This window comes from Streptomyces sp. NPDC029466, assembly GCF_055574515.1.
Map to the genome: position 1 here is coordinate 55,742 of NZ_JBVHZH010000004.1, position 112,151 is coordinate 167,892.

Sequence of the window (112,151 nt, forward strand, 5' to 3'; positions counted from 1 at the left end):
GGAGCAGGCGCTCGGCAAGACCGTCGACACCCGCTCCGACCTCTACGCCACCGGCTGTCTGCTCTACGAACTCCTCACGCTGCGGCCGCCGTTCACCGGCGAGACCCCGCTCTCGGTCGTCTACCAGCATGTGCAGGACATGCCGGTGGCGCCGTCCCAGGTCGCCGACGCGGTGCCGCCGGAGCTGGACGGCCTGGTCATGCGGTCGCTGGCGAAGGACCCCGACGACCGCTTCCAGTCCGCCGAGGAGATGCGCGGCCTGGTCCAGTACTCGCTCCAGATGCTGCATGAGCAGGGCGGCCACACCGGCACCTGGAGCACCGGCCCGGTCGCCGTGCACGAGGGCGGCCTCGCCCCGGGCATGGGCACCGCGGCCACCACGGCGCTGCCGCACCCCGACGCCGGCCAGACCACGGCGCAGCCGATCCTGACGCCCGGTATGCGGGACGACGACGGCGGTTTCGAGGGCGGGCCCCGGGGGACCAAGAGCGGTCGCGGCAAGGTCTGGCTGATCGCGGCGCTGGCGGTGATCGCCATCGCGGTGGGTGTGGCCTTCGCGTTGCAGAACACCGGCGGTGAGGGCAAGAAGCACGAGACGCCCACCTCGCAGTCGCCGACGCCGTCGGAGGACGACAAGACGAGCGAGCCGCCGACGGAGGAGCCGAGCACTCCGGAGACCGAGCCCGAAGACACCGGTGACAGCGGCACCTACTCCCAGCCGCCGACCGAGCAGCCCAGCACGCCGGAGACGTCCGAGCCGCCGACCTCGGAGCCGCCGACCTCGGAGCCGCCGACGTCCGAGCCGCCGACGTCCGAGCCGCCGACCGGCCCCACCGATCCCACCGACCCCACCGGTGGGACCGATGACGGGGGCACCGGCGACGGGGGCGCCGCCGACGGTGGCGCGGACGGCGGCGTGACCGCGGGCGCGACCGGCTGACGGGCGGCCCCCGCTTCAGCGGGTGAACGCGTTCCGTACGGCCCGGTACTCGCGGGTCCACCAGATGGCCAGGGCGGCCGCCGCCGGGAATTGTGGATCGGTGCGGCGGTCGCCCAGCTGGTAGCGCCAGGTGAGCATCCAGAAGTCGTTCAGCCGCTCCCACCACACCCGGTGGACGGCCGCCGCGAGCTCCTCGGCGCCGGCCCCGCAGGCCCTGCGGTAGGCGCCCGCGTACGCCGCCACCTTGCCCAGGTCCAGCGTGCCGCAGGGGCGTACGAAGAAGATCGCGGCGGCGCGCACCGCCTCCTCGGCGCGCGGCTGGACGCCCAGCCGGTCCCAGTCGACGATCGCGGTGGGTTCCGTGCCCCGGTACAGCACGTTCAGCGGATGGAAGTCGCCGTGCACCCAGCCCGCGGGGGGCTCCGCGCCCGGGGCCGGCCGGCGGTGTGCCTGCTGCGCCAGCAGGGCCCGGCGCTCCAGCAGGCGGTGTTCGGCGAGCTCGTCGAAGCTGGTGCGCGGCCGGGCGCCACGGGCCAGGGCCAGCAGCTCGTCGATCGTTTCGAAGGTCCGCTCGGGGTCGGCGCCGGCGTCCGCGCAGGGCGGCCGGGGCGGATGCGGCTCGTCCGCCATGACCTCCTCCAGTGCGTTGTGTACGAGCCCGAGCAGGGCGCCGAGCCGCCGGGACTGGTCGCGGGTCAGCGCGGCGCCGCCGAGGTGGCGGCCCTCGACCCAGGGGTGCAGCGCGTAGCAGCGGCCGTCGAGGACCGTGACGGTGCGGCCGTCCGTATGGGCGACGGGTGGGGCGACCGGCAGTCCCAGCGCGGCGAGGCGGTAGGTGGCGCGGTGCTGGCGGGTGAGGGCTGCGTGGTCGCCGTCGAGGTGGTGCTTGAGGAAGTAGCGGCCGCGGGTGGTGGCGAGGAAGTAGCCGTGGTTGAGCAGGCCCTCGGCGACGGGTTCACAGGACAGCGGCGCACCGGCGCCTGCGTAGTGGCGGAGCAGGGATCCGAGGGTGTCTCTGTCGGGCGTCGCCGCCGTCCGGACTACAGATGAGCGCAGCACGCGCCAGATGTTAGATCAACTACGCCCGTCGGAGTGGGTGTGCCGGAAGGCCTTACGCAGAGTGCGCGTAGGGGCGGATGGCGCCTCGGCTCCCGTTCGGCGGTCTGCCGGTGGCTGTGGTCGCAGGCAATCCGCGGGATGGTGTGCCGGGGTGCGCGCCGTCTTTCCCTGAGCTGTTCAGTGCCGTTCCGCCTGCATTCGGGCGACATAGGCGGCGGCCTGGGAACGGCGCTCCATTCCGAGCTTGGAGAGCAGACTGGAAACGTAATTCTTGATCGTTTTCTCGGCGAGATGGAGCCGTTCGCCGATGGCGCGATTGGTCATTCCCTCGCCGATCAGATCGAGGATCCGGCGTTCCTGGTCGGTGAGGCTCGCCAGCCGGTCGTCGCCCTTCGCGGTGTTGCCGTCGCGCAGCCGCTCCAGCACCCGGGCGGTGGCCACGGGGTCGAGCAGTGACTTGCCGGCCGCCACCTCGCGTACCGCGGAGAGGAGTTCGTTCCCCCGGATGGCCTTGAGGACATAACCGGACGCACCGGCCATGATCGCATCGAAAAGGGCCTCGTCATCCGCGAACGAGGTGAGCATCAGGCATTTGATGTCCTCGTCCTGCGAACGGATCTCGCGGCAGACCTCGACCCCGCTCCCGTCCGGCAGCCGGACATCGAGCACCGCCACGTCCGGACGGGTCGCCGGGATCCTGACCAGGGCATCTGCGGCAGTGCCGGCCTCGCCGACGACCTCGATGTCCTCCTCGACCGAGAGCATTTCGTGGACGCCGCGCCGGACAACTTCGTGGTCGTCGAGCAGGAATACCGTGATTTTTCCGTCTTCGCGCACTCCACCAGTCTCACACATCAGCCCTTCCCGTGCTCCAGGTCACCGATATAACGTGCCGTTGTCCCGGCGGCCTGCAACGCTGTGACCAGGAGTTGTTGCAAACCTTCGCGATTTACTTGGAAATCCAAGCAAAATCGCAGGTCAACGCCGTTTCCACTTCGGCTTTGACAATGGGTAACGTGCAATGAGCAGGCCACTGTCCGGGAGCTTTGTTCCACCCGGAGCCGGGCCGCGATCGCACACACCCCGTGCGCCGTATCGGATACCGGGTGAGCCGCAATACGGCCACCGGCGGACCCCGGGGGCCGGACAGACGGAGGAGCAGCACGTGACCGTGGAAGGCACTGCGCAGCGGAAAAACGCCCGCGGCAGCAGCAAGCGCACCACCGCCAAAAAGGCGACGTCGGCAAAGAAGGCGTCCCCGGCCAAGGCCCGGAACTCCGGCCGGCCCGCCGAGGCGGAGCAGGATCAGCTCGTACAACTGCTGACGCCCGAAGGCAAGCGGATCGAGCACCCGGATTACTCGATCGACCTTTCCGCCGAAGAACTGCGCGGCCTCTACCGCGACATGGTGCTGACGCGGATGTTCGATGCCGAGGCGACCACCCTCCAGCGCCAGGGCGAACTGGGTCTGTGGGCCTCGCTGCTGGGCCAGGAGGCCGCTCAGATCGGCTCCGGGCGCGCGCTGCGCGACGACGACTACGTCTTCCCGACCTACCGCGAGCACGGCGTGGCGTGGTGCCGCGGCGTCGACCCGACGAATCTGCTGGGCATGTTCCGCGGGGTCAATCACGGCGGCTGGGACCCCAACAGCAACAACTTCCACCTCTACACGATCGTCATCGGCTCCCAGACGCTGCATGCCACCGGCTATGCGATGGGGGTGCAGAAGGACGGCGCGGATTCCGCGGTCATCGCCTATTTCGGTGACGGTGCGTCCAGCCAGGGCGATGTCGCGGAATCCTTCACCTTCTCCGCGGTCTACAACGCCCCGGTCGTGTTCTTCTGCCAGAACAACCAATGGGCGATTTCCGAACCCACCGAGAAGCAGACCCGGGTGCCGCTCTACCAGCGTGCCCGCGGATTCGGCTTCCCCGGCGTACGGGTCGACGGCAATGACGTACTGGCCTGTCTGGCGGTGACCAAGGCGGCGCTGGAGCGGGCGCGCACCGGTCAGGGCCCGATGCTGATCGAGGCGTTCACCTATCGCATGGGCGCGCACACCACCTCCGACGACCCGACGAAGTACCGGGCGGACGAGGAGCGGGCGGCTTGGGAGGCGAAGGATCCGATCCTGCGGCTGCGGACGTACCTGGAGGCCGAGGGCCTGGTCGACGAGGCGTATCTCGCGTCGATCGACGAGGAGCGCGAGGCCCTGGGCAAGCGGGTCCGCGATGCCGTACGTGCCATGCCCGACCCGGACACCATGGCGATCTTCGAGAATGTCTATGCCGACGGGCATGCGCTCGTCGATGAGGAGCGCGCGCAGTTCGCCGCGTACCAGGCGTCGTTCGCCGATGCCGATCTTGTCGCGGAGGGGAACTGACCATGGCCGTCTTCGAGAAGATCACCATCGCCAAGGCGATCAATGAGTCGCTGCGTGCCTCCATGGAGGCCGACCCCAAGGTCCTCGTCATGGGCGAGGACGTCGGCAAGCTCGGCGGCGTCTTCCGCGTCACCGACGGACTGCAGAAGGACTTCGGCGAAGACCGGGTGATCGACACCCCGCTCGCCGAGTCCGGCATCGTCGGCACCGCCATCGGCATGGCGCTGCGCGGCTACCGCCCGGTCGTCGAGATCCAGTTCGACGGCTTCGTCTTCCCCGCCTACGACCAGATCGTCACCCAGCTCGCGAAGATGCACGCCCGCGCGCTGGGCAAGGTCAAGGTGCCGGTCGTCATCCGCATTCCGTACGCGGGCGGCATCGGTGCGGTCGAGCACCACTCCGAGTCCCCCGAGGCGCTCTTCGCGCATGTCGCGGGCCTCAAGATCGTTTCTCCCTCGAACTCCTCCGACGCCTACTGGATGCTCCAGCAGGCCATCGCGGGCGACGACCCGGTCATCTACTTCGAGCCCAAGCGCCGCTACCACGACAAGTCGCGGCTGGACACCGAGTCGATCCCGGACCCGCTGCACAAGGCCCGGATCGCCCGGACCGGCTCCGACCTCACGCTGGCCGCCTACGGGCCGATGGTCAAGGTCTGCCAGGACGTCGCCAATGTCGCGGCCGAGGAGGGCAAGTCGCTGGAGGTCGTCGACCTGCGCTCGCTCTCCCCGATCGACTTCGACACCGTGCAGTCCTCGGTGCAGAAGACCGGCCGGCTGGTCGTCGTCCACGAAGCCCCGGTCTTCTTCGGCGCCGGCGCCGAGATCGCCGCCCGGATCACCGAGCGGTGCTTCTACCACCTGGAGGCCCCGGTTCTGCGGGTCGGCGGTTTCCACTCCCCGTATCCGCCCTCCCGTCTGGAGGACGAGTACCTTCCGGGACTGGACCGGGTGCTCGACGCCGTTGATCGTGCGTTGGCGTACTGAGGGTTTGAGGAGAGTTCGTGACCATGACTGCAAGTACCGCCAACGCTCAGCGCTTCCGCGAGTTCAAGATGCCCGACGTCGGCGAGGGGCTGACCGAGGCCGAGATCCTCAAGTGGTACGTCCAGCCCGGCGACACCGTCACCGACGGCCAGGTCGTCTGTGAGGTCGAGACCGCCAAGGCCGCCGTCGAACTGCCCATTCCCTACGACGGGGTGGTGCACGAGCTGAACTTCGGCGAGGGCGTCACCGTCGATGTCGGCACCGTCATCATCTCCGTGGACACCGACCCCGGTGCCGGGCCCGCCACGGCACCGGCCGCGGCCCAGGCGCCGCAGGAGGCCGCCAAGGCCGAGGAGGAGGCCGAGCCGCAGGGCCGGCAGGCGGTGCTGGTCGGTTACGGCGCCGCGCCGTCCTCGACCAAGCGGCGAGCCCGCAAGCCCCAGCCGGGGGTTCCGGCCCAGCCGGAGCCCGTGAGCGCCGCGCTCCAGGCGGAGCTGAACGCGCGCACGGCGCCCGCACCGGCCGCGCCCGTGGCGCCGGTCGCCAACGGCACGAGCGCCGGGTCCGCCGGCCGGGCGCTCGCCAAGCCGCCGGTGCGCAAGCTGGCCAAGGACCTCGGGATCGATCTGGCGACGATCGTCCCGAGCGGGCCGGACGGCATCATCACCCGCGAGGACGTGCACGCGGCCGCCGCCCCGGCCCAGGCTCCGGCCGCCCAGGCCGAGGCTCCGGCCACCGTGGCCGAGGCGGTTGTCCCGGCGGAGACCGGCGTCATCAACGCCGCCGCCCGTGAGCGGCGGGTGCCCGTCAAGGGCGTACGCAAGGCCACCGCTCAGGCGATGGTCGCCAGCGCCTTCACCGCGCCGCATGTCACGGAGTTCATCACCGTCGATGTGACCCGCACGATGAAGCTCGTCCAGGAGCTCAAGCAGGACCCGGACATGGCGGGGCTGCGGGTCAACCCACTGCTGCTGGTCGCCAAGGCCTTCCTGGTGGCCCTCAAGCGCCACCCGGAGGTCAACGCGGCCTGGGACGAGGCGCGGCAGGAGATCGTCTACAAGGACTATGTGAACCTCGGGATCGCGGCGGCCACCCCGCGCGGGCTGATCGTCCCGAACATCGAGGACGCCGGAGTCAAGACACTGCCCCAACTCGCCGCGGAACTGGGCGATCTGGTCGCCACCGCCCGCGAGGGCAAGACCTCACCGGCGGCGATGACCGGTGGCACGGTCACCATCACCAACGTCGGCGTCTTCGGCGTTGACACCGGTACGCCGATCCTCAACCCGGGGGAGTCGGCGATCCTCGCCTTCGGCGCGGTCAAGCTCCAGCCGTGGGTCCACAAGGGCAAGGTGAAGGCGCGCCAGGTCACCACCCTCGCGCTGTCCTTCGACCACCGGCTCATCGACGGCGAGCTGGGCTCCAAGCTCCTCGCGGACATCGCGGCGGTGCTGGAGCGGCCCAAGCGGCTCATCACCTGGGGATGAGCCGGAATGCGGGGCCGGGCGGTTCGGAGCGGCGTTTCACGTGAAACGCCGCCTCGGGTCCGCGCCGGCCCTGTGGACGAGCAGTCGTGCGTGCGCCCCGCGCCGCCGCTCCAGCCGTACGTCAGCGAGTACGCCGGATACCGGCAGGCCGGGCTGCCGCCGGGCCGCCACCGTGGGCTCCCCTCACCCCGGCTGACCCTGATCTTCACCCTCGATGAGCCGCTCACGCCGGCCGGCTGTCCGCCCAGCCAGTGGCTCGCCGAGGAGTTCCGAAACGTCCAAGCCGCCGAGGACGCCGTCAGGGAACGCTGAAGTCGGCGGCCCACCGGGGGCCGCCCACCGACCCGGGAGGTCCGGCGATATGCCCGAGAACCAGTCCGACACCACCCCCGCACCCCAGGTATGGCCGACGCTGCGGGCCCGTGACGCCCGTGGGCTGATCCGTTTCCTGGTCGACGCGTTCGGCTTCGAGGAGACCGTGGTCCACGGGGAGGGTGAGCGCGTCGTGCACGCTCAGCTTGCCTGGCCGGAAGGCGGCGGCATCATGCTCGGCTCCGTCAGGGAGACCGAGGACGACCGCTGGCCGCTGCGCCCCGGGACGTTCGGGGGCTATGTCGTCACCGACCGCCCCGATGAGCTGTGCGCCCGCGCCAGAGCTGCCGGAGCGGAGATCATCGAGGAGCTGAACGACACCGACTACGGCTCGCGGGAATTCGGTGCCCGCGATCCCGAGGGCAACCTCTGGTCGTTCGGTACGTATCGCGGCGAGCCGCGCAAGGTGTAGCCGGGGCCGCGCGCGACCGGCGGGCCGGTCAGCCGCGGATGAGTTCCACCGCGCGGCTGAAGTGGCCCACCGGCCCGCCCGGGCCGGACCCATCGGCGCGTGCGGCGCCGCGGGTCAGGGCGATGCCCGCCCACAGACCGGCGACGATCAATGCCAGCACGACGGTGTTCCGCGTACGGCGGCCGGCGTTCGTCCTGGGCTGCATGGTCCACTCCCCTTGGGTGTCGGAGCCTCCCCGGCTCCCTGCCTCTATTCACCCATGAGATTCACCGCGGTCCGTACGCGCCAGGTACGGACTCCTCTCCGACCTGAGGTGGACCCGACATACCTCTGGAGTTCCTCTTCCGCCGGTGCCCGGGAAAGGGTTTGCCGCGGTCGGCCGCGCTGTTTACGGTCGGCGCAATGAGCAGCGAAATGATCATCCGGCCCTATCACCCCTCCGACCAGGACGTGGTCACCGATCTCTGGTCCCGGGCCGCCCGCGAGGCGCATCCGTTCCTCGACGGGGAGGGCGTGGGCGAACGGGCCCGGCTCCTCCGTGAGGTGTACCTGGTCCAAGCGGAGAACTGGGTGGCCGAGCGTGAGGGCCGGGTCATCGGGCTGCTCGGACTGCTGACCGGCGGGACCGGGGGCGGGGGCCGGCCCGGGGCCGAGGTCGGCGGGCTGTTCGTGGCGCCGGAGGCCCAAGGAGGCGGAGCCGGGCGGGAGTTGCTGGAGCATGCGGCGGCCCTGCACGGCGCGCTGACCCTGGAGGTCTTCGAGGGCAACGGCCGAGCCCGCAATTTTTACGCGCACCTCGGCTTCACGGAGCGCGGGCGGCGGACGGACGAGGAGACCGGCCATCCGCTGATCGCGCTGGAGCGCGGCGCACCGCTGAAGTCGGTGAGCTGGCTGCATCTGCGCGAGGGGCGGCTGCTGAGCGTACGGACGCGGGGGAACGACACTTTCTATCTCCCGGGCGGCAAGTACGAGCCCGGCGAGACCGCCCGGGAGGCGCTGTCGCGCGAGCTCGGTGAGGAACTCGGCCTGGTGGTGCCCGCCGAGGAGCTCTCGGAGGCTTTTGTCATCCATGCCGTCGCCCACGGGAAGAACGGGCGGCGGCTGCACATGACCTGCTTCACCGGCGGGCCCCAGGACATCGCACCGGCCCCCGGTCGGGAGATCGCCGAGTACGCCTGGTTCGACCGCCAGGAGGCGCGGGAGCGCTGTGCGCCCGCGCATGCGCAGGTCGTGAACCGGTTGGTCGCGCAGGGGCGGATGCCGGGCTGAGGTCCCCGCCGGGCGGCGGGCGGGCCGGGGCGCACATCGGGCGCTGACCGGCCCACCGCCGCCATGACGCCCCACAACGCCTCCACCAGCGCAAACGTGCCCGTCCTGTCCGTATCGCGGACTGCGGTGTCGAACGCATACCTGTTGTATCTATCCTGTGCGCATGCCCTCAGCGTCCACGCCCACCGCTCCTGCCAGAGAGCCCGCCGCCAAGCAGCCGCCCGCCGCCGAGCGGGTCTACGCCCACATCAAGGACGCCGTCCTGGAGCGCCGCTACGAGGGCGGCATGCTGCTCACCGAGGGCGAGCTGGCCGACGCCGTGGGGGTGTCGCGGACTCCGGTGCGCGAGGCGCTGCTGCGGCTGGAGGTCGAGGGGCTGATCAAGCTCTATCCCAAGAAGGGCGCCCTGGTGCTGCCGGTCTCCGCGCAGGAGATCGCCGATGTGGTCGAGACCCGGCTGCTGGTGGAGAAGCACGCCGCGGCCAAGGCGGTGCCGGCCAGCGAGGCGCTGCTCGGCGAGCTGACGGAACTGCTGGAGACGATGCGGGAGCAAGCCGCGTCCGGTGATCTGGCCGCCGTGTCCGTCACCGACCGCGCCTTCCACGCCGCCATCGTGCGCAGCGCCGGCAACCAGATCCTGGACCGGCTCTATGAGCAGCTGCGCGACCGTCAGCTGCGGATGGGCGTCGCGGTGATGCACGCCCACCCGGACCGGATCGCCAAGAACATCACCGAGCACGCGGAGATCCTGGAGGCGCTGCGTGCCGGTGACGCGGACGCCGCGACCGACGTCGTGCAGCGCCACGTCAGCTGGGTCCGCAACCTCGCGCAGGGGGACGTGCGATGAGCGCCGGCAGCGCAAGCGCCGGTGGCTCCCTCGGTTCGGACGGCGCCGGCGGCTCCGGTATAGGCGGCGGCACGGCCCGGCTGATGCCCGCGGACCCGCCCGGCGGCCGCCGGGCGATGGCGGTCTGGGGCATCGGCGTCGCGGTCTACTTCGTCGCGATCACCTACCGCACCAGCCTCGGCGTGGCCGGGCTGGACGCCGCCGACCGCTTCCACATCAACGCCTCGGCGCTGTCGACGTTCTCCATCCTCCAGCTGCTGGTGTACGCGGGGATGCAGATCCCCGTCGGTCTGCTGGTCGACCGGCTCGGCGCCAAGAAGGTGCTGACGCTCGGCGTGGTGCTCTACACCGTCGGCCAGTTCGGCTTTGCGCTCTCCTCGTCGTATGCCATGGCGCTCGGCTCGCGTGCGCTGCTCGGCTGCGGGGACGCGATGACCTTCATCAGCGTGCTGCGGCTGGGCGCCCGGTGGTTCCCGGCCCGCCGCGGCCCGATGATCGCTCAGATCGCCGCGCTGGTGGGGATGGCGGGCAACCTCGTCTCCACGCTCATCCTCGCCCGTTTCCTGCACTCCTTCGGCTGGACCCCGACCTTCGCCGCCAGCGCGGCCGGCGGCATCGTCGTGCTGACCGTGCTGCTGCTCTTCCTCAAGGACCACCCCGAGGGCTTCGAGCCGCCGCCCGCGCCCGCCGCGCACACCGGCGCCGGGTTCGTGCGCCGGCAGATCGCGGACGCCTGGCGGGAGCCCGGTACCCGGCTGGGCATGTGGGTGCACTTCACCACCCAGTTCCCCGCGATGGTGTTCCTGCTGCTCTGGGGCCTGCCGTTCCTCGTCGAGGCACAGGGGCTGTCCCGCGGCACCGCCGGTGAGCTGCTCACTCTCGTGGTGCTCTCCAACATGGCGGTCGGGCTGGTGTACGGCCAGATCATCGCCCGCCATCACGCGGCCCGTACGCCGCTGGCACTGGGCACCGTGGGCGCCACGGCGCTGATGTGGGCGCTCGTACTGGCCTGGCCGGCCGATCATGCCCCGATGGCGCTGCTGATCGCGCTGTGTACGGTCCTGGGCGCCTGCGGCCCCGCCTCGATGATCGGCTTCGACTTCGCGCGGCCCGCCAACCCGCCCGAGCGCCAGGGCACCGCCTCCGGCATCGTCAACATGGGCGGCTTCACCGCGTCGATGACGACCCTGCTCGCCGTCGGAGTGCTGCTGGACGCGACCGGCGACAACTACCGCATCGCCTTCGCCTCGGTGTTCGTCCTGGAGGCGCTCGGCGTCTCGCAGATCCTGCGGCTGTGCCGGCGTGCGGCGCGACGCGAGCGCGAACGGCTGGTCGTCAGCCGGGTCGAGGCAGTTCATGTGCCGGCCTGACGCGGCCAAGTGATCGGCGGCCGGGTCCGTTTCACGTGAAACGGACAGGGCTGTTTCACGTGAAACGGCTCATACTCCGGGGCCGGCTCTCTTTCTCCGGCAGGCTGACGGGCAGCGGCGTGGAGAGGCGGATACCCGCCGGGACGCCGTCCGCCCACCTCTGGTGCTACGGCGTGACCGCGAAGTGGTCCAGGATCGCCGCGGCCAGTTCGGCATCGCCATCGATCTTGATCTGCTCGGTGACGGCCGATGGACGCACCCGGCCGCAGGCGAGCTGGTGGAAGGTGTCCCAGTCCAGGGCGAGCGTGAGGGTCGGGCCGAGCGAGACACTGCCGTCGATCGTGGCATTGCCCTCGCCGTCGATCCGGACCGTCCGCAGGAATTCCAGCGGCCCGCTGACGTCGAAGACCACCGCTGAATCGGCGGGCGCCTGGGCCCGCTTGGCGACGATGCCGGGCAATACCTTCACCAGCAGATCGCGCGTCACATGCGCGCCGGGGGAGTCGAGATTGCCGGGCTTTCCGAGTGCCCGGCGCAGGTCCTGCTCATGCACCCAGACATCGAACGCCCGCTGCTGAAGCACGAATTCCAGCGTACGGTCCTCGCCGAGCGGGCTGCGCACCTCGGCGTCCGGCTGGCGGGTCTCGTTGCGCAGCTGCCGGGAGCGGCGGATGACGGTGTATTCGAGCTCGCTGAGCATCTCCGGCGCGGTGTGGTGCCGACGGACGTCGACCTGCACCTCCATCCGTCGCGCCGACTCGCTGCGTACGTGGTAAAGATCGCGCGGCAGCGTGTGAATCGGCCGTGGGTCGCCCAGCATTTCGCATTCCAGGCCGATGACATGGGAGACCACATCACGCACGGACCATCCTGGGAGGCCCGTCGCCCTGTTCCACTCGCCTTCGACGAGCGGAGTCACCAGCTCGGTTATCGCTTCTATGGAGTGAGTCCAGGCATCGATGGAGGACTGAAGGCTGGGATGGACGGTCACGGGACCCCTCGGACGGTTCGTACGCGGGCTGCTGTCTGTGCAGTTAAGTTACGCTGCGCACGGGCACCCCGGCAGTGCTTTCGGACGACCATCGTAGGCCGATGTTTCCCGGCCGCAGAGGGGTGCGCCGTACGCCCGGAACGCGTGCTTCTCAGTCCTCCCCGCGCTCCCGCTCCGCCAGCCGGATCACACACACCGCGATGGCGATCAGCAACGGCGGATCCGCGTCCTCCCGGACGACATTGACCGCATAGGTGTCGCGCATGGTCAGCCAGCGCCGCGAGATCTCGGCGAGCAGTTCGCCCTCGTACTCGATGGCGAACTCCCGGTCCATGATCTTTCCGCTGACATCCAGCTCGGTGCCGTCCACCAGCTCGACGCGGTAGTGGTTGCGCAGCAGCGAGAGCCGCTTGCGCCGGATCGTGGCCAGCGGCTCGCCGCCCCGCTCGATGGTCATGGTGTCGCGCAGGCTCAGCATCTTCTTGCGGATGGTGATCAGCACCCGCCGCTCGGGGTCCTTCAGCTCGAAGGTCTCCCGCAGCCGCAGCGCCTTCCCGTCCACCAGGTAGGCATGCCGTCCGTGCTCGTCCTCGATCCAGTAGTCGTCACCGATGCCGAAGATGCGGTCACGAACCACGTACTTGCCCCTGCGCGGGGACCCGTTCCCGGGGGATGGCTGCATGGCTGACGTGTTCCCCCGGGGCCCTGCGGAATGTGCACGCACTGGAGTGACGTTGAATGTCCACATGGCTTCACGTGCACGCGTCCGCGCCCCCGAGCTGACCGGCAAGGGCGGCTGGCTGAACACCGGCAACAAGGATCTGACCCTCTCCGACCTGCGAGGACGCATTGTCGTCCTGGATTTCTGGACCTTTTGCTGTGTGAACTGTCTGCATGTTCTGGATGAGCTGCGGGAGCTGGAGGAGCGGCACCGCGACACCGTCGTGATCATTGGCGTGCACTCCCCCAAGTTCGTGCACGAGGCCGAGCACCAGGCCGTCGTGGACGCCGTGGAGCGCTACGGCGTCGAGCACCCGGTCCTCGACGACCCCGAGCTCACCACCTGGAAGCAGTACGCGGTACGGGCGTGGCCGACGCTCGTGGTGATCGACCCCGAGGGGTATGTCGTCGCCCAGCACGCCGGCGAGGGCCATGCGCACGCCATCGGGAAGCTCGTCGAGGAGCTGGAGGCCGAACACGAGGCGAAGGGCACCCTGCACCGCGGTGACGGCCCCTACGTACCGCCGGAGCCGGTGGCCACCGATCTGCGTTTCCCGGGCAAGGCGGTCCGGCTGCCGGGCGGCAGCTTCCTCGTCTCGGACACCACCCGGCACCAGCTGGTGGAGCTGGCGGCGGACGGTGAGCAGGTGCTGCGCCGGATCGGCACCGGCGAGCGCGGGCTGACCCCGGACTCCTTCAACGAGCCGCAGGGCCTGGCACTGCTGCCGGACGGCAAGGTGGCCGTCGCCGACACGGTCAACCACGCCATCCGCGTCCTCGACCCCGACAGCGGCGCAGTGGAGACGGTGGCCGGCACCGGCAAGCAGTGGTGGCAGGGCTCGCCGACCTCGGGTCCGGCGCGCGAGGTGGACCTCTCCTCGCCGTGGGACCTCGCCTGGTGGCAGGACCGGCTGTGGATCGCGATGGCCGGGGTGCATCAGCTGTGGACGTACGACCCGGCCGCCGGCACGGTCGAGGTCGCGGCCGGCACCACCAACGAGGGCCTGGTGGACGGCCCGGCCGCCGAGGCGTGGTTCGCCCAGCCGTCCGGGCTCGCGGCTGCCGGCGACCGGCTGTGGATCGCGGATTCGGAGACCAGCGCGGTCCGCTGGGTGGAGCCCGCCGAAACGGGCGACGGTTATGTCATCCGGACGGCCGTCGGCACCGGCCTGTTCGACTTCGGGCACCGCGACGGCGCTGCCGACCAGGCGCTGCTACAGCACCCGCTGGGGGTGACCGCGCTCCCTGACGGTTCGGTGGCCATCGCGGACACCTACAACCACGCGCTGCGCCGCTTCGACCCCGCGAGCGGCGAGGTGACGACGCTGGCGAAGGATCTGCGCGAGCCGTCCGACGCGGTGCTCGTCGACGGCGACCTCGTGGTGGTGGAGTCGGCGCGGCACCGGCTGACCCGGCTGCGGCTGCCGGAGGAGGCGATCCGCGTCGAGTCGGTGGCGCATCGCTCCCAGCGCGCGGCCACCGAGGTCGCCCCGGGCGCGCTGCGGCTGGAGGTGGTCTTCCAGGCCCCGGCCGGCCAGAAGCTCGACACCCGCTACGGTCCCTCGACGCGGCTGCTGGTCAGTGCGACACCGCCGGAGCTGCTCGCCGACGGTGCGGGCGCCGGCACCGACCTCACCCGGGATCTGGTGCTCGCGGACGGTATGACCGAGGGCGTGCTGCATGTCTCGGCGATGGCCGCGTCCTGTGATGACGCCCCGGACATCGAGTACCCCGCCTGCCATGTGCACCAGCAGGACTGGGGCGTCCCGGTCGAGATCGCCGAGGGCGGGGTGGCCCGGCTGGGGCTCGTCCTGGCCGGGCTGGACGCCGAGTAGGAGCGAGCGCCCCGGGACCGTCGGCCGGGCCGGAGCCGGCCGGCCGTCACCCGGGGCCGGTCGGCGCCGCGGCTACTTGCCGACGCCGCCCGCCAGCTGCGCCCCGTGAATGCTGGAGCTCCAGTTGGTGACCTTGCTCTTGCCGACGGAGATGTGGAGCCGCTTCTCCGCGAAGTCGACGGTGGCCGGACCGTGCGTGACCGAGCTCGCCGAGATGCCCATGAAGTCGATGGCCACCGACTTCTGCTCGGTGCCCTTGGTGGCTGCGGTGTTGGTGGGAATGACCGCGTAGGCGTAGCCGTGGGCGGGCACCGTGATGCGGGTGCCGTCGAGATGGCCGGGCGTGCCCTGGAGCAGCGGCAGCGGCTTCTTGGCGTTGTTGAAGCGCAGCAGCGGCGCGTTGTAGAGCTTGCAGTCGCGGCTGGTGGAGTTCTTGAACTTCACGGCCACATGGCTCTTCGGGCCGGTCTGCTGGGAGAACGTGACCTTGTACGTGCTGGGGTAGCAGTCGGGCACCCGCCGCGATGCCGCTCCCGCGCCCGCCGCGGCCGCACCGCCACCGATGATCTTGCGCTTCTTGCTCTTGGAAGACGAGGAGGAGGACTTCTTCGACTTCTTCGAGGAGTGGCTGTTGCAGCCGGTCAGCGCGAGCGAGCCGGCCAGCCCGAGGGCCAGCGCGGCGTATGCGGCAGAGCGGTGGCGGGAGCGGCGTGCGGTCATGGGTGGTTCCCCCAGTGAGTTGCTGCGGTATCAGCGAGGTGTGTCTGTCATGGCACGGCCACGATATCCATTGCCGGTGGATGCGCCAGGGTGGGTTCGTCAGGGGCCCTGGCGATATGGCGTTATCGCAGGTCATAGGGGTTGTATGGGGGGCGCTGCCGACCCGTGACGGGGGTGAAGATCACCCTCTGGCTGACGAGGCTCCGGTCCCGAAAGGGGCGCCGAAACGTCAGTCCGGGCAGCCGGGCAGTGTGGTGTTCTCGACCTGTTCCGAGCGAATACGGATGGCCGGCAACCACACCTGATCGCCGTCGTGCTCGACCCGGAACCACATGCTGCTGTGGCCGCCCACCTCATCCGTGACCGTGATCCCGTTGGCGATCCGGCAGACCGCACGCAGCACCTCGCCGTGCCAGACATGGCCCACGACATTGGAGCGGCGATAGAGCCGGTACGGATCGCGGGCCAGCCCGAGTGCGCAGGTCTCGGTCCGCCGGTGCTGACAGTCCCGTTCGACGTTGTGGACGGTGAGCCGGGCGGACCCGGTGGCCGACGCGGCGCTCTTCGCGCCCGGCGCCCGGCCGTCACTGCCACTCTCCGGCGACCTGTTCGAGCTGGTCAGTGCCGGTACGGCCAGCGCTGCGGCGGTGAGCACCGCGGCGGTCCCGAGCCCGGCGAGCACCAGCCGCCGGCGCCGCCCGCCGGTCGCCGCGGCCCCGACTTGCGTCTCGGCTTCGGTCGGATCGTTGGCGTCCGCCCGGGCCTCCCCGCCGGGCGTACCGTCCCGCTCCACCGCCCGCACTCCCGCGTCCGCCGCCTCCTGGGCGCGGTGCAGCAGGTCGACGAGGGCGGGCAGCCGGTCCTCACCGGTGAGGGAGAGCGTGCACCACTGCACCAGCAGCCGTTCGTCGGGCAGGCTCTGACCGCGCAGATAGCGGGAGAGGGAGGAGCGGCTGGCGGGCAGCCGGCTCTCCAACTCCTTCAGGCTGTAGCCGAGTTCGCCGTGCATACGGCGTAAGGAGCTGACGAAGTCCCGTACCGGGCCGGAGAGTTCGTCGGGAAGAGGGGCCAATGGCTTACGGCGGACACGATCGGCGTGGTTCTGATGGCCAGGCACGTCTCGCATTCCAGCACAGCGGCCATGCGCGCGCGAGGGGCACTTCCGCTCCCCTGTGCCGGAAGTGCCCCTCGTTACACGATCCGGATCGCGCCCGGATCAGATGGTGACGTTTCACGTGAAACAGCGTGAGATCTTCCCTCGGACCTCAGACCTCGCGCCGCCGGTGGGCGTCAGTCGCCGAACGTCACCGGACGGTAGGGCTTGAACTCGGCGTCGCCGCCGGGCAGGCCGTAGGTCAGCGTCCGGTGGTCGGTGCCGTGGTCGCCGCGCTGCTCGTAGGCGGTGTACGAGGTCTGGGCGTCGTCGTTCCACTTCTCGAAGATCACCACATGGCGGGTGTTGTTGTCGCCGGAGGCGTCGATGAGCAGGTCACCGGGCTTGAGCTCGCCGAGGGAGATCGGCCGGGTGATGCCGCGGTTGGTGGCCAGCCCCACGGTGTTGGTGCCGGGCGTCGGCAGCCCGAGCGCCATCGACACATAGCCCGAGCAGTCCTGGCGGTAGCCGTCCTTCCAGACCTTGGCCTGGCTGTACGGGACTTGGGCGCCATTGTTGGCGGTCAGCCAGGTGGCGGCGCGGTTCAGCATCTCCTCGCGCGAACCGCCGGGCTGCGGTTGCGGCTGCCCGCCGCCCTGGACCGGTACGCCCGGCAGCCGGTCCTGCGTGATGTCCACCGCGACCACGCTGAGGAAGCCGCTGACCGGCCCGGTGAGGTGCGCCATGAACGTCGAGCAGGAGCTGCCTTCGCACACCTTGCGGCCGGTGTCGACCTGGTAGTCGGCGGTGATCCGGTCCTGACCCGGCGCTGTCTTGTTGATCATTCCGACGGCGGGGGAGCCGGTGTCCGCGGTGGCGTGCACCACCCAACGGGTGCCCCACGTGGGGAAGTCGGCAGCGGCGGCCGGCCGTACGGAGCCGGCGCGGGCGGGGCCGTCGTGTGAGGGCCTGGCGGTGGCGGCGGACTGCCCGCCGGTGGTCGCGCTGCCCACGTCACTGCCGTGGGCGAGCCCCGCGAACCCGGTCACGCCGATGCCGGCCACAGCCACCGTGGGCAGGACCCTGCGCCACACGTTCCTGCGGAACGGGGACCGCCGACGCGTGGTGCGGGCGGTCTGGTCCGTGGGGGTGGTGGTGTCCGCCGGGTGCGTGCTGCTGTGCTCGTACATCTCGATTCCCCTCCGTCTAGGGCCGGTTGGCCGTTCGGTACGCCGCCGGACGGTCTGCTCACGGCGACGGAGACCATCGTGGAGCGGGGCATCGTGGCGGCCCGGAGGTTCCTCGTCCCGTGGGATGTCCCGGCCGTGCGCACGCTTGTGACCTGCAAAGACGTCAGGAGCCCGGGACAGGGCGGGGCGCGGGATGAGACATGACGGGACAGCGGCGACGGACCACGAAAAGGGCGCCCGCTGGGGGATGCGGGCGCCCTGGTTCAAGGGGCTCTGCGGCCGGTCTCTTCAGCCTGCGTCAGGCGGCTGTCGGCCTGCCGGGCCCGGGGTGACCGGACCACGGCTCGCGGAGCGCGGAGTGACGCGTCACCGGACGGGGCTCACCACGCCGTCGCGGCGCTCACGTCCGACTGCCAGTACGTCACCCAGGCGCTGTCGTCGAGGTGCACGGAGCCGCCGGGCAGCGCCACCGTCTTCGAGCCGCCGATGCTGCCCTTGCCGTCGCGGCCGGGGAGGCTGACGGACAACGAGGTCACGGTGCGGCCGTTCGTGCCGGAACCATCGGCGGACGAGGTCATCACCGCGGCGTAGCCGGACTGGCCGGGGGCGAGGGTGACCACGGACTGCGGCTTGCTGTCCGGCAGTTCGGCCAGCGGGCTCTGGGCCTCGTCGAAGCGCAGGTAGGGGGAGTAGTAGAGGTCGCAGGTGGCGCCGGAGGTGTTGGTGGCTTCCAGCAGCAGATGGTTGACCGGCCGCTTCAGCGGCTTGGCGACGATCTGGATCTTCGCGGCGTCGCAGGCGGTGTGCCGGGTCCCGGCGGTGTTGCCGCTCTTGCCCGCCTGGCCGGCGTTCGCCCCGGTGCCGCTCTCTCCGGCACCCGCGCCGGAGCCACCGTGCCGGGCCGAGGTCCGCTCCGCGTGGCCGCCGTTGGGCCGGGTACCGCCCTGGGGGCCGTCGTCGCCCATGGCCACCGGCTCCTCGGCGCCCTGCGGCGCCGGGTGGTACGGCTTGGCGGCGCCGGTCTGCAGCGGGTTGTCCTGGCCGCCGCAGGCGGTGAGCGTGAGCGCGGCGACGGCGGTGAGGCCCGCCGCCGCGACCCGCAGCGTACGGCGGCGGACCGCACGGGACGGCCGGGAGGCGCCGGTCTCGATGACGGTCTCGGAGCGGTGGTGGCTGCGCGGCATTCCGGTCTCCCCCGGTCGGTGGCCCGTGCCGCGCCGGCGCTACGCCCTGCGGTCTGGCCTGTGGTCTGTCCTGCGGTGTGACCACTACCTTGCCGCTCGCCGCTGGCGTGCCACTAACGTGCGCCTAACGTCCCCGCACCAGGACGGCCGCAGGCGCGGCCGCGCCCGTCACTCCTTGTTCCCGTCACCCGTACCGTGCTTGCCCCCCTCGCCGCTCTCCCCGCGCTCGTCCCGTGCGAACAGCTGGGTCAGCGTGCTGATCGTGTAGACATCGGTGGCCTCCTCGTCCACCAGATGCATCTCCGCGAGCCGGTCCAGACCGTCCTGGGTGCGCTCCGGGTCGTATCCGGCGAGCGCCGCCGCCAGCGACGCGTTGAGGTGTCCGTCCGCGCTGGTCGCCAGCGCGCTGAGCAGCTGTGCGTCGTCGGCCGACAGCCGGGCGACGGACATCCGCAGGGCCGCCGCGATGCCGGTGTCCTCCGCGGACAGCAGCGCCAGCCGCCGCCGTTCGTCCCGCAGCGCCGCGGCCAGCCGGGCCAGCCGCCAGCGCGGCCGGGCGGTCAGCTGGGCGGCCGCGGCCCGCAGCGCCAGCGGCAGCCCGTCGCACAGATCGACCAGCTCACGTGCGGCTGCCGGGTCCTCGGCGACCCGCTCCGGGCCGAGCATGGCACCGAGCAGCGCCGCGCCCTCCTCGTGGCCGAGCGTCTGGAGACCGACCGGCCGGGCGCAGTCGGTGGCGACCAGCCCGTCGAGACGGCTGCGGCTGGTGACGACGGTGGCGCAGTGCGGGCCGCCGGGCAGCAGCGGCCGTACCTGCGCCGAGCTGCGTGCATTGTCGAGGACGACCAGCAGCCGGCGCTCCGCGACCAGCGACCTGAACAGCGCGGACGCGGCCTGCGCCGAACCGGGCACCCGCTCCGGCGGTGTGCCGAGCGCCAGCAGGAAGTCACGCAGGATCTCGGCCGGCGCCGCCTCGTCGCCCTCGCCGAAGCCACGCAGATCGGCGAAGAGCTGGCCGTCGGGGAAGGCGTCGGCGCGCAGATGCGCCCACTGCACGGCACAGGCGGTCTTGCCGACGCCTGCCGGTCCCGCCACCACTGCGAGCGGACTCTCCCCGGTCCCACCGTCCGTCAACACGGCCGTCAGGGCGGCGAGTTCCTGCTCCCGTCCCAGGAAGCGGGCCGGAGCCCGGGGCAGCAGCCGCGGCGCCGCACCGGCCCGTCCGGAGCCGGTCCGGGTGCGGTCCGCCGCGCCCGTCCGCGCCCCGTCGCCGCCTGGCACGGCCCCGCCACCAGGGGCGTCCACCGCGCCGGTGCCGTCCGGTACGGGTCCCCGGTCCGCGCCCGCAACGGGCCGCGGCCCACGGTCCGCCGCGGAACGGCTTCCTCCGGGAGCCCCGGTGGCCCCGGCGGAAGTGGCGCCCGCCGCCCGCGCCCCGCCCGCCGGCTTGGCCCGGGCCCCGCCGGCCGCCTCGGCGCGCAGAATCTCCTCGTAGGCGCCGCGCAGCCGCTCGCCGGGATCGACGCCCAGCTCCTCGTTGAGCAGCCGGCGGGTGCGGTGGAACCACTCCAGCGCATCGGACTGCCGTCCCGTACGGAACAGCGCCCGCATCAGCCCGGCGATCAGGCCCTCCCGCAGCGGGTTGTTGACGGCCGCGGAGTAGAGGATGGCCGCGGCCTGTTCATGCTCGCCGAGCGCGCCGTGCGCCCGCCCCAGCGCCTCCACGGCCGTCAGCCGCCGCTCCTCCAGCGCATGGGCGGCGGCCGCGAACGGCGGGCTGGTGACCGTGCCGGTCAGCGCGGGCCCGTGCCACAGGCCGAGCGCCTCGCGCAGCAGGGGTACGGCATCGCCGGGCGCCGCCTCGGGGCGGGCCAGCGCCACCAGCTCACCGAACCGGTGAGCGTCGATCAGTTCCTCCGGAAGCCGCAGGAGATAGGCGGAGCCGTGCGTGGTCAGCTCGATGCCGTACGCCTCCGCACCGCCCTCGGCAAGCGTGGCGCGCAGCCGCGAGACATGCCCCTGGACGACCGTACGGGCGTGTTCGGGTGGCTCGTCCTCCCACAGGGAGTCGATCAACTGCTCCAGTGGGACGGTGGTGTTGGGCTGCAACAGCAGCAGTGCCAGCACACTGCGCCGCTTGGCGGGCCCGAGCGACAGCTCCGCGGAGCCGGTCGTCACGGCGATCGGGCCGAGCAGTGAGAACTCCAACTCAGCCCTCCAGGAAGGCCGTCAGGGCGTTCGCCAGCAGATACGGGTCCTCGGCGCCGCACAGCTCACGCGCCGAGTGCATGGACAGGATGGCCACGCCGATGTCGACCGTCGAGATGCCGTGCCGGGCCGCGGTGATCGGCCCGATGGTGGTCCCGCACGGCATCGAGTTGTTGGACACGAAGCTCTGCCACGGGACCCCGGCCCGCTCGCAGGCCGCCGCGAAGACGGCCCGTCCGCTGCCGTCCGTGGCATAGCGCTGATTGACGTTGACCTTGAGGATCGGTCCTCCGTTGGGCATCGGGTGGTGGCCCGGGTCGTGCCGCTCACCGTAGTTGGGGTGAACGGCGTGCCCGGTGTCGGACGACAGGCAGAGGGTGCCGGCGAAGGCCCGCGCCCGGTCCTCGTACGAGCCGCCGCGGGCGAAGACGGAGCGCTCCAGGACGGTGCCGAGCAGCGGGCCGTCCGCGCCGGTGTCGGACTGGCTGCCGTTCTCCTCGTGGTCGAAGGCGGCCAGCACCGGAATGCTGCTCAGGGCGCTGCCGGCGGCCGCGGCGGCGGTGAGCGCGGCCGTACCGGCGTGCACGGAAAGCAGGTTGTCCATCCGCGGGCCGGCCAGCAGCTCGCGGTCGCGGCCCAGGTAGGCGGGTGGTTCGATGCTGTGGACCATCAGGTCCCAGCCCTTGATGTCGCCGGCCGGCACGCCGGTCTCCTCGGCGACGAAGGAGATCAGATCGCCCTCGGCCACCTCGCCCAGGCCCCAGATCGGCGTCATATGGCGCTGCTTGTCGAGCTTGAGACCCTCGGAGTTCACCGAGCGGTCGAGGTGCACGGCCAGCTGCGGCACCCGCAGCAGCGCCCGGTCGACATGGACGAGCCGATGGCTGCCGTCGGCCAGCGTCACCCGCCCGCTCAGCCCCAGATCGCGGTCGAGCCAGGTGTTGAGCAGGGTGCCGCCGTAGATCTCGACGGCGACCTGCCGCCAGCCCCGGGCGCCGGTGTCCGGAATCGGTTTGACCCGCAGATTGGGAGAGTCGGTGTGAGCCCCCACAATTCGGTACGGAGTGGCCGCGTTCGCGCCCTCGGGAACGAACCAGGCAACGATCGCGCCGCCGCGCAGGACGTACTTGCCGCCGCTCTCGCCGTCCCACGCGTCGACCTCGGCGACCTGCCGGAAACCGGCCTTCTCCAGCCGCTCCGCCGCATTTGCCACTGCGTGGTAGGGCGACGGACTGGCGGCGAGATAGGACATCAGGTCGTCGGTGTGGCCGCGATCGAAGCGGGCGGAGTTGGTCATGGATTCAGCATAAGGAGCCGGACCCCCCATTCCCCGTGCGCATGCGGTGCGACTGCGCACCCTTCCGGCCAGGATTTCTGCCTTCCGGACCGGGAAGCATTGCGGAGTGGTGGATTCCGGGTGTAATGGACCGCGGTCCCGGCATGCGGAGGCGCGCCCGCTGCGATGTCCTGGCATCCGGCCCACCTCCCCGGACATGACAGAGCCCGCCTCTCCGGGGGAAGAGAGGCGGGCCCCGTCAGTCTGAACGGTCAATCTGAGAGACCTCTAAGAGAAACGCCGCAGCCGGGCCGCGGAATTCGCTCTCAGAACGCGGCTTCGTCGAGCTCCATCAGCGACTGGTCGACGGACTCGGCCAGACCGCGCTGGACGCCGACGCCCGGCAGGACGTTGTGCGCGAAGAACTTCGCCGCGGCGATCTTGCCGGTGTAGAAGGGCTTGTCCTTCGCCGAGGCGCCGGCCAGCTTCTCGGCGGCCACGGCCGCACCCTTGAGCAGGAGGTAGCCGATGACGACATCGCCGGAGGCCATCAGCACCCGGGTGGTGTTCAGGCCGACCTTGTAGATCGACTTGACGTCCTTCTCGGTCGCGGCGAGGTCGGTCAGCATGGCGCCGACGATCGCCTCCAGGTCGGCGGCTGCCTTGGCCAGCTCGCCGCGGGCCTGCTCCAGCTCCTCGCCGCCGGTGTTGCCGGCGAGGAACTGCTTGATCTCGTCGGAGAGTGCGGTGAGCGCCTGGCCCTGGTCGCGGACGATCTTCCGGAAGAAGAAGTCCTGGCCCTGGATCGCGGTGGTGCCCTCGTAGAGGGTGTCGATCTTGGCGTCCCGGATGTACTGCTCGATCGGGTATTCCTGGAGGTAGCCGGAGCCACCGAAGGTCTGGAGCGACTGCGCCAGCTGCTCGTAGGACTTCTCCGAGCCGTAGCCCTTCACGATCGGCAGCAGCAGGTCGTTGAGGCGGATCGCGGCGCTCGCGTCGTCGCCCGCGGCCTCCTTGACGAGGATCTCGTCCTGGACCGTGGCGGTGTAGAGCACCAGGGCACGCATGCCCTCGGCGTACGCCTTCTGCGTCATCAGCGAGCGGCGCACATCGGGGTGGTGGGTGATGGTGACGCGCGGCGCGGTCTTGTCGGTGAAGGCCGCCAGGTCCGGTCCCTGCACGCGCTCCTTGGCGTACTCCAGCGCGTTGAGGTAGCCGGTGGAGAGGGTGGCGATGGCCTTCGTGCCGACCATCATCCGGGCGAACTCGATGATCTTGAACATCTGGCGGATGCCGTCGTGCTTCTCGCCGAGCAGCCAGCCCTTGGCGGGGTGGTTGGCGCCGAAGGTCATCTCGCAGGTGTTGGACGCCTTCAGGCCCATCTTGTGCTCGACGTTGGTGGCGTAGGCGCCGTTGCGCTCGCCCAGCTCGCCGGTCTCCCAGTCGAAGTCGTACTTCGGCACGATGAAGAGCGACAGGCCCTTGGTGCCCGGACCGGCACCCTCGGGGCGGGCGAGGACGAAGTGCACGATGTTCTCGGACATGTCGTGCTCACCGGAGGTGATGAAGCGCTTGACGCCCTCGATGTGCCAGGTGCCGTCCGCCTGCTGCACGGCCTTGGTGCGGCCGGCGCCGACGTCCGAACCGGCGTCCGGCTCGGTGAGCACCATCGTGGAGCCCCACTGCTTGTCCACCATGAGCTGGGCTATGCGGTGCTGCTCCTCGGTGCCCTCCTCGTAGAGGACGCCGGCGAAGGCGGGGCCGGACGCGTACATCCACACGGCCGGGTTGGCGCCCAGGATGGTCTCGGCGAAGCCCCAGAGCAGGGAGCGGGGCGCGGTGGTGCCGCCGAGCTCCTCCGGGATGCCCAGACGCCACCACTCGGCGTCCATGAAGGCCTGGTAGCTCTTCTTGAAGGTGTCCGGAACCGGCGCGGTGTTGGTCTCCGGGTCGAAGACCGGCGGGTTGCGGTCGGTGTCGGCGAACGACTCGGCCAGCTCGTTCTCGGACAGCCGGGCGATCTCGGACAGGACGCTCTTGGCGGTGTCGACATCCATCTCCGCGAACGGTCCGGTGCCGTACACGCTGTCACGGCCGAGCACCTCGAAGAGGTTGAACTCGATGTCGCGGAGATTCGACTTGTAGTGCCCCATGGATACGGCTCCGTAAGGGTTCGGGAGGGAGGACCTCAAACGCAATACCAGCAAGTAGCAAGTGCCTACGATGATGCTACCCACCGGTAATAAGAATCAACCCCTACCGCCCATCTGTGACGAGCGTCCCCCGGCGAATCGCCGACTCAGTACGCTGTGGCGCATGTACGGCTACGACCAGAACGCGGGTGCCGGGCAGCAGCAGTACGGAGCGCCCCCGCCGCAACAACCGGCCCCCGGGGGTTATGGCGAGCAGCCGCTGTATCCCGAGCCGTCCCCGCCCTCCCTCGCCGACGCGGTGCGCGCCTTCACCACCGGCTCGATGTCCGCCGAGGACTTCCAGGGCATCTTCTCCACGTCCAAGGTCTACTGCCCCCGTGGTGGCAACCCCGGCTTCCTGGCGCTGCACAACACCCAGCAGCCGGTGATCCCGATGTTCACCTCGCTCAAGGAGCTGCGGCGGTACGCGGGCAAGGAGTCCAAGTACTTCGTGATCACCGGTGCCGAGGTGCTCGACCTGCTGCCCACCGGCTACGGCTTCGTCCTCGACATGGAGGGTGATCACCGGATGGTCTTCGACGCGAAGGCCGTGGAGCAGATGGTCGACTTCGCGATGCGGCGGATGTACGGCTAGTCGTCCTGGCGTGTGGCGGGCCGATGCCCGCTGCCGCCGCTGAGTCACGGGCCGGTCCCTCGGAGGGGCCGGCCCGAGGTGTGTCGGGGCCCTTGTGAGCTCAAGGAGCCCCTGTGGCCTGGGGAAATGCGGGCGGGAATGCCATGGGCCTTGCGGGTTGTTCACTATTCAACTAAGTTGGTTGCGATCGAGGAGGCCGTCATGCCCGCAGTGACCGTTGAGAATCCGCTGACCCTGCCGCGTGTGGCGGCGCCCGTCGCGGCGCAGGCCCGTCCCGTGCGGGCCGTAGCCACCGCTCCGAGCGGATTCGAGGGCGAGGGGTTCCCGGTGCGCCGTGCGTTCGCCGGGATCGACTACCAGCACCTCGACCCGTTCATCATGATGGACCAGATGGGCGAGGTGGAGTACGCGCCGGGAGAGCCCAAGGGCACGCCCTGGCACCCGCACCGGGGCTTCGAGACCGTGACGTATCTGATCGACGGCACCTTTGTGCACCGTGACTCGCACGGTGGCGGTGGCGTCATCAACGACGGCGACACCCAGTGGATGACGGCCGGTTCGGGGCTGCTGCACATCGAGGCGCCGCCGGAGTCGCTCGTCATGTCCGGTGGTCTCTTCCACGGCCTCCAGCTGTGGGTGAACCTGCCGAAGAGCGACAAGATGATGGCCCCCCGCTACCAGGACATCGGTGGCGGCAACGTGAAGCTGCTGACCTCGGGCGACGGCGGCGCGCTGCTGCGGCTGATCGCCGGTGAACTCGACGGTCACCAGGGGCCGGGCATCACGCATACGCCGATCACGATGATGCATGTGACGGTGAACCCGGGCGCCGAGCTGACCCTGCCGTGGCGCAAGGACTTCAACGCCCTCGCCTACGCCCTGGCCGGGCGCGGTACGGCCGGTGCGGAGGGACGCCCGTTCCGCATGGGACAGGCGGTCGTGTTCGGGAGCGGAGACTCGCTCACGATCCGGGCGGACGAGTCCCAGGAGTCGCGCAGCCCGAACTTCGAGGTGGTGCTGCTGGGCGGGCTGCCGATCCGCGAGCCGATGATGCATTACGGCCCGTTCGTGATGAACACCCACGCCGAACTGGCCCAGGCCTTCGAGGACTTCCAGGCCGGCCGGCTCGGCACCATCCCCGCCGGCGAGCGCTGACGCCACGTCGGCAGCAGGGCGGCGTTTCGCGTGAAACGCCGCCCGGGACGCCTTCCCGGAGCCGTCCCGGGCCTGCGGCCGTGGTGGACTGTCCGGGTGCGAAACGACTCGGACGAGAACCGGCGCGGCGCCGAGGGCGAACGGCCGCAGCCTTCCAGCCCGTTGCTGCCGATCGAGGCCCGCCGTGCCGCGGCCTGGTGTCTGGTGGCGTTGCTGATCGCGGCCGTGCTGGCCGTCGGGGTATGGCTGTGCGTCGAACTGAGCGCTGCCGTGACGCCCGTCCTGCTGGCACTGCTCGGCAGCGGGCTGCTCGGGCCGCTCTACCGGCGGCTGGTGGCGATGAAGCTCAACCGTTCCCTGGCGGCCGGACTGACCTGTGCGGTCCTCGTGGTGGTGGTCGGCGGCGCCGGATACATCGTCGTCAGCGCGCTGGTCGACACCGGGGACCAGATCATCGCCTCGCTCAGGAACGCCGCCCAGGACCTCTCCCAGCACTTCGGGGCGGCCGGTACCTCGCTCGACGATCTCGCCGCCAAGTCCAAGGAGCTGGTCGCCAAGTTCGGGGGCACCGCGGCCTCCGGGCTGCTGGCCGGTGTCAGCGTCGTCGGCCAGTTCCTCGCCGCCTCGGTTCTGGCCCTGCTGCTGACCTTCTTCTTCCTGCGCGATTCCGACAAGGCCGTACGCGCCCTGCGGGACTGGGCGCCCGGCACCTCGGCACCGCAGCTGGAGCGGATGGCCCGCCGTGGCTTCCAGAGCATCGAGGGCTTCATGCGCGGCACCACCTTCATCGCGCTGATCGACGCCATCTGCATCACCGTCGGACTGCTGATCCTTCAGGTGCCGGGCGCCGTCGGGCTGGGTGCACTGGTCTTCGTCGGCGCCTACATCCCCTACCTCGGCGCGTTCATCTCCGGCGCGGTGGCGATCCTGGTGGCGCTGGCCGACCGCGGCTTCGTGATCGCGCTGTGGGCGCTCGGCGTCGTCCTGGCCGTGCAGGTGCTGGAGGGGCACGTACTCCAGCCGATGATCCAGAGCCGTACGGTCCAGATGCATCCGGCGACCGTGATGCTGGCGATCACCGCGGGCGCCAGTGTCGCCGGAATCCTCGGCATGCTGCTGTCCGTACCGCTGACCGCCGCCGCGACCGGCGTGCTCCACGAGCTACGGGTGCACTACGCCGCGGACCCGGACTCCGACGACAGCGGGCCCGCCGCCTCCGCCGCCGCCTCGTAGAGCTCGAACCACGTCGACTTGCCGTCCCCGCGCGGATCCACGCCCCACGCCCCGGCCAGCAGCTCCAGCAGCATCAGACCGCGCCCCGACGACGCCAGTTCGCCGGGGCTGCGGCGGTGCGGCAGCTCATCGCTGCTGTCGGCGACATCGACGCGGATCCGCCGGGCGCCCCGCTCACCGGTGATCTCGGCGACCAGCAGTGCATCCCCGTCGGTGTGCAGCAGGACATTGGTGACCATCTCGGAGACCATCAGCACCGCCGAGTCCACCTGGTCCGGGTCGGCCCAGTCGTGCAGCACGTCCCGGACCTGCCGGCGTGCCTCGGCTATCCGCTCCGGCTCGGCCTGGGCGATGGAGAGCACGATGCGCCGCACAGGCTGCGGGGTCAGCAGGCCGCCGGTGCCGACCCCGCAGCCGGCGCCCTCGCGGCGCAGCAGCAGGACGGCGATGTCGTCCTCGCGGCGGTCCACCAGCGGACCGGTGGTGTGGTGCGACGGCGGCCCGTGCACGGCCTGGACCAGCGCGTCGGCCAGCCGCTCCAGACTCTCGCCGTCCTCGTCGGCCTCCCATGCCTCCAGGACGTCGCGCAGCCGCGCCCAGCCGGTCTCCAGATCGTGGCCGCCGGTCTCGATCAGCCCGTCGGTGCACACCAGCATGGTCTCGCCGGGCTCCAGGACGAGCCGGGTGGTGGGGTAGTCGGTGTCCGGGACGATGCCCAGCGGCAGCCCGCCCGCGGTGGGCCGGACCAGCATCGTGCCGTCGCTCATCCGGATCGCCGGTTCGGGATGGCCGGCCCGGGCGATGTCCAGCAGCCCCGTCGCCGGATCCACCTCGATGTAGAGGCAGGTCGCAAAGCGCTGGTCCTCGCCGTGGCCGCGGAGCTCGGTCTCATTGATCCCGGCCAGGAAGCGGGAGGCGCGGGAGAGCACCGCATCGGGGTGATGGCCCTCGGACGCGTAGGCCCGCAGCGCGATCCGCAGCTGTCCCATCAGGCCCGCGGCCCGTACGTCGTGCCCCTGGACATCCCCGATGACCAGCGCGATCCGGCCGGACGGCAGCGGGATCATGTCGTACCAGTCGCCGCCGACCTCCAGTCCACCGCCGGTCGGGACATAGCGGGCCGCGACCGTCATCCCCGGGATGTCCGGCTGCACCGTCGGCATCATGCTGCGCTGCAGTCCCAGCGCCAGTTCCTGCTGTTCCTCCTGCATCCCGGCCCGGGCCAGCGCCTGGGCCAGCATCCGGGCGACGGTGGTCAGCACCGCACGCTCATCGGGGGTGAACGCCACCGGCTGGGCGAACGCCGCCATCCAGGCGCCGATCGTCCGGCCCGCGTTCACGAGCGGCAGGAACGCCCACGAGGTCCGGCGGAAACGGGCGGCCAGCGGCCAGGTGGCGGGGTAGCGGCGGCGGTAGTCCTCCGGGGTGGGCAGATAGCTGGCCCGGCCGGTGCGGACGACCTCGGCCGCCGGGTGGTCGGTGGCCAGCGTCATGTCGGCGAACGGCCGCTCGTCGCCGGACGCGTAGCCGTGCTGGCCGATGACCGGCAGCCGGTCACCCTCGATGCCGAAGACCGCCAGCCCGTCCGGCATGAACCCCGGCATGGACAGCCCGGCCGCGACCCGCAGCACCTCGGCGGTGGACCGTGCCTCGGCCAGCGCCCGGCCCGCGTCCAGCAGAAACGCCTCACGGGAGCGGCGCCAGTCACCGGTTATCGGGGTGTGCGCGGCGGAGGTCCCGGGCTGCGGTTCGGGCACCTCCTGAAGGGTGCCGACCAGCTCGAAGTCGCCGTCGACGATCCGGGGGCGGGAGCGGGAGCGGACGATGCGCTGCACCCGCCCGTGCTCGTCCACGATGCGCAGCCGGGCCTCGGCGAGCGTCTGCTCGGCGACCGCGAGCTGCACGATCCCGTTGATCTCGGCGAAGTCGACGGGATGAAAACGGGAGCGCACCGCGGCCCGGGTCAGTTCCGCAGGTGCGGCGGGCAGCCCGAGCAGCCGGGCCGCTTCGGCGTCGAGGGTCACCCGTCCCGATGCGTGGTCCCAGCGCCACAGGCCGGTCGCGATGGCGGCCAGGAGATCCTCGGTGCGCATTGCCTCACTTTAGGTGCGTTTGGCGGCGCCCCACCAGCGAGCCGGAACGTGACCATCGTCCCAGTCGGGAGGCCCCGGGCCGGTCCCCACGGCACTGATGCGTATATGTCAACGAAGGCGTGCGGGCCGGGACGGTAACCTGGAGCGGTTATGTCAATCCTGGGGTGGCCTTTCGGGTGATCCACGGGGAGAGCGACCGGGCGCATGAGCCCGTACTCCTTTTCCTCTCCCTCTCCCGACAACTCCTCACCTCGACACTCGCGACGACTTGGATGAGCGATGCATCGGTACCGGTCCCATAACTGCGGCGAGCTCCGAGCCACGGACGTCGACACCGACGTCCGCCTCAGCGGCTGGCTGCACAATCGACGTGACCTGGGCGGCATCCTCTTCATCGATCTGCGCGACCACTACGGTCTGGTCCAGCTCGTCGCCCGCCCCGGTACGCCGGCCAACGAGGCACTCGGCTCGCTGACCAAGGAGACCGTCGTCCGCATCGACGGCAAGGTCAGCGCGCGCGGTGCCGACAACGTCAACCCCGACCTGCCGACCGGCGAGATCGAGATCGAGGTCTCCGAGGTCGAGGTGCTCGGCGCCGCCGACCAGATCCCCTTCACGATCAACGCGGACGACGGCGTCAACGAGGAGAAGCGGCTCGAATACCGCTTCCTCGACCTGCGCCGTGAGCGGATGCACCGCAACATCATGCTGCGCACCGCGGTCATCTCCGCCATCCGTCACAAGATGGTGGCCCTCGGCTTCAACGAGATGGCGACCCCGATCCTGTCCGCGACCTCCCCCGAGGGCGCTCGCGACTTCCTGGTCCCCTCCCGTCTGCACGCCGGCAAGTTCTATGCGCTGCCGCAGGCCCCGCAGCAGTTCAAGCAGCTGCTGATGATCGCCGGGTTCGACCGCTACTTCCAGATCGCGCCCTGCTTCCGTGACGAGGACGCCCGCGCGGACCGCTCGCCGGGCGAGTTCTACCAGCTCGACGTCGAGATGAGCTTCGTCGAGCAGGAGGATGTCTTCCAGCCCGTCGAGAAGCTGATGACCGAGCTGTTCACGGAGTTCGGCAACGGCCGCACGGTCACCTCCCCGTTCCCGCGCATCCCGTTCCGCGAGGCGATGCTCAAGTACGGCTCCGACAAGCCGGACCTGCGCGCCGAGCTGGAGCTGGTGGATGTCTCCGACGTCTTCGCCGGCTCCGGCTTCAAGGCCTTCGCCGACAAGCACGTCCGCGCCCTGGCCGTGCCGGACACCGCGGACCAGCCGCGCAAGTTCTTCGACCAGCTGGGCGACTTCGCCGTCCAGCAGGGCGCCAAGGGCCTGGCCTGGGTCCGCGTCGGCGAGGACAACGCGCTGACCGGCCCGATCGCCAAGTTCCTCACCGAGGACGACATCAAGTCGCTGGTCGTCGCCCTGGACCTCAAGCCCGGCCACGCCGTCTTCTTCGGCGCCGGTGAGTTCGACGAGGTCTCCAAGATCATGGGCGCGGTCCGTGTCGAGGTCGCCAAGCGCGCCGGCCACTTCGTCGAGGACGAGTTCCGCTTCTGCTGGATCGTCGACTTCCCGATGTTCGAGAAGGACGAGGACACCGGCAAGATCGAGTTCTCGCACAACCCGTTCTCCATGCCGCAGGGCGGCCTGGAGGCGCTGGAGACCAAGGACCCGCTGGACATCCTGGCCTGGCAGTACGACATCGTCTGCAACGGCACCGAGCTGTCCTCCGGCGCGATCCGTAACCACGAGCCCGAGGTCATGTACAAGGCCTTCGCGATCGCCGGCTACGACAAGGAGACGGTCGAGGCCGAGTTCGGCGGCATGCTCCGTGCCTTCAAGTTCGGCGCCCCGCCGCACGGTGGCATCGCCCCCGGCGTCGACCGCATCGTCATGCTGCTGGCCGACGAGCCCAACATCCGCGAGACCATCGCCTTCCCGCTCAACGGCAACGCCCAGGACCTGCTGATGGGCGCCCCGAGCGAGGTCGAGGAGGCACGCCTCAAGGAGCTGCACCTCTCCCTGCGCAAGCCGCCGGTGAAGTAGGCGCTGCTGAGGGACAAAGGGCCTCGGACAGGCTGAGGGGCGGCGTTTCACGTGAAACGCCGCCCCGGCCCGTTCGGGGCCGCTGTGCTGCCGGACGGGCGTCGGCGGCCCGGCGCTCCCGGAGCGGGAACGGACGCCGCGCGCCGGCCCGGGTGCCCCGACCGCTCCACTCGTGTGGCCGGGCTCCGGCAGCGCCTGCACTGTGGTGCTCATGCAGCAAGCCAGCCTCCTCTCCGCTCCGGCCGGCCCGGGGCCGCGGACCCGCGCGACGCGCTCCCTCGCGGCCCATGACCTGTGGTGGCTCACCGCCGTGGCCGCCGTCTTCACCGCCCTGCTGGTCTACGGCGCCCTGACCACCCCCGGTCTGGGATGGGACGAGACGGTCTACGTCAGCCAGGTCGACCGCCATACGCCGGCCGCGTTCTTCAGCGCGCCCCGCGCCCGCGGCGTCAGCTTCCTCCTCGCCCCGGCCGCCGCGCTGACGACCTCGGCCACCGTGCTGCACTGCTACCTGGCGGTGCTCTCCGGCGCCGGGCTCCTGATCAGCCTGTGCGTCTGGCGGCAGCTGCTGCCCGCCCCCGTACCGGCGCTGGGCGGCGCGCTGTTCGCCGGTCTGTGGATCACGCTCTTCTACGGCCCGCAGGCGATGCCCAACCTGTGGGTCGCCTACGCCGCGCTCGTCGCCACCGGCTGCTTTCTGCGCGCCGTACGGCAGCCGTCCCGGCAACTGGCCCCCCGCGCCGGCCGGGGCGCGGCGGCCGGACTCGGCGTCGCGGTGGCGCTGGCCGCGCTGATGCGCCCCACCGACGCCGTCTGGCTGGCCGTGCCGCTCTTCGCCGCGGCCCTGTGCGTCCCGTCCTGGCGGCGCCCCGCCGTGCTGCTGGCACTGCCGGCCGGACTGGCCCTGGGATGCGCCGAGTGGGTCGCGGAGGCGTATCTGTCCTACGGCGGGCTCGTGGCGCGGCTGCGGCAGGCCGGACGGATCCAGGGCGGTCTGGGCTGGCATCTGTCCTTCGACGACCATGCCCGCTCGCTTCAGGGCAAGACGCTGTGCCGGCCCTGCCAGCTGGCCTGGGACCATCCGGTCACCGCGGTGTGGTGGTTCCTGCTGCCCCTCGCGGTCATCGGGGCGGTATGGGTGGCGCTGCGGGCCCGTGATTCCGGTGCTGCGCTGTACCGGTACGGTCCGGCGTGGGCGTCCGCGGAGCGCGGCGGTGGCCCGCAGCCGCTCGGGCTGGCGCCGGTCCGGCCGGGCAGCCGCGAGCCCGTCGGCGAACCGGACCACCACGGCCCGGTGTGGCCCGCAGTGCGGCTGCGCGATCCGGTCGGCCCGCTGCACCGCAACGGACCGGCTCCGCTCGTCGTCCCGGCGCTGGCCGGCCTCTGCCTCGCCGCTCCCTACCTGCTGACGGTGAATTACGCCGCGCCGCGCTTCCTGCTGCCCGCGTACGCGCTGCTGCTGATGCCCGCCGCGTGGTTCCTGTACTGGCTGACCCGGCTGCCGCGCCGCCGGCACGCCTGGGCGGTGGCCTTGCTCGTCCTCGCGCTGACCGGCCATGAGGCCATCCAGCTGGCGATTCTGCACAAGATGGTGCTGAGCACCGCACGCGCCCAGACCGGTATCGGCCGGATCTCCGAGACGCTGAAGGAGGCCGGTCTGCGGCCGCCCTGTGTGGTGAGCGGCGAGGAGGCGGTACGGGTGGCGTACCAGGCGGGCTGTGCGTCCCGCCAGCCGCAGGGCCACGATGCCGGCATCACCCCCGCGGGCCTGGCCCGGCTGGCCGCGTCCCGGCCCGCCGCCGTCCTCGTCAACGGCCGTAAGCCGCCGGCCTACGCCCGTGGCTGGCGCCCCATCCCGCTGCCGCCGGCGCCGGGCCTGGAGTCACTGCACGCCTTCGTGTCCCCGCCGACCCGGCCCTGAGCCGCGGCGTCCGGGCCATCGGGGCCCACACATGCGGGCGCCCGCCCGGCCTGAGGGCCGGACGGGCGCGCTTGCTGCTCCGGCCGCGGAGACGGCCGCGGTCAGGCGGGGATCACTGCTCCGCGCCGCCGAAGCGCTCGCGGTAGGCCGCCAGGTCGTCCTCGGTGATCTTCGCGAAGAGCACCGGCGGCACGGTGAAGGGAGTTCCGGCCGGCACCGAGGCCAGCGCCTTCGCCTCCTCCTGGGAGACCCACACCGCGGTGTCGTTCTCCAGCGCGAAGGCGCCCCGCATCGCCTTGGCCGACGACGGGATGAACGGCTCGGAGACGATCGCGTAGAGATGGATCAGGTTCATCGCCGTACGCAGCGTCAGGGCCGCGGCGTCCTTGTCGGTCTTGATCTCCAGCCACGGGGCCTTCTCCTCCAGGTAGGAGTTGCCCGCGCTCCACAGGGCGCGCAGCGACGCCGCGGCCTTGCGGAACTGAAGGGCCTCCATGTGGCCCTCGTACTCCGCCAGCAGCCCGGCGATCTCCTCGCCCAGCTTCTGCTCCGCGGCCCCGGCCTCGGCGCCCGCGGGCACCTCGTCACCGAACCGCTTCCGGGAGAAGGACAGCACCCGGTTGACGAAGTTGCCGAGGGTGTCCGCCAGGTCCTTGTTGACCGAGGACGCGAACAGCTCCCAAGTGAAGGAGGTGTCGTCGGACTCCGGGGCGTTGGCGATCAGGAAGTAGCGCCAGTAGTCGGCCGGCAGCAGCTCCAGCGCCGCGTCCGTGAAGATGCCGCGCCGCTGGGAGGTGGAGAACTTCCCGCCGTAGTAGTTGAGCCAGTTGAAGGCCTTGAGGAAGTCGACCTTCTTCCATGGCTCGCGGGTGCCCAGCTGGGTCGCCGGGAACATCACGGAGTGGAACGGCACATTGTCCTTGGCCATGAACTCCGTGTACCGGACGTCCTCGGCCTCGTACCACCACGACTTCCAGTCGCGGTTCTCCGGGTCGGTGTCCGCCCACTCCTTCGTCGAGCCGATGTACTCGATCGGCGCGTCGAACCAGACGTAGAAGACCTTGCCCTCGGCCGCCAGCTCCGGCCACACATCGGCCGGCACCGGCACGCCCCAGTCCAGGTCACGGGTGATGGCCCGGTCCTGGAGGCCCTCCGTCAGCCACTTGTGCGCGATGGACGAGGCCAGCGTCGGCCATTCCTTGCTGCCGTTGCCGTCCAGCCAGCCCTCGACCTCGTGCTGAAGCTTCGACTGGAGCAGGAAGAGGTGCTTGGTCTCGCGCACCTCCAGGTCACCGCTGCCGCTGATCGCCGAGCGGGCATCGATCAGGTCGGTCGGGTCGAGCACCCGGGTGCAGTTCTCGCACTGGTCGCCGCGCGCCTTGTCGTAGCCACAGTGCGGGCACGTGCCGACGATGTAGCGGTCCGGCAGGAAGCGGTCGTCGGCGATCGAGAAGACCTGGCGGATCGCCCGCTCCTCGATGAAGCCGTTCTCGTGCAGCTTGCGCGCGAAGTGCTGCGTCAGCTCCACGTTCTCCCGCGACGAGCTCCGGCCGAAGTAGTCGAATTCCAGGCCGAAGCCCTCGTAGATGGCCTTCTGCTTGTCGTGCTGCTCCGCACAGAACGCGTCGACCGACTGGCCCGCGTCCTTCGCCGCCAGCTCCGCCGGGGTCCCGTGCTCGTCCGTCGCGCAGATGTAGAGGACATCGTGCCCGCGCTGCCGCATATACCGGGCATAGACATCGGCCGGGAGCATGGACCCCACCATGTTGCCCAGGTGCTTGATCCCGTTGATATACGGAAGGGCGCTGGTGATGAGGTGTCGAGCCATTGCCGGCTGCTCCCAAGTCGCTACGGTGAGTGAGGATTTGCTTTACGGAACGTCAATATCGTACTGGACGGGGCAGGGGTGACCGCGCGGGTATTCCGGCGCCGGACCGAGCCCCTGCTCACCCCCTCCGCCGCCCGCCGCGGCCCGCGCTCACACCGCCGCGTCCGCCGATTCGGCGCCGTCCGCCGCCGGGGACCGGCCGGGCTTCGGTGCCCGGCCGTTGACCAGGAGTCCGGCGACGAGCGCGGCGAGCAGCATGATCGCCGACGCCACCCCGATCGCGACATTGAACCCGTGCACCACCCCGTCCTTGACGATCTGGTCCCGCACCGCCGGGGTGAGCCCGAGCCCGCCACCCTTCCGGGCCGCGTCCGCCAGATGATCCGCGATGAACACCGCGCTCGCCGAGGTGGCGAGGGTGTTCAGCAGCGCCGTACCGATCGAACCGCCCACCTGCTGCGCCGTGTTGACGGTCGCGGAGGTGACTCCGGAGTCGTGCGGGGCCACCCCGGACGTGGCCGTCGCCATCACCGGCATGAAGATCAGGCCCATGCCGAGCCCGACGAGCAGCATGGCCGGCAGCACATGCGACACATACGCGGGCTCGGCCGTCAGATACCGCAGGGTGAAGAGCCCCGCGGCGGCCAGCAGCGCGCCCGGGACCATCAGGAAGCGGGGCGGGACGCGGTGCAGCAGCCGTGCCGAGATCTGTGTGGAGCCGACCACGATCGCCGCCACCATCGGCAGGAAGGCCAGCCCGGCCCGGACCGGTGAATAGCCGAGCACGGTCTGGAGGTAGTAGGTCATGAACAGGAACATCCCGAACATCGCGATGACCGCGAGCGCCATAGTCAGGAAGGCGCCGCCGCGATTCCGGTCCCGCACGATGTGCAGCGGCAGGAGGGGATGCGGCGCCCGCGACTGCCACCAGCCGAAGGCGGCCAGCAGCGCCACCCCGCCCGCCAGCAGCCCGATGACCAGCCCGTCTCCCCACCCCCGTGGCTCCGCCTCACTGCACCCGTAGACGATCGCGACCAGACCGCCGCAGCCCAGCACCGCGCCCGGAATATCCAGCTGCACACGGTCCCGCTCCGGTTTGTCGTGCAGAAACACCGAAGCGCCCAGGAAGGCGATCGCCGCGATCGGCACGTTCACGTACAGGCACCAGCGCCAGTTCAGGTACTCGGTCAGCAGCCCGCCGGCGATCAGTCCGATGGCCGCGCCACCGCCCGCGATGGCCCCGTAGATCCCGAAGGCCTTGCTTCGCTCCTTCCCGATGGTGAACGTCGTGGTGAGCAGTGACAGCGCGGACGGTGCCAGCAGCGCACCGAAGGCGCCCTGAAGCGCCCGCGCCCCGAACAGCAGCCCGGACCCGGTGGCCGCACCGCCCAGCCCCGACGCGACCGCGAACCCGACCAGCCCGATCATGAACGTCTTCTTCCGTCCCACCAGGTCGGCGATCCGCCCGCCGAGCAGCAGCAGCCCGCCGAACGCCAGCGTGTACGCGGTGATCACCCACTGCCGGTTGGCGTCCGACATCCCCAGATCCCGCTGGGCCGACGGCAGGGCGATGTTCACGATGGTCGCGTCCAGCACCACCATCAGCTGCGCGATCGCAATCACCACGAGGCCCCACCAGCGCCGTGGATCGGGCTTCGCCGGTGCGGCCCAGCGGGGAGTAGTGGTCCGGGGAGGGGGAGCGGGTCCTCCCTCTTGGCTCGCGTCACTCATCACGACCCGCCTCGCTCGGCTGGTACGGCCACCCCGGCCACCCCGCCGCTCCCACCCGGAGCAACCGGATCAAACGGAGCACTTCACCCATTCAGCGTAGGGAGGGGCGCGGGGCCTCGCCTGTTGTGGTGCGCGGCGGCGCCGAGGTCAGGAGTGCGCACACGACGGCGGCCGCGGCCGGGCCCGTGGGAGCCCGGCCGCGGCCGGTGAGGTGTCGGGTGTGGTGGCGGCGAGGCCGGTCAGCTGTCCTTGAGGACGCCGGCCGCACGGGCCTCGGTGAGCCACTCGGGGAACTCGACCATCAGCTGCTGGTAGAGCTCGTCGTGGGAGAGGCTGCGCGGGTCGCGGCCGGCGTGGAAGAAGCCGGCGTTGTCGACGGCGCGCTTCTCCGGGACGGCCAGGTCGTCGAGCTTGCGGAGGAAGTCGAAGCCCTTGGCGTCCGGGTCACCGAAGCCGATGAACTGCCAGAAGAGGGGGAGCCCGGCCGCCTCGCAGAGCGCCTTCTCGGCGGCCGGCTTGGAGGTCGGGGCGCCGTCCGTCTGGAAGATGACGAAGGCCGGGGCGGTGGCGCCGGACTTCTTGTAGTGGTCGACGACCGCGTTGATGGCCCAGTGGTAGTTCGTACGGCCCATGTGGCCCAGACCGGCGTGCAGTTCCTCGATACGGCCCTCGTAGTTGGTGAGGTCGAGGTCGGCGGTGCCGTCGATGTCGGTGGAGAAGAAGATCACCGGCACGGTGGCGTCGTCGTCGAGGTGCGCGGAGAGGCCGAGGGCCTGCTCGGCGAGGTTCTGGACGGTGCCGTCCTTGTAGTAGGGACGCATCGAGCCGGAGCGGTCCAGGACCAGGTAGACGGCGGCGCGCTGGGTGGTGAGGCCGTGCTTCTCCAGGGTGCTGCCCGCGGCCTTGTAGAGGCTGACGAGGGCGGGGGCGGTAGTGGGGAGCGAGGCCGCGGCGGCGGAAGCGGTGACGGCCGCGGCCTCGGCCTGGGGCTGGTCGGCGGGGGCCTGGTCGGCCTTGGGCGCTGCGGCCTTCGGCTCGTCCTTGGGCTCCGCGTCGGCCGTGGGCTTCGCCTCGTCCGCGGGCTCCGCCTCGGCCTCCGGCTGCTTCACGGGTTCCGGCGTGGCCGCCGTCTTTTGCTCCGGCTCCGCCGCCACCTCGGGCTCCGGCTCGACGGCGTCGGCCGCCGGCTCGGCCTTCGCGGCCGGCTTCGCCTCGGGCTCCGCGACCTCGGGCTCTGCGATGACCTCAGCCTTCGCCTCGACCTCAGCCTTCGCCTCGACCTCCGGCTCCGCCTTCGCCTCAACGGCCTCCGGCTCCGGTGCGGCCTCGGCCTCCGCCTTGGCCTCCGGCTCGGTGCCGGCCGCCGCCGCGCTCGGGTTGTCGAAGGCATGGCTCACGAGATCAGCGACGGCGTCGCCGGTGGCCTGCTCGGTGGCTTCTTCGGTGGCGGCAGTCTCGGCCGCAGCCGCCTCCCCGGCGGCCTCCGCCGCAGGCTCCGCAACCGCTTCGGCCGTCTCGACGGCCTCGACCGGTGCGGACGGGGTGGCCGCCGCAGCCGCGTCGTCGGCCGCCGGCTCCTCCCGTACCCCGGCCGCGTCCCGACCGGTGGTCTCCTCAGCTGCCGCGGACTCCTCCCGGGCCGGCGAGCTCTCCGCCGCCCGCTCCGCACGGTCCGCGCGGCTGCCCTGGGCGGGCAGCGTCGGGGTCGTCGGTGCCGGGTCGGCGGTGGGGGCCTCCGTGGGGGCCGTCCGGGCGGCCGGAACCTCGGCTTCCGGGGTGGCGGGGGCCGGTGTGGACTCCTCGCGGGCCTCCGGGATGGTCGCGGACTCCGGCTTGTCGGCGCCGCTCGGGGCCGCGCCGGTTTCTTCACGGGTCGCCTTGGAGCGACCGAAAGCGTTGCGCAGCAGACTCCGAATGCCCATCGGCGAACCTCTCTTGCGGGTGCTGGGTGCGGCGTATGTCCGTGACGCACGGACATGTCCCTGACCAGGACGGATACGTAAGGGTAGCGGCCGGGACCGGCCTCATCGTGGGACCCCGCGCCTTGTGTGGTGGGCCATCCGGGGGCTCTGACGGGCCGGCGGGTTTCGGCCGGGGCGTCGGAGTTCCGCCGCGGAGACATCGGTCCTGCGTACGAGGTTGATCGGCCGTGTGCGCACCTCCGCGGCGCACGGCCCCGTGCGGAATTTTCGATACCGGACTGAATCCTTACCGCGCTCCGGGCCACCGTCGTATGCGTCGTTTTGCCCTCCCTGGAGCTGGGATTGACCCCTCGTACGGTGCCGGGCGGGCCTGCCGTCCCCTCGGATTCACCGTCTGTTCATGTTTGCGTCGTCATGCGGCGGATCGGTCCGTTTAGCGTCACGGCGAACCATGACCGCGAACCGAACGACGGCGCACGCGTCCTTTTGTCCGTGCTGCGCACCGTTCGACCTCGTTCGACTCCGCTAAAGAGGGGGAAATGTGCGCAAGTTCCTGCCGTTGATCGGCTCGCATCCTGGTGGGCGTTCGGCCATGACGTGCCGGTACCGCTGTGGTGACGCCTGCTTCCACGAGACGCCGAACACGAGCGACAACGCCTACGTCGGTGAGGTCATCGCCGGTGCGCTGTCCCGGCGTTCGATGGTGCGGGCCGCCGCGGTCGTGACGGTGGCGGCCGCGGCCGGCGGCGCGGTGGGCGGCGTGGGGGCGCCGCCGGCCGTCGCGGCGCCGGGGCCCGGTCAGGAGTCCCGGGGAGGGAAGGGCCACAAGGCGGCGCGCGGGCTGCGGTTCGCCACCGTGGCGCCGAACACGGCCGACGCGGTGGTCGTCCCCGAGGGGCACGCGCAGAACATCGTCATCCGGTGGGGCGACCCGATTCTGCGCGGGGCGCCGGCCTTCGACCCGGACCGGCAGTCGGCGAAGGCGCAGGCGGGGCAGTTCGGTTACAACAACGACTACATGGCCGTGCTGGACGTGCCGGGCGAGCGGCACCGGCAGCTGCTGGTGATCAACCACGAGTACACCGACGAGCAGCTGATGTTCGCCGGGTACGACGCGGAGGCGCCGACGCGGGAGCAGGCCGAGATCGGCTGGGCGGCGCACGGGCTGTCCGTACTGGTCGTCCAGGAGGAGCGGCACAGCGGGCGGCTGACGGCGGTGTCCCGGCACCGGCTCAACCGGCGGATCACCGGCACCACGCCGTTCGAGGTCACCGGCCCCGCGGCGGGCAGCGACCTGCTGAAGACGTCCGCCGACCCCGAGGGGACGCGCATTCTGGGGACGCTCAACAACTGCGGAGGCGGCATCACACCGTGGGGGACGGTGCTGTCCGGCGAGGAGAATTTCAACCAGTATTTCGCCAACGGGGGCAGTGTCACCGATCCGACGGCGGCGGCCCGGCTCAAGCGGTACGGCATTACCGGCGGGGCGAGCCAGCGTAAGTGGGAGCGTTTCGACAAGCGCTTCGATGTCGTGCGGGAGCCGAATGAGCCGCACCGTTTCGGCTGGGTGGTGGAAATCGACCCGCACGATCCCGAGTCGACACCGCGGAAGCTGACGGCGCTGGGGCGGTTCAAGCACGAGGCGGCCGAACCGCGGCTGACGGCGGACGGCCGGCCCGTTCTCTACATGGGCGATGACGAGAAGTTCGATTACTTCTACAAGTTCGTCTCCGCCCGGCGGATGAAGCGCGGGACGTCACGTGCCGCGCGGGAGCACAACCGGACGCTGCTGGACGAGGGGACGCTCTATGTCGCCAAGTTCACCGGTGACAGTGCGGCGGGGGAGATCGACGGGTCGGGCAAGCTGCCGAAGGACGGCGAGTTCGACGGGTCGGGGGAGTGGATTCCGCTGGCGAGCGGCGACACCTCGCATGTGCCGGGAATGACGGCGGAAGAGGTCTATGTCTTCACCCGGATGGCCGCCGACAAGGTGGGCGCCACGAAGATGGACCGCCCGGAGGATGTCGAGCCCAGCCCGCGGACCGGGCGGGTCTATATCGCCCTGACCAACAACAGCGACCGGGGGAAGACGGGCAAGGCTCCGGCGGACGAGCCCAATCCGCGCAAGGAGAACAAGCACGGGCAGATTCTGGAACTCAGCGAGCGGTGTGACGACCCGGCGGCGGACCGTTTCGACTGGCGGCTCTTCCTGGTCTGCGGTGACCCGGAGGATCCGGCCACCTATTTCGGCGGATTCCCCAAGGACCAGGTCAGCCCCATTTCCTGCCCGGACAACATCACCTTTGATGTGCACGGAAATCTCTGGATATCGACCGACGGAAATGCGCTGGGCAGCCATGACGGACTGTTCGGGGTGGCGACCGCGGGAGAACGGCGGGGCGAGGTCCGGCAGTTCCTGACGGTGCCTACGGGGGCCGAGACCTGTGGGCCGGTCGTACAGGAGCGGCGGGTGCTGGTCGCCGTGCAGCACCCGGGTGAGGTGGACGGGGCCAGTGTGGAGCGGCCCGCGTCGCAATGGCCGGACGGGGAAGGGGAGTTGGTCCGCCCCTCCGTAGTGGGTGTGTGGCGGAAGGACGGGCGGGACATCGGCATGTGACGGAACGGCAGGTGCCCATGGGGGCGGGTCCGGCTCCCCGTCCTAATGGGCACCGTCCCGTCCCGCGGCTCCGTGCCCGTCCCGCGACGCGCCCCGGCGGTTCCTCCCGTCCCGCCACATCACGCCGCGGAAACGATGTGGCAAGAGCAGGGTAAGAAGTGTGTCGCTCAGGTATCCGATGCGCAGGTGTGCCCGTCTTCTCCGGTGACCATTGTCCGGAGCCGTCCGTTGTGCCTAAGGCGGCCGGTTAAGAAGGCAAGAACCCTTTTGAGGGTGACGGGAGATGTGGGCGCATGGGGCTGACCAGTCAGTCGCTCGAATACACGGTGATCGTGCTGGCGGTGCTCTGTGTCGCCGCCACGGTCTGGCTCTGGCCCCGGCTGGCGCGGCGCGGCGTGGCAGCCGTCTTCGGCCGGCTGGGCGCGATCGTGGTCACCCAGGTGTCGATCGTGTGCGCGCTCGCCCTCGCCGTGAACACGAACTACGAGTTCTACGGCAACTGGGACGAACTCCTGGGCAACACCGACGAGGCCCCGGCGTCCCTGAGCCAGGGCGGCGGCCAGTACACCTCGGTCGGCAACCTCAAGGGCGGACTGGTCCAGCCGGCCGGTCCGCAGGGGCTCGACCGGGTGACCGGGCTGCCCAAGGGGCCCGCCGACCGGGTGGGCAAGGTCGACTCCGTGAAGATCATCGGCCGTCGCAGCCGGGCCATCAACCCGGGCTTCGTCTATCTCCCGCCGCAGTACTTCCAGCAGCAGTTCCGCCGGCAGCGGTTCCCCGTCATGGTCGTCATCAGCGGCTACCCCGGCGGGATCATGAACCTCGCCCAGCACCTCCAGGTGCCGCAGAACGCCGGCCGGCTGATCGCGCAGGGCAAGATGCAGCCGACGGTGATCGTGATGGTCCGGCCGACGATCGCCCCGCCGCGCGACACCGAGTGTGTGGATGTGCCGGGCGGGCCGCAGGCCGAGACGTTCTTCACCAAGGACCTGCCGGACGCCATGAAGTCGGCCTACCGGGTGGGCCGGGACCCCAGCGCCTGGGGCGCGTTCGGCTACTCGTCCGGCGGCACCTGCTCGTTGCAGCTGGCGATGCGGAACCCGAAGATCTACACCTCGGCGGTCTCGCTCTCCGGTGACTACGCGATCAAGGACGACCTGACCACCGGCAGCCTCTTCGGCCCCGGTCCGGAGGGTGCCCGGCGCGAGCGCGAGCACGACCTGCTGTGGCGGCTGAAGCACCTCCCCGCGCCGCAGATCTCCGCGCTGGTGGCCAGCAGCCGTAAGGGCGAGGCGGACTACGGCGACACCATGAAGTTCCTGCGGGCGGCCAAGTCGCCGATGACGACCGAATCGATCATCCTGCCGCAGGGCAGCCACCAGTTCACGACCTGGCGGCGGGAGGTCGTGCCGGCCCTGCAGTGGCAGAGCCAGCAGCTGACGTTCCCCCAGGACACGGAGGCGCTCCCGCAGCGCAAGCCGGGCGCGGGGAAGGGCGGCGCCCCGGCGCAGCGGACCACGCCGTCCCCGGCACCGTCGGCGTCCGACGACAACAAGGGCCGCCGACGGGTGGAGGCGGAGCGCTCCCAGGGGTGAGCCGCGAGTGAGCTGAACAGGGGCGCCGGAGCTGTCCGGCGCCCCTGTCGCATGTCGACATCGACGATGTGATCCTCAACTGCGCCGGTGCGCTGCTCGGCTATCTGCTGCTGGGGCGGCGGCTGGGCCGGGCCGTGCATCCGCGGCGCCGGCACTGGTGGCACCGGATCGGCGGCAAGGGGAGGGCGGGGCCGGTCAAGGCCCCCGGGGCCGGGTCGGCGTGACGTAGGCCGGTCGGCGCGGGCGGTGGGGCGCGCCCCGTGCCGCGCGCCCGGCCGCGCTACGGGCGGTAGACCATGCCCGGTTCCGGCTTCGCCGGGGAGAGCAGCTGGGAGACCGTGACGATCGTGTAGCCGCGCTTCTTCAGCTCCTTGAGGATGCCGGGGACGGCCGGCACGGTTCCCCGGTAGATGTCGTGCAGCAGGATGATGCCGTCGCGCTCGGTCTGTTCGAGCACCCGCTTGGTGATCAGGGCCGAATCGTTGGTCCGGTAGTCCTTGGCGGTCACGCTCCACAGGACCTGCGCCAGGCCGAGGTCCTTGCTGATGTCGGAGACCGTCTCATCGGTCCTGCCCTGCGGCGGGCGCATCAGCCGGGGCGTCTTGCCGGTGATCTTGCGGACCGCGTCCTGGAGGCGGGACATCTCGCGCTTGGCCGATGCGGCCGGGATGTCGGTCAGAATCTGGTGCGACCAGGTGTGGTTGGCCAGCTCATGGCCCTCGGCGTCGATCCGCTTCACCTCGGCGGGGCGCTTTTCCACGTGGTTCTCGCCGAGCATGAAGAAGGTCGCATGGACCTTCTCCTTCTTGAGGATGTCCAGCAGGCGGTGGGTGTGCTCGCTGGGGCCCGCGTCGAAGGTGAGCGCGACGCACTTGGCCTTGCGGCAGTCGACGGCGTCACCGGCGGTGCCCCGCGGGGCCTTGCCGTCCTCGGCCGCGGCGTCCGCGGTGTCCTTCGCCCGGACGTCGGCCGCCGGTGCGTCGGCGCGGGCGTCGGCCGGGGCGGTGACGTCGTAGGTGGCGCAGCCGCTGAGGACCAGGACCAGGGACGTGGCCGTCAGCAGCCCGGCGAGGAAGGTGCGGCGGGCCGCGGATATCGACTTCGGCATACGGGTCTCTCTTCGCGTGCGAGGAGTGCGACAGCGAGCCCGCGACCTGCGCGTTCGGGCATGACGAAGTCGACGCGTACGGAGCGTGGCCCTGCCGCGCCGACCCGCGGGAACAGCTGTCGCAGGGGACCCTGGGACTATACATAGGCAGTACACACTGCGTGTATACGTGGGGTGTGTAAGGGGAGGGAGGGGTGCCGGGGGCGGGTGGGACGTACGGCGGCGGAGGCCGTCTCGTGCCCACCCCGATCGGACGCGTCCGCCGCGACACCCCGCCCCCACCGCGGTGGACTCGTACCGTGACCGCACCGCCGCCGGGCGACTGCCTGGCGCACAACGACTGGATCTGCGGCGACTACCTGAGCACCCGTCGGCAGATCCTCCTCGACGCGCTCCTCCAGCACCTCCAACTGACGGTGTTCTCGGTGGCGCTCGGGCTGGTGATCGCGGTCCCGCTGGCGCTGCTCGCCCGGCGCAGACGCTGGACCATCGGGCCGGTGCTCGGCATCACCACGGTCCTCTACACGATCCCGTCGCTGGCGATGTTCTCGCTGCTGCTGCCGGTCTACGGGCTGTCCGCCACCCTCGTGGTGGTCGGCCTCGCGCTCTACTCGCTCACCCTGCTCGTGCGGAACATCCTGGCGGGCCTGGACGGGGTGCCCGCCGAGGCCACGGAAGCCGCCCGGGGCATGGGGTACGGGCCGATGCGCCAACTGCTGACCGTCGAACTGCCGCTGGCCGTGCCGGCGGCGATGGCCGGGCTGCGGATCGCCACGGTCTCGGCGGTCGCGCTCACCACCGTCGGCGCCATCGTCGGATACGGCGGGCTGGGCAACCTCATCTACGCCGGCATGAACGCGTTCTTCAAGGCACAGGTGCTCACCGCGTCCGTGCTCTGTGTGCTGCTCGCGGTGGTCTTCGATCTGCTGCTGCTCGGGGTGGAACGGCTGCTCACCCCCTGGCGCCGGGCGAGCCGGCGGGCGGTGCGGTCCCGGGCCGCCACCGGACCGAAGCGCCTGGTCGCGGCCCTGGGGCGGCGGACATGAACACCGTCTCCGCGGTCTGGAGATGGCTGACCACCGCCGCCAACTGGTCCGGTGAGAACGGCGTCTGGCACCGCCTCGAACAGCACCTCGTGCTCACCTTCGGCTGTCTGGTCATCAGCGCCCTGATCGCGCTGCCGGTCGCCCTGACCCTCGGCCACCTCGGCCGCGGCGGGGCGCTGGCCGTCAACCTCGCCAACATCGGCCGCGCGGTGCCGACCTTCGCCGTCCTCGTCCTGCTGCTGCTCACCCCGATTGGACGGCACGGGCAGTGGCCAACCATCATCGCGCTGGTGTTGTTCGCGATTCCGCCGCTGCTGACCAATGCGTATGTCGGGATGCGTGAGGTGGACCAGAACGTGGTGCGGGCCGCCCGGGGCATGGGGATGACCGGCGGCCAGCTGGTGTGGCGGGTCGAGGTGCCGCTCGCCTTTCCGCTCGTCCTGACCGGCATCCGGATCGCCGCGGTGCAGCTGGTGGCCACCGCCACGCTCGCCGCGCTGGTGGGCGGCGGCGGGCTCGGCCGGATCATCACCGCCGGGTTCAACCTGGCCAGCACCCCGCAGGTGGTCGCCGGAGCGGTGCTGGTCGCGGTGTTCGCGCTGCTGATGGAGGCGGCCTTCGAGCTGGCTCAGCGGTGGGCACCGGGATGGGCCCGCGGACGGGCGCGATGAGGGCCGCTGCCGCCGCCGTTGCGGCCGTCGTCGGCCTCGGGCTCGCGGCCTGCTCCAGCGGTCCCTCGCTGGAGACCCGCGCCGCGATCACCGCCTCCCCCGGCGACAGCCACGAACTCACCATCGGCTCGGCCGGCTTCACCGAGAGCGAGCTGCTGGCCCAGATGTACGCGGCGCTGCTCGACCACGCCGGGTACCGGACCCATGTGGTGACCGTCGGCAACCGCGAACTGTACGAACCCGCCTTGGAGGTGGGGCAGATCGATGTCGTACCCGAGTACGCCGCCACCTTCGCGGACTGGCTCAACGCCAAGGACAAGGGCTCCCAGGCGGCACCGGTGGCCTCGCCCGAGATCGGTGCCACCATGGCCGCGCTGCGCCGGCTCGCCGGCCCGCGCGGTCTGACCGTGCTTCCGGCCGGCCGGGCCGTCGACCAGAACGCCTTCGCGGTGAGTGCTCCTTACGCTCGCGAGCACCACCTCAAGACCCTCAGCGATCTGGGCCGCGCCAAGCTTCCGGTGCGTCTGGCCGCGGGCGATGAATGCGTTCAGCGGCCGTTCTGTGCGCCGGGGCTGAAGAAGCGCTACGGGATCAACATCACCGCCATCGACGCGAAGGGCGTCGGCACCACACCCGCCAAACAGGCCGTGCAGAACGGGCAGGACCAGATGGTGCTCACCACCAGCACCGATGCCACCCTCGACCGGTTCGGGCTGGTGCTGCTCACCGACGACAAGAAGCTCCAGAACGCCGATAACGTCCTCCCCGTCGTGAACCGCGCCCGTGCGGGCGGCGCGGGGCCGGCCGCCGCGCTCAACCGCCTCAACAAGGTGCTGACCACCGCCGATCTGGCGTACCTCAACGAGCAGGTGGACAGCTGGCGGCGGCTGCCGTCGGATGTGGCGCGCAACTACCTCAAGTCCAAAGGGCTGTTGCCCAAGAGCTGACACGGCGCGGGCGGCGTGGGGGTGCGGTGCGCGGTGACCGTGCCTGTGATGCGGGCGGTGACAGGGCCGGTGTTTCACGTGAAACGCCGCGCAGGGCGGCAGGCCGGGCGTTTCACGTGAAACGCCGTCCCGGCGCTTTCACTCCGTGGGGACCGAGTCCACCTCGGCCCGCTCCCGCGGTACCCCCTGCTCGTCCGAACCGATGGTGCGGCGCAGGGCCTCATGAAGCTTGGTCGGGGTGAGGACGCCCAGGAACCGGTGGCCGTCCAGCACCGCGATCCAGCCGGCGTCATGCTTGAGCATCTCGCTGAAGGCCGCCTTGAGGGTGCCGGTCACCGGCACCCAGGCCTCCATCCGGCGGGCGTGACCGGCGACCGTGCCCTCCCCGCCGGCCAGCTCCTCGGTGGCCACCCAGCCGTGCAGGGTGCCGTCCTCGTCGAGTACCACCGCCCAGCGGGCGCCCTCGCTCCGCAGTCGTGCCCTGGCGCGCGCGGCGGGTTCGCCGAGCCGGACGCACGGCGGACGTTCGAGGTCACCACGGTCGATACCGGTGACCGAGAGCTGTTTCAACGCACGGTCGGTACCGACGAATTCGGCGACATAGGGGGTCGCGGGGGCACCGAGGACGCTCGCGGGGGTGTCGTACTGCTCGATCCGGCCGGCTCCGTAGACCGCGATCCGGTCGCCGAGCCGGATGGCCTCCTCGATGTCATGGGTGACCAGCAGCACGGTCTTGTGCAGCTCGGCCTGAAGCCGCAGGAACTCCTTCTGCAGCCGGTCGCGGACGACCGGGTCGACCGCGCCGAACGGCTCGTCCATCAGCAGGACGGGCGGGTCGGCGGCGAGCGCACGGGCCACCCCGACCCGCTGGCGCTGGCCGCCGGAGAGCTGCTCGGGGTAGCGCGGCCCGTAGACGGCCGGGTCCAGACCGACGAGATCCAGGAGTTCGGCGGCCCGCGCGCGGGCCTTGGCCCTCTTCCAGCCGGTCAGAAAGGGCACGGTCGCGGTGTTGTCGAGGACGGTGCGGTGCGGGAAGAGGCCGGTCTGCTGGATGACATAGCCGATCCCGCGGCGCAGGGTGACCGGGTCCACGCCGGCGATGTCCGCACCGTCGACATAGATCCGCCCGTGCGTGGGGTCGATGAGCCGGTTGACCATCATCATGGTCGTCGTCTTGCCGCAGCCCGAGGGCCCCACCAGCGTCACCAACTCCCCCTCGCCGACCTCGAAGGAGAGGCCGTCGACGGCGGTGGTCCCGTCGGGGTAGCGCTTGGTGACCGAGTCGAACCGGATCATCGCCCCATTGAATCCCGCGGCCCGCGGCCGGACCTGTCATGCGGGCAATCGGGTGGGGTGCGACCCGGGCCCTGCCCCCAGTGCCCAGCCCCCTGCCCCCGGCGCCCAGCCCCTGGCCTCCGGCTCCGGAGTGACGGCCCCTCAGACCCCCGCCCGCCGGGCACCCGGCTCCGGCTCGCCGCCCGTCCCCGGCTCGTCCGCCCCCGGCCCGTCGGCCATCCGGTACCCGCCGTCCGGCACCGCTTCGATCACCGGCGGGTCGCCGAGCTTGGCCCGCAGGGCGCCGAGGGTGACGCGTACGGCGTTGCCGCCGTAGCTGGTGTGTTCCTCCCACACCTCCTCGATCAGCTCGTCGCCGCTGACCACCGCGCCCTGTGCGCGCAGCAGCACTTCGAGCACCCCGAACTCCGTACGCGACAGCGCCAGCGGGCGTCCGTCGCGGGCGGCCAGCCCGCGCGCGGTGTCGACGGTGACGCCGGCCCGCTCGATGACCTGCGGCTCGGCGCAGCGGGCGGGCCGGCCCAGCGAGATGACCCGGGCGAGCAACTCCTCGGGGGCGAAGGGCTTGGCCAGCCGGTCGTCCGCGGCCGGTGCCGGGTCCGCCGCCCGGTCGTCCGGGCCGGCCGCGGTGAGCAGCAGCACCCGGGTCGGCAGCCGCTCGGCCACCACATACCGGCGCAGGGCGTCACCGTGCGGTGCGGGCAGTTCGCGGTCCAGGACGAGCACGTCGTACCCGCCGAGCCGCAGTCCGGCCAGTGCCGCGCGGCCGTCGTGGGCGATGTCCACCACGATCGCCGCGCGGCGCAGCTCCGCGGCGATCGTGTCCGCGAGGCACTCCTCGTCCTCCACCACCAGAACGCGCATGGCGTCATATGTACCCGAGGCGGAGCCTCCGGCGAGCCGAACGCCGTGCGCCGCGACGCCGGGACCGGGGAATTCACCAGGCTGGCGCCGAGCGGCACCCGGCACGGGCCCCCGCACGGCGCCGGTGACGCGGACCGCCGACCGGGCCGCCGCGGCCCGTGCGACCGCGCCACGGCGAACCTGGGCCGGACAGCCCCGGGGCGCGGGGCCGTACGAGTTGCTTCCGCCGCACCGCCTCTCCTCCTGCCGCATCCGGCCCGGCCGGCGTGCTTACGATCCACTTCGGCCACCGGTCGGAAGGTGGAAGGGAGCGCCACGATGAGAGCCGTAGCAGTCAGCGCATTCGGTGAACAGCCGCAGCTCATGGAGCTGCCGCAGCCCGAACCAGGGCCCGGTGAGGTCCTGGTGCGGCTGGCCGCCGCCGGACTCAACCCCGTCGACTGGAAGCTCGCCGACGGGATGTTCGGCGATGCCGTCCCGGCCGCTTTCCCCCTCGTCCTGGGTTCGGACGGGGCGGGCGAGGTGCTCGCCATCGGCAGCGGGGTGCGGCGGTTCACCATCGGTGACGCGGTGTTCGGCCAGTTCCAGCGGCCGGAGCAGGGCGGCGGGTCGTACTGCGAGCTCGCCGTCGCCGACGAGGAGCGGATCGCGCACGCCGCCCGCAGCGTCACCTACGCCACCTCCGCGGCCGTGCCGACGGCCGGGATGACCGCGTACAACCTGGTCGAGGAGACCCGGATCGCCGAGGGCAGAAGGGTGCTGATCGTTGGCGCGACCGGCGGCGTCGGCACCTTCGTCACCCAACTCGCGGCCGGCCGCGGGGCCGAGGTGATCGCCACCGCCCGCCCGGCCAAGGCGGAGCTGATGCGCACGCTGGGCGCCGCCGAGACCGTCGACCACACCGCGGGCCCGATCGCCGACCAGGTCCTCGCGATCCATCCGGACGGTGTCGATGTGCTGATCGACATGACCAGTGGCCCCACCGAGTTCGCCGCACTGACCCGGACCGTGCGGGACGGGGGTACCGCCGTCTCGCTGATCGGCTCGGCCGACGCGGACGAGCTCACCGAGCACAACCTCCGCGGCTTCAACTTCGTCAACCGCCCCTCCCCGCAGCTGCTGGAGATCCTCGCCGGCCAGGTCGACGCCGGCCGTCTGACGGTCCTCGTGGGCCGTGAGGTCTCCCTGGAAGAGGCGCCGGACGCCCTGGCGACCAGCCGCACCGGCCGGGCGCAGGGGAAGACGGTCCTGGCGATCTGAGCGGAGGTCAGGAGCCGGCGCCGGTGCGCGCCGCGGACCGGCGGGCACGCAGCGCCCGGACCGCCGGCGGTCCCGCCGCTGCCAGCCCGGCGGTCAGCGCCCCCGCGCCGATGACCAGCCAGACCCCGGTGCGCAGCGGTCCGGTGAGCGCGTCGGCGTAGGCGCCCGCGGCCGGCCGGGAGACCATGGCGGGCAGCGCGTCCAGGGTGCGGCTGCGGACCAGCGCGAGCACCCCGGCCAGCAGCCCGGCGGCCGCCGCACAGCCCATCCCGGCCCAGATCAGCGCCCGCCGCCGGCGCCGCGCCAGCAGCAGCCCGCCGGTCAGACACAGTGCCGCGGCCGGCGGCAGCAGCAGCGCCCCGGTGCGGACGACCTCGTAGACGGCCCGGATCCGGGGCACGTCCGGGGCCTTCAGCAGCACGATCTCCACCCCGGCCCGCGGCACCCGCCGCAGGAGGTCGAGCCCCATGCCGTTGTGGGACAGCTGACGCTTGACGCGTTCCACGACCGGGGTGAGGTCCAGCGTGACCGGGGACCGGCCGGACGCGGCCAGCCGGCCGTCCAGCGTCCGGTGGGCGGTCCGGTGCACCCCGTTCCACACCGCGCGAAAGCCGCGGCCGGTGACGACCTGCCGCACCTGCTTCTCCACGAACTGGCGGATCCCGCGGGTGAAGTGCCGGCGCACCGCGGGACGCTCGGCGCGCGGTACGGCCTTCAGCAGCCCGTCGAGCCGGACATGCGCCATCACGCCGTCCGTCACATCGTCGACGACCGCCTCCTGGACGGCGGCGTTCCCGGCCAGCGGCGCCACCGCCGCCACATAGCCGTCGGTCTCGGTCAGCTCGGCCCGCGCCCAGATCGCGGCCAGGCTCAACGGCAGCAGCAACGCCCCCACCAGCAGCAACACCCCACCGGCCAGCGCCCGTCCACGGTGTCGCGGCCCGTGCGGGGGCCGCGGTGTCATCCGCCCGCCCGTGCGTACGGGTGCGCTCGCTGACATCGCGTCCGGTCCTTCCTGCACGGCGGACTGGGGCGCGTTCCACGGTCCGGCCGGGCCGGCGGAGCTCCGCAGGACGCGCGCTACGGCCATCTCCCAGGCAAGTGGGAACCTCCGCCGCCCGCGACCGGGGCCGGTGCCAATGGGTGACCGGGCGGCCCCCGCCCCGCCTCAGCCCGCCCGCGCCACGCGCCGCCGCCGGACAGCGCGCACCACCCCCGGCCCGAGCAGCGCGGTGGCCCCGGCGCCCACCGCCCACCCCATCCAGCTGTCGCCCTCGCTCTCCGGGGTGCTCTCCGGCAGGTCGTCCACATCGCCCGAGCAGGCCGTGGGGGCGAAGGACTCGCCGACGTAGACACAGACCGTGGCGGCGGGGCGCCGGGTGCCGGGGGCGGTGGAGGCGGCGGATCCGGCGCGGCCGCCGAGCACGGCCGTGGCGGTGAAGACCTGGATGTCGTGCGCGGGCAGATCGGAGCGCCAGATCACCTTCTGCTCGCCCACGTCCTGCCCTTCGACCCGGCCGCCGGGCGCGGTCGCCGAGGTCGTGGTGGCCGGCATCCGCTGCTCGATCCGGGCGCCGTGCACCTCCAAGTCACCCAGGTTGTGCACGGTGATGCGGTAGTCGAGCCGTTTGCCGGACCCGGTGTCGTCGGCGCCGTCGGTCACCGACACCGTGACCGAGACGGCGGGCGGGGCCTTCGCGGCGGACGCGGCGGCGGACGGTGCGTGAAGCGTGGCGGCGCACAGCAGCGCGCAGACAACGGCGGTTCTCATGCCGTCATCCGAGCATCGCGGCCGCCGCGACGGGCGGCAGGCGGCCCGCTGCCGGGCCGGGTTCACCCGAGTGAGGGGCCGCGGGGGCGGCGCACGGCTCCGGCTGCCGCGGCGCATCCACCGCCCGGGCCCGCCGGACCTCGCCGCCCCGGCCGCTCAGTGCCGGTGCGGCCCCGGCCGGTGCACCGGACCGTGCGCGTCCTCGCAGTGGCCGGCCGGCTGCTCCGGGCCGGGACCGGGCCGCGGACTCAGCGTCAGCAGCTCATCGGGTGCGCCCTGTTCGCCGACATGATCGACCTGAAGGGTGGCGTGGGTGATGCCGTACTCCCCGCTCAGCAGCTCCTGAAGGCTGCGGCGGACCTTGTGGCAGTCGCCGCCCGGCGCCACCAGGATGTGCGCGGAGAGCGCCGGCTGCCCGGAGGTGATCTGCCAGATGTGCAGGTCATGCACCTCGACGACCTCGTCAGCGGCGACCAGGTGATCGCCCAGCGCGTCCGGGTCGAGGCCGGCCGGCGCGGCCTCCATGAAGATCCGGCCGGACTCCCGCACCAGCCCCGTACCGGCCCGCAGCATCAGCGCGACGACCACGAGCGTGGCGATCGCGTCGGCCCGCTCGAAGCCCGTCGTCAGCACGACCAGACCGGCGACGGCGGTGGCGACGAACCCGAACAGGTCGGTGAGGATGTGCTGATAGGCGCCCTCGACGTTCAGGCTGGAGCGGTTGGCCTTGGACAGCAGCCAGGTGCAGATCAGATTGACCACGATGCCGGACAGCGCGGTCACCAGCACCAGCCCGCCGCCCACCTTCGGTGGCGAGATCAGCCGCTCGACGGCCTCGTACGCCAGCCAGGCCGACAGCAGCAGCAAGGTGATGCCGTTGGCCTGCGCGGAGAGGATCTCGGCGCGCTTGAGTCCGTAGGTGAAGCCACCGCGGGCCGGCCGCGCGGCCAGCCGCATCGCGATCAGCGCCAGCACGATCGAGACCGCGTCGGTGAGCATATGGGCGGCGTCCGAGATCAGCGCCAGGGACTGCGCCACCACACCGATGACGACCTCGACCGCCATGTACGCGGTGAGCAGGATCAGCGCGGCCCGCAGCCAGCGCCGGTCGGCGTCCGGTGAGACACCGTGCGCATGGCTGTGGCTGTGCCCGTGGCTATGGGCGTGCTCGGTCATCGGCGCGCTCCTTCCTGGCTCCTCGCTGCGAAGCAAACCGCACTTCGGCCAAAGATCCAAAGGCTGCACCGGTGACCGTTGTCATTACCGTCGAACGGACGATCGTGCCTGGTCAGAGCGGTGCGGAGGAGGGCGTGAGCGGAAGCGGGAAACGGAGTTCGGCCATCCGCTCCCGGCTGGCGCGGTGAGCCGTCGCGGCCCCTCCTGCCGGGTAGCATCCGGCGCCATGAGCAACGCTACGGGGGAGACCCGGCGGCCCGCACCCGGCACGGGACAGCTGCTGGCGCCGCTCGGCCTGCTGGCCGCCGTCGCCATCCTGTCCACCCACCACGACGGCCTCACGTTCTGGCTGGGCGCCCTGCTCGGCACCGTCGCCGTCCTCGGCTACCTGGCCTGCTTCGACTCCCCGCGCGGCATCTGGCAGTGGCTGCCGGCGCTGGTGGGCTTCTGCGCGGCGTTCCTGTTCGCGGGCCAGTTCCTGATCGCCCTGCTGGCGTGAGGGCGGGGGGCCTCCCCGCGGGACGGGGCGAGACGACCGGTCAGTAAAGTTCGGCTCCCGTCCCCCGGACCGGTCCCCGTCCCCTCCCGACCTCTGAGGTATCCGGCAGTGAGCCCCGCACCACCCGCCCCGGCCGCTCCTGAACCGCTGTCCGTCGTCGGCATCGGGGCCGACGGCTGGGACGGTCTGCCGCCCGCCTCCCGCCAGGCCCTGAGCGCCGCCGAGGTGCTGATCGGCGGCGCCCGCCAGCTCGCGCTGCTGCCCGCCGAGTGCGCCGGTGAACGCGTCCCGTGGCCGTCGCCGCTGCGCCCCGCGGTCCCCGGGCTGCTCGCCGCGTACGCCGGGCGCCGGGTGTGCGTGCTGGCCAGCGGCGATCCGATGTTCTACGGCATCGGACGGACGCTGACCGAGGTGCTCCAGGAGCAGGCGGCCACCGGCGCGGAAGCGGCGGCGGGCGGGCCCCCGGCCCCCGGGCTGCGCATCCTTCCGCACCCCTCCTCCGTCTCCCACGCCTGTGCCCGCCTGGGCTGGCCGCTGGAGGACACCGAGGTCGTCACGCTGGTCGGACGGCCCGCCGAGAACCTCCTCCGCGCGCTGTACGACGGCCGCCGGGTGCTGGTGCTGTCCGCCGGCGCCCGGACCCCCGCCGAGGTCGCGGCCCTGCTGCGCGCCCACGGCTTCGGCCCGACCCGGATACGCGTACTGGAACAGCTCGGCGGCCCGCGGGAGAAGACGGCCGAGGGCACCGCCGAGGACTGGGACCTGCCGCCCGGCGACCCCCTCAACGTCCTCGCCCTCGACTGCCGCCGCGCGCCCGGCACCCCGCCGCTCTCCACCGTCCCCGGTCTCCCCGACACCGCCTATGAGCACGACGGCCAGCTCACCAAGCGCCATGTCCGCGCCGCCACCCTCGCCGCCTTGGCCCCCGCCCCCGGTGAACTCCTCTGGGACATCGGCGGCGGCTCCGGCTCCATCGCCATCGAGTGGCTGCGGGCGCACCGCGGCTGCCGCGCCGTCAGCGTCGAACGCGACCCCGTACGGGCCGAGCGGATCGGCCGGAACGCGCGCACGCTCGGCGTCCCCGGACTGCGTGTCGTCACCGGCCCCGCACCCGCCGCGCTGGACGGTCTGCCGACGCCGGACGCGGTCTTCATCGGCGGCGGGCTGACCGCCCCCGGCCTGCTGGCCGCGTGCTGGGCGGCGCTGCCCGCGGGCGGCCGGCTGGTGGCGAACACCGTGACGCTGGAGTCCGAGGCGCTGCTCGCCGACTGGTACCGGCAGCACGGCGGCGAGCTGGTGCGGCTCGCGGTCGCGCACGCCGTGCCGGTCGGCGGTTTCACCGGCTGGCGGCAGGCGATGCCGGTCACCCAGTGGTCGGCCGTGAAGCCGCAGGCCACCTCCCCGTCCCCGACCGCCGTCCCCCAGGAGACCGAGCAACCATGACCGTCCACTTCATCGGCGCGGGTCCCGGCGCCGCCGACCTGATCACCGTGCGCGGCGCCCGGACGCTCGCGTCCTGCGGGGTCTGTCTGTACGCGGGCAGCCTGGTGCCGCGGGAGCTGCTCGCCGAGTGCCCGCCCGGTGCCCGGCTCATCGACACCGCGCAGCTGGACCTCGACGCGATCACCGCCGAGATGGTGCGCGCCCATGAGGAGGGCCATGACGTGGCCCGGCTGCACTCCGGTGACCCGTCCGTCTTCAGCGCGGTCGCCGAGCAGATGCGCCGGCTGGACGCGGCCGGTGTGCCGTACGACGTGGTGCCGGGCGTCCCCGCGTTCGCCGCGGCGGCGGCCGCCCTCAAGCGCGAACTGACCGTCCCCACCGTCGGCCAGACCGTCATCCTCACCCGCGTCGCCCAGCGGGCCACCCCCATGCCGGAGGGCGAGGACCTCGCCACCCTCGGCCGCAGCGGTGCGCTGCTGGTGCTCCACCTGGCCGCCATGTACGTCGACCGGGTCGTCGCCGAACTTCTGCCGCACTACGGCGCCGACTGCCCCGCCGCGGTCGTCGCGATGGCCTCCCGCCCCGATGAACTCGTGCTGCGCGGCACCCTCGCCGATATCGCGGATCAGGTGAAGGCCGCGGGCGTGGTCCGTACGGCCGTCATCATGGTCGGCCGCACCCTGGGCGCCGAGCAGTTCCGCGACAGCCACCTCTACTCGGCGGACCGCGAGCGGCCGCATCTGCCGTGCGCCGGGCCGTCTGACGTACCCCCGGTCCCGCCGTCGGTCACGGAGACGCCGTAGCCGACGCGTACGGGCCGCGGCCCGCGCCGGGCGGACAGGCTTCCGCCCGGGACGCGGCCGGAAGCCCGCCCGCAACTCCGGCCGGACAGACGCGAACCCCGGAACTGGAGGTTCCGGGGTTCGTCGCCATCAGCCTCGGCCGGCCTCGCTCAGAGGCTGGGGGTGATCCCCACCGAGGCCATACCGCCGATCTGCCCGAGGGGCGTGGTCGCCCCGAGGGAGCCGCCGGCCTCAAGGCCGTTGCCGATGCTCACGGCGGCACCGTGCCCGGCAACCTCGGCACCGGCGTTCCCGCCGGCGATGGTGTCCAGCTCGGTGTCGGCGATCTCGCGGGTGTCGATCTCAGGGGTGAAGCCGTGACGCATGGCGTGCCCTTCCCTTCGGAGCTATGGGATCTGAACTCACACGGGCCGAATTGCCGATAAAGCAAAATAAGGCCGTAATGGGCCACCCGGCGCCAGAATGCGACGCCCGTAATGACGGCCCGTGTGCTCAAAGAATGCAATCACGCTCAAGCATCGCCCGGCAACTTGCAGTTCATTTTTCAACCTGTATGTAATTGAGCACCGCTATCGCCTTGACCTGCAAGTATGCGCATTTCTTGGTGATGGGTCGACCGTGCGGAGGCTATCGGAAAACTGCCCCGGAAAAGTCCCGCATGCGCACCCGGCGGGTATATTTGCGGGTACTGTCCACCGAACCCGCGGCGAGTGGCATGGGGGACATGCCCGCCTTCCCGGTATTCCTCTCCATCGGGGTGCTTGACACCGGCCGACGTGCGGCGAAATGTGGAACACAACCGCTCCGTGAAGCCGTCGCTCATGCCAGATCCGTATCCGCGGGGACCCCCTCCCGGTCCGCTGCCCCGCTCACCGGCCGGCCCCTCGCCGGAGGTGCCACCGCCGGGAGGGGGCACCACAGATCCGCGTCGGCGCGGCCGTCGTCAGGTGCTGCTGATCGTCGGTCTGGCCTGCTTCGCCATGGCGATCGGGCTGTTCTTCCTGGGCAGACAGGCGCAGCAGGACCGGCTGAAGGAGGAAGTCCGCCTCCAGCCGGCCGCCGCGGTGGCCCCCGACCCGTTCACCCCGTCCGTGGCCGGACCCGTCCCCGCGCTCCGGTCCGTCCCGTCGCCCACGGACTCCTCCCCGGAATCCGGAAAGGTGCGGGTGGCCGGCCACTACGGCAGTGAACCCGGGCTGTTCGGCGGCACCGTGAAGGCGTCGGCCTGCGACGCGCGCCGCCTGGCGGACCTCCTGCTCCGGGACCCGCACAAGAGCCGGGCATGGGCCGCGACGCTGGGCCTGACGTCCGCGGACCTCCGCGGCTATCTCGCGGGGCTCACCCCGGTCGTGGTGATCATGGACACCCGGGTCACCGACCACCACTACCGCGAGGGCCGGGCGACGCCCGACCAGGCGGTGCTTCAGGCGGGTACGGCTGTCCTGCTGGACCGGTACGGGGTGCCGCGGGTGCGCTGCGCCACCGGTGATCCACTGCGTCCGCCCGCCGCGGTCACCGGGAACGTGGCCTATACGGGCCAGAGCTGGCGCGGCTTCCGGGCAGACGGCACGGTCCGGGTGCTGCCCGCCCGCCGGCCGATGGGCGCCCTGGTGCTCACCGATGTCGCGACCGGCGGGCGGTTCGTCCGGCCGGTGGGCGGCACCGGCGCAACGGACCGGAACGTGCCCGGCACGTACGGCAGTGCAGCGCCGCGCGGGGCGGCCGCCGTCGGCGGGCACAGCGCGGCCGGCCTGCCGCCGTCCGTGCGCGCGGGGGAGGCGCCGCGCGGCAACGGCCCCCTGAACGTGCTGCGGAGCGGGTGGCCCGAGAGGGAGGAGTCATCATGACGATTCCACCGGATACCGCGAATCTGACGCCGGAGCAGTTGCAGACCGCGCGGCTGGCGGCGCAGGACATGGCGCACCTGGGGTCGCAAGGACTGGACACCCTGCACTCCAACCTCAGCAGTGCGTTGACTGCCGCCCGGAACACGATGGCGCGGAGCCACACGCTGTGGAACGCACTGGAGGGGCAGCTCAACCTGGCCACGACCCCGGAGGCGCGCCGCGTGATCATCGACCAGCAGGACGCGGCGAGGAGGATCTTCACGAACGCCAAGGCCGCGGTCGAGAACATCCACAACAATCAGCAGGTGCTCCAGCAGGTGCGGCAGGCCGGGGCCGCCGCCGCGGAAGTGGTGACCGGGGAGGTCGCCCAGGCCCGGCTGTCGCTCGGGCAGCGCTTCTGGAACATGGTGCCCCAGTGGCTCCAGCGTCTCGGGCCGCCGGTGCGCGACGCGGCGGCGCAGGTGACCGAGAAGATCGTGCGCGCGGGCCGGCAGAGCCTGACGGCCCTCGGCAACGGCATCTCGTACGTGTGGAACTCGGTCTGGCCCACCGTCAGGGACAACGCACGGACGGTCCTGTCCGCGGTGGGCACCGTCGTCCGCGCGGCGCGATCGGGTGTCGGCACGCTGGTCACCACCGTCATCCGGGGCTCCCTCGGGGGCGTGCCCGGGATCGTCGTGGCGATCGGGGCGCTCGCGCTGGTGGGTGCCGGCGCCTATGCGTGGAGCGCCTACAACACACCCGACCCGCCCAGGCCACCGACCGTGCCCGGCCCGCAGGAACCGGGTCCCGGACACCCGCATCCGGAGGCCCCGCCACCGGAAGCACCGCCCCCTGAGGCGCCGCCGCCCGAGGCCCCGCCACCGGAAGCGCCCCCTCCTGGCGAGCCGCCCCCTGAGGCGCCTCCTCCCGGCGAGCCGCCACCGGAAGCGCCGCCCCCTGAGGCGCCGCCTCCTGAGGCCCCGCCACCGGAAGCGCCCCCTCCTGAAGCGCCGCCGCCCGGGGAGCCCCCACCGGAAGCACCGCCCCCCGTGGAGCCCCCGCCCCCGGTCGAGCCGCCGCAGCCGGTCGAGCCCCCGCCGCCGGTGCATCCGCCGCACCCGGCGCCCTAGTTGTTCCGCCTCGGCAGCCGACCGGCGAAGTACGGCGCACCACCGCGGCGGCACCCGACGGCGTCACGCGGCACGCCGTCCGGCCGGCCCCGCCCCCCCACCGGGCCCGTCCGGATGGCTCTGCGACCGCATCAGGGTGAATACCCGTTATCCCGTCACCGGGGGCCGGTAAGGAAGCTGCGACACCCAAGGGGGGCCGAAGCAAAGGAGTACGCCACGATGCGTACCAGACTGGCCGCCGGCGTCGTCGGCGCCGCAGCCCTGCTGACGCTCCTCGGCGGCAACGTCGCCGCGGCCGACGGCAAGGACCATGCCGCACAGGCGAAGGACACCCCGGGGCAGGCGCACGACAGCTCGCCGTGGATGCACGACACCCCGGTCCGGATGAACGACCGGCCCGGGCGGCTGCACGACCGCCGCGAAGGGCGCTACGACCGCCGGGAGGGCCGCTACGAGCGCCCCGGACGGTTCCGCGACAACCCGCTGCGGCTGACCACCTGCGCCCTCGGCACGGCGCTGGGATCGCTCACCGGCAGCTCGGACGACTGCATGGGCGACCGGTTCGACCGCGGCTACCGGGACTGACGGCCCAGGCTGACACGGGGGAAGCCCGTCACCGCGGGCTTCCCTGCCGGTCCTCTCCCGGACCCCGCGGTTCCGCCCGCCCCACCACCATCCCCGCCCGGTCGATGCAGATGACGTCGACGGCGACCGGCGCGCCCCGCAGCACGGCCAGCGACTCGTCCCGCGCCGTCGCCGCCACCAGATCCCCCAGCGGGACCCCCGCCGCGGTGCACAACTGGAGTGCCGCCAGGCCTGTGTTGGCCTCTGCGACCGCCTCCGCCAGCGCCTCGTCCGCACCGCCCCGCCGCGCGAGCTCCGCCAGGAAGCCCTTGTCCACCTGGGACCGCGCCGAGTGCAGGTCCAGATGCCCCGCCGCGAGCTTGGACAACTTGGCGAACCCGCCGCAGATGGTGAGCCGCTCCACGGGATGACGCCGGATGTACTTCAGCACCGCCCCCGCGAAGTCGCCCATGTCCAGCAGCGCGTCCTCGGGCAGATGGTGCAGGGCGACGGCCACCTTCTCCGACGTCGACCCCGTACACCCGGCGACATGCCGCCGGCCGGCCGCCCGCGCCACGTCCACCCCCCGCCGGATGGAGTCGATCCACGCCGAGCAGGAATACGGGACCACGATCCCGGTGGTCCCCAGGATCGACAGCCCGCCCAGGATCCCCAGCCGCGGATTCCAGGTGCTCCGGGCGATCTCCTCCCCGTGATCGACCGAGATCCCCACCTCGACATCGGCCGTCGCCCCCGTACCGCCGTGGCGCGTGGCGACCTCGGCCAGATGCTCCCGCATCAGCTGCCGCGGCACGGGATTGATCGCCGGCTCCCCCACGTCCAGCGGCAGCCCGGGCCGCGTCACCGTCCCGACCCCCGGCCCGGCCTTGAAGACGACCCCCGAGCCCGCGGGCAGCGCCCGGACGGTGGCCCGGACGAGCGCCCCGTGGGTGACGTCCGGATCGTCGCCCGCATCCTTGACGACCCCCGCCATGGCCGTCGTCCGCCCCGGCGCCAGCTCCTCCACCGCCAACTCCTCCACCGCAAGCGCGAAGGACGGTGTCTGCCCCTTCGGCAGCGTGATCGTCACGGGATCGGGGAACTCGCCGGTCAGCAGTGCCGTGTACGCGGCCGTGCTCGCCGCCGTCGCACAGGCACCGGTCGTCCAGCCCGGCCGCAGCCCGGTGTGCGCGAGCTGCGCACTACGCCCGCCCGCGGCCTTGCCCGTACCCTGCGGCCCCGTACCCTGCGGTTGCGCTTCAGCCACGGAGGAACCCACATCCCATGCCCGACGCAGCTCGCCCGCCACGCCACGTACTGATCCTCGGCGGTACTACGGAGGCCCGCCGCCTGGCCGCCGCCTTGGTGCCGGGGGCCGCGGGGGTGCCGGAGCCCGCCGATGGGCAGAAGCCCGCGGGGGTGCTGGAGCCCGCAGAGGGGGTGGGGCCCGTCCCGTCGCCGGAGCCCGTCCCGCCGCCGGAGCCCGTCCGGTCGCCGGAGCCCGTCCGGTCGCCGGAGCCCGCCCAGGTGTCGGAGCCGGCCCTGCGTGTGACGACCTCGCTCGCCGGCCGGGTCGCCGCGCCACGGCTGCCCGCCGGGGAGGTACGCATCGGCGGGTTCGGCGGCCCCGAGGGCCTCGCCCGCTGGCTGCGCGAGCACGCGGTGGACGCACTCATCGACGCCACCCATCCTTTCGCCGACACGATCAGTCACAATGCGGCTCTGGCGGCCGCCACCGCCCATGTTCCCCTGCTGGCCCTCCGCCGTCCCGGCTGGGTGCCGGGACCCGGCGACGACTGGCACCAGGTCACCTCCCTGGACGAGGCCGCCGCCGCTCTCCCCGCCCTCGGCAGCCGCATCTTCCTCACCACCGGCCGCATGGGCCTCGCCCACTTCGCCCACCTCACCGACCCCTGGTTCCTGGTCCGCTCCGTCGACGCCCCCGAGCCCCCGCACCCGCCCCGTATGGAGGTGCTGCTCGACCGGGGCCCCTTCACGGTGGAGGGCGAGCGCGCCCTGCTCCGTGCCCACCGCATCGACGTCCTCGTGACGAAGGACAGCGGCGCGGCCGCGACCGCCGCCAAGCTGACGGCGGCCCGGGAGGCCGGGATCCCCGTAGTGGTCGTACGGCGCCCACCGGTGCCCGACGGCGTGCCGGTGGCGGCGAATCCGGAAGAGGCCGCGAACTGGGTCCGCGCCCATTACCGCTCCGCTTTCAACGCGGCCGATTCACACTGAGCCGATTGGCTTCCCGCACCCTTTCCACTAACTCTTCCCGCCGCTTTACGGATTCCTCTTGCTCCTCCTCGCCGCCGGCCTCGCGGGCGGCGGAGGAGCCGGCCGTCTCGTCGCTCATGTGGCGCACTTCCCCACCGCCCGCGCGAGCTGCCGGGCGAGCTGCGGCGTACATCGCCCGAGGTCCACCAGCGGCCGCGGGAAGTCCCCCACCAGCGACACCCCGTCCAGGGCAAGGGACGGCAAGGTGATGCCGGCCCCCTTCAGCGCCGCCCGCAGCTCGTCCCGCGCCTGCTCGGCATCCCTGATCCTCCCGGCCGCCGGAGACCGCTCCGCCATTCCCATTCCTCTTCTCCGTTCGAGTCCTGACTGGCCTGTCAAGGCCCTTTCCCCGTCCTAGAGTTGTCACTCCGGGCCGCTCTCAAAAGGGAGTTGGCGTTGTCGTCGACACGGGCAACAGGGGGTTCGGCGAATGGTCGAAAACAATTCCGACGAGGACGCGGGCTCGGCCCGCTGGGTCCTCGCCTGCGAGCTCAGCCGGTTACGGGAGTCGTCCGGCAGATCACTGGCCCAACTGGCCGACGAGGCCAACTACGACCGCACCTACCTCCACCGCCTGGAGACCGGCGAACGCCTCTCGAAACTGCCGGTCATGGAGACGCTGGACCGGATCTACGGCACGAGCGGGCTGCTGGTGCGGTTGTGGGGGCTGGCGCGGCTGGATGCGTTCAAGGACAAGTACCGGGAGTTCATGCGGTACGAGGCGAAGGCGACGATCCTGCACACATACGTGAGTGCCATCCCGGGATTGCTGCAGACCGAGGACTTCGCACGAGTGGTGCTGTCATCGGCGACAACGCCCATAAGTCCCGACGAGATCGAAGAGAACGTCGCTGCCCGACTGGGCAGACAGGAGCTGCTGCAGCGGCACCGCCCGCCGCATGTGCGAGTCATCCTCGATGAGTCGGCGCTGCGGCGGCCGGTGCGCGACCCCGTCATCTGGCATGACCAGCTGGTGCGGATCTCGGAGGCCGCCGAGTCGCCGCACATGGCCGTTCAGGTGCTTCCGTTCTCTGCCGGAGTGCATAGCCTGATGGGCGGTTCGCTCTGGCTCCTATGGATGGCGGACGGTGGTGCCGTTGCCTACCTGGAAGGCAACAGGTCGGGTGAACTGCTTGAAGAGCCGGAAGAAGTTGAGCAATATCGCCTGTCCTACGATCGCCTCCGCGACGAGGCCCTCTCGCCGTCTGATTCAGCAGCGTTCATCGAGCAGTTGGTGGAGGACAGCAGACCATGAAGACAGTCAACGATCTGGTCGACGCAGAGTGGCGGAAGAGCAGCTACAGCGATGGCGGAGCCGACAACTGCGTCGAGGTCTCCGACGGCTTCCCCGGGGCCGTCCCGGTCCGTGACAGCAAGAACCCGACCGGGGGCGTACTGCTCTTTCCGGTCGCGGCCTGGTCCTCCTTCATAGGTGGCGTGAAGGACGGGCGGCTCGGCTGACCTGGCCGCTCGGGTATGAGCGCACCCGTACCCGAGCGGCGGCAGCATCCCTTTCGGGGCTACCCGGGGCCGCGCCGCCGCCGGGTCGCCGCCACGATCACGAACGTGACGCTGATCAGCAGCGCCCAGGAGCCGAACTTTTCCAGGGCGACCGGCTGCCACCCGTGGAGTTGGTTCGGGTAGCGCCATGCGCCCAGGTAGGTGGCGATGTTCTCGGCCAGCCACAAGAAGAAGCCGATCAGCGCGAAGGACAGCGCCAGCGGCATGCGGTAGCGCGCCTTCCCCACGCTGAACCGCACCCATGTGCCTCCGGTGACCGCCACGAGCAGCGCGGCGAGCGGCCAGCGCAGGTCGGGCAGCCAGTGGTGACTGAAGAAGTTCACGTAGATGGCCACGGCCAGCGCCGTGGTGGCGCGAGGGCGGTAGCGGACGAGTTCCAGGTCCATCAGCTGCCATGCACGGCAGACATAGCTGCCTACCGCCGCATAGAGGAATCCCCCGTACAGCGGCACGCCCCCGAATTTGAACACCGCGGGCTCCGGATAGCTCCAGGAGCCGAGCGAGACCTTCACCAGCTCGAAAGCCAGCCCGATCGCATGACACACGGCGATGACCAGGACATCCCTGCCGCTTTCCCACTCGCGGAGGCGGAACACCAGCGTCAGCAGCAGTCCATAGACGAGCAACAGGTCGTACCTGGCCACCGGCAACTGCGGCAGCACGGTGGACAGCGCGACCCCCGCGAGCAGCGCGACGGCGAATGCGCAGCTGCTCGTCTGAAGCCGGGTGAAGATCAGTAGTTGCTGTACGCGGGCCAGGTTCGCGTGCATGTTGCCGAAGACGCGTCTGTGGTGGGAGGGGTTGCAAGACGGGCGCGCTGGCCCCGGACGAGGGGGACCGTGCGGGCATTCCTCGGGGCCGCCGAGGTCGCTGGCGAGGGTAACCGGAGTATGCGGTGGTGGCCCCTGATCAAGAGAAGCCACATCGCCGGCCGGTCACTCTCTGCCGTGGCGATTTCTGCTGCCCCCTCCGCGGCCCGGGTCGTTCAGGACGAGAAATGGCCGGATCTTGCGCTATTGAGACGGGTCCATGGATTCCTCACGTATGGTGACAGGCTGTCAAATCCTGGGGGACCTCCGATGGCAGGCTGGTCTTGACTCTTCTTGAAGGGTTTGACCGCTGGCACGAGAACAAAAACGGGGAATCGGGGGATTGCTTTGTCTGGCACTAAAGTCGACCCAAAGTTACTGCGCGCGGCCGCCGTTCATGGCGAGGAGATGCAAGCCGGTGTGGGGACTGCCGTGGGTAGTTTGAATGCGCAGCATCAGGGTGTGCCGGGGCAGACGGAAGGTTTTGAATTCGCGGAAGAGTTGCTGAAGACCGATAAGACTTGGCATGCCCGCCTCAATGACGTCGCGAAGGAGTGCGGCGAGGTCACGCGCTCTCTCAGGGCCTCTGCGGACAACTACGAGAAGAACGAATAAGGAACTGCCCAGTCGTTCGCTCGGCCCAATGGAAGTTCCGTCTCCGTTCGTCCTGCGGCGCAGAGTGCTGCCCACCATGTCAGCCCTTTTGGATGATGCCCGATGACTCTGACCATGCGAGACCTCCAGGAACTCCGCTTTTCCGCACTGGAAAGCGCCAAAGAAGAATGGGCGCAGAGCGCCCGGCGCCTCGGGGGCTATGCCGACCGGGTTGACGCTCACATGCTCCGTCCATTGAGCCATGACTGGTCCGGAGAAACGGCCGACAAGGCGCGGAAGCGCATGACCCGGCTGAGCGACAACTTCCAGTTCAGCAGTCAGGAATGCGCCCTGGCCGCGACGACCCTGGACGGAGTCATCACCGAGCTCCGGGCGCAGCAGAAGACCCTCCATCAGGCACTGGACGACGCCACGAGCAAGGGCTACCGGGTGGCTCCGACAGGGGAGGTGATGTACGCCGACGACGGAGATATCCCCACCGGAGACCCTGACGCGGGAATGCCGGCGAAGGAGCATGAGCGGCTCACTCTCGAGACGAACATCTTCGACGCCGTGCGTGGCGCAGAAGAGATTGATGCTCGCTACCGTCTCGCTTTGATGAAGCTGCGGGCCGGCCGTGGGCTTGCCGTGAACGGTCTGGAATCGGACAGGGATGCCGCGGCCATTTCCACCATCGCGGGAGCGGCCGTCGGGCTCAACTCCGCTCCCACCAGGGGCACGGACCCGAAAAAGGTCCGGGACTGGTGGAACGGCCTGAGCAAGGAGGAGAGGGAGGAGCAGATGGCGCTCAACCCGAGCGTCATCGGAAACCTCGACGGCATTCCGGCGAAGACGCGTGACAAGGCGAATCGAGTCAACCTTGACCGGCTGATCGCCATGCATCCGCCGGGAACGCAGGTGTCCCCAACTGTGCAGCGGCAACTTGAGGGCTTCGAGTTGATCAGGAGCCGCTTGGAGCGGGACGCGGGGAAGGAACCTGAGCCGCTGCTACTCGGCATTGGGCCAGAGGGCCAAGGACGCGCCATCCTGTCGTACGGCGATCCCGACACGGCAGACAACGTCGCAGCGTATGTGCCTGGCCTCGGTACTCAACTCAGGGATGTCGGACTCGAAGACGGGGACCGGGCCAGGAGCGTATGGCAATCAGCGCAGCACGCTGGTAACGGAGGGAAGACGGCCTCAATCGTCTGGTTGGGGTACGACGCTCCGCAGTTGGGCCCAGACAGGCTCAATGAGAGTGACCTTTCCGTCGCAGGTGAGGAGCGAGGCAAACGAGGTGGTGCAGACTTCGGGAATTTCTTGGACGGTCTCCAAGCGACCCATCAGGGCGACCGGCCGCACGTAACAGCCATCGGGCACAGTTACGGGTCATTCACGGTGGGGCAGGCCACCCAGCGGGAGGGCGGGATTCCTGCAGACGACATCATCCTGGTCGGCAGCCCCGGTACCGGCGCGCAGCGGGCCGAGCAGCTTGGGGTGGGTGCAGACCACGTCTGGGTAGGCGCGGCGGATACCGACCCGGTTACGCATGCTCCCTCTGACCTGGAGAAGAGCTTCGGCGGTGTAGGCCATCTCATCGATCCCCATGAACTGCATTTTGGTCAGGATCCGGCCAGCAGGGGCTTCGGGGGTATTCGATTCGGTGTCGCCGACGGCGACCCCCGCCATGCTCACTCGGACTACTTCAACGATAAGGAGGGTGGTGACTCGCTGGATAATATGGGGAAAATTGTTGCTGGGAAGCGAGATGAGGTAACTATTAAGGCGGGGCGGTAGATTCGTGAAGCGACCAAGATTCCTCATGGTTGCTGCGGGTGTGGTAATTGTGCCCGGCTGCCTCAGTGGTTGTTCCGTGGTGCGAGACGATCCCGAACCGACGATCAACGTCAATCAGGCTGTCAAGCGAGTCGACTCTGTCCTCGACGGAACGTTCGCCGCGATACATCCCCGGCTCAAATGGCGAGAAGGTCCGGCGCACATGTCGGAGCGGAGGAATTCGTTCACGAACACGGCGGATGGTGAAGTCAGTGTGGATCGGGACCGCTATGTGCGTACCAAGTTCTCCCAGGCGAAGCTGAAGGAGTTGCTTACGGTCGTCTACAAGCACTGGGCGAAGGAGGGCTTCAGGCTTCGTGACTCGAATCCCCGCGAACCTTCGATGTCTGCTATGGCATCGGACGGCCGCATTGTGTCACTCAGGGTCGGTGGTGTCGGCGACGTCCGCATCGGTGCCAGTGTCGGCGCTCTGTCCGATGGTCCCAGTGGTGACATCTACGGAGAGGAAGGCGACAAGTTCCCCAAGGCGCCCAACGGCGGCCCGAACTACGCGCCGGACGTGCGTGACCCGTATTGGTCCAAGTGATGGTGCGTCGCCCAGCTGCGGGGAGGGCCCGGGGTGTGGCCCCCTGTCACCGGAGGGCCACACACCATTCCGCTCGCCCTACTTCTCCGGATACCTCCGCGGTGTCCACACGACCTCGGTTCCGTTGTCGCGCCGTACTGCTTGCGTCTGGGAGGAGCCGACGATCAGGAGCGTCCGCATGTCGACCTGGTGCGGGTCGAGGTCGGCCAAGTGCACCGTGCGGACGGACTCCTCGGGGCCGCCGATGTCGCGGGCGAGGATGACGGGGGTGTCGGGGGCGCGGTGTTCCAGGAGGAGTTCGCGGGTCTTGCCGACCTGCCAGGTGCGGCTGCGGGAGCCGGGGTTGTAGAGGGCGAGGACCAGGTCGGCACCGGCCGCGGCATGCAGGCGTTCGGCGATGACCTCCCAGGGCTTGAGGCGGTCGGAGAGGGAGATGACCGCGTAGTCGTGGCCGAGCGGGGCGCCGGCGCGGGCGGCGGCCGCGTTGGCGGCGGTGACGCCCGGGAGGACCCGTACGGGGATGGCCCGGTAGGGGGACTGGCAGGCGACCTCCAGAACGGCGGTGGCCATCGCGAAGATGCCCGGGTCGCCGCCGGAGACCACGGCCACCCGGCGACCGCGGCGGGCCAGGTCGAGGGCGAGTTCGGCGCGTTCGGACTCGACCTTGTTGTCGGAGGCGTGGCGGCGCTGGCCGGGGCGCAGCGGGACGCGGTCCAGGTAGGTGGTGTAGCCGACGAGGTCCTCGGCGGCGGCCAGGGCGCCACGGGACTCGGGCGTCAGCCAGAGCGGACCGGCCGGACCGGTGCCGACGACCACGACCTCGCCGGGGTGAGGGGAGGGCTCCGCCTCAAGGGGGGAGGAGGCCATGTCGGGGGTGCCGGACGGTTCGTCGGTGGCTGTGGCTGTGGCTGTGGCGATGGCCTCAGCTGCGGCGGCGGCCGTGGTCGTGGTCGTGGCCGGGGCCGTGGGCGCGCCAGTGGTCGTACCCGAGGCAGTGGCCGTACCCGCGGTCGTTGCCGTGCCCGCCGGTGGCAGGTCGGCGATGCGGCTCGGTACGACGCTGACGGAGAAGTACGGGACCGTCTCCGCGTCGATGTCCGCCAGCCGCTCCGTGCGTTCGCCGGACATCGTCGCGCGCTCGACGTAGTGGGCCTCCGGGAGGCGGCCGGCGCGTTCCATGGCGCGGCGGACGGTGGGGAAGGTGCGGCCCAGCTTCATGACGACGGCGGTGTCGGTCGAGGTCAGGCGGGCGGTCAGTTCCTCCTCCGGGAGCGTGCCGGGGAGGATCGTCAGGACCTCGTCGGCCTCGGCGAGCGGCTTGCCCAGGCGGGCCGCGGCGGCGCTGATGGAGGTGACGCCGGGGATGACCTCGGTGGGATAGCGGTGGGCCAGCCGCTTGTGCATGTGCTGGTAGGAGCCGTAGAAGAGCGGGTCGCCCTCGGAGATGACGGCGACCGTGCGGCCGGCGTCGAGGTGCGCGGCGAGGCGGGCCGCCGCGGATTCGTAGAACTCGTCCAGCGCGCCCCGGTAGCCGCCGGGGTGATCGGTCGACTCCGTGGTGACCGGGTAGATCAGCGCTTCCTCGATGTGGTCGGCGCGGAGGTGCTGTGCGGCGATGGAGCGCGCGATGGAACGTCCGTGCCGGGCGCTGTGGTAGGCGATGACGTCGGCCTCGGCGATGACCTCGACCGCCCGGACCGTCATGAGGGACGGGTCGCCGGGGCCGAGGCCCACACCGTAGAGGCGACCGGTCAGCTGCTGCTCGCTCACGCTCACTCTTCCTCGCTTGCCAGGGCGTTGATCGCGGCGGCGGCCATGGCGCTGCCGCCCCGGCGCCCGCGCACGACGATGTGGTCCAGTTCCGACGGGTGTGCGATCAGCGCGTCCTTGGACTCCGCGGCGCCGATGAAGCCGACGGGTATGCCGATCACGGCGGCGGGGCGGGGCGCGCCCTCCTCGATCATTTCGAGGAACCGGAAGAGGGCGGTCGGGGCGTTGCCGAACGCGACCACGGCGCCTTCCATCCGGTCCCGCCACAGCTCCAGGGCGGCGGCGCTGCGGGTCGTCCCCATCCGGGCGGCCAGGTCCGGCACCGACGGGTCGGCGAGGGTGCACAGCACGTCGTTGTCGGCCGGCAGCCGCTTACGGGTGACGCCGCTGGCCACCATGTTGGCGTCGCAGAGGATCGGCGCACCGGCGCGCAGCGCCTCGCGGGCGCGGGCCACCACCTCGGGGGTGAAGGCGAGATCGCGTACCAGGTCGACCATGCCGCAGGCGTGGATCATCCGGACCGCGACCCGGCTGACGTCGGCGGGCAGGCCGCCGAGGTCCGCCTCGGCGCGGATGGTGGCGAAGGACTGGCGATAGATCGCCGCACCGTCCTTCTCGTAGTCGAACGCGGTCACTGTGGCCTCGGGTTTGTCGGGTACGGGACGGTTCTGGCGGTGGGACATGGCGCTGTGGTTCGGGGGTGGTTCATGAGGTGGGGGAGGGCGCTGTGGGTCGGGCGGTTCCGGGGGTGGGGCACGGGCCTCTGGAGCGGCGCTTCATGAGGTGGAGCAGGGGGCAGCGGGGGGTGCCGCCGGGGCGGGTGGGGTCTTCGGCCGGACGACCGAGACCCGGTAGCCGTCCGCCGTCGCCAGCACATCGACCCAGGCGCCGTGCGGGTGCCCACAGCGCCGCTCACATCCGGACCAGTACACGGGGAGGTGGTGGCGGGGGGCCGAGTTGTCCGCCCCTGCCTCCGGCCCCGGCCCCGGCCCCGGTCCCGGTCCCCGCTCCGGCTTCGGCCCCGCCTCCGGTCCGGGCCCCGGCTCCGCCTCGGGTCCCGGTCCCGGCTCCGCTTTGCCAGGGAGGCGGATGGGGTCGGGGCAGGTGCCGGTGCCGGTGCCGGAGCCGGAGCCGGATGCCGATACGGGGACGGGGGTGCCCGCCGTGACCGCGGCCGTGGCGTCGGCCCGTACATCGGTAAGGGACTTGGCGCAGCCGGGGCGGCCGGTGCAGGCCCCGATGCGGTGCCAGGGGGAGTCCGGGTCGGTGATCAGCCCGGCGGTGGCCAGCTCACGCAGACGGGCGGTCGCCGCGTCGGCGGACAGCCCCGGGATGACGATGCCGCGCCAGGGAGTGAGCCGGAGAACGCCGTCCCCGTCCGCCGCGGCGACGGCGACCAGCAGCCGCCACTGCGCGACGGACAGCCGCCCCAGCGGCGCGAGAACCGAGAGCGCGTGCGCTCCGTCGCCGCCCTCGATGATGCCGGGGGCGGAGGAGTCGGCGTAGGGGGTGCGGGCGCGGTGCGGCGCGGGGGCCGCGTACGGAGCGGAGGTCGCGTATGGCGCGGAGGCGGAGTACGGCGGGGAGCTGGGCGCGGCAGGCTCGTTGGTGCCGGGCACCTCAGCCACCTGCGCCGCAGCAGCCACGTCGGCCGCCCCGACCACGTCCGCCGCCGCAGCCACAAGCACACACTCAACCCCCGCCCCCCGCAGCCGCTCCGCGACCGCCCGGGCCGTCAGGCCATGGCCGGCGGGGAGTTCACGGACCCGCCAGGCGCCGCTGCCGCTCGCCTCGGCGGCGGAGAGGAATGCCTCGGCGGCGGTGAGGGCGGCGCGTGGGGCGTCCGGGCCGGCGATCCGCAGGGCCGCCGGGTAGTCGCCGACCCGCAGCAGGGCACTGGCTCCGGGGCGGGCCGGATGTCCGGTTTCGGACTGGTGCCCGTGGTCCGTCGGTGCCTCGGTCCCGGCCGGTTCTGCGACCAAGCTCACATCGCCGCCGAGCGCCGCCACATCGCCCCGGCCGTCGTCCAGGACGAAGAGGAAGCGGCCCGACAGCGCGGTCGCGGACTCGCTCGTGCAGAGCAGTCCGTCCAGCTCACGGGCCCACAACCGCACGTCAGAAGGGGTGTGCCGGTCCAGTCCGGCCAGGGGGGAGGCGAGGATGTTGCGGATGCGTTCGTGGCGCTCGGAGGGCAGCAGACCGGCGTCGCGCAGCAGGGCGGCGAGCCGGCTGCCGCAGTCGTCCGGGAGGCCGCGGAGTTCCGCGTTGCCGCGGGAGGTGAGGGAGAGATGGCCGTCCCCGAGCCGGTCCGCGGCATCAGCCAGTGCCTCGGCCTGACGAACCGTCAAGTCTCCGGCGGGCAGTCGCACTCGGGCGAGGTGTCCGTCGGCGGCGGAGTGCAGCCGCAGCGCTCCCGGGCAGGCGTCACCGCGGTCCCGTATGGGCGGCTCGGACCCGGGGGGCCGTGTCGAGGGGGAGGGCGGCATGGCCGCGAGCATACCCACGGAGGTGGGTGGCCCATCCGGGCCGGATCCGGCCAAGCTCGCGGCCCGATGCGCGTACGGAGGCGCCCGCCCCCGTCCCGATACGGCAGGTCCGGAGGCCCGCTTACCTCGCTCGGCCGCAGCCCTTACTATGCAGGTCGGTGGGTCGGACGGCCCGCCGACGCCAGCGACGGCGCAGGGCCTTACGGCCCCAGGGAGGAAGCCCGGTGTGAATCCGGCGCGGTCCCGCCACTGTGAACCCGGCAGCTGCCGGGTGAGCCAGGAACTCCCGCCGTCCATACGACCACCCGGGGCGCGGATACCCCGAGGAAGGCCTGCGCTCGCATGCTTCTGCTGCTGTCGACCTCCGACACCGACCTGCTCAGCGCCCGGGCGGCCACGGGTCCCGTGCCGTATCGGCTCGCCAACCCCGCCCGCCTCGACGTCGCCGAACTCCCCGCGCTGCTGGAGGGCACCGACCTCGTCGTCGTACGTCTCCTCGGCGGTATCCGCGCCTGGGAGGAGGGCCTGGAGGTGCTGCTCGCCGAGGACCAGCACCGGCCGGTCGTCGTGCTCACCGGTGAACAGGCCCCCGACGCCCAGCTCATGGAGCAGTCCACGGTCCCGGTCGGCATCGCGGCCGAGGCGCACGCCTATCTCGCGCACGGCGGCCCGGCCAACCTCGACCAGCTCGCCCGCTTCCTCTCCGACACGGTGCTGCTGACCGGCCATGGCTTCGAGCCGCCGGAGCCCGCCCCGTCCTGGGGCCCGCTGGACTGGGAAGGGCGCAACCAGACCGGCCCGCTGGTCGCCGTGCTCTACTACCGCGCCCACCACATGAGCGGCAACACCGCTTTCGTACGGACCCTGTGCGAGCAGATCGAGGAGGCCGGCGGGCGCGCCCGGCCGCTGTTCGTGGCCTCCCTGCGCGCCCCCGAGCCGGAGCTGATCGAGGCGCTGGGGAGCGCCGACGCCCTGGTCACCACGGTCCTCGCGGCGGGCGGCAGCAAGCCCGCCGAGGCCTCCGCGGGCGGCGACGACGAGTCCTGGGACGCGGGCGCGCTGGCCGCCCTGGACGTGCCGATCCTTCAGGCGCTGTGCCTGACCGGGCCGCGCAGCGCCTGGGAGGAGAACGACGAGGGGCTCTCGCCGCTGGACGCCGCCTCGCAGATCGCGGTCCCCGAGTTCGACGGCCGGCTGATCACCGTCCCGTTCTCCTTCAAGGAGGTCGACGAGGACGGACTGCCGGTCTACGTCGCCGACCCCGAGCGCGCCGCCCGGGTCGCCGGGATCGCCGTCCGGCACGCCCGGCTGCGCCACATCCCGGCCGCGGAGAAGCGCCTCGCGCTGGTGCTGTCCGCCTACCCGACCAAGCACTCCCGCATCGGCAACGCGGTCGGGCTGGACACCCCGGCCAGTGCCGTGGCCCTGCTGCGCCGCCTCCGGGCGGACGGCTACGACTTCGGTGACGAGACCGCCGAGCCGGTCCCGGGCCTGGAGTCCGGCGACGGTGACGAGCTGATCTACGCCCTCATCGAGGCCGGCGGCCACGACCAGGAGTGGCTCACCGAGGAACAGCTCGCCCGTAACCCGGTCCGCATTCCGGCCGCCGACTACAAGCGCTGGTACGCCACGCTGCCGCAGGAACTCCGGGACTCCGTCGAGCAGCACTGGGGGCCGCCGCCCGGTGAGATGTTCGTCGACCGCAGCCGGAACCCCGACGGCGACATCGTGCTGGCCGCGCTGCGCCGCGGCAATCTCCTGATCCTCATCCAGCCGCCGCGCGGCTTCGGCGAGAACCCGATCGCGATCTACCACGACCCCGATCTGCCGCCCTCGCACCACTACTTGGCGGCCTACCGCTGGATCGCGGCGTCTGCCGACGACGGCGGCTTCGGCGCGGACGCCATGGTCCACCTGGGCAAGCACGGCAACCTGGAGTGGCTGCCCGGCAAGAACGCGGGCCTGTCCGCGGCCTGCGGCCCCGACGCCGCCCTCGGCGACCTGCCGCTCATCTACCCCTTCCTGGTCAACGACCCCGGCGAGGGCACCCAGGCCAAGCGCCGGGTGCACGCCACCCTCGTCGACCACCTCGTCCCGCCGATGGCCCGTGCCGAGTCCTACGGCGACATCGCGCGCCTGGAACAGCTCCTCGATGAGTACGCGGCGATCTCCGCGATGGACCCGGCCAAGCTGCCCGCGATCCGCGCCCAGATCTGGACGCTGATCCAGGCCGCCAAGCTCGACCACGACCTGGGGATGGACGAACGCCCCGACGACGACGGCTTTGACGACTTCCTGCTGCACGTCGACGGCTGGCTGTGCGAGGTCAAGGACGCCCAGATCCGCGACGGACTCCATGTGCTGGGCGGCGCGCCGGCCGGCGAGGCACGGGTCAACCTCGTCCTGTCCATCCTGCGCGCCCGCCAGATCTGGGGCGGTACGTCCGCCCTGCCCGGTCTGCGGGAGGCGCTCGGACTGGACGAGTCCGCGGCCACCCGCACGACCGCCGACGAGGCGGAGGCCACCGCCCGCGCCCTGGTGCAGGCGATGGAGGACGCGGACTGGGACCCGGCGGCGGTGGCCAAGACCGCCGAGGGGCACCCGGCCGCGGTCGCCGACATCCTCGACTTCGCCGCCCGTCAGGTCGTCCCACGTCTCGCCGCCACCACCGACGAGATCGACCACGCCGTACACGCCCTCAACGGCGGCTTCGTCCCGGCCGGGCCCTCCGGCTCCCCGCTCCGTGGCCTGGTCAACGTGCTGCCGACGGGCCGGAACTTCTACTCCGTCGACCCCAAGGCCGTGCCCTCCCGCCTCGCCTGGGAGACCGGCCAGGCCCTCGCCGACTCCCTGCTGACGCGCTACCGCGAGGACAACGGCGACTGGCCGCAGTCCGTCGGGCTGTCGCTGTGGGGCACCAGCGCCATGCGGACGTCCGGCGACGACGTGGCCGAGGCGCTGGCGCTGCTGGGTGTCCGGCCCGTCTGGGATGACGCCTCGCGCCGGGTCAACGGACTGGAGCCGATCCCCCTCGCCGAGCTCGGCCGCCCCCGTGTCGATGTCACGCTGCGCATCTCCGGCTTCTTCCGGGACGCCTTCCCGCATGTCATCGGCCTGCTCGATGACGCCGTACGGCTCGCCGCCGGACTGGACGAGCCGGCCGCGGAGAACTTCGTCCGCGCCCACACCCAGGCCGACCTCGCCGACCACGGCGACGAGCGCCGCGCCACCACCCGCATCTTCGGCTCCCGCCCGGGGACGTACGGTGCGGGTCTGCTCCAGCTGATCGACTCCCGTGACTGGCGCACCGACGCCGACCTGGCCGAGGTCTACACGGTCTGGGGCGGCTACGCCTACGGCCGCGGGCTGGAGGGCCGGCCGGCCCGCTCCGAGATGGAGACCGCCTACAAGCGCATCGCGGTCGCCGCCAAGAACACCGACACCCGCGAGCACGACATCGCGGACTCCGACGACTACTTCCAGTACCACGGCGGCATGGTCGCCACCGTCAAGGCGCTCAAGGGCAAGGCCCCCGAGGCGTACATCGGTGACTCCACCCGCCCGGAGACGGTCCGCACCCGCACCCTGGTCGAGGAGACCTCCCGGGTCTTCCGCGCCCGGGTGGTCAACCCCCGCTGGATCGAGGCGATGCGCCGCCACGGCTACAAGGGCGCCTTCGAACTCGCCGCCACCGTGGACTACTTGTTCGGCTACGACGCCACCACGGGCGTGGTCGCCGACTGGATGTACGACAAGCTCGCCCAGACCTACGTCCTCGACCCCGAGAACCGGGCCTTCCTGGAGGAGGCCAACCCCTGGGCCCTGCACGGGATCGCCGAGCGCCTCCTGGAGGCGGAATCCCGCGGCATGTGGGAGAAGCCGGACGCCGAGACGCTGGCGGCGCTGCGCCAGGCCTTCCTGGAGACCGAGGGGGAGCTGGAGGGCGAGGACTGACCCACCGCGGGGCGGGCCTGCCGTGGCCCGCCCCGGCGGGAGGCCGCGGCCGGCCACGACGCGTGGCCGCGGCCGGGGCCCGTCAGCTGACCGGGGCGGGGTCCGGCCCTCGGACCGGACCGCCGGCCCCCTCAGGCGGCCTTCGCGGTGATATCCCCGTTGCTGGTGGTCAGCTCCAGGCGGTAGCGGGCCGCCGGGTCCTGGGCGATGCCTATGTGCTCCTCCCCGTTGCTGGTCTCGGCGGCGACCCGGTACGGGCCCTTCGGCAGTTGCAGCCTGATGGCGCCGTTGGAGGTCTTCGCGCGGACGTTCTGCGCGGTGGCGGGGGTGAGGTCGATATCCCCGTTGGACGTCTCGGCCGCGATCCGCGCGCCCGACAGCCCGCGTCCGGTGATCCGGCCATTGGTGGTCCGGGCATCGACCGCCCCGCTCACCCCGTCCAGCTGGATGTCCCCCGAGCTGGTGGTCAGCTTCACCGGGCCCACCTTGGCCAGCTCCACCGCACCGGACGAGGTCTTCCCGCTCACCGGGATACCGGCCGGCAGCTCGACGGTGTAGTCCACGGTGCAGTTGCGGCCGCAGCCGGAGAGCACCAGCACACCGTCCTCGACGCGGTGGGTGGCGCCCTGGGGCCGGTCGCCGTGGTACGAGACCGCGCGGTGCACCGAGACCGTGCCGCCGCCCTTGCCGCCGTGCACCGTGAGCCCGCCCGAGCCGGTGTCCAGCCGGACGGACGTGATCTTCTTCGAGACCCTGGCGTCGTCCTTGAAGGTCTTTCCGGGCAGCAGCCCACAGGCGCTGAGTCCCCCCGCCCCGATGCCGGCCAAGGCGATGACGCCGATGAAACGGACCCGCTTACGCATGAACTCCCCCGGAAAAAGTCACTGGTTGGGGAGGTGCGGGCCCGTGCCCCGCGAGCTCCCCCGCTATGTCGAGGCTATGGCCGCGATCGCGCCCGGACCATGAGGAAAACCCCCGGATCGTGGTGTGGAGAGCCCCAGGTGCGACCCGTGGGTGCCGGTGCGACGATTTTTGTGGGGGCGGTTCCTGTGCTGCTCATGGGCTGGACGAGGAGGCTTCCGGTGACTGCCACGAAGACATGGAACGCCGAGATCAGCATCACCGAGACCGGCAGCGAGGTCAGAGCCGAGGCCAGGCTGCGCGGCAAGGAAGGCGGGCAGATGGTCGGCCAGGGAGCGGCTCGCTGCAACCCCGCCGATGAGAACGTCCCGGCCATCGGCGACGAGCTGGCGGTGGCACGGGCGATGTCGGACCTCAGCCATCAGCTGCTCCAGCGGGCCGCGCACGACATCGAGGTGCATACGGCCCGGCCGGTGGAACGGCTGCGCGCCTGAGCCCTCGGCACACCGGGCGCCGTCCGGCAGACCGGCCGGCGTCCCGTCGTCGTGCCGTGACGCACCCGGTGAACGCACCCCCTGTCGACAGAGCCTGACTGACGCCCGCCGCCCGTCGCTCTTGTAATGGTTGAATGTATTTGATCCATGACCGCACGCTGGCGGACATGGCACGAATCCCAGATGCGCAGTGTGAACCGTGGTGGTGTCCCGCATGCGGCCTGTCCTCCGAATCCTGCCGACCGATATCCGAACACCTCACGTCCGAGGGAATGGTGCGGTACCTGTGGTGCCACACCGCGGGATGGCTCATCGTCTGCTCCGACGTTCAGCTGATCCATGTGAGCCCGGAGGGAGCGCGCCCCACCGTGGACGGCGGGGTTCTGTAACGCCTGGGCAGGTCCCGTGAAGCAGAACCATTACGGCCGTCTCGGGGCCGTGCTGTCGGCCGACCTGATCAATCTGCCCGAGATGAGCGCGGCAAGCGTGCAGCGCTTGCTGGAGGCGCATGACATCCGTCGCCCGGCGGTCGGCGACGCCGAAGTGGACGGCTTCCGAGGCTGGCGGGACCAACTGGCCCGCGTTTTCGGTTCCACCGACGCCGCCGAGCAGTGCTCAGCCGTGAACGACCTGCTGGTGGCGGCGACCATTCGTCCCTGGGTGACCACCCATGACGGCCTCCAGCCCCATCTTCACTTCGTCCCCGACTCGGCCGACGTGATCTCCAGGGTCAAGGCGGTCACCGCCGGCGGCCTCGCCTTCGTCCTGTGCTGGGAAGGGGGCGCAAGGCTCGGGCGATGCCTGCGCGCCGAGTGCTCCCGCGCCTACGTGGACACATCCAGGAACGGGCGGCGGCGGTACTGCACGGCACGCTGCGGGAACACCGAAGCGGTGATGCGCCATCGGTCCCGGCAGCCGGGAGGCAAGCGCTAGTGGGATGTCTCCTCGACCTCCGTGGGCCTGAGTAGAGGGCAGATCGAGAGACATCCCCAGCGGCCGTTCCGTTTCCCTAGGGTGTGCCCGCCGCGAAGTCCGGCCCGATCGTCAGCGTCACCGCGCCCGGAGCCGCGTCGGCCGATGCCTTCGCCTTGATACCGGGGAGGCGGCCGACGAGGACGGCGCTCCGGTCCTTGAGGGCGGGCGGGTAGGTGAGCGTGGTCTTGTCCGTCGCCGGGGCGTTGCCGGTGGCGATGACCGTGAAGCCGAACTTGCGCAGCTGCTCGGCGGCGGCCGCCGCCCGGCCGGGGGCGCCGGTGCCATTGAGCACCCGGACCTGCACGGAACGGGCGGTCACCGGGTTCTTGGCGGCCTCGGCGAGCTTCTTCTTCCCCGCGGCGCCGATCTCCCGGTCGTGCGCGAGGTCGCTGAACAGCCCGCCGGCCTGCGGGTATTGCCAGACGACATTGGCCTTGTCGGTGGGGACGTCGGCCTCGCGGGAGTAGTTGGGGACGGTCAGGAAGGTGAGGCGGTCGCTGGGGATGTCCTTGACCGTCGCGGCCAGGTCGTACAGCGGCTTGAGGCCGGCCAGGTCCTTGTCGGTGGTGATGGACTCGGTGGCCGCCTTGAGGAAGTCGTAGAGCTCGCCGGGGCTGGTGAGCTTGGACTGCGCCTTGGCGCCGAGCGCCTTCATGAACTCCTGCTGGCGGCCGATGCGGCCGAGGTCGGAGCCGTCGCCGACGCTGTAGCGGGTGCGGACGTAGCCGAGCGCCTTCTCGTCCCGGACGTTCTGGCAGCCCGCCTCCATGTCGAGGTGGGCCTTCTTGTCGTGGATGGCGTGTTCGGGGCAGACCTTGATGCCGCCCAGGGCGTTGACCATCCCCTTGAAGCCCTGGAAGTCGACCGAGGTGAAGTGGTCGATCCGCAGCCCGGTGTTCTTCTCGACGGTCTTGATGGTGCAGGCCGCGGCCTTGCGGATATCGCCGGAGTCACCGCCGATCGAGAACGCCTCGTTGATCTTGAAGTGGTGGGGGGACGACTTCGAACCGTTGCCGCGGATGCAGGCGGGGATCTGCACCCAGGAGTCCCGGGGGAAGGACACCGCGGTGGCCCACTTACGGTTGGCGGCGATATGCAGCACCATCAGCGTGTCCGACTGCATGGTGGTCAGGTCCCTGCCGTATTTGGCGTTGGCACCCGCGCGGCTGTCGGAGCCGACGACCAGGACGTTCTTGGAGCCCGGGCTGAGATTGACCGGCCGGTCGCCGTCCACGCCGATGTCCACGCCGCGGATGTTGCCGTCCAGTTCCTGGTAGACCCAGGCCCCGATGCCGGCCGTGGCGAGCACCAGGACACCGAGCACACCGCCGGTCCAGGCGAGGATGCGGCCGCGCCGGGTGATCCGGAGCGTGCCCGTCCGGCCTGTCTTACGGGAGCCCTCCCCGGACCGGCGGTCGGAGCCGGAGGCTTTACGGCGCGCGCCGGGGACGGACGCGCGGGAGCCGCCGGGCGCGTGGGAGTCGTCGCCGGTGGGAGAGGACGAGCCGGGTGCGCCGTCGGCGCCCCGTCGGGCCGTCTGCTGGTGCGTCTTCCTGTCATGCACGCCGATGGCCCTTCTGGTCCTTCTGATGCTGGTGATGCGGGCGGTGCGCTACGGAGGAGGGGGTGATCCCGCCCATGGCCCCGGCCTCGACTCCGGCCACGGCGGTCGGCGGGACCGGCGGCGTCGTCGGGGCGTGGCGGATCAGATACCGGCGCTGGGCAGCAGCAGGATGGACTCGGGGTCGTAACGCCGCCACTGCGGACATGCGCCGGGCAGGGTGCGCAGCCGGCACCACAGCTCGCCCGCGCCATCCGTCCACCAGGCGTTGATCCGGCCCAACGTCCATCCGCCGTCCGGGTATTGGACCTCCACCGGCTGATAGACCCATCGCACCTCCGCCTCTGGAGGCGGGCAGTCCCTGGTCAGGAGTCCGCACCTCGTCGCCATCTCCCCCTCCGGCCACGCCTGTTGCGTATGTGTGCGCACTCTACCGGCAAGGTCTACAGCCTTGTAGAAGTTGTCCGATGTGGAGCGTGCGCGGTCCGGTGGGCCGTGTCCGGCCCGGTGAGGTCAGGGATCAGTGTGCACTCAGAGCGGCGTTGCCGCCTTCAGAACGACGAACAGCGCAACCGGTGCGTTGTGCGCGCAGAGCGGGGAGATGGCCGTGCCCGCAGTGGGTCATGGTGACGGCGGCTCAGCTGTGCCCGCCCGCCGGTCAGTCTCCGTGGGCTTCGTCCGAGGTGTGGGGCCGGTGGGGGGCCGGGCCCGTACCGGGCTCCGTGGGTGCGGCCGGGCGGCCGGTGGTCGCCGGGGCGTCGGCCGGGGCGGGGCCGTCGGCCGTGGCGCGGTCGAGGAGCGCGCGCAGCACCTGCTCGTCGTGCGCGGAGAGCGCGGAGACAAAGCTGGCCAGTACGGCGTCCCGGTCCGGTTCGCCGTCCAGTACGCGGCGCATCCGCAGCGCCGCGAGACCGGCCTCGTCGGCGGCCGGGACCCAGACGTACGCGCGACCGGACCGCTCACGGGTGACGGCTTGCTTGGCGTGCAGCCGGGACAGGATCGTCATCACGGTCGTGTACGCGAGGTCGCCGCCGAGCCGTTCCTGTACCCAGGCGGCGGTGGCCGGGCCCGGCGCCTCGTGCAGCGCGGTCAGCACCTGGGCCTCCAGCCGGCCCTGGCCGCGCCGGCGGGCACGCTCCCGTCCGGAGCCGTCGCAGTCCCCCGGCTCAGGGGATTCCCCACCGTCCGGCGCCTTCCCGAAGGACTTCCCGCCCACTGTCGTCGCCTCCCGTCGCGCCGGGTGCCCCGCCGCCCGGGACGCCCCGGCATCTTACTGAGCGGCCGAAATCAGGGCGGTGGCTCCTCCGGCCCGGAGCCTGCGGCATCGATCCCCGGGGCTCTACTTCTACACCTCTGTAGATTTTGAGGCGCGCCCGGAACGCAGGGGAAGTGCCGCGCGGTGGGCCAGGGCCAGGGTCATGCGGCGGGGCCGGCGGGCATCGCGAAGGGCTTCGGCGTCAATGTCTGAGGCGGGACCTCCGGGCCGGTGGGGGGGGGGGGGGGGGGGGGGGGGGGGGCGGCCCCCCCCCCCCCCCCCCCCCCCCCCCCCCGGCCCCCTGGCGGGGGCGCCCACGCACACGGCTCACGCCGAGCGCCGTCTACAACCTTGTAGAAGATGCCTGGCCGTGGCCCCTTCGTTCGAGCGTGCCGGGCTATCGCCGCTTATGAGGGGATTTGCCCGGCCGGTGCGGGGTACCGTGAAGACACCAAGGGACTCGGGGACCACAACACCGGGCGCGTCGCTGCTGCGGCCCGCCCGAGTGAGGTGAGCACCATGCAGACTCTGTGGACCGTGGTCGTGCTGCTGGCGCTGGTGGCGCTGGGCGCGCTGTTCATCGCCCGGGTCAATGCCCAGGGGGCGGGGCGGATGCAGACCCATCGGTACGCGGACTGGAAGCAGTCCGTTCGGCAGCGGAGGCACAAGCGGGCGCAGGGCGAGGCCGGCTCCGAAGCCCCTGCGGCCGGGCCGCCGCCGCCCTCCGGCAAGGCGGGAAACGACCTGTGACGTCCACCGCCCGCTCCGTCCCGTCGGCCCAGGACTACGACGGGACCTCCCCGTTCCCTGACGACGGCACCGAGTCCCCGCCGAGCAGTGGCCGGCGGATGTATGTCACCGTGACCGGCATCATCGTCGTCGCCCCGTTCGTCGGTCTGGCCGTCGGGATTCCTCTCCTCTGGGGCAGTGTCGTCCACCTCACCGACCTCGTCCTGCTGGCCGTCTTCTACGTCATCAGCGGTCTGGGCGTCACCATCGGCTTCCACCGCGGCCTCACCCACGGCAGCTATACGGCCGCGCCCGCGCTGCGTATCGCGCTCGCCCTCGCCGGCTCGCTCAGCTTCCAGGGCGATGTCATCGACTGGGTCGCCACCCATCGCCGCCACCACGCCTACACCGACCGCCCCGGCGATCCACACTCCCCCTACCGCTACGGCACCAGCCTGCGCGGACAGCTGCGCGGCCTGGTCCACTCGCATATCGGCTGGCTGTTCGGCGACGACCCCACCTCGCACCGCCGCTTCGCGCCCGATCTGCTCGCCGACCGCGGCATCCGCGCGGTCGACCGGGCGTTCCCCGTGCTGTGTCTGCTCACGCTCGGCCTGCCGTTCGCGCTGGGCTGGGCGCTCGGCGGCTCCTGGGTCACCGCGCTGACCGCCCTGCTGTGGGCCGGATTCATCCGGATCGCGCTGCTGCACCACGTCACCTGGAGCGTCAATTCGCTCTGCCATGTCATCGGCGAGCGGCCCTTCCGCACCCGGCGCCATGACCGGGCGACCAATCTGTGGCCGCTGGCCCTGCTGTCGTTCGGCGAGAGCTGGCACAACCTGCACCACGCCGACCCGACCTGCGCCCGGCACGGCGTCGACCGCGGCCAGGCCGATGTATCCGCCGCCGTCATCCGGCTCTTCGAGCGTCTCGGCTGGGTCTGGGACGTGCGCTGGCCCGATCCTGAACGGGTGGCGGCCCGCCGCCTCAGGAGCACCGCATGACCACCTCCGGGGACCCTCCCCACCCCGCTCACGCCGAGCACCACGCGCCACCGCCCGTCGCCCGCCTGACCATCGCCCCGCACACCGAGACGACCCGGCGCCTGGACGGTCTCTGGTGGCCGCACTCGACGGATCTGCTGGCCGAACTCCCGGAGTTGCTGACCGCGTTGCCCTTCGACTGGCCCCGGATCACCCATGCCACGGTGAACGGCGCCGGCTGGCCCGCGCTCCCCTCCCACACCCTCGTCGCCGGCCATGTCGTCCGCCTCCGCAGAACCACCGGCCGCCCCGGCCCGGACACCATCTGCCTGGTCTCCTCCGGCCACGGCCGCTGGGACCTGTTGATCATCCCGCCCACCACCCCTGAGCCCGAGGCCGTCCGCATGATGGCGGAGATGGCCCGCACGGGGGAGCCGACACCGGCCTGAGGGGAGTCGCGGAGAAGCGGGGCGCGGCCCCCGGGAGCCGCCAACTCGCCGTCCTCTGCGGCCGTTTCACGTGAAACCGCCATCGCGGCCTCAGGCGATGCCAGGCGCACGAGGCGCGATGGGGCGATGCGGGGCGACGTGAGGAGAGACCGCGGGCGGGAGCGCCGTTCGGCCTCGGCGGCCCGGCCCCTCACGGCCATGCCTACGCCCCTGGCCACGGCCTCGACTACTGCGTACGGGTGGTGTTCATCAGAAGAACGCCGATCCGGGGGCGTCGGTCCGTGAATCCGCCCATTACGTACTCATCATAAGAAAACGCAACAGAAGCGACGCCATCCAAGTGGTGCACCGGTAGCGGCGCAACTGAAGCGAAGCACCAGAGGAAGCACGACGCAGTAGACGCAGTAGACGCAACGGATCTCTCGGGGAGATCCCGACCGAAAGCGAGGGGCCATGGCTGCGACCAAGGTCATGAAGTTCTGGGCGGTATGCCTTGCCGTGCTCGGCAAGCTGCTGGCATCACTGGGAGTCTCCGCGGCGGCGTCAGCCGCACGCCGGGACGCCGCACTGTACGAGCGGACCCTGGGCAAGGGGAACGCGGGCGCCGAGACCCCGGGCGGTGAAGCCTCGGAGGCGGAACGCCCCGCTGTACCGGAGCATCATCCGGAACGGCCGACCCGCGCCGTGCCCGCTCCGCGCACCGTACCGCTGTACGGCCAAGCCACCCCGGCCCGACGGGGGTTCGCCCGTCCGGAACTGCCGCCGACGATCAAGCAGCGCATCAGGGCCGAAGCGCATGGCACCTCGCCGGGAATGCGTAGCCGCCTCGCCTCCGGCGCCGAGCCGCTGACCTCCGCCGGTCACACCGACCCGGCCGGGACCACGCCGGACGCCGACCGTGCCGACGCGCACGCGCGCTCCGCGGTCATTCCGGCGGCCCGCAACCGTGCGCACACCGCCCGCTACGTCTGATCCGGACGGCGCACACATCGGCGTGATCCACACGGCTGCGTACGCACACCTCGCGGCAGCCCGGAGGTATGAGTCATCGCAGCAGCGCGCAGCGGTGATCCCCAGGGACTGACGCTGAAGCAGAGACGGACGCAGCAGCAGAGACAGGCATGGCGACAGCGGCAGACGCTCGCGTAGGGATAGCGCAGCGACAGCGACGGCCACAGCCACAGAGGCAGACGCATGCGCAGGGATAGGCGCAGTGACAGCCACAGAGGCGGACGCCGGCTCGGACGCGGACCTGTAGGCAGGTGTGGACGAAAGCGCGGAAGCCGACATGTTCCACGTGAAACCGATGCAGAGGTGAACGACCCGAAGGCGCCGGGACGGACGATGACCCGTGGCAACGGGCGACCCGGCCGGCGACAGCCGTAGCCAGAGCAGCAGTGATATCTGAGAGACCGTACGACCACAGACCTGAACCACCTGTCACACCCCGGGAGTTCCACCGCTCCGCCCCCGACCGGGCGCCGGTCCCCGGGCCTCTTCCCAGCTCCCGCCCGAGCTCCGCGCGCGCCGTATGCGTGTCGGGCTTCCTTCGGCAGTGAGCGGGAAGTGCCTCCGATGCGCACCTTCGCTGCGCACCTCCGCGAGCCCGTGATGTGTCTCCGGGTGGCGGTACGACGCCGATGAGTGCCCCCGCGGGCCCCGGCGACGTGCGGGTATGCGCGCACCGGGTGACCCGGCTTTTTCGCTGCGGCGCGGCGGCCCTTGCGGGCGGTGTCCGCATTGCGTGCATCCCCGCTAAATGATCTCCGCATGCCCGGCGAAGGCCGGTGGAGGAATCCCCCTATTGGTCGACTTCCTCTTGACCGCTTGGTAAAGTCCGAGCACTCATTGTGACTCGGCGATTTGAAGCAGCCGCCCGGGGTCATCCACCGTTCGAAAACCGGAGGGTTTGTGGAATGCCTGAGCTGGCGGACACGGGGAGGCGAATCAAAGAGTTGCGGGTCAGTGCCGGAATGACCCAGCACGACCTGGCCGGGGCCGAAATGTCATCCAGTTATATCTCGCTGGTCGAACACGGGAAGCGTATTCCCAGTGGCCGGGCGCTCAAGATCCTGGCCGAACGCCTCGGGGTCGGCGTGGCGGAAATATCCGGAGACGCCGTGCCCGCCGAAAACGCCGGTGTCCGCCGGCTCGACCTGGTCGGACGATTGGTGGCGGCCCGCAGGCAATGGGACGGCGGAGATGTCGAAGGGGCGCTCTCGGAATTCCGTGCACTCGCCGACACGGAGCCGGCCCATCGGCAGGACGATGTCTTCACCGAGGCCCAGCTCGCCATCGCGGAAATCCTCGGCACGCTCGGCCGCCCCGACGAGGGCGCCGAGGTCCTGGAGCGGATGCTGACGGAGCTCGCCCCCGAGCCGTATGCGGAGCCCCGGCTGCGCACCCTGATCGCGCTCGCCGATCTGCTGGAGTCGGCCGGCCGGGTCCAGGACGGACTGCGCTATGCGCTGACCGGCCACCTCGAATGCACCGCCCGGCGCCCCGGCACCGGTTTTCACTCGCTGCTCGCGCTCGATGTGCTCACCCGCTGCGCCTATTGGAGCGGCTGCCCGGACTGGGCGGCCGACGCCGACCACGGCCGGCCCTCGGCGGACGGGGTGCTTCCCGGGCCGCGTGCCTCCGTCGATCTGCACCGGGCCCTCGACCTGCGCGACCGGGGCGAGCCGGAGCGCGCCACCGCGCTGCTGGGCGAGTGTGCGCGCCGGGTCACCCCCGCCGCCGGATTCCCGCTGTGGGAGAAGATCAACGGCCATTACGCGCTGCTGTTGCTGCGCCGCGGCGAGCCGGCGGCGGCCCGCAGCCTCGTCGAGCGCGGTCTGGTGGTCGCCTCGGTGGCCCAGGAGCCGGGCTTTCCGCTGTGGCTGACCACGGCGGAGGCGGCCGGGGCGGAGGCGGCCGGTGACCTTGCCCGGCTGTTCGCCCTCGGTGAGGAGCTGGCCGCGCTCCCCGACACCGGCCGCAGCCATGAGAAGGCCGCCGCGCTCGGGGAGATCGCGGCGGCGTGTGCGCGGGCGGGCGACCGGGAAAGGGCCGTCGGATACTTCCGCTCTTCCGCGGAGCTCTTCCGGCGGGCCCAGGCATACCGGCATGCCGAGCGGGCCCGGGAACGGCTGACGGAGCTCATCGACATGCGGAAGTGAGGCCGCCGGGCAAAGACGCCGCAGCGGCAGATATTCCTTCCTGCCGGGTAAAGTCCTTCCTTCCGTGTAATGCGCGCTATTTCTTCGTCTTCTTTCCGAGTGCCAGTAAGGCGAACAGGGCCTCCGCGGCACCGATGATCGCCAAAATCAGCCCGGCCTTGTGGAGCGAGATGACCGAGTTCTCCACTTCCTCTGTGCTCAGCCAGAGGGCCAGACCTGCGATCGTCACCACAATGCCTATGGCAATGCCCTTCATGGATTTTCCTCGTCCCGTGTGATGGTGTCGGATTGTGTGGTCGGACTCCGTGGTCGGATTCCCTGTCGGACTCCGCATCGGACTCCTTGTACGGACCAGGGTCCCGTCCCGCCGGAACATTCGGATCATCCGCAGGTAGGCACTTTCCGCCCGCCGTCTGTCACTTTCTATGTACTACCGCTCCGGTCAGGGGCGGCTAGGGGACGGATAGGGGAGGCGCGGGGAAAATCAGGGGCCGGTGGGGGGCCGCTCTCCTGAGAGCGCTCCCTTTTGCCCCCGCCCGGCTATCCCGTGCTGCTGCGCCAGAATCGCCGCCTGCACCCGGCTGCGCAGCTTCAGCTTCGACAGGATGCGGCTGGTGTGGGTCTTGACGGTGCCCTCCGCGAGATCGAGGGTCTCCGCGATGGCGCTGTTGGCCAGCCCGCTTCCGATACAGGCCAGCACCTCCAACTCCCGTTTGGTGAGGGTGTCGAGGGCCTGTGCCGTGTCGTCCGGGAGGGTGGGGTCCAAGGCCGGACGGTCGGCGAACTCGCTGATCAGCCGCCGGGCGATGGCCGGGGTGAGGAACCCCTCCCCGTGTGCCACCGCCCGTACCGCGCCGACCAGTACGGCCGGTTCCGCGTTCTTGAGCAGGAAGCCGCCGGCCCCGGCCCGCAGCGCCCCGTAGATGTACTCGTTGAGGTCGAAGGTGGTCAGCACCAGCACCTCGGCGAGGCCGCGCTCCACGATGCCGCGGGTGGCGGCGACGCCGTTGAGCCGCGGCATCTGGATGTCCATCAGCACGACATCGGGCCGCAGTTCCTCGGCCAGACGCACCGCCGTCGCACCGTCGCCGGCCTCCCCGACCACCGTGATGCCCGGGGCGGTCTGCAGCAGCAGGACCAGCCCGGACCGTACGGCCGCCTGGTCGTCGGCCACCAGCACCCGGATGCCCGGTGGCCGGTTCGGCGCGCCTTCCGCCGGTGCCGTCGCAGGCCCGCCCGTCGCAGGCCCGCCCCCCGGCTCGTCCGCCGCTGACTCCCTCACTGGCTGTGCCACCTTTCTCGTCTCCTAGGGGTTCTGGGCCAGCGGCAGCACCGCACGCACCCGCCACCGCCCCGGGGCGGTGCGGTCGGGGCCCGCGTCGAAGCTGCCGCCGACCAGGGCGGCCCGCTCGGACATCCCGGCGAGCCCGGCGCCCGCACCGGTCATCAGCTGCTCCACGGGGCGCTGCCGGGCCCGGCCGTCGGGCCGGGCCAGCGGGCTGTCGACCGAGATGGTCAGCTGCTCGGCGCCGGCCTGGCAGCAGATCCGCACCCGCCCCGCCGACGCGTGCTTGAGGACATTGGTCAGCGCCTCCTGCACGATCCGGTAGGCCGTCACCTCGATCACCGACGACACCTCGGGGAAGCTCTCGGGGAGGTCGGTGTGCAGGGTCAGGGCCGCCGCGTCGGCGGCCGGCCGGGCCTGTTCGACCAGCGCCCCCAGCGCGTTCAACTGCGGCCGGTCCCAGTCGTCGGCCACCCCCCGGTCGGATCGCAACAGCACCACCATCCGCCGCATTTCGGCCAGCCCCTGCACACTGTTCTCCCGGATCACCGAGAGCGCCTGGAGCACCGGATCCTCCGCGGCCGTACCGTCCTTCGCCCGCTGTGCCTCGGTCAGGGAGAGCACCGCGCTGGAGTGAATGGCGATCGCGCTGAGGTGGTTGGCCACCAGATCGTGCAGCTCACGGGCCATCCGGGTGCGCTCGGTCTGGAGCACGGTCTTGCGGTCCAGCTCCGCCAGCCGGTCGATCTGGGCGGCCCGCTGCCGCTCGGCATCCGCCCGCTCCTTGTGGTTCCGGATCAGCACCGCGGTCCATACGGGCGAGATGAGCACCAGGGCGATGAGGACACCGCTCGTCACGCCCTCGGAGCGGTCGCCTATGAGGACCAGGGCGATGGTGGCCGCCACAGTGGCCGCGACGGTCCCGTACTGAAGGACCCGGCACAGCCACGGGGCTCCGTACAGGGCGGCCGCATAGAGCAGATCCGTATAGACGAGGAGGGGGCCCAGGCCTCCCCCGGCGGCCATCTGCACGCCGACGGTGAGTGTGCCGACGGCGACCGCGACCAGCGGCACGGTGCTGCGGAAAGCCGTCGCGGTGCACAGCACGAGCACCGGCAGCACGGCCCGCCACACGGGGAGATCGCCCCCCATGACCCGTGGCCCGCCCAGGACGTACAGGATCAGGCAGCCGGCGAAGAAGCCCACTGCCAGGCGCAGGTCACGGAGCGGCAGGGGGCGGCCGCGCGCGTGCGTATTGGTGAAGGGACGTAACCACACACCAGGACAGTACGACGGCTCATGACCCGTTCTCCTGGCCCTGGCGCCGGAATTCGGGCCGGTCCGCCGTACATCGAAGTATGTAGCCCGACATCAGCAGGAGGGATGACCCGAACGCTCCGGGGGGCTGGAAACCTGGGGCTGTCCCGTCCGGTCGATGGAGGCGGAAGAGGGGAGAGGGGCCATCGATATGGCGGGAAGTCACTGACCCGGTATGGCCTCGGCACCGCTCAACTGCGGAGGACGGAAAGTACGTGGAAACGAACGCCGCTCTTCTCGAACTCTGTCCCCAATCCCTTGACCAAGGCGTGGTCGCCCCTCGGCCACACCCCGGCCGGGCCCGCCCGGTCCCGCTCGCACTCGGCCACCCTGCCCCCGTCGCCACCCCCGTCCCGGTCTTCGTCGTCCCCGTAGGACCCGCCGCTCCCCCCGGCTCGGGCACGGGACTCTCCCCCGACGACTGTGCGGGCCTCAACGGCCATTCCCGGGCCACCCTCGACGGCGCGGCCGGCCGCCGGCTCCGGGACCGGCTCCCCGGGCAGGTGAGCGCCGCGATGGCCGCCGCCGGCCACTGGGAGCTGTACGGAACCCGCGGGCTGCTGGTCGTGGCCTGCGGCGACGACGCCCGCCGGATGGGGTTCTCGGTGGAATCCGTCCGCCCCGAAACCTCGCCCCCGTACACCCCGTACGAGGTGCTGACCGCCCATGAGACGGACCTTGTGGCCGGCCGCCCCGCCGCCGGGCGCGACCGCCTCGTCACCCGTTTCTGGGTCCGTAAGGACGCCGCCCTCCAGGCGGTCGGCCGTGGGCTGTCCCTCGCGCCCGAGCGCATCGAGGCGGGCTTCCCCGGCGACCACGGAACGGTCCGCGTCCCCGGTTTCCACGGCGGTGAAGTCCTGGTATCGGTACGGAACTTCGCCTTTTCCCCCGCGTACGAATGCGCGGTGGCCGTCCCGGAATCCCTCGCGCTCGTCCCGGCCTTCTGTTATTCGGCGGGGTAATTACCGGATTCCGCAGGACCCGGCGCCCACCCGGGTGAAACCTCCGCATGTCGCGGCGCCCCGTCACGGCAAAAACCATATTGCCCAGTTAGTTGGTGCGTGCCCACCGGTCGTGGCGAGTACCGCGTCACGGCGTTGCCGGAGCACCGCGGAGGATTGCCGTCATGCCGTCGCCCCTCGCCAAACGGTCCGTCGAAACGCTCCTGTCCGTGCTGCTGGTCGTGCTGAGTGTCCTGGGGGCGGCCGGCCCGAGTGCCGCGGCGGCCGGCTCCCCGGCGGGCCCGGCGCCGGACTGGGAGCGCATCGCCGCCTGTGAGAGCAACGGCCGCTGGCACATCAACACCGGCAACGGCTACCACGGCGGGCTCCAGATCGACCCCGCCACCTGGCGCGCCTACGGGGGCCGTCGTTACGCCCCGCGCGCCGACCTCGCCACCCGCGACGAGCAGATCGCCATCGGCGAGCGCATCGTCCGGGACCGCGGGCTGTCCGCCTGGCCCAACTGCGCCCGGACCGCCGACAGCGACGACAGCTCCTCCCGTGCCGTGGAGCAGACCCCGCCCGACGATCCGGCCCCGCAAGCGGCCCCCCGTACCCGTAGCCTCACGTCCCCCGGCCACACCGCCGCCCGCAGCTATGTGGTGCAGCCCGGCGACTGCCTCTCCGTCATCGCCGAACGCACCCACACCCCGGGCGGCACCAAGGCCCTGTACGACCTGAACAAGGACACCCTCGACCAGGGGCCGGACCACATTTACCCCGGGCAGCGGCTGCGGCTGCGGGCCTGAGGGCGGGGCGGCACTCCGCTGCCGGATGCTCCAAAGGGCCGTCACGGTGAATCCGCTGATCGGTGCGGGTGAATGCGCGGGACGGGCCGTTGCTCAGGCTTGGTGGATGGGGGCGTGGCCGGTAGCAAGACCGCGGGGTATCAACCGCGAGGTGCAGGAGCACACAGTGAAGAACATGGCACGCATCAATGTTGTGGTGGCAGGAGCTTGCGGTTTGCTCCTGGCCGTCGGCGGGGCGTCGCCCGCCCAGGCCTGGGACGGGCCGTTCGACGGGGACGGTGTGTGGAACAGCGACACCTTCGCCAACTTCCATGCCGGATTCAGCTGCCGCAACCGGGCCCGAATCTGCATCAACGGGCCGCTGAACAGCGGAAACGTCCGGAACTCGCAGAACGTTCACCTGTCCGGCAACAACAGCAACAGCGGTAGCCCGACCAACGTCAACGGCAACACCAACGACGATGCGGGCGGCACGACCGGAGCCGAGAACAAGACCAGCAACAACCTGCAGCACATCGGCCGCGGCGGTAAGCAGAAGCTGTGACCCGGTCCTGACCCGTCCTCCGGCCCCGGCGCGTCCGGGGCCGGAGCCGTGTCCGGACCACGGACCGGCCCCGGGGTGCCGCACGGCCGCGGGGCACACGGCAAGCGCCCGGCGGAATCCGCCGGGCGCTCGGGGGACGGCTGTCGAAGAGGGCCGTTGGCCGTAGCCGTGTCAGGGGCCGGTCCCGGTCAGTGCAGGATGCCCTTCACGATGCGCTGCACGCTGTTGCCGCTGCCCGACGCGGAGCCGGTCACGGCGTTGCCGCTGTTGGTGGACCCGTTGGTGTTGGCGATGTTGCCGCTGGCGTTCGGGTTGCCGTGGTTGAGGAAGTTGCCGCTGTTCAGGCTGTTCCCACTGCGTACCGGCCCGTTGATGCAGGGGTGCGGCGAACGGAAGACCGGCGAGTGGTAGTTGAAGTCGGCGAGCCGGTTGTTGCAGACCACTCCGGAGACCATGCCGGCCACGGTGCCGACATCGGCGCCCACGACGGCCGCGAGCAGGGAGTCGCTGGGAATCACCTGGGCCTGGGCCACCCCGCCGCCGAGCAGCACCAGCCCGCACGCCCCGACGATGCCGCCCGCCTGCGCAATTTTTCTCACGTCGCTCCTCGCCTCTTCGTCCTTCGGATGCCAGACGTATCGTGCTGCCGCGGTCGGTCCGCATCGGCGTTCAACCCGCGGGAGCGAAACCCCCGGCGGCCACAATCAGCCGGGTGGCCCAACACCTCGTGGGGCTCGCGGGGGACGGCGCGGCCGGGGGCGGGCGGCCGCCAGGCCGGGCGCGGGCAGGCGAAGAGCATCGGTGGTGCCCGGGGGCGGGCGGGGCCGCGGCCGGGCGTGCACCGGGAGCCGGCCGGTCATCCGCCGGCCGGCACACCGGGGCTCAGAGCACCAGCCGCTCCGGCATGGGCTGCTCCACACCGTCCAGCTCCAGCGTGCACCGGGGCACGGAGGGGACGAGATGCGGCTGGCGCAGCAGGACCCGGAAGGGGTGGGCGGGCTCTTCGGGGAGTTCGCCGGTCAGCACGTTCATTCCGGCGCGGTGTTCCTTCTGGTACGCGACCACCTTGCCGTCGACCAGGAGCTCGATCTCGCCGGACCGGCCGGGTCCGACGTTCACGGTGATCGAGTGGTCCCCCTGATCCAGATGGAAGTGGTGTCTGGGCCCCATGACGACCTCCGGCAGTTCGTCGGTCACGATCGGCCGCGCCGTCGGTACCCACCGCGAGCCGGTCCGTTCTTCCAGCGTAAGGGGACTCCCCCCGGGTTCCGCGAGCGACAATTGGGGTGAGTGCCGGGCGGCCGGTTCACGGAGCGCGGGTCGGCGAGACCTGCCCGGGGAAACCGGGCGCCGGGCCGGCAGGAGACGACCATGAACGGTTCGGTCCGGGTGGGACAGGTGGTCGGGGTACCGCTGCGCATGCACTGGAGCGTGCCGCTGCTGGTGGCCCTGTTCGCGTACGGACTCGGCCGGCAGGGCCTGCCCGTCTGGACGCCGGGCCGCTCGGACGCCGTGTACGCCGTCGGCGGAGTCGTGGGGGCCGCGCTGCTGATGGGCAGCCTGCTGCTGCACGAGACGGCGCACGCCGCGACCGCGCTGCGGAAGAAGATCTCGGTGCAGGACGTGACGCTGTGGGCGCTGGGCGGGACGACCCGGATGGGGCGGCCGCCGACCGCGGCGGCGGCCTTCGCGGTGGCCGTCAGCGGACCGCTGATCAGCCTGGTCATCGGCGGTGTCGCCCTGGGGGCGGGGACCGGACTGCACGGGGTGTCCGGCTGGGCGGTGCCCTCCGTCGTCCTGGCCTGGCTGGGCTGGGCGAATCTGTTCCTGGGCGTGTTCAATCTGCTGCCCGCCGTGCCGCTGGACGGCGGCCGGGTGGTGCAGGCGGTGCTGTGGTGGCGCACGGGGGACCGGGAGCGTGCGGACCTGGCGGCCTCCCGGGGCGGCCAGATCATGGGGCTGCTGTTGGTGGCCGCCGGCTGGATCTCCGTGCTGCGCGGGGCGACGAGCGGGCTGTGGATCGTCTTCATCGGGCTCTTCATCATGATCGTCGCCGGTGCGGAGCGGCGCCGCGCGGCCCTGCACCGGTCCCTGCGGGGGCTCCGGGTCGGCGAGGCGATGACCGGTCCGGTGGCCACCGGCGCCGACTGGCTGACCGTCCAGCGCTTCATCGACGAGGTGGCCGTGCACTCCCGGTACTCCGCGCTGCCGCTGCTCGACTTCGAGGGCCGGCCCAGCGGCATCGTGCAGCTGCGCCGGCTCGCGACGGTACCGGCCGCCGGCCGGGAGACGCTGCGGGTGCGCGAGGTGGCGACCCCGCTGTCCCAGTGCGCGGTCGCCGCGCCGGACGATCTGCTGACCGAGGCGCTGGACAAGCTCAGCCTGCGGACCGGCGCCCGCATCCTCGTCGTGGACGCGGGGCATCTGGTCGGGATCGTCACCGGGAAGGACATCTCCCGTCTGATGCAGCGCGAGACCCTGGGCGGCAAGGAGAGCGCCTGACCCGGCGCCCGGGGCAGCGCGGCGGGCGCGCGCCGCCGCCCCTCGGCGCCCACAATGGTGGTACGGAACGCCCCCGGGGGATACGGGGCCTGCCGGAGCGGAGGCCCGGAACGGGACAGGGGTATGGAGTACGTCACCGTGACCGCGCTGAGCCACCCCGGACTGCTGCGCGAGCACAACGAGGACAGCCTGGTGGCCGGCCCCTGGACGCTCTGCGGCACCATGACCGAGAACCCGCAGACCTTGGTCTTCCCGCTCGGCACCCCGCTGGTCGTCGCGGTCGCCGACGGCATCGGCGGGCAGCCGGCCGGTGAAGTGGCCAGCGCCCTGGCCGTGCGCCAACTGGCGGCGCTGGGCCCGTCACTGGACACCGAGGAAGCGGTCAGGGACGCCCTGAACCTCTGCAATGACGCGGTGTACGCGGCCGGCCGGGACCCGGAGCTGAACACCATGGGCACCACGGTCGCCGGCGCCGTCGTCTTGGCGGAGTCGCTGCTGGTGTTCAACGTCGGTGACAGCCGGGTGCTCGACGCGACGGCGGACGGGCTGCGCCAGGTGAGCGTGGACGACAGCCCGCCGCTGTCCCCGGGGCGGCGCACCACCTCGCTCGTCACCCAGGCGCTCGGCGGCACCCAGGCTTTCAGCGCCATCACCCCGCATGTCCGGGAAGCGCCGCTGTCCCCGGGCGACCGCTACCTGGTGTGCACCGACGGGCTGACCGACCCCGTCCCGGAGGACGCCCTCAACGACCTGCTGCAACTTCACAGCGGCGGCCGGGCCGCCTTCGAACTGTGGAAGTCCGCCATCGAGGCGGGCGGCCCCGACAACATCACGCTGGCGCTGATCGCCATCGGCGAGTAGACGGAGGGACCGGTCCGGAGCGCCCCATGGCTGACGGCGCGCGGCACGGCATGGTCGGGCTACTCGGGCTAACCCCACCCCCGGTCTCCGGGCTGCCGGATGGGCAGCGGGGAACCCCTCAACCACCCTTGCCCCATGACGACTTACGCCCCTCGCGCCCTCCTTCTCGCGCTCTGCGTCGCCACCGTCGCCACCACGGTGACCGCGGCCGCCCCGGTGGCCCGCGCCGACGCTCCCGGCACCAACGGACCCGCCCTCACCTGGCGGCCCTGTGGCGAGCCCGGCGGCCTCAGCGGCCAGGAGTGCGCCCGGCTGCCCGTACCGCTCGACTACCGCGACCCGGACGGCCCGCGGCTCGGCCTCGCCGTGACCCGGGTACGCAGCGAGCGTCCCGCGGCGCGCCGGGGGACGCTGCTGGTGCTCCCCGGCGGGCCCGGCGGGTCCGGGGTGCACTGGCTGAAGACCAAGGGGCCGGCGCTGCGGAAGGCGATGGCGGGGGCGTACGACCTGGTCAGCTTTGACCCGCGGGGAGTGGGCGGGAGCACCCGGGCGGGCTGTGAACTCGCCCCGGCCGACCGGCACTTGGTGACGCTGCGGTCCTGGCCGGGGCCGGACGGCGGGATCGGTGGGAACGCCGCCCGCTCCCGGCGGATCGCCGAGGCGTGCCGCCGCCATGGCGGTGCCGTGCTGCGCAGCTTCACCACCGTGAACGAGGCGCGCGACATCGACCGCCTCCGCCGGGCCCTGGGCGAGAAGAAGCTGTCGGCCTGGGCGCAGTCGTACGGGACGTACGTCGGAGCGGTGTATGCGCAGAAGTACCCGCGGCACACCGACCGTTGGGTGCTGGACAGCAGCGGCGACCCCGACCCGGCCCGGGTGGGGCGCGGATGGCTGGCGAACACGGCGGCGGGCGTGGACGACCGCTTCCCCGACTTCGCGGCCTGGGCCGCCGACCCGGCACGGGAGCGCGACGGGCTGCGACTGGCGCGGCGGCCCGCGGACGTCCGGCCGCTGTTCCTCGCACTGGCCGCCGAGCTGGACCGCGAGCCGAAGGAGTCCACCACGCCGGGCGTCCCGCTGACCGGCAACCGGCTGCGGCAGGCGCTTCTGGACGCCCTGGAAAACGATGGGCTGTTCGCCGGGGCGGCCCGGCTCATCCAGCAGGCCCAGGACCCGGCCGCCGAGCCGGTGCTGCCGGACACCCTCGCGGGGCCGCTGCCGGACCAGGACGCGGCGACCACGATGGCCACCGTCTGCAACGATGTGCGCTGGCCGGCGTCCCTCCCGGCCCACCGGCGGGCGGTGGCCGCCGACCGCGTCCGGCACCCGCTGACGGCCGGGATGCCGGTCAACATCACGCCCTGCGGCTTCTGGCAGGCACCGGCGGAGCCGCCCACCCGGATCACCGCCGACGGACCGTCCAACATCCTGATGGTCCAGAACCGCCGGGACCCCAACACCCCGTACTTCGGCGCGCTGAAGATGCGCCGGTCCCTGGGCGGGCGGGCCCGGCTGCTCACGCTCGAACACGGGGGCCACGGCGCCTACTTGGCCAACGGCCCCGTCTGCGGTGACCGCACCGTCACCGCCTTCCTGACGACGGGGCGCCGCCCGCAGACGGACACCCGCTGCACCGACTGAGCCGCGGCTACGGCTGATGCGGAGAACAGGCCCCTAAGCGCGCAGCCGGACGCCCTGGAGGGCGGTGTCGAAGATCGGCCGGTACCGGGTCCACTGCTCGTTCGGCGCGCACAGATAGACCACGTACTGGGTACCGTCGGCGCTGCTGAAGGCCACCTCCACCGCCCGGTACTCCCGTGCCGAGCCGTTGAAGGTGAACTCCCAGTAGCCCGCGGGCCGGCCACGGAACGTCGTGGGGTCCATCCGGACCCGCTCATAGCCCGGGTTGTCCCGGCGCGTCTGGTCCTCTTCGGTCTCCCGCCAGTGCTGGACCGGATCCTTCGCGCCGGCGAACGGGACGATGTTGATCCGCAGGCCCACCTTTTCGGGCGGGTCCACGTAGGCGATGTCAGCGCCGGGAGGATGCTTCTGCTTCCAGCCGTCCGGTACGGGGAGGGAGAAGCCCTTGCCCGGCTCTTCGAGGTGGTATCCGGAGGGCACCGGCGGCGGCGAGTGGGGGCGGGGAGCCGACGGGTGGCCGGAGGTCTTGGACTTGGGCGGGGTGGCGCTGGTCGCATCGGCGCCGCCCCAGGGCCACAGCAGCACGCCACCGGTCACGGAAGCGGCGACCGCCATGGCCGCGGCACTCCACAGCGCCGTGCGCCGGCCCCGCTTGCCCTTCCGGGCGGGAACCGCGGGGACCTCGGCGCGCTGCGGCCTGGTGGCCTGGTCGTCGAGCAGGGTCCCCGGGCCGGTCGTATGGCCGCTCAGGAGGCGCTCGGCCTCACGGGCATCCATGCGCTCCCCGGGTTCCTTCACGAGCAGACCCGCGATCACCGGGGCCAGGTCACCGGCGTTGCGCGGGGGCGGGTACTCCTCGGTGACGATGGCGTACGCCGTCTCGATGGCGGTGTCCCGGCTGAACGGGGGCTGCCCCTCGACCGCCTGGTAGAGCGTGGCGCCGAGGGACCACAGGTCACAGGCCGGGCCGGGCTCGGCGATACCGCTGCGGAGGCGTTCCGGCGCGAGGTACTGGATCGACCCGACCAGTTCACCGGTCCGGGTCAGGGAGGGCGTGCCGGACTGCACGGCGATACCGAAGTCGGTCAGGACGATCCGCCCGTCGTTCCCGAGCAGCACATTGGCGGGCTTGATGTCCCGGTGCAGCACCCCGGCGTCGTGGGCGGCGCGCAGCGCGGCGGCCATGCCGGCGCCGATCCGGGCCGCTTCGCCCGGCGGCAGTGCCCCCTTGCTCTTCACCAGGTCGCCCAGGGTGACCGAGGGGATGTACTCCATGACGATGCACGGCAGGCCCTCGTCGTCGACGACGTCGTGCACCACGATCACATGGGGGTGGGTGATCCGGGCGGCGCTGCGGGCCTCGCGGCGGGTGCGCTCGTAGAGCGTCTCGATCTCGTCGTCGTTCAGGTGCGGGGGTACCAGCAGCTTCTTCACGGCGACCGGCCGCCCGAGGAGCTCGTCCTCGGCCCGCCACACCGTGCCCATGCCACCACGGCCGACCCGCTCCACCAGGCGGTACCGCTCGGCTACGAGCCGTCCCAGATCGGACACCGTGAGTTCGCCTCCCCCGCACGGGTTGAACAGTCTTGCGGAAGCACCATAGCCCGCCCGTTCGAGGGTGCCGAGGGGCGGCGTTCCCGGGTTCCGGAGCCGTGGGCGGGGCCGGCCGGGCGAGGCCACCGGGCGCGCTGGCAACTGCCGCGGGAGCCGCCGCCGTTCGCCGTCGGGCCGACCGGCGCGGCAACCGCCGGCGCCGCGCGAAGAGCGGTGGCGGAAGGCGCATGGCGCCTCGCGTGACGCCACGATGGCGCCAGTGATGCCATTCATGCGCCAGGGTGGCTTGCGATGGCGCCATCGTGATGCCATGATGGCGTCATGGACCTCACGCCCTACGTCGACAATCTCCGGCACGAGCTCGCGGTCGCCGCGGACACGGGCGGAGAAGAAGCCCGCGCCCTGGCCGAGCGGCTCACCACTCCCCTGGAGTCGGCCGTCCGGCTCACGCTGCTGAACGCCCTCTCCTCCGCCATGACCGAGATCACCCGCGAACTGGCCCCCGGATCCGTCGATCTGCGGCTGCGCGGGCTGGACCCCGAGTTCGTGGTGACCGCACCGCCGGTGCACGAGCCGTACGGGCAGCCGGAGTTGCCCGAGGCGCCGGCCGAGCCGCGGGCGGTCGCTTCCCCGGCCACTCCGGAGGCCGACGAGGGCGGCACCGCGCGCATCAACTTCCGCCTTCCCGCCCCGCTCAAGGCCCGGGTCGAGGAGGCCGCAGGACAGGAAGGCCTCTCGGTCAACGCCTGGCTGGTGCGGGCCGTCGCCTCGGCCCTGGAACCCGGCGCCCCCAGCCGCCCGGCGGGCCGCGGCCCCCGCTATGGGGGCAAGCAGGGCTATACGGGGTGGGTCCGCTAGGGCGGGCCGGCACCAGGGGCGGGGGTGCCGGGCCGCCGCCGGGGCCAGGGGCTTCGGCCCGTCACCCGAAGACCGGGGGCCGGCCCGGCCCTGCGCCGATGCACTGCACCACCTCGCACGCGCCCCCTCACCGCACCCGCTGACTCACCCGGCCACCCGCTGACTCACTCACCCACCCGCTCACTCACTCACTCACTCACTCCTTCACTCCTTCACCCGCCCGTGCGGCGGGAACTCCCACCAGTCATGAGGACGGCACAGCCATGCCTGCTTTCGACACACCCGAACCGCTCTCCGTCACCGTTGAGATCGACCTCGGCTCCGTCCGGATCGCCGCGAGCAAGCGCACCGACACCGTTGTCGAGGTGCTGCCGGGCGACGCCACCGTGGAGGCCGATGTACGGGCCGCGCAGCAGACCAAGGTCACCTGCTCCGGCGGCAAGCTGCTCGTCAAGGGCCCCAAGAAGCGCTCCCTCTTCGGCAAGTCCGGCTCCGTCGCCGTCACCATCGAGCTGCCGACCGGGTCGGACGTCCTGGGCACCTCGCCCATGGCGGACTTCACCGTGGAAGGCCGGCTCGGCGAGTGCCGGCTCAAGACCTCGCTCGGTGACCTCCAGGTCGATGTGGCAGAGGCCGTCAACCTGCGGACCCAGTACGGCGACATCCGGCTGGACCGCGTAGCGGGTGACGCCGAGATCTTCGGCGCGGGCCGGATCGAGGTCGGCGAGATCGCGGGCGCGGCGCTGGTCAAGAACGGCAATGGCGCGACCACGATCGGCGAGGTCACCGGCGCCCTGCGGGCGAGCGCGTCCAACGGCCTGATCTCCGTCGGTGTCGCCCACGCCGGAGTCGATGCCAAGTCGGCCAACGGTGCCATCCGGATCGGCGAAGTGGCCCGCGGCCAGGTCGTCCTCCAGGCGGCCGCCGGTGATCTGGAGGTCGGCATCCGTGAGTCCACGGCCGCCTGGCTGGACGTGACCACCGGCCTCGGCAGGGTGCACAACGACCTCGGCGCCGCGGAGGGCCCCGGCGACAGTGCCGAGACCGTCGAGGTACGCGCCCACACCAGCATCGGCGACATCCTGATCCGCCGCTCCTGAGCTCCTGACCGGTCCGGCCGTTGGCGGCCGGCCACCACCACATCCAGAAACGGGGCACTCATGATCACGACGACCACGACCGCCGTCGCGACGGCGATCGACGCCACGGGGTTATCCAAGTCCTACGGCGGCAAGGTGGTGCTCGACGGCATCGACCTGCGCATCCCCGAAGGCACGGTCTTCGCCCTCCTCGGGCCCAACGGCGCGGGCAAGACCACCACCGTGCAGATCCTCTCCACCCTCATCCCCGCCACCGCCGGCCAGGCACGGGTCGCCGGCCACGATCTGGTCCGCGAGGCGGACGCCGTACGCGCCGCGATCGGTGTCACCGGCCAGTTCGCCGCGGTGGACAACCTGCTCACCGCCCGGGAGAACCTGCTCCTCATGGCGGACCTGCACCATCTCGACCGCCGCGAAGGCCGACGGCGCGCCACCGAGCTGCTGCGCCGCTTCGAACTCACCGAGGCCGCCACCAAGCCCGTCGCCACCTTTTCGGGCGGTATGCGCCGCAAGCTCGACCTCGCGATGACCCTGGTCGGGAATCCGCGCATCATCTTCCTCGACGAGCCGACCACCGGACTCGATCCCCGCAGCCGGCGCACCATGTGGGAGATCATCCGCAGCCTGGTCGCCGACGACGGCGTCACCATCTTCCTGACCACGCAGTATCTGGAAGAGGCCGACCAACTTGCCGACCGCATCGCCGTCCTGGACCACGGAAAGCTGGTCGCCGAAGGCACCGCGGACGAGCTGAAGCGACGGATCCCCGGCGGCCATATCCGCCTCCGGTTCGCCGACACGGACCGACTCGACGCGGCCGCCGCCCTCTTCAATGCCACCGCCCACGACAGTGAGGCGCTCACACTGCACGTCCCTGGCGACGGCAGTGTCCCCGCCCTCCGCGCCGTCCTCGACACCCTGGACCGGGCGTCGGTCCGCGCCGAGGAACTGACCGTGCACACCCCCGATCTCGACGATGTCTTCCTCACCCTCACCGGCCGCGACCGGTCCGCCAGCGAGGCCAACTCTCCGAAGGAGAACGCCCGATGACCACCCTGACCTACGCGGCCCGCGATGCCCGGACGATGCTGCGGCGCAATCTGAAGCACGCCCTGCGCTACCCCTCCATGACGGTCTCGGTCGTCGCCATGCCCGTCCTGATGCTGCTGCTCTTCACCTATGTCTTCGGCGGCGCCCTGGGGACCGGTATCGGTGGGACGAGCAGCGGCAGCATCGACTACATCGACTATGTGGCCCCCGGCATCATCCTCATGGCCGCGACCTCGGGCGCCATGGTCACCGCGGTCGGCGTCTGCGCCGATATGACCGAGGGCATCGTCAACCGCTTCCGCACGATGGCGATATCCCGGGCCTCGTTCCTGACCGGGCATGTCGTCGGCAGTGTGCTCCAGACGCTGGTCAGCATCGCCTTCGTCATCGGCGTCGCGCTCCTCATCGGCTTCCGGCCGCACGCCACCCCGCTCGGATGGCTCGCCGCCGCCGGCCTGCTCACCCTGCTCACCCTGGCGCTGACCTGGCTGTCGGCCGCCATCGGGCTGGTGGCCAGGAATGTCGAGACGGCCAGCAACATCCCCTTGCCGATGCAGTTCCTGCCGTTCCTCGGCAGTGCCATCGTCCCCCCGGAGTCCATGCCCACCGGGCTGCGCTGGTTCGCCGAGTACCAGCCCTTCACCCCGGTCATCGAGACGCTGCGCGGCCTGCTGATGGGCACCGGGGTCGGCGGCGCCGCGATAGGCGCCGTGGCCTGGTGCGTCGGCCTCACCCTGGTCGGCTACCTGTGGGCCCGTACGGCCTTCCGCCGCAGCGCCACCCGCTGAACGGCCGCTCCACAGCGCGCTCGCCAGACCGTTCCACAAGCCTCGCCGCAGGCCACAGCCACAGCCACAGGCCGCACGCCGCACCGCACTTCACCCTGCACTCCACTCCGCACTCCGCCCGGCAACGCTTCGCCCTGCCGTCACCCTTCATCGGAGGACCTCATGCAGCACGAACCGTCCGCACAGGCCGCCGCATCCGCACAGGCCGCCGCATCCGCACAGGCCACCGCATCCCCACAGGCCACCGCATCCACGCCACCCGCCGTATCCGCACCATCCACCGCATCCGCGCCGTCCGCACCCACGACCGGGCAGACCGCTCAGGAGGCGGCGGCGCAGCCCGAGCCGGTGACCCTGCCGCTGACCCGCGCCGCGGGCTGCCCCTTCGACCCGCCCGCCGAGCTGGCGGAACTGCGCGAGCAGCAGCCGCTGCGCCCCATGCGGTACCCCGACGGGCACGTCGGCTGGCTGGCCACCGGACACGCCGTGACCCGGGCGATCGCCGCCGACCCCCGCTTCAGCTCCCGGTACGAGCTGCTGCGCTACCCCCTGCCGGGCGGGCCCTCCGGTCCGCTGCCCCCGGCGCCCCTCGGCGACCTCACCGGGATCGACGCACCGGAGCACACCCGCTACCGGCGGCTGCTCGCCGGCAAGTTCACCGTCCGCCGGATGCGCCGGCTCACCGACCGCGTCGAGCAGATCACCGCCGACCACCTCGACGCCATGGAGCGCCAGGGACCCGTGGTCGATCTGGTGCGGGCGTTCGCGCACCCGGTCCCGGCCCTGATGATCTGCGAACTGCTCGGTGTCCCGGAGTCCGAGCGCGCGGGCTTCCAGGAGCACACCGCGATGCTGAGCAGCCCGGACTCCGGCCCGGAGGCGCAGATGGCCGCCATGACCGCACTCACCGCATGCGTCCGTGAACTGGTACTGGCCAAGCGCGCCCACCCCACCGATGACCTGCTCAGCGACCTGACCACCACTGAACTGACCGATGACGAACTCGCCGGTATCGGCGGCTTCCTGCTGGCCGCCGGTCTCGACACCACCGCGAACATGCTCGGGCTCGGCACCTTCGCCCTGCTGTGCCACCCCGAGCAGGCCGCCGCCCTGCGCGGCGATCCCGGCCTCGCCGACCAGGCGGTCGAGGAACTGCTCCGCTATCTGAGCATCGCCCACACCGGCATACGGGCGGCCCTGGAGGACATCGAGCTGGACGGCCGGCTGATCAAGGCCGGCGACACCGTCACCGTGTCCGTGGCGGCCGCCAACCGCGACCCGCTGAAGTTCCCCGACCCCGACACCCTCGATCTTCAGCGGAAGGCGACCGGGCATCTGGCCTTCGGCCACGGCGCCCACCAGTGCCTGGGCCAGCAGCTGGCGCGGGTCGAGATGCGGGTCGCCTTCCCGGCGCTGTTCCGCCGCTTCCCGACGCTGCGGCTGGCCGTCCCGCCCGAGGACGTACCGCTGCGTGACGCCATGAACATCCACGGGGTGCACCAACTCCCCGTCACCTGGGACAAGGAGTAGTCCGGTGCATCTGAGCATCGACCGTGACCGCTGCATCGGCGCCGGGATGTGCGCCCTGACCGCCCCCGAGGTGTTCGACCAGGACGCCGAGGACGGCCTGGTAGTGCTCCGGACCGCCGCGCCACCACCCGGGCTGCACGCCAGTGCCCGGCTGGCGGCCGGACTCTGCCCGGCCGCCGCCCTCACCGCCACCGAGCAGAACAGCACGGGCAGTTCGCCCCCGGACGAGCGGTAGCCGGCACCGCTTCGCATGCCCCCGCCCCGCCGCGGGGCGGGGAACCCGTCCGCTCTCCCGTACGTCTTCCGGCGTGTTGGCATGGTCGGTCCTTGGAGGAACCCGGTGGAACACAGGATGTTGGGGCAGCGGTACGAGCTGGTGGAACAGCTCGGGCACGGCGGGATGGGGACGGTGTACCGCGCCGTCGACCACCGGCTGCGCCGCACCGTCGCCGTCAAGACCCTCTCCGCCGAGCTGGCGATGCAGCCCGAGTTCCTCACCCGCTTCCAGCGGGAGGCGCATGCCGCCGCCGCGCTCAACCACCCCGGGGTGGCCACCGTTCATGACGTGGGTGAGGACTCCGGCGGCGGTGCGGCCGAGCCCTATCTGGTCATGGAGTACGTGGCGGGCCGGCCCCTCAGCCAGGTGCTGGGGGACGGCCCGCTGGCCGTGGCGCAGGCCGTCGACATCACGGGGCAGGTGCTGGCGGCGCTGGACCACAGTCACCAGCACGCCATCGTGCACCGGGACATCAAGCCCGCGAACGTCATGCTCACCGCTTCCGGCGCGGTCAAGGTCGTCGACTTCGGCATCGCCAAGGCGCTGAGCGAGGTGGCCACCCGGCTGACCGGGACGGGCGTGGCGGTCGGCACCCCCGCCTATCTCGCCCCCGAGCAGATCAACGGGGCCGTGACCGACCACCGCACCGATCTGTACGCCGTGGGCTGTCTGCTGTACGAGCTGCTGACGGGGCGTCCGCCGTACACCGGCGACTCACCGTTCTCCGTCATGCATCAGCATCTGGCCGCGGAACCGGTACCGCCCTCCCGGCTCCGCCCGGAACTCCCGCCCGCCGTGGACGCGGTGATCACCCGCGCGCTGCACAAGCGCCGGGAGGACCGCTTCGCGGACGCCGCCACCATGCGCACGGCCCTCACCGCGGCCCCCCACGCCGCACCGTCGCCCGCTGCCTCCACCCCCATCCCCACCGCACTCGATCCCGCGGCCGCGGGCCCGGCGATGGCTCCCGCTCCGGCGGTGGCTCCCGCTCCGACCGCGGACCCCGCCCCCTCCGCCGGCCCCGCCCCGGCCTCCACCGGCCCCGCTCCGGCGGTGGCTCCGCCCGCCCCCGCCGGGAGCGCACCGTCGCCGCGGGCCGTCCGCCGCCGACCGGGACGCGTGGTGTTCCGGCCGACGGCCGAGGGCGCGGTCGCCCTGCTCGGCTGCCTGTTGTGCCTGGTCATATCCCGGACCGACATGATCGAGACCGGCCAGTTCTCCAGGGTCGCGCTGCTGGCCGCCGTCGCCGGATCGGTGCTGCTGCTGTGGTCGGCACGGCTCGCCTGCGCGGTGGTCTGGGGCCCGGTGGCCGAGGCCGTGGCCGTGTGGTCCGAGCTGGCCCGCGCCAACATCGGCTGGGAAACCCACTACGTCATCATCGCCCTGGTCCTGGGCGCGGTCTCCGCACTGTGCCTCGCCGCCGGTTACAAGGACGAGCACACCGGCGGCTTCGCGCTCATCGCCTTCTGGTTCACGTCGCTGGCCGCCGTCTGGTTCTTCCTCGACGACCTCCGCAAGATCGGCGTCTTCTACGTCCTGCTCCTGGCCGTCACGCTCGCCATCGGCGCCCAGGTCCTCAAGACCCGCACCCGGGCGCCGCAGTCGGTGAGTGGCGGCGCGGCCGAGCCGTCCGGCGCAGAGCCCCGCGAGGGCGCCGCAGCCCCGGCCGCAGCGGTCTCCCGGCGCCGCGGAAGGCAGCGGGTCGGCTAGCCGTCAGCTCAGCCGACGCACACCAATCCCAGCAGACACACATCCGACGGCGTGGACGACCCGGCCTCCGGTGCGGACGGGCTGGTCGGTGCCGTGTGCGAGGGCGAGGTGTCCCCGCCGGAGCCGCCGGAGCCGCCCGAGCCGCCGGAATCTCCCGAGCTGCTGGAGCCGCCGGAGCCGGCCGGGTCGCTCGTCGCGGGAGCCGCGGCATCGGTGTGGGCGGGCTGCGCTGCCCTGTCCTCCGGGGCCTCGGTGGGCGCGGCCGGTCGCCGGGGTGCGGCGGTGTGCGACGGGGTGACGGACTGCGGCTGCCGGGCCGTGGTGGCGGGCACCGGGGTGCCGGCGTCGCGGCGGGCATGCCGGCCGGACGGGAGCGACGGGCGGGCACCGGGGTGCCGGGACGCCTCGCTGTCCGACCGGTCCGTCGACGAGGCGGCGGGCTCCGTCCGCGGCGTGGACACGCTCTCCGGCTCCGGCATCGAGGATGCGTGGGTGCCGTTGGTGGCCGGCTTGTTCTGGAGCATGCTGACGGTCAGACCGCCGCCGACCAGCGCGAAGGCAGTGGCGGCCGCGGCCCGGCGCCGGTGCTTCTTCCACCGCGCCAGCTGCCGGCGCCGGGCCGCCCGGCCCTGCCCGGTGGGCGCGGGGATCTCGGCGTCGCCGGGCGCATCCGCATCCGCGACAGCAGCGGTTTCCGCCGTTTCCGCCGCTTCCGCCGACGCGGCACCGAAGGCGCCACCGGCGAACGGCGCGGCATCGGCGTGGCGACCCTGCCGGGGCCCCGGGGCGGGGGTTTCCTCCGGCGGCCAGGACTCCCACATCGCGGCGGCGGCCGTCGCGCTCTGCCGACGGTGCGTGGGCGGGGCTATGTCCGGCGCATAATCGCCACATCCCGGACATACGAGCGCCCCGTTGAGACTCCGACGGCACGACGTGCAGTAGTCCATCTGCGATCTTTCTGTGCTGGCTGCGCCGCCAGGGACGCCGGCGACCTGATCGAGCTGATCCAGTTCGCACGCGGGATCGAGCGGGCAGTAACGCTAACGACACCCGTCGAGGGCCACGCGAAGGCCATGTGACGCTTCGGTGCAGATTCCCGGGCGTCCCCTCCCGCACTCCGGACATGTCACGACGCGCCCCCGGGTCGAGGGGTCGAATCTCAGCCACCGGGACGGAACCGCAGAGTCTAATCAAGTTTGACTAAAGCTGCCGCGGGGCATACCCTCCACACTTCGCTCACTAGTCAAACTTGACGACTGGTGGGTCGGCCGAGGCGGGGCTCTCGCCCGTGCGCCCACCCCCGGCTGCCGAATCGACGACGACGAGGAGTCCGTATGACCTTCCTGCCCGATGCCGGCTACGTCCCGACCGCCGAGGACCGTGCGAGCCTGGCCGCCTGGTTCGCGGAGTACGACGCACAGAGCGCGAAGCGCGACGTCCAGCGCATGGCCGACATGGCGGTGTTCCCCCTCAACCTCGTAAGTGACGACACGGCCGGCAACGCCCGGACGGCACAGTGGGACCGCGAGCAGTACCTCGCGACGATGACGCAGGTGATGGGCGACGGAAGCGAGGACATCACCTTCGACTCCACGCGGACGCCCGTCTTCCTCTCGCCCGCCCTGGCCGTGGTCTTCTCGGACTCGACCATGACGATGGACGGCGAGACCCGGCAGCTGCGCTATGCCGACATCCTGGTCAGGCGGGACGGCAAGTGGGCCTTCCAGACCATGATCCAGGGCGGCTGGGGCGACAACCTGTAACGCCTGGGCCGCTACGCCACCACCTGCGGCGACCGGGGAGGCGGGACCTGATCCCCTCAACGGCCGGTACCTCTGGCTCCGTAGTGGGCGCCGCCTATGAGCGGCTTGTGAGCCGAACATGAGCCATATGGCCGAATCTCGGTGGTGTGCCGGTCGCAGCGGCAGTCCCTGAGGGGCGCGTGGCCGGCGGCACTCCGTTCCTGTCCGGTTCGGAGCTGACGCACACCTCGTTCACGACGGGTGCCGCCTTCCCGGGACGGCAACACCCGGAGTCGTGAACGGAATCGCAGGACGCAATCCGCGCTTCAGGTGGAAAGTAAGGGACGCAAAAGATGAACCTACGAGTGCGCAATGTTCTCCCGTCCGGCAGAGGCCGGCGGGCAAAGGCGGTCGCGGTGGGATCGATGACCCTCGTGGCGGCGCTGTGCCTGTCCATCACCCCGGCGCAGGCGGACGGCGGTGGCGGCGGTTGGATCACCGACCCGCCGGACGTGCCCGTTTCCCAGGGCGAAGGCATCTGGAGCACCCCCGAGAAGGTCGCGGAGTTCCTCGCCGACTGCGGCGGGGACTGCACCTTCACCCCCACCGCATGGGTCGGGGAGCCGACCGAGAGCACGCCGACGTTGGTGGGGGACTATCGCGACAACTGCACCACCGAGAACGCCGACTTCAGGCAGGGCGAGGCGGAGACCACCGGTGAAACGACGGTCGTCGGCATGTCGGTCGGCGCGAACCCCGTCTCGGTGCTGCCGAAGATCGAGCACACCTGGTTCAAGCAGAACACGGAGAGCAGCGACACCACGGGCACGCTGAAGCCCGGCGAGATCGGTTGGGTCGACGAGGTGTCGGTCACCCGGAAGGCAAAGGGCAACTGGCACCTCAACGGCGTCGACCAGTCGAACCCCTTCGCTCCCGTGAACGATCACAACTCCCATGGTCCTTACGACTTCACCGATATCGAGGGGGACATCACCTACAAGATCATCAGGATCCAGTCCCGCCCGATGACCGACGAAGAGCGCACCACCCGCTGCGGCAACGCAAGCCCCAGCTAGCCCGGTTGGCGCGGAATCCGGCGGTCACCGGCATTCCGTAAACGGCCCCAACTCGGGCCGAGGCCCTGCCGACCCGGTGCGGATCACAAGCCCCGCACCGGTAAACAGGAGCCCTCACCACCCCCGGTCACCTCCTCGGCCGGGAACACATCAGCCCCAGGTCCACCGACCTGGGGCTGATGTCGTGAGACGTACCTCGGGCCTACGACGCCGACCTGGGTGCGACCGGCGACTCCGGGCCTTTGTCGCCGGCGGACCCGGTGGTGGCGGAGGTGTCGTCGTCCTTCGGCTTCTCGGCGGTCAGGTGGAGTCCGACCACGCCGCCGATGATCGCGAGAATGCAGAGCACTTTGCCGAGCGTGAGGTGTTCGCCGTAGAGCAGTGCGGCGAAGAGGACGGAGCCGACGGTGCCGATGCCCGTCCAGACGGTGTAGCCGATGCCGACATCGATGGTTTTCAGGGCGAGGCTGAGCAGATAGACCCCGCCGCCGCCCGCGACGACGGTGATGACGGACGGGACCGGTTCGGTGAAGCCGCCGTTCGCGGCCGAGCCGAGCGCGAAGATCACCTCGAAGACGGCGGCGACCAACAGCCAGGCCCAGCCGGCCGTGTGACTCTGCTTCTTCTCCGCGACCATGTTCTCCCCGGTCATCGTCACGCCCCCGCGAGCGACTTGAGGCCGACGACCCCGCCGATGATGGCGACGAAGCAGACCACCTTGGCCGGCGTGATCTTCTCCTTGAAGATCAGCGCTCCGAAGATCACCGTGCCGACCGCCCCGACCCCGGTCCAGATCGGATAGCCGACCCCGACATCCAGAGTCTTGAGGGCGAGACTGATGAAGTAGATGCCGCCCACGACGCCGACCACGGTGATCACGGACACCTTCAGCTTGGTGAAGCCGTGCGAGGCGCTCGCGCCGAGCGCGAAGATGATCTCGAAGACGATCGCGAGGGACAAGTAGATCCAGGCCATGGTGGAAGAACGTCCTCTCCATCCGGTGTAGGTCGGGCCGGGGGCTCATCGGCCGGTGCCCCGCTGCCCGCCACCGCGCCGCGGTCGGCGAACACCCCGGGACGCCAGGCGCGCATCCGCTTCAACAGGAGTCGAAGGGGACGTAGTCCCACGCGGGACGTCGTCATACGCGCCGTGGTCCTTGAGGAATTCCATCCGGGTGGCGCCACATGCCAGCGGCCCCCACCAGCGCGCCACACAGGCGCGACCCACAGGCACGCCCCACCAGCGCGCCCCACAACCACGATTCAGAACCGCGATCCAGAACCACGTCCGGCCTCCCGGCCACGCCCCGTCAGGTCGCAGTCGAACCCGGTGCGGACGCCTCCTGGAACGCCGCGAGCATCTCCGGGGACCAGGTGAGGCTTCCGTCCCGCAGATCGCGGAGCACCCCCTGGAGCCAGCGTTCCTCGGCGTCGAGGAGGGCGAGCCGGTATTCGTTCTCGATGAGGGTGATGCGCGGCAGTCCGGTGGGGGCTTCGGCGGACTGGCGCTCCAGTTCGGCGCGTTCGCCGGCGAGCCGCGCCGCCCGTCGTTCCAGGATCGGCGTCGCCTCGTGCGGGCTGAGCAGCAGCATGTTCGACAGCGCCGCCGGGAACACGGGGAACTCCGCCTTGGGCACCGCCAGCATCTGCTCCAGCCACTCGCGGGTGACCGCCCGGCCCTCCTCGGTGACCTCATAGACCGTCCGCTCGGGGTACTGCTGGTCGCGCTCGGTCTGCCGGACGGTGATCAGCCCACCGGCCTGTAGCCGCTCGATGGTGCGGTACAGCCCGGCCCGCTGGCCGACGTTGACGACCTGTTCCTTGCCCCACTGCTTGAGCAGTTGCTGGATGCCGTACGGGTGCAGCGGCCGATGGTGCAGCAGCGCCAGCACGGCCAGTCCCAGCGGCGAGCTCTTCACGGAGGCGGTCATGCAGGCATCGTAGGCAATCAGTAACTAGTTGCATTGCTACTAGTCCCTTTGTCACTATGAGTGCGGCGTTCACACGACGCATCCACATGACCCACGGGAGGGGTTATGAGCGACAACCGCGGCCACGGCTCCGGCGTACGGACGGCACTGGTCATCGGGGGAGGTGTGGCGGGCCCGGTCACGGCGCTCGCACTGCGCAAGGCGGGCATCGCGGCGACGGTCCACGAGGCGTATCCGAGCGCGGCGGACGGCGTCGGGGCCTGGCTGGGGCTGGCGCCGAACGGGCAGGCGGCGCTGGCGTCGGTCGGTGCCGACGCGGCGGTGACTGCCCTCGGGCAGCCGGTGCCCGGCATGGTGATGGCGGACGGCCTCGGCAATCAGCTCGCCGGATTCGGCGGCTTCCCGGAACTGCCCGCCACGCTGACGCTGCCGCGCGACCGGCTGTTCCGTGCGCTGACCGACCACGCGGTCACCGCGGGCGTCCGGTTCGCGTACGGCAAGCGGCTGGTCGCCGCTGAGGAGACGCCCGACGGCGTCACCGCCCACTTCGCCGACGGGACCTCCGCGACCGCCGACATCCTGGTCGGTGCCGATGGCATCCGCTCCACCGTCCGCACCGTGATCGACCCGCAGGCACCCGATCCCGAGTACGGCGGCGTGCTGAGCTTCGGCGGCTACGCGACGGTGGGCAGCGAGGCCGGGGCCGCGCCGGGCACGATGTACTTCGCCTTCGGCCGCGCCTTCATGGGCTACTGGCGGGGCCCGGACGGGCGGATGATCTGGTTCGCCGGCCTGCCCACGGACACCCCGCCGAGCCCGGCCGACCTGGCACGAGTGCCCAGCGCCGAGTGGCTGAGCCGGCTGCGTGATCTCTACACCGGCCATGTCCCGGGGGAGCGGCTGCTGCGGCACACCGGCCCGGACGACCTGATGGTGGTCGGCCGGATGGAGCGCATGCCGTCCGTACCGCACTGGCACCGCGGGCGGATGGTGCTGGTCGGAGACTCGGCGCACGCCCCGTCCTCCAGCTCCGGACAGGGCGCCTCGCTCGCCATCGAGAGCGCGGTCGAACTGGCCCGCTGCCTGCGCGATCTGCCCTCCCCGGGCGAGGCGTTCGCCGCCTACGAGGCCCTGCGCCGCCCGCGCGTGGAGGCGATCGGCCGCGACGCCGCGGTCGTCAACAAGGTCAAGTCCGGCAAGAGCGACGCTCCCGTGCCGGCGTTCCCCGGCCTCGACGAGATGCTCCGCCCGCTCCACTTCCATCGCATCGAGTGGGAGGCGACGGTGACGGGACCGGCGAGCGCCACGGCCTGACGGGAATCGGAAACGGGGCAGGGGCCAGGGCCAGGGCCAGGCGGCTCAGGACGGGCAGGGGCCCGGGCCCGGCGGCACCCCTGGGCGATGGCAGGTGCCCGCCAGATGCCGTGCCGCCGGGCAGCCGCGGATTCCGACGGTGGAAGAGCACGCATTCCCGCCCGCCGGGCAGGGGCGCTCCGGCACGATGGGCCGCGTGACATATGTGGTGAGCGTGGACACGCGCCTTCCGGCCGGTGCGGCGGAACTGGACGCTCTTCAGCGGGAGGGTGTCATCTTCCTGCTCCGGAAGGGCCTCGATGCGATTGAGTCCGTCGAGGGGCCGGACGACATGGAAATCGAGATCATCGATTCCATCCTGGCCGCTCACCCTGGTGGGGTCCTGCTGAAGCTCTTCGTGGATGCGCCTGCTCTGGAGGTCGCCGAGGACGCCATGCGCGAAGTCGTCGGCGAGGTCTTGGAGCAGGCGGAGTTGCTCAGCGAATGGCAGATCACCAAGTGCGAGGTCGAGCTGCATCCGGAATTCGCTCAGCAGAGTCTGGATGCCGCGGATGGCCCGGACGCGCCGCCGGCCGATCCCGTGGTGCGCGCTGCTCAGCATGCTGAGGCGAGGGCCGAAGCCACTGCCTCGCGACTCCCCGACGAAGAGGTCAAGGCGATGCGCGCCACGGTGCGGGCCATGGCGCCTCGCCTCACCGCGTTCGGACTCGACTCATTCGGCTGGTGCGAGGACGGCGAGGAGTCCGGCGTCGACCGGGAACACGCGGAACTGGCCGCCGGCGCCTTGGTGTACGCCATCGATCTCCTGGTGGACCAGCTCTTCCACGATGTGCAGACGCTCAGCGAAGCGAAGCAGTCCGTGGAGGAATGCGACGGGCTTCTTTGGTACCTCGACGATTTGCCTGCGCAGTTCGCCGCGCAGTACACCGTCCTCTTCGCCCGCCGCTTTCTCGTCACGGCCGTCTCGCTCACCGGACGCCTCACCCGCGATGACTCCGTGCAATTGAGCTGTGTGGCCGAGCAGTTCCTGCTGAATTTCCTGCTGCGTGAGGCCCGGGTGGTGCTGGACGGCTACGGCCTTTTGGACGACAAGGTCGCCGCCGCCTGGGAAGCCTTTGCCGATCAGGCGCTGGAAGAGGCCGATGACGAGCTGTGGTACGAGATGGCCGGGAATGACGAGGAAACTGACGTCACGGCGTCAGAAGTCGGGTCGTTGGACGTGGAGCGCTGGTTCGCGCCCTTCGATGCGAGGTGCTTCGTCCACCCGTACGCGGCTAATGAGGGAGCGTAGCGGGAGAGTTCGGTCCGGCGGGGCGCGCCGTGCGTGGCACGGGCGGTCCCCCAGTCGGCCGCCGGTGCCGTTGACCCCGTCAAGACCGCGAAGTG

The 112,151-nt window shown here is 71.5% G+C and carries 101 protein-coding genes, 1 pseudogene and 1 riboswitch (1 of these 103 cut by a window edge); of the genes and pseudogenes, 59 read left to right on the forward strand and 43 right to left on the reverse strand.

Features of this window, described 5'->3' with window-relative positions:
* Positions 1-940, forward strand: partial view of a protein kinase domain-containing protein gene (locus ACZ4XD_RS05480; RefSeq protein WP_468038446.1) — the 3' portion only. Its footprint begins 635 nt before the window's first position; the window shows 940 of its 1,575 coding nt (coding positions 636-1,575); the start codon falls outside the window, past its left edge; it ends in the stop codon at positions 938-940.
* A gap of 15 nt (positions 941-955) precedes the next feature.
* Here ACZ4XD_RS05480 and ACZ4XD_RS05485 read toward each other — a convergent pair whose 3' ends face one another.
* A complete protein-coding gene (locus ACZ4XD_RS05485) occupies positions 956-1,999 on the reverse strand; it encodes a phosphotransferase (protein WP_468038448.1) in 1,044 nt (347 codons plus the stop codon).
* Between the two features lie 177 nt (positions 2,000-2,176).
* The gene (locus ACZ4XD_RS05490; RefSeq protein WP_308407275.1) at positions 2,177-2,836 is read right to left on the reverse strand and encodes a response regulator transcription factor; all 660 of its coding nucleotides are present in this window, start codon (positions 2,834-2,836) and stop codon (positions 2,177-2,179) included.
* A gap of 328 nt (positions 2,837-3,164) precedes the next feature.
* Between ACZ4XD_RS05490 and pdhA the strand changes: the two genes are divergently transcribed.
* The 5 genes from pdhA to ACZ4XD_RS05515 all read left to right on the forward strand — a co-directional run bounded on the left by pdhA (position 3,165) and on the right by ACZ4XD_RS05515 (position 7,639).
* A complete protein-coding gene (pdhA, locus tag ACZ4XD_RS05495; RefSeq protein ID WP_468038451.1) occupies positions 3,165-4,382 on the forward strand; it encodes a pyruvate dehydrogenase (acetyl-transferring) E1 component subunit alpha in 1,218 nt (405 codons plus the stop codon).
* Positions 4,383-4,384: 2 nt separating this feature from the next.
* On the forward strand, positions 4,385-5,368 hold the full coding sequence (locus tag ACZ4XD_RS05500; RefSeq protein WP_085923742.1) for an alpha-ketoacid dehydrogenase subunit beta: 984 nt from the start codon (positions 4,385-4,387) through the stop codon (positions 5,366-5,368).
* 23 nt (positions 5,369-5,391) lie between these two features.
* Positions 5,392-6,855, forward strand: a complete 1,464-nt coding sequence (locus ACZ4XD_RS05505; protein WP_468038453.1) for a dihydrolipoamide acetyltransferase family protein — start codon at positions 5,392-5,394, stop codon at positions 6,853-6,855.
* A 90-nt stretch (positions 6,856-6,945) separates the two neighbouring features.
* Positions 6,946-7,167: a hypothetical protein gene (locus ACZ4XD_RS05510; protein WP_468038455.1), complete on the forward strand. Its 222-nt coding sequence runs from the start codon at positions 6,946-6,948 to the stop codon at positions 7,165-7,167.
* A 49-nt stretch (positions 7,168-7,216) separates the two neighbouring features.
* The gene (locus tag ACZ4XD_RS05515) at positions 7,217-7,639 is read left to right on the forward strand and encodes a VOC family protein (protein WP_468038457.1); all 423 of its coding nucleotides are present in this window, start codon (positions 7,217-7,219) and stop codon (positions 7,637-7,639) included.
* Between the two features lie 28 nt (positions 7,640-7,667).
* Here ACZ4XD_RS05515 and ACZ4XD_RS05520 read toward each other — a convergent pair whose 3' ends face one another.
* Complete coding sequence (locus ACZ4XD_RS05520; RefSeq protein ID WP_181018564.1) at positions 7,668-7,844, reverse strand: hypothetical protein; 177 nt, start codon at positions 7,842-7,844, stop codon at positions 7,668-7,670.
* Positions 7,845-8,041: 197 nt separating this feature from the next.
* Here ACZ4XD_RS05520 and ACZ4XD_RS05525 point away from each other — a divergent pair, with 197 nt between their 5' ends.
* The 3 genes from ACZ4XD_RS05525 to ACZ4XD_RS05535 all read left to right on the forward strand — a co-directional run bounded on the left by ACZ4XD_RS05525 (position 8,042) and on the right by ACZ4XD_RS05535 (position 11,125).
* On the forward strand, positions 8,042-8,908 hold the full coding sequence (locus tag ACZ4XD_RS05525; RefSeq protein WP_468038459.1) for a GNAT family N-acetyltransferase: 867 nt from the start codon (positions 8,042-8,044) through the stop codon (positions 8,906-8,908).
* A 163-nt stretch (positions 8,909-9,071) separates the two neighbouring features.
* Entirely contained in the window at positions 9,072-9,755 is a 684-nt protein-coding gene (locus ACZ4XD_RS05530) for a GntR family transcriptional regulator (RefSeq protein WP_468038461.1), read from the forward strand.
* Between the two features lie 116 nt (positions 9,756-9,871).
* Positions 9,872-11,125 (forward strand): MFS transporter, encoded by a 1,254-nt coding sequence (locus ACZ4XD_RS05535; protein WP_468038792.1) that lies wholly within the window; start codon positions 9,872-9,874, stop codon positions 11,123-11,125.
* Between the two features lie 166 nt (positions 11,126-11,291).
* Here the strand turns inward: ACZ4XD_RS05535 and ACZ4XD_RS05540 are convergent, their stop codons facing one another.
* Together ACZ4XD_RS05540 and ACZ4XD_RS05545 are read right to left on the reverse strand one after the other, a co-directional pair.
* Positions 11,292-12,116, reverse strand: coding sequence for a maleylpyruvate isomerase family mycothiol-dependent enzyme (locus ACZ4XD_RS05540; RefSeq protein ID WP_042151176.1), 825 nt, complete (start codon positions 12,114-12,116; stop codon positions 11,292-11,294).
* Positions 12,117-12,267: 151 nt separating this feature from the next.
* Positions 12,268-12,798, reverse strand: a complete 531-nt coding sequence (locus ACZ4XD_RS05545; protein ID WP_468038463.1) for an LURP-one-related/scramblase family protein — start codon at positions 12,796-12,798, stop codon at positions 12,268-12,270.
* A 64-nt stretch (positions 12,799-12,862) separates the two neighbouring features.
* Here ACZ4XD_RS05545 and ACZ4XD_RS05550 point away from each other — a divergent pair, with 64 nt between their 5' ends.
* The gene (locus ACZ4XD_RS05550; protein ID WP_468038465.1) at positions 12,863-14,671 is read left to right on the forward strand and encodes an NHL domain-containing thioredoxin family protein; all 1,809 of its coding nucleotides are present in this window, start codon (positions 12,863-12,865) and stop codon (positions 14,669-14,671) included.
* A gap of 72 nt (positions 14,672-14,743) precedes the next feature.
* On the opposite strand, the gene ACZ4XD_RS05555 is transcribed toward ACZ4XD_RS05550, so the two are convergent.
* The 7 genes from ACZ4XD_RS05555 to ACZ4XD_RS05585 form a co-directional block, all read right to left on the reverse strand.
* Positions 14,744-15,391, reverse strand: a complete 648-nt coding sequence (locus tag ACZ4XD_RS05555; RefSeq protein ID WP_468038467.1) for a DUF4232 domain-containing protein — start codon at positions 15,389-15,391, stop codon at positions 14,744-14,746.
* 229 nt (positions 15,392-15,620) lie between these two features.
* Positions 15,621-16,517, reverse strand: coding sequence for a helix-turn-helix domain-containing protein (locus tag ACZ4XD_RS05560; RefSeq protein ID WP_468038469.1), 897 nt, complete (start codon positions 16,515-16,517; stop codon positions 15,621-15,623).
* A 164-nt stretch (positions 16,518-16,681) separates the two neighbouring features.
* On the reverse strand, positions 16,682-17,674 hold the full coding sequence (locus ACZ4XD_RS05565) for a hypothetical protein (RefSeq protein WP_468038471.1): 993 nt from the start codon (positions 17,672-17,674) through the stop codon (positions 16,682-16,684).
* A gap of 380 nt (positions 17,675-18,054) precedes the next feature.
* The gene (locus ACZ4XD_RS05570) at positions 18,055-18,858 is read right to left on the reverse strand and encodes a DUF4232 domain-containing protein (RefSeq protein WP_468038473.1); all 804 of its coding nucleotides are present in this window, start codon (positions 18,856-18,858) and stop codon (positions 18,055-18,057) included.
* A gap of 168 nt (positions 18,859-19,026) precedes the next feature.
* A complete protein-coding gene (locus tag ACZ4XD_RS05575; protein ID WP_468038475.1) occupies positions 19,027-21,066 on the reverse strand; it encodes an AfsR/SARP family transcriptional regulator in 2,040 nt (679 codons plus the stop codon).
* 1 nt (position 21,067) lies between these two features.
* Entirely contained in the window at positions 21,068-22,363 is a 1,296-nt protein-coding gene (locus ACZ4XD_RS05580) for a M18 family aminopeptidase (RefSeq protein WP_468038477.1), read from the reverse strand.
* A gap of 305 nt (positions 22,364-22,668) precedes the next feature.
* On the reverse strand, positions 22,669-24,495 hold the full coding sequence (locus tag ACZ4XD_RS05585) for an acyl-CoA dehydrogenase (RefSeq protein ID WP_468038479.1): 1,827 nt from the start codon (positions 24,493-24,495) through the stop codon (positions 22,669-22,671).
* Positions 24,496-24,658: 163 nt separating this feature from the next.
* Between ACZ4XD_RS05585 and ACZ4XD_RS05590 the strand changes: the two genes are divergently transcribed.
* The 3 genes from ACZ4XD_RS05590 to ACZ4XD_RS05600 all read left to right on the forward strand — a co-directional run bounded on the left by ACZ4XD_RS05590 (position 24,659) and on the right by ACZ4XD_RS05600 (position 27,517).
* Positions 24,659-25,129, forward strand: a complete 471-nt coding sequence (locus ACZ4XD_RS05590; protein ID WP_468038481.1) for an SseB family protein — start codon at positions 24,659-24,661, stop codon at positions 25,127-25,129.
* Positions 25,130-25,330: 201 nt separating this feature from the next.
* The gene (locus ACZ4XD_RS05595) at positions 25,331-26,284 is read left to right on the forward strand and encodes a pirin family protein (RefSeq protein ID WP_468038483.1); all 954 of its coding nucleotides are present in this window, start codon (positions 25,331-25,333) and stop codon (positions 26,282-26,284) included.
* A gap of 96 nt (positions 26,285-26,380) precedes the next feature.
* Entirely contained in the window at positions 26,381-27,517 is a 1,137-nt protein-coding gene (locus ACZ4XD_RS05600) for an AI-2E family transporter (protein ID WP_468038485.1), read from the forward strand.
* Here the strand turns inward: ACZ4XD_RS05600 and ACZ4XD_RS05605 are convergent.
* Positions 27,457-29,610, reverse strand: coding sequence for an ATP-binding SpoIIE family protein phosphatase (locus ACZ4XD_RS05605; protein WP_468038487.1), 2,154 nt, complete (start codon positions 29,608-29,610; stop codon positions 27,457-27,459). The two genes, ACZ4XD_RS05600 and ACZ4XD_RS05605, sit on opposite strands and share 61 nt — an antisense overlap.
* A gap of 279 nt (positions 29,611-29,889) precedes the next feature.
* Here ACZ4XD_RS05605 and aspS point away from each other — a divergent pair, with 279 nt between their 5' ends.
* Entirely contained in the window at positions 29,890-31,653 is a 1,764-nt protein-coding gene (gene aspS / locus ACZ4XD_RS05610) for an aspartate--tRNA ligase (RefSeq protein WP_432141289.1), read from the forward strand.
* 211 nt (positions 31,654-31,864) lie between these two features.
* On the forward strand, positions 31,865-33,574 hold the full coding sequence (locus ACZ4XD_RS05615; RefSeq protein WP_468038491.1) for a hypothetical protein: 1,710 nt from the start codon (positions 31,865-31,867) through the stop codon (positions 33,572-33,574).
* Positions 33,575-33,686: 112 nt separating this feature from the next.
* Here ACZ4XD_RS05615 and metG read toward each other — a convergent pair whose 3' ends face one another.
* From metG to ACZ4XD_RS05630, 3 genes are all read right to left on the reverse strand, one after another.
* Positions 33,687-35,402, reverse strand: a complete 1,716-nt coding sequence (gene metG, locus ACZ4XD_RS05620; protein ID WP_468038493.1) for a methionine--tRNA ligase — start codon at positions 35,400-35,402, stop codon at positions 33,687-33,689.
* Positions 35,403-35,552: 150 nt separating this feature from the next.
* Positions 35,553-37,028 carry an MFS transporter gene (locus ACZ4XD_RS05625; protein WP_468038495.1) on the reverse strand — a complete coding sequence of 492 codons (1,476 nt, stop codon included), beginning with the start codon at positions 37,026-37,028 and terminating at the stop codon, positions 35,553-35,555.
* A gap of 344 nt (positions 37,029-37,372) precedes the next feature.
* Entirely contained in the window at positions 37,373-39,055 is a 1,683-nt protein-coding gene (locus ACZ4XD_RS05630) for a vWA domain-containing protein (RefSeq protein WP_468038497.1), read from the reverse strand.
* A gap of 541 nt (positions 39,056-39,596) precedes the next feature.
* Between ACZ4XD_RS05630 and ACZ4XD_RS05635 the strand changes: the two genes are divergently transcribed.
* The 3 genes and pseudogenes from ACZ4XD_RS05635 to ACZ4XD_RS05645 form a co-directional block, all read left to right on the forward strand.
* The gene (locus tag ACZ4XD_RS05635) at positions 39,597-41,672 is read left to right on the forward strand and encodes a PhoX family protein (RefSeq protein ID WP_468038499.1); all 2,076 of its coding nucleotides are present in this window, start codon (positions 39,597-39,599) and stop codon (positions 41,670-41,672) included.
* Between the two features lie 293 nt (positions 41,673-41,965).
* Positions 41,966-43,267, forward strand: a complete 1,302-nt coding sequence (locus tag ACZ4XD_RS05640; RefSeq protein WP_468038501.1) for an alpha/beta hydrolase — start codon at positions 41,966-41,968, stop codon at positions 43,265-43,267.
* A gap of 56 nt (positions 43,268-43,323) precedes the next feature.
* Positions 43,324-43,491 (forward strand): annotated as a pseudogene (locus tag ACZ4XD_RS05645) (VanZ family protein); the annotation flags it as partial.
* A gap of 56 nt (positions 43,492-43,547) precedes the next feature.
* Here ACZ4XD_RS05645 and ACZ4XD_RS05650 read toward each other — a convergent pair.
* Positions 43,548-44,375 carry a polysaccharide deacetylase family protein gene (locus ACZ4XD_RS05650; protein ID WP_468038503.1) on the reverse strand — a complete coding sequence of 276 codons (828 nt, stop codon included), beginning with the start codon at positions 44,373-44,375 and terminating at the stop codon, positions 43,548-43,550.
* A 299-nt stretch (positions 44,376-44,674) separates the two neighbouring features.
* Between ACZ4XD_RS05650 and ACZ4XD_RS05655 the strand changes: the two genes are divergently transcribed.
* Genes ACZ4XD_RS05655 through ACZ4XD_RS05665 form a run of 3 tightly spaced genes read left to right on the forward strand, consistent with a single transcriptional unit; the run spans position 44,675 to position 47,039 of the window.
* On the forward strand, positions 44,675-45,421 hold the full coding sequence (locus ACZ4XD_RS05655) for an ABC transporter permease (protein WP_468038505.1): 747 nt from the start codon (positions 44,675-44,677) through the stop codon (positions 45,419-45,421).
* Positions 45,418-46,092: an ABC transporter permease gene (locus ACZ4XD_RS05660; protein ID WP_468038507.1), complete on the forward strand. Its 675-nt coding sequence runs from the start codon at positions 45,418-45,420 to the stop codon at positions 46,090-46,092. Before ACZ4XD_RS05655 ends, ACZ4XD_RS05660 begins: the two co-directional genes overlap by 4 nt.
* Positions 46,089-47,039, forward strand: coding sequence for an ABC transporter substrate-binding protein (locus ACZ4XD_RS05665; protein ID WP_468038509.1), 951 nt, complete (start codon positions 46,089-46,091; stop codon positions 47,037-47,039). Before ACZ4XD_RS05660 ends, ACZ4XD_RS05665 begins: the two co-directional genes overlap by 4 nt.
* Positions 47,040-47,177: 138 nt before the next feature.
* On the opposite strand, the gene ACZ4XD_RS05670 is transcribed toward ACZ4XD_RS05665, so the two are convergent.
* Together ACZ4XD_RS05670 and ACZ4XD_RS05675 are read right to left on the reverse strand one after the other, a co-directional pair.
* Positions 47,178-48,335, reverse strand: a complete 1,158-nt coding sequence (locus ACZ4XD_RS05670) for an ABC transporter ATP-binding protein (protein ID WP_468038511.1) — start codon at positions 48,333-48,335, stop codon at positions 47,178-47,180.
* Positions 48,336-48,476: 141 nt separating this feature from the next.
* Positions 48,477-49,199 (reverse strand): response regulator transcription factor, encoded by a 723-nt coding sequence (locus tag ACZ4XD_RS05675; protein WP_468038513.1) that lies wholly within the window; start codon positions 49,197-49,199, stop codon positions 48,477-48,479.
* A 318-nt stretch (positions 49,200-49,517) separates the two neighbouring features.
* On the opposite strand from ACZ4XD_RS05675, the gene ACZ4XD_RS05680 reads away from it, so the two are divergent.
* A complete protein-coding gene (locus tag ACZ4XD_RS05680) occupies positions 49,518-50,459 on the forward strand; it encodes an NADP-dependent oxidoreductase (RefSeq protein ID WP_468038515.1) in 942 nt (313 codons plus the stop codon).
* A 7-nt stretch (positions 50,460-50,466) separates the two neighbouring features.
* Here ACZ4XD_RS05680 and ACZ4XD_RS05685 read toward each other — a convergent pair whose 3' ends face one another.
* The 3 genes from ACZ4XD_RS05685 to ACZ4XD_RS05695 form a co-directional block, all read right to left on the reverse strand.
* Positions 50,467-51,459, reverse strand: a complete 993-nt coding sequence (locus tag ACZ4XD_RS05685) for a hypothetical protein (RefSeq protein WP_468038517.1) — start codon at positions 51,457-51,459, stop codon at positions 50,467-50,469.
* A gap of 168 nt (positions 51,460-51,627) precedes the next feature.
* The gene (locus tag ACZ4XD_RS05690; protein WP_468038519.1) at positions 51,628-52,230 is read right to left on the reverse strand and encodes a hypothetical protein; all 603 of its coding nucleotides are present in this window, start codon (positions 52,228-52,230) and stop codon (positions 51,628-51,630) included.
* A gap of 156 nt (positions 52,231-52,386) precedes the next feature.
* On the reverse strand, positions 52,387-53,406 hold the full coding sequence (locus ACZ4XD_RS05695) for a cation diffusion facilitator family transporter (RefSeq protein ID WP_468038521.1): 1,020 nt from the start codon (positions 53,404-53,406) through the stop codon (positions 52,387-52,389).
* A 226-nt stretch (positions 53,407-53,632) separates the two neighbouring features.
* Here ACZ4XD_RS05695 and ACZ4XD_RS05700 point away from each other — a divergent pair, with 226 nt between their 5' ends.
* The 3 genes from ACZ4XD_RS05700 to cobM all read left to right on the forward strand — a co-directional run bounded on the left by ACZ4XD_RS05700 (position 53,633) and on the right by cobM (position 56,151).
* Positions 53,633-53,905, forward strand: coding sequence for a hypothetical protein (locus tag ACZ4XD_RS05700; RefSeq protein ID WP_042151247.1), 273 nt, complete (start codon positions 53,633-53,635; stop codon positions 53,903-53,905).
* A gap of 108 nt (positions 53,906-54,013) precedes the next feature.
* The gene (gene cbiE, locus ACZ4XD_RS05705; RefSeq protein WP_468038523.1) at positions 54,014-55,348 is read left to right on the forward strand and encodes a precorrin-6y C5,15-methyltransferase (decarboxylating) subunit CbiE; all 1,335 of its coding nucleotides are present in this window, start codon (positions 54,014-54,016) and stop codon (positions 55,346-55,348) included.
* Complete coding sequence (gene cobM, locus ACZ4XD_RS05710) at positions 55,345-56,151, forward strand: precorrin-4 C(11)-methyltransferase (protein ID WP_468038525.1); 807 nt, start codon at positions 55,345-55,347, stop codon at positions 56,149-56,151. The genes cbiE and cobM overlap by 4 nt, the downstream gene beginning before the upstream one ends.
* Positions 56,152-56,300: 149 nt before the next feature.
* Here the strand turns inward: cobM and ACZ4XD_RS05715 are convergent, their stop codons facing one another.
* Positions 56,301-56,516, reverse strand: coding sequence for a hypothetical protein (locus ACZ4XD_RS05715; protein WP_468038527.1), 216 nt, complete (start codon positions 56,514-56,516; stop codon positions 56,301-56,303).
* Positions 56,517-57,098: 582 nt separating this feature from the next.
* Between ACZ4XD_RS05715 and ACZ4XD_RS05720 the strand changes: the two genes are divergently transcribed.
* The 3 genes from ACZ4XD_RS05720 to ACZ4XD_RS05730 all read left to right on the forward strand — a co-directional run bounded on the left by ACZ4XD_RS05720 (position 57,099) and on the right by ACZ4XD_RS05730 (position 59,695).
* A complete protein-coding gene (locus tag ACZ4XD_RS05720; protein ID WP_468038531.1) occupies positions 57,099-57,998 on the forward strand; it encodes a DUF6777 domain-containing protein in 900 nt (299 codons plus the stop codon).
* The gene (locus ACZ4XD_RS05725; protein ID WP_468038535.1) at positions 57,995-59,110 is read left to right on the forward strand and encodes a hypothetical protein; all 1,116 of its coding nucleotides are present in this window, start codon (positions 57,995-57,997) and stop codon (positions 59,108-59,110) included. Before ACZ4XD_RS05720 ends, ACZ4XD_RS05725 begins: the two co-directional genes overlap by 4 nt.
* Positions 59,111-59,329: 219 nt before the next feature.
* Positions 59,330-59,695, forward strand: a complete 366-nt coding sequence (locus ACZ4XD_RS05730; RefSeq protein WP_468038537.1) for a hypothetical protein — start codon at positions 59,330-59,332, stop codon at positions 59,693-59,695.
* A gap of 28 nt (positions 59,696-59,723) precedes the next feature.
* Here the strand turns inward: ACZ4XD_RS05730 and ACZ4XD_RS05735 are convergent, their stop codons facing one another.
* On the reverse strand, positions 59,724-60,941 hold the full coding sequence (locus tag ACZ4XD_RS05735; protein WP_468038539.1) for a cobalt-precorrin-5B (C(1))-methyltransferase: 1,218 nt from the start codon (positions 60,939-60,941) through the stop codon (positions 59,724-59,726).
* A gap of 17 nt (positions 60,942-60,958) precedes the next feature.
* Between ACZ4XD_RS05735 and ACZ4XD_RS05740 the strand changes: the two genes are divergently transcribed.
* On the forward strand, positions 60,959-61,912 hold the full coding sequence (locus ACZ4XD_RS05740; protein ID WP_468038541.1) for a cobalt-precorrin-6A reductase: 954 nt from the start codon (positions 60,959-60,961) through the stop codon (positions 61,910-61,912).
* A 114-nt stretch (positions 61,913-62,026) separates the two neighbouring features.
* Here the strand turns inward: ACZ4XD_RS05740 and ACZ4XD_RS05745 are convergent, their stop codons facing one another.
* Entirely contained in the window at positions 62,027-62,254 is a 228-nt protein-coding gene (locus ACZ4XD_RS05745) for a hypothetical protein (protein ID WP_468038543.1), read from the reverse strand.
* A gap of 127 nt (positions 62,255-62,381) precedes the next feature.
* Here ACZ4XD_RS05745 and ACZ4XD_RS05750 point away from each other — a divergent pair, with 127 nt between their 5' ends.
* Together ACZ4XD_RS05750 and ACZ4XD_RS05755 are read left to right on the forward strand one after the other, a co-directional pair.
* Positions 62,382-63,206 carry a helix-turn-helix domain-containing protein gene (locus ACZ4XD_RS05750; protein ID WP_468038545.1) on the forward strand — a complete coding sequence of 275 codons (825 nt, stop codon included), beginning with the start codon at positions 62,382-62,384 and terminating at the stop codon, positions 63,204-63,206.
* Positions 63,203-63,412 (forward strand): DUF397 domain-containing protein, encoded by a 210-nt coding sequence (locus tag ACZ4XD_RS05755; protein ID WP_468038547.1) that lies wholly within the window; start codon positions 63,203-63,205, stop codon positions 63,410-63,412. Before ACZ4XD_RS05750 ends, ACZ4XD_RS05755 begins: the two co-directional genes overlap by 4 nt.
* Positions 63,413-63,471: 59 nt before the next feature.
* On the opposite strand, the gene ACZ4XD_RS05760 is transcribed toward ACZ4XD_RS05755, so the two are convergent.
* A complete protein-coding gene (locus ACZ4XD_RS05760) occupies positions 63,472-64,242 on the reverse strand; it encodes a DUF817 domain-containing protein (protein ID WP_468038549.1) in 771 nt (256 codons plus the stop codon).
* Positions 64,243-64,584: 342 nt separating this feature from the next.
* On the opposite strand from ACZ4XD_RS05760, the gene ACZ4XD_RS05765 reads away from it, so the two are divergent.
* The 3 genes from ACZ4XD_RS05765 to ACZ4XD_RS05775 all read left to right on the forward strand — a co-directional run bounded on the left by ACZ4XD_RS05765 (position 64,585) and on the right by ACZ4XD_RS05775 (position 67,258).
* Positions 64,585-64,896 (forward strand): hypothetical protein, encoded by a 312-nt coding sequence (locus tag ACZ4XD_RS05765; protein WP_468038551.1) that lies wholly within the window; start codon positions 64,585-64,587, stop codon positions 64,894-64,896.
* Between the two features lie 102 nt (positions 64,897-64,998).
* The gene (locus ACZ4XD_RS05770) at positions 64,999-66,672 is read left to right on the forward strand and encodes an alpha/beta hydrolase (protein WP_468038553.1); all 1,674 of its coding nucleotides are present in this window, start codon (positions 64,999-65,001) and stop codon (positions 66,670-66,672) included.
* A gap of 76 nt (positions 66,673-66,748) precedes the next feature.
* Entirely contained in the window at positions 66,749-67,258 is a 510-nt protein-coding gene (locus ACZ4XD_RS05775) for a hypothetical protein (RefSeq protein WP_468038555.1), read from the forward strand.
* 78 nt (positions 67,259-67,336) lie between these two features.
* Here ACZ4XD_RS05775 and cobJ read toward each other — a convergent pair whose 3' ends face one another.
* From cobJ to ACZ4XD_RS05790, 3 genes are all read right to left on the reverse strand, one after another.
* Positions 67,337-68,962, reverse strand: coding sequence for a precorrin-3B C(17)-methyltransferase (gene cobJ / locus ACZ4XD_RS05780; RefSeq protein ID WP_468038794.1), 1,626 nt, complete (start codon positions 68,960-68,962; stop codon positions 67,337-67,339).
* A 68-nt stretch (positions 68,963-69,030) separates the two neighbouring features.
* A complete protein-coding gene (locus ACZ4XD_RS05785) occupies positions 69,031-69,711 on the reverse strand; it encodes a precorrin-8X methylmutase (RefSeq protein WP_468038557.1) in 681 nt (226 codons plus the stop codon).
* Positions 69,712-69,804: 93 nt separating this feature from the next.
* Positions 69,805-71,526 (reverse strand): cobalamin biosynthesis protein CobG, encoded by a 1,722-nt coding sequence (locus ACZ4XD_RS05790; RefSeq protein ID WP_468038796.1) that lies wholly within the window; start codon positions 71,524-71,526, stop codon positions 69,805-69,807.
* 161 nt (positions 71,527-71,687) lie between these two features.
* Positions 71,688-71,820: riboswitch (cobalamin riboswitch) on the forward strand.
* Between the two features lie 36 nt (positions 71,821-71,856).
* Here ACZ4XD_RS05790 and cobN point away from each other — a divergent pair.
* Positions 71,857-75,468: a cobaltochelatase subunit CobN gene (cobN, locus tag ACZ4XD_RS05795; protein WP_468038559.1), complete on the forward strand. Its 3,612-nt coding sequence runs from the start codon at positions 71,857-71,859 to the stop codon at positions 75,466-75,468.
* A 131-nt stretch (positions 75,469-75,599) separates the two neighbouring features.
* On the opposite strand, the gene ACZ4XD_RS05800 is transcribed toward cobN, so the two are convergent.
* A complete protein-coding gene (locus ACZ4XD_RS05800) occupies positions 75,600-76,331 on the reverse strand; it encodes a DUF4097 family beta strand repeat-containing protein (protein ID WP_468038561.1) in 732 nt (243 codons plus the stop codon).
* 219 nt (positions 76,332-76,550) lie between these two features.
* Here ACZ4XD_RS05800 and ACZ4XD_RS05805 point away from each other — a divergent pair, with 219 nt between their 5' ends.
* Both ACZ4XD_RS05805 and ACZ4XD_RS05810 read left to right on the forward strand, forming a co-directional pair.
* A complete protein-coding gene (locus ACZ4XD_RS05805; protein ID WP_468038563.1) occupies positions 76,551-76,823 on the forward strand; it encodes a DUF1876 domain-containing protein in 273 nt (90 codons plus the stop codon).
* 405 nt (positions 76,824-77,228) lie between these two features.
* Positions 77,229-77,756: a CGNR zinc finger domain-containing protein gene (locus ACZ4XD_RS05810; RefSeq protein ID WP_468038565.1), complete on the forward strand. Its 528-nt coding sequence runs from the start codon at positions 77,229-77,231 to the stop codon at positions 77,754-77,756.
* 76 nt (positions 77,757-77,832) lie between these two features.
* On the opposite strand, the gene ACZ4XD_RS05815 is transcribed toward ACZ4XD_RS05810, so the two are convergent.
* The 3 genes from ACZ4XD_RS05815 to ACZ4XD_RS05825 all read right to left on the reverse strand — a co-directional run bounded on the left by ACZ4XD_RS05815 (position 77,833) and on the right by ACZ4XD_RS05825 (position 80,575).
* Positions 77,833-79,161 (reverse strand): LCP family protein, encoded by a 1,329-nt coding sequence (locus ACZ4XD_RS05815; RefSeq protein WP_468038798.1) that lies wholly within the window; start codon positions 79,159-79,161, stop codon positions 77,833-77,835.
* 342 nt (positions 79,162-79,503) lie between these two features.
* Positions 79,504-79,695, reverse strand: a complete 192-nt coding sequence (locus tag ACZ4XD_RS05820; RefSeq protein ID WP_168480309.1) for a hypothetical protein — start codon at positions 79,693-79,695, stop codon at positions 79,504-79,506.
* A gap of 322 nt (positions 79,696-80,017) precedes the next feature.
* Positions 80,018-80,575, reverse strand: a complete 558-nt coding sequence (locus tag ACZ4XD_RS05825) for a BlaI/MecI/CopY family transcriptional regulator (RefSeq protein ID WP_468038567.1) — start codon at positions 80,573-80,575, stop codon at positions 80,018-80,020.
* Positions 80,576-81,133: 558 nt separating this feature from the next.
* On the opposite strand from ACZ4XD_RS05825, the gene ACZ4XD_RS05830 reads away from it, so the two are divergent.
* From ACZ4XD_RS05830 to ACZ4XD_RS05850, 5 genes are all read left to right on the forward strand, one after another.
* Positions 81,134-81,364, forward strand: coding sequence for a hypothetical protein (locus tag ACZ4XD_RS05830; RefSeq protein ID WP_468038569.1), 231 nt, complete (start codon positions 81,134-81,136; stop codon positions 81,362-81,364).
* On the forward strand, positions 81,361-82,347 hold the full coding sequence (locus tag ACZ4XD_RS05835) for an acyl-CoA desaturase (RefSeq protein ID WP_468038571.1): 987 nt from the start codon (positions 81,361-81,363) through the stop codon (positions 82,345-82,347). The genes ACZ4XD_RS05830 and ACZ4XD_RS05835 overlap by 4 nt, the downstream gene beginning before the upstream one ends.
* On the forward strand, positions 82,344-82,775 hold the full coding sequence (locus ACZ4XD_RS05840) for a DUF5994 family protein (protein ID WP_468038573.1): 432 nt from the start codon (positions 82,344-82,346) through the stop codon (positions 82,773-82,775). Before ACZ4XD_RS05835 ends, ACZ4XD_RS05840 begins: the two co-directional genes overlap by 4 nt.
* 453 nt (positions 82,776-83,228) lie before the next feature.
* Positions 83,229-83,747, forward strand: a complete 519-nt coding sequence (locus ACZ4XD_RS05845) for a DUF6344 domain-containing protein (RefSeq protein WP_468038575.1) — start codon at positions 83,229-83,231, stop codon at positions 83,745-83,747.
* Between the two features lie 944 nt (positions 83,748-84,691).
* Positions 84,692-85,936 (forward strand): helix-turn-helix domain-containing protein, encoded by a 1,245-nt coding sequence (locus tag ACZ4XD_RS05850; protein ID WP_468038577.1) that lies wholly within the window; start codon positions 84,692-84,694, stop codon positions 85,934-85,936.
* Positions 85,937-86,012: 76 nt separating this feature from the next.
* On the opposite strand, the gene ACZ4XD_RS05855 is transcribed toward ACZ4XD_RS05850, so the two are convergent.
* The 3 genes from ACZ4XD_RS05855 to ACZ4XD_RS05865 all read right to left on the reverse strand — a co-directional run bounded on the left by ACZ4XD_RS05855 (position 86,013) and on the right by ACZ4XD_RS05865 (position 88,499).
* Positions 86,013-86,192 (reverse strand): DUF5708 family protein, encoded by a 180-nt coding sequence (locus ACZ4XD_RS05855; RefSeq protein WP_468038579.1) that lies wholly within the window; start codon positions 86,190-86,192, stop codon positions 86,013-86,015.
* Positions 86,193-86,420: 228 nt separating this feature from the next.
* Complete coding sequence (locus ACZ4XD_RS05860) at positions 86,421-87,122, reverse strand: response regulator (protein WP_468038800.1); 702 nt, start codon at positions 87,120-87,122, stop codon at positions 86,421-86,423.
* A 120-nt stretch (positions 87,123-87,242) separates the two neighbouring features.
* The gene (locus ACZ4XD_RS05865) at positions 87,243-88,499 is read right to left on the reverse strand and encodes a sensor histidine kinase (RefSeq protein ID WP_468038581.1); all 1,257 of its coding nucleotides are present in this window, start codon (positions 88,497-88,499) and stop codon (positions 87,243-87,245) included.
* Positions 88,500-88,753: 254 nt separating this feature from the next.
* On the opposite strand from ACZ4XD_RS05865, the gene ACZ4XD_RS05870 reads away from it, so the two are divergent.
* From ACZ4XD_RS05870 to ACZ4XD_RS05880, 3 genes are all read left to right on the forward strand, one after another.
* The gene (locus tag ACZ4XD_RS05870) at positions 88,754-89,500 is read left to right on the forward strand and encodes a 4'-phosphopantetheinyl transferase family protein (protein WP_468038583.1); all 747 of its coding nucleotides are present in this window, start codon (positions 88,754-88,756) and stop codon (positions 89,498-89,500) included.
* A 164-nt stretch (positions 89,501-89,664) separates the two neighbouring features.
* Complete coding sequence (locus ACZ4XD_RS05875; protein ID WP_468038585.1) at positions 89,665-90,288, forward strand: transglycosylase family protein; 624 nt, start codon at positions 89,665-89,667, stop codon at positions 90,286-90,288.
* Between the two features lie 166 nt (positions 90,289-90,454).
* The gene (locus tag ACZ4XD_RS05880) at positions 90,455-90,832 is read left to right on the forward strand and encodes a hypothetical protein (RefSeq protein ID WP_468038587.1); all 378 of its coding nucleotides are present in this window, start codon (positions 90,455-90,457) and stop codon (positions 90,830-90,832) included.
* Positions 90,833-91,020: 188 nt separating this feature from the next.
* Here ACZ4XD_RS05880 and ACZ4XD_RS05885 read toward each other — a convergent pair whose 3' ends face one another.
* Positions 91,021-91,431, reverse strand: coding sequence for a hypothetical protein (locus tag ACZ4XD_RS05885; RefSeq protein ID WP_468038589.1), 411 nt, complete (start codon positions 91,429-91,431; stop codon positions 91,021-91,023).
* Between the two features lie 283 nt (positions 91,432-91,714).
* Entirely contained in the window at positions 91,715-92,002 is a 288-nt protein-coding gene (locus ACZ4XD_RS05890) for a hypothetical protein (RefSeq protein WP_042151923.1), read from the reverse strand.
* 201 nt (positions 92,003-92,203) lie between these two features.
* On the opposite strand from ACZ4XD_RS05890, the gene ACZ4XD_RS05895 reads away from it, so the two are divergent.
* From ACZ4XD_RS05895 to ACZ4XD_RS05905, 3 genes are all read left to right on the forward strand, one after another.
* Positions 92,204-93,334 carry a site-2 protease family protein gene (locus ACZ4XD_RS05895; protein ID WP_468038591.1) on the forward strand — a complete coding sequence of 377 codons (1,131 nt, stop codon included), beginning with the start codon at positions 92,204-92,206 and terminating at the stop codon, positions 93,332-93,334.
* A 123-nt stretch (positions 93,335-93,457) separates the two neighbouring features.
* A complete protein-coding gene (locus tag ACZ4XD_RS05900; protein ID WP_468038593.1) occupies positions 93,458-94,195 on the forward strand; it encodes a PP2C family protein-serine/threonine phosphatase in 738 nt (245 codons plus the stop codon).
* A gap of 135 nt (positions 94,196-94,330) precedes the next feature.
* On the forward strand, positions 94,331-95,836 hold the full coding sequence (locus tag ACZ4XD_RS05905; protein WP_468038595.1) for an alpha/beta hydrolase: 1,506 nt from the start codon (positions 94,331-94,333) through the stop codon (positions 95,834-95,836).
* Positions 95,837-95,869: 33 nt separating this feature from the next.
* Here ACZ4XD_RS05905 and ACZ4XD_RS05910 read toward each other — a convergent pair whose 3' ends face one another.
* Positions 95,870-97,387, reverse strand: coding sequence for a serine/threonine-protein kinase (locus ACZ4XD_RS05910; RefSeq protein ID WP_468038597.1), 1,518 nt, complete (start codon positions 97,385-97,387; stop codon positions 95,870-95,872).
* Between the two features lie 324 nt (positions 97,388-97,711).
* Between ACZ4XD_RS05910 and ACZ4XD_RS05915 the strand changes: the two genes are divergently transcribed.
* The 7 genes from ACZ4XD_RS05915 (at position 97,712) to ACZ4XD_RS05945 (ending at position 104,703) form a co-directional block, all read left to right on the forward strand.
* Entirely contained in the window at positions 97,712-98,248 is a 537-nt protein-coding gene (locus ACZ4XD_RS05915) for a hypothetical protein (protein ID WP_468038599.1), read from the forward strand.
* 263 nt (positions 98,249-98,511) lie between these two features.
* The gene (locus tag ACZ4XD_RS05920) at positions 98,512-99,348 is read left to right on the forward strand and encodes a DUF4097 family beta strand repeat-containing protein (RefSeq protein WP_468038601.1); all 837 of its coding nucleotides are present in this window, start codon (positions 98,512-98,514) and stop codon (positions 99,346-99,348) included.
* 60 nt (positions 99,349-99,408) lie between these two features.
* The gene (locus tag ACZ4XD_RS05925; RefSeq protein ID WP_468038603.1) at positions 99,409-100,398 is read left to right on the forward strand and encodes an ATP-binding cassette domain-containing protein; all 990 of its coding nucleotides are present in this window, start codon (positions 99,409-99,411) and stop codon (positions 100,396-100,398) included.
* The gene (locus tag ACZ4XD_RS05930) at positions 100,395-101,186 is read left to right on the forward strand and encodes an ABC transporter permease (protein ID WP_468038605.1); all 792 of its coding nucleotides are present in this window, start codon (positions 100,395-100,397) and stop codon (positions 101,184-101,186) included. Before ACZ4XD_RS05925 ends, ACZ4XD_RS05930 begins: the two co-directional genes overlap by 4 nt.
* 162 nt (positions 101,187-101,348) lie before the next feature.
* Positions 101,349-102,716 (forward strand): cytochrome P450, encoded by a 1,368-nt coding sequence (locus ACZ4XD_RS05935; RefSeq protein WP_468038607.1) that lies wholly within the window; start codon positions 101,349-101,351, stop codon positions 102,714-102,716.
* A gap of 4 nt (positions 102,717-102,720) precedes the next feature.
* A complete protein-coding gene (locus tag ACZ4XD_RS05940) occupies positions 102,721-102,951 on the forward strand; it encodes a ferredoxin (protein ID WP_468038609.1) in 231 nt (76 codons plus the stop codon).
* 105 nt (positions 102,952-103,056) lie between these two features.
* Positions 103,057-104,703, forward strand: coding sequence for a protein kinase domain-containing protein (locus ACZ4XD_RS05945; protein WP_468038611.1), 1,647 nt, complete (start codon positions 103,057-103,059; stop codon positions 104,701-104,703).
* Between the two features lie 8 nt (positions 104,704-104,711).
* On the opposite strand, the gene ACZ4XD_RS05950 is transcribed toward ACZ4XD_RS05945, so the two are convergent.
* Positions 104,712-105,650, reverse strand: a complete 939-nt coding sequence (locus ACZ4XD_RS05950) for an SCO2400 family protein (protein ID WP_468038613.1) — start codon at positions 105,648-105,650, stop codon at positions 104,712-104,714.
* Positions 105,651-106,037: 387 nt separating this feature from the next.
* Here ACZ4XD_RS05950 and ACZ4XD_RS05955 point away from each other — a divergent pair, with 387 nt between their 5' ends.
* Positions 106,038-106,466 (forward strand): nuclear transport factor 2 family protein, encoded by a 429-nt coding sequence (locus tag ACZ4XD_RS05955; protein WP_468038615.1) that lies wholly within the window; start codon positions 106,038-106,040, stop codon positions 106,464-106,466.
* Between the two features lie 395 nt (positions 106,467-106,861).
* A complete protein-coding gene (locus ACZ4XD_RS05960) occupies positions 106,862-107,521 on the forward strand; it encodes a hypothetical protein (RefSeq protein ID WP_468038617.1) in 660 nt (219 codons plus the stop codon).
* Positions 107,522-107,723: 202 nt separating this feature from the next.
* On the opposite strand, the gene ACZ4XD_RS05965 is transcribed toward ACZ4XD_RS05960, so the two are convergent.
* The 3 genes from ACZ4XD_RS05965 to ACZ4XD_RS05975 form a co-directional block, all read right to left on the reverse strand.
* On the reverse strand, positions 107,724-108,173 hold the full coding sequence (locus ACZ4XD_RS05965; RefSeq protein WP_468038618.1) for a DMT family transporter: 450 nt from the start codon (positions 108,171-108,173) through the stop codon (positions 107,724-107,726).
* Between the two features lie 2 nt (positions 108,174-108,175).
* On the reverse strand, positions 108,176-108,496 hold the full coding sequence (locus ACZ4XD_RS05970; protein ID WP_042151358.1) for a DMT family transporter: 321 nt from the start codon (positions 108,494-108,496) through the stop codon (positions 108,176-108,178).
* A 334-nt stretch (positions 108,497-108,830) separates the two neighbouring features.
* Positions 108,831-109,451 carry a PadR family transcriptional regulator gene (locus ACZ4XD_RS05975; protein ID WP_468038620.1) on the reverse strand — a complete coding sequence of 207 codons (621 nt, stop codon included), beginning with the start codon at positions 109,449-109,451 and terminating at the stop codon, positions 108,831-108,833.
* Positions 109,452-109,556: 105 nt separating this feature from the next.
* On the opposite strand from ACZ4XD_RS05975, the gene ACZ4XD_RS05980 reads away from it, so the two are divergent.
* Together ACZ4XD_RS05980 and ACZ4XD_RS05985 are read left to right on the forward strand one after the other, a co-directional pair.
* Entirely contained in the window at positions 109,557-110,765 is a 1,209-nt protein-coding gene (locus ACZ4XD_RS05980; RefSeq protein WP_468038622.1) for an FAD-dependent monooxygenase, read from the forward strand.
* A 139-nt stretch (positions 110,766-110,904) separates the two neighbouring features.
* On the forward strand, positions 110,905-112,056 hold the full coding sequence (locus tag ACZ4XD_RS05985; protein WP_468038624.1) for a hypothetical protein: 1,152 nt from the start codon (positions 110,905-110,907) through the stop codon (positions 112,054-112,056).
* The last annotated feature ends 95 nt before the right edge of the window (positions 112,057-112,151 follow it).

Bases quoted from the DNA above. Each gene is read 5' to 3' on its own strand.
- ACZ4XD_RS05500 (WP_085923742.1), top strand. From the start codon at position 4,385: ATGGCCGTCTTCGAGAAGATCACCATCGCCAAGGCGATCAATGAGTCG.
- ACZ4XD_RS05505 (WP_468038453.1), top strand. From the start codon at position 5,392: ATGACTGCAAGTACCGCCAACGCTCAGCGCTTCCGCGAGTTCAAGATG.
- ACZ4XD_RS05515 (WP_468038457.1), top strand. From the start codon at position 7,217: ATGCCCGAGAACCAGTCCGACACCACCCCCGCACCCCAGGTATGGCCG.
- ACZ4XD_RS05520 (WP_181018564.1), bottom strand. From the start codon at position 7,844: ATGCAGCCCAGGACGAACGCCGGCCGCCGTACGCGGAACACCGTCGTG.
- ACZ4XD_RS05525 (WP_468038459.1), top strand. From the start codon at position 8,042: ATGAGCAGCGAAATGATCATCCGGCCCTATCACCCCTCCGACCAGGAC.
- ACZ4XD_RS05530 (WP_468038461.1), top strand. From the start codon at position 9,072: ATGCCCTCAGCGTCCACGCCCACCGCTCCTGCCAGAGAGCCCGCCGCC.
- ACZ4XD_RS05535 (WP_468038792.1), top strand. From the start codon at position 9,872: ATGGCGGTCTGGGGCATCGGCGTCGCGGTCTACTTCGTCGCGATCACC.
- ACZ4XD_RS05545 (WP_468038463.1), bottom strand. From the start codon at position 12,798: ATGCAGCCATCCCCCGGGAACGGGTCCCCGCGCAGGGGCAAGTACGTG.
- ACZ4XD_RS05550 (WP_468038465.1), top strand. From the start codon at position 12,863: ATGGCTTCACGTGCACGCGTCCGCGCCCCCGAGCTGACCGGCAAGGGC.
- ACZ4XD_RS05555 (WP_468038467.1), bottom strand. From the start codon at position 15,391: ATGACCGCACGCCGCTCCCGCCACCGCTCTGCCGCATACGCCGCGCTG.
- ACZ4XD_RS05560 (WP_468038469.1), bottom strand. From the start codon at position 16,517: ATGCGAGACGTGCCTGGCCATCAGAACCACGCCGATCGTGTCCGCCGT.
- ACZ4XD_RS05565 (WP_468038471.1), bottom strand. From the start codon at position 17,674: ATGTACGAGCACAGCAGCACGCACCCGGCGGACACCACCACCCCCACG.
- ACZ4XD_RS05570 (WP_468038473.1), bottom strand. From the start codon at position 18,858: ATGCCGCGCAGCCACCACCGCTCCGAGACCGTCATCGAGACCGGCGCC.
- ACZ4XD_RS05580 (WP_468038477.1), bottom strand. From the start codon at position 22,363: ATGACCAACTCCGCCCGCTTCGATCGCGGCCACACCGACGACCTGATG.
- ACZ4XD_RS05585 (WP_468038479.1), bottom strand. From the start codon at position 24,495: ATGGGGCACTACAAGTCGAATCTCCGCGACATCGAGTTCAACCTCTTC.
- ACZ4XD_RS05590 (WP_468038481.1), top strand. From the start codon at position 24,659: ATGTACGGCTACGACCAGAACGCGGGTGCCGGGCAGCAGCAGTACGGA.
- ACZ4XD_RS05595 (WP_468038483.1), top strand. From the start codon at position 25,331: ATGCCCGCAGTGACCGTTGAGAATCCGCTGACCCTGCCGCGTGTGGCG.
- ACZ4XD_RS05605 (WP_468038487.1), bottom strand. From the start codon at position 29,610: ATGCGCACCGAGGATCTCCTGGCCGCCATCGCGACCGGCCTGTGGCGC.
- aspS (WP_432141289.1), top strand. From the start codon at position 29,890: ATGCATCGGTACCGGTCCCATAACTGCGGCGAGCTCCGAGCCACGGAC.
- ACZ4XD_RS05615 (WP_468038491.1), top strand. From the start codon at position 31,865: ATGCAGCAAGCCAGCCTCCTCTCCGCTCCGGCCGGCCCGGGGCCGCGG.
- metG (WP_468038493.1), bottom strand. From the start codon at position 35,402: ATGGCTCGACACCTCATCACCAGCGCCCTTCCGTATATCAACGGGATC.
- ACZ4XD_RS05630 (WP_468038497.1), bottom strand. From the start codon at position 39,055: ATGGGCATTCGGAGTCTGCTGCGCAACGCTTTCGGTCGCTCCAAGGCG.
- ACZ4XD_RS05640 (WP_468038501.1), top strand. From the start codon at position 41,966: ATGGGGCTGACCAGTCAGTCGCTCGAATACACGGTGATCGTGCTGGCG.
- ACZ4XD_RS05650 (WP_468038503.1), bottom strand. From the start codon at position 44,375: ATGCCGAAGTCGATATCCGCGGCCCGCCGCACCTTCCTCGCCGGGCTG.
- ACZ4XD_RS05660 (WP_468038507.1), top strand. From the start codon at position 45,418: ATGAACACCGTCTCCGCGGTCTGGAGATGGCTGACCACCGCCGCCAAC.
- ACZ4XD_RS05665 (WP_468038509.1), top strand. From the start codon at position 46,089: ATGAGGGCCGCTGCCGCCGCCGTTGCGGCCGTCGTCGGCCTCGGGCTC.
- ACZ4XD_RS05670 (WP_468038511.1), bottom strand. From the start codon at position 48,335: ATGATCCGGTTCGACTCGGTCACCAAGCGCTACCCCGACGGGACCACC.
- ACZ4XD_RS05675 (WP_468038513.1), bottom strand. From the start codon at position 49,199: ATGCGCGTTCTGGTGGTGGAGGACGAGGAGTGCCTCGCGGACACGATC.
- ACZ4XD_RS05680 (WP_468038515.1), top strand. From the start codon at position 49,518: ATGAGAGCCGTAGCAGTCAGCGCATTCGGTGAACAGCCGCAGCTCATG.
- ACZ4XD_RS05685 (WP_468038517.1), bottom strand. From the start codon at position 51,459: ATGTCAGCGAGCGCACCCGTACGCACGGGCGGGCGGATGACACCGCGG.
- ACZ4XD_RS05690 (WP_468038519.1), bottom strand. From the start codon at position 52,230: ATGAGAACCGCCGTTGTCTGCGCGCTGCTGTGCGCCGCCACGCTTCAC.
- ACZ4XD_RS05695 (WP_468038521.1), bottom strand. From the start codon at position 53,406: ATGACCGAGCACGCCCATAGCCACGGGCACAGCCACAGCCATGCGCAC.
- ACZ4XD_RS05700 (WP_042151247.1), top strand. From the start codon at position 53,633: ATGAGCAACGCTACGGGGGAGACCCGGCGGCCCGCACCCGGCACGGGA.
- cobM (WP_468038525.1), top strand. From the start codon at position 55,345: ATGACCGTCCACTTCATCGGCGCGGGTCCCGGCGCCGCCGACCTGATC.
- ACZ4XD_RS05715 (WP_468038527.1), bottom strand. From the start codon at position 56,516: ATGCGTCACGGCTTCACCCCTGAGATCGACACCCGCGAGATCGCCGAC.
- ACZ4XD_RS05725 (WP_468038535.1), top strand. From the start codon at position 57,995: ATGACGATTCCACCGGATACCGCGAATCTGACGCCGGAGCAGTTGCAG.
- ACZ4XD_RS05730 (WP_468038537.1), top strand. From the start codon at position 59,330: ATGCGTACCAGACTGGCCGCCGGCGTCGTCGGCGCCGCAGCCCTGCTG.
- ACZ4XD_RS05740 (WP_468038541.1), top strand. From the start codon at position 60,959: ATGCCCGACGCAGCTCGCCCGCCACGCCACGTACTGATCCTCGGCGGT.
- ACZ4XD_RS05745 (WP_468038543.1), bottom strand. From the start codon at position 62,254: ATGGGAATGGCGGAGCGGTCTCCGGCGGCCGGGAGGATCAGGGATGCC.
- ACZ4XD_RS05750 (WP_468038545.1), top strand. From the start codon at position 62,382: ATGGTCGAAAACAATTCCGACGAGGACGCGGGCTCGGCCCGCTGGGTC.
- ACZ4XD_RS05755 (WP_468038547.1), top strand. From the start codon at position 63,203: ATGAAGACAGTCAACGATCTGGTCGACGCAGAGTGGCGGAAGAGCAGC.
- ACZ4XD_RS05760 (WP_468038549.1), bottom strand. From the start codon at position 64,242: ATGCACGCGAACCTGGCCCGCGTACAGCAACTACTGATCTTCACCCGG.
- ACZ4XD_RS05770 (WP_468038553.1), top strand. From the start codon at position 64,999: ATGACTCTGACCATGCGAGACCTCCAGGAACTCCGCTTTTCCGCACTG.
- cobJ (WP_468038794.1), bottom strand. From the start codon at position 68,962: ATGACGGTCCGGGCGGTCGAGGTCATCGCCGAGGCCGACGTCATCGCC.
- ACZ4XD_RS05785 (WP_468038557.1), bottom strand. From the start codon at position 69,711: ATGTCCCACCGCCAGAACCGTCCCGTACCCGACAAACCCGAGGCCACA.
- ACZ4XD_RS05790 (WP_468038796.1), bottom strand. From the start codon at position 71,526: ATGCTCGCGGCCATGCCGCCCTCCCCCTCGACACGGCCCCCCGGGTCC.
- cobN (WP_468038559.1), top strand. From the start codon at position 71,857: ATGCTTCTGCTGCTGTCGACCTCCGACACCGACCTGCTCAGCGCCCGG.
- ACZ4XD_RS05800 (WP_468038561.1), bottom strand. From the start codon at position 76,331: ATGCGTAAGCGGGTCCGTTTCATCGGCGTCATCGCCTTGGCCGGCATC.
- ACZ4XD_RS05830 (WP_468038569.1), top strand. From the start codon at position 81,134: ATGCAGACTCTGTGGACCGTGGTCGTGCTGCTGGCGCTGGTGGCGCTG.
- ACZ4XD_RS05840 (WP_468038573.1), top strand. From the start codon at position 82,344: ATGACCACCTCCGGGGACCCTCCCCACCCCGCTCACGCCGAGCACCAC.
- ACZ4XD_RS05845 (WP_468038575.1), top strand. From the start codon at position 83,229: ATGGCTGCGACCAAGGTCATGAAGTTCTGGGCGGTATGCCTTGCCGTG.
- ACZ4XD_RS05850 (WP_468038577.1), top strand. From the start codon at position 84,692: ATGCCTGAGCTGGCGGACACGGGGAGGCGAATCAAAGAGTTGCGGGTC.
- ACZ4XD_RS05855 (WP_468038579.1), bottom strand. From the start codon at position 86,192: ATGAAGGGCATTGCCATAGGCATTGTGGTGACGATCGCAGGTCTGGCC.
- ACZ4XD_RS05875 (WP_468038585.1), top strand. From the start codon at position 89,665: ATGCCGTCGCCCCTCGCCAAACGGTCCGTCGAAACGCTCCTGTCCGTG.
- ACZ4XD_RS05890 (WP_042151923.1), bottom strand. From the start codon at position 92,002: ATGGGGCCCAGACACCACTTCCATCTGGATCAGGGGGACCACTCGATC.
- ACZ4XD_RS05895 (WP_468038591.1), top strand. From the start codon at position 92,204: ATGAACGGTTCGGTCCGGGTGGGACAGGTGGTCGGGGTACCGCTGCGC.
- ACZ4XD_RS05900 (WP_468038593.1), top strand. From the start codon at position 93,458: ATGGAGTACGTCACCGTGACCGCGCTGAGCCACCCCGGACTGCTGCGC.
- ACZ4XD_RS05905 (WP_468038595.1), top strand. From the start codon at position 94,331: ATGACGACTTACGCCCCTCGCGCCCTCCTTCTCGCGCTCTGCGTCGCC.
- ACZ4XD_RS05915 (WP_468038599.1), top strand. From the start codon at position 97,712: ATGGACCTCACGCCCTACGTCGACAATCTCCGGCACGAGCTCGCGGTC.
- ACZ4XD_RS05920 (WP_468038601.1), top strand. From the start codon at position 98,512: ATGCCTGCTTTCGACACACCCGAACCGCTCTCCGTCACCGTTGAGATC.
- ACZ4XD_RS05925 (WP_468038603.1), top strand. From the start codon at position 99,409: ATGATCACGACGACCACGACCGCCGTCGCGACGGCGATCGACGCCACG.
- ACZ4XD_RS05930 (WP_468038605.1), top strand. From the start codon at position 100,395: ATGACCACCCTGACCTACGCGGCCCGCGATGCCCGGACGATGCTGCGG.
- ACZ4XD_RS05935 (WP_468038607.1), top strand. From the start codon at position 101,349: ATGCAGCACGAACCGTCCGCACAGGCCGCCGCATCCGCACAGGCCGCC.
- ACZ4XD_RS05950 (WP_468038613.1), bottom strand. From the start codon at position 105,650: ATGGACTACTGCACGTCGTGCCGTCGGAGTCTCAACGGGGCGCTCGTA.
- ACZ4XD_RS05955 (WP_468038615.1), top strand. From the start codon at position 106,038: ATGACCTTCCTGCCCGATGCCGGCTACGTCCCGACCGCCGAGGACCGT.
- ACZ4XD_RS05965 (WP_468038618.1), bottom strand. From the start codon at position 108,173: ATGACCGGGGAGAACATGGTCGCGGAGAAGAAGCAGAGTCACACGGCC.
- ACZ4XD_RS05970 (WP_042151358.1), bottom strand. From the start codon at position 108,496: ATGGCCTGGATCTACTTGTCCCTCGCGATCGTCTTCGAGATCATCTTC.
- ACZ4XD_RS05975 (WP_468038620.1), bottom strand. From the start codon at position 109,451: ATGACCGCCTCCGTGAAGAGCTCGCCGCTGGGACTGGCCGTGCTGGCG.
- ACZ4XD_RS05980 (WP_468038622.1), top strand. From the start codon at position 109,557: ATGAGCGACAACCGCGGCCACGGCTCCGGCGTACGGACGGCACTGGTC.